Genomic DNA, 115,343 nt, shown 5'->3' with positions numbered 1-115,343 from the left:
CGATCGCCCCTTCCGCCTCCGGGACCAGGAGGTCGCCCGCCTCGCGCAGGGCCGCCGCACGCGACTCCACGTACACGGCCGCCCGGCGCACGAGCGCGGTGTCGGTCTCGCGGGCGTCCGGCTCGTGCGAGCCGACGGCGACGACCACCGCGCCCGGCGCCACCAGCCGCCCGTCGAAGAGGGGCTCGCGAGCCGTGGTGCAGCACACGACCAGGTCCGCGCCCGCCACGTCCCCGGCCGTGCCGGTACGGGCCGCCGCGCCGAGGGAGTCGGCGTGCGCCACCAGGAGCGCGGCCCGCGCCGGGTCCCGGGCGACGACCACCACCTCGGCGAGGTCCCGCACCCCGAGTACCGCTTCGAGGTGGCCGTAGGCCTGCGGTCCCGACCCGAACAGCACCAGCCGCAACGGCTGTCCCACCGGTGCGAGGTGACGCAGGGCCAGGGCGGAGACGGCGGGGGTGCGCAGGGTGGTGAGGGCCGCGCCGTCGAGGAGGGCCAGCGGGCGCAGCGTGGGCCCGTCGAGGAGCAGGTAGCTGCCGGTGATGCGGGGCAGGCCGCGGGCGGGGTTGCCCGGCGCGACTCCGGCGATCTTCACCCCGGCGTACGCTCCGGACGCGGCCGGCATCAGCAGCAGCTCTCCGCCGGGTACGTCGAGGGCGGTGCGCCGGGGGCAGGTCTCCGGGTCGAGGCCGTCGAGCAGGACCGCCGCGAGGGCGTCGGCCGCCCCGGCGGGAGTGAGGAGCCCGGCCATCTCGACGGCTCCGAGCCGGACGAGTCCGGGGCCGTCGGACCCGGCCCGCGCACCCCCCGGTCGCGCGGGCGCCCCGGGCCCGTACGCGCTCACAGGGTGAATCCCGCGCCGAGGGCGTCGTACGGGTCGACGGTGAAGGTGTGCTCGCCGGTTCGGTAGGCCGCGCCGGTGACCTCGGTGACCCCGCCCTCCAGGATGCGGCCGGTGAACACGGAACCCACGACCGACTCGTGCAGCAGGTCCTCGCCCGCTCCGAGCCGGCCGTCCTCCGCGAGCAGCGCGAGCCGGGCCGAGGTGCCGGAGCCGCAGGGCGAGCGGTCGATCTGGCCGTCGGCGAAGACGGTGACGTTGCGCTGGTGCGGGCCGAACGGGGTGTCGGGCAGCTCCTCGTGGAGGATGACCCCGTACACCCCGGAGAGCAGCGGCCCGTCCGGGTGCCAGGTGGCGGGGTGGGTGGCCAGCGCCGCCCGGATCTCCTGCCCGGCCCGGGTGAGCTCGGGCAGGGCGGCTCGGGTGACCTCCAGTCCGAGGTCCCGGGCCCGGACCGAGGCGTAGCAGGCGCCGGCGTGCGCGATGTCCACCTCGGCGACGCCGAGGGTGGTGGCGACCGGCACCTTGCGGGCACCGACCCGGGCGGGGACGTTGCGGAAGGTGATGCCGGTGGTCCGGCCGTCGGCGCGGTGGACGGTGGCGCGGACCCGCCCGGACGGCACGTCGATGCGCACCTGGACGTCGCCGTCGGTCGGGGCCGGGACCCGGCCGGTGTCCACGGCCCAGGCGCCGAGCGCCATCGTGCCGTGGCCGCAGGCGGTGGAGTAGCCGTCCTTGTGCCAGAACAGCACCCCGAAGTGGGCCCCGTCGTCGTCCGGGGGCACGACGAACCCGCCGTACATTCCGGCGTGTCCGCGCGGTTCGCGCACGAGCAGGCGTCGTACGTCGTCCAGCGGGCCGGGGCGCGGCGCGGTGCCGGAGCCGCCGGGGCCGATGGCGGTGACGCAGCGCTCCGCGACGGTGTCCCCGGGCACGGGGGCCATGCCGGGGTCCGAGGTGTCGACGATCCGGAAGGGCTCGCCCGCGGCGTGGTAGTCGGTGGTCCGTACGGATCTCACAGCAGGAACCCTCCGGGGAAGGGGTCGGTCGGGTCGAGGAAGTACTGGGCGGTGCCGGTGATCCAGGCCCGGCCGGTGATGGTGGGGACGACGGCGGGCAGTCCGGCGACGGTGGTCCGCGCGGTCAGCCGGCCGGTGAACCCGGTGCCGATGAAGGACTCGTTGACGAAGTCGGTGTCGAGCGGCAGCAGGCCGCGGGCGTGCAGTTGGGCCATGCGCGCGCTGGTTCCCGTGCCGCACGGCGAACGGTCGAACCAGCCGGGGTGGATGGCCATGGCGTGGCGGGAGCGGCGGGCGTCGGAGCCGGGGGCGGCGAGGTAGACGTGCTTGAGCCCCGCGATGGAGGGGTCCTCGGGGTGGACGGGCCGGTCCGGGGAGGCGTTGACGGCGTCCATGACGGCCAGGCCCGCGGCGAGCAGGTCGTCCTTGCGGGCCCGGTCGAAGGGCAGTGCGAGGGCGTCCAGTTCGACGAAGGCGTAGAAGTTCCCGCCGTAGGCGAGGTCGTAGGTGACCGTGCCGAAGCCGGGAACCTCCGTCTTCAGGTCGAGGCCGACGCTGAAGGAGGGCACGTTGGTGAGGGTGGCGGCGGTGGCCGCGCCGTCCTCGACGCGTACGTCCACGCGGACCAGGCCGGCCGGGGTGTCGAGCCGGACGGTGGTGACCGGTTCGACGGCCGGGACCATGCCGGTCTCGACCAGGACGGTGGCCACCCCGATGGTGCCGTGGCCGCACATGGGCAGCAGGCCCGACACCTCGATGTAGAGGACGCCGAAGTCGGCGTCGGGGCGGGTCGGGGGCTGGAGGATCGCGCCGCTCATCGCCGCGTGGCCGCGCGGCTCGTACATGAGGAGGGTGCGGACGTGGTCCGTGTGCTCCATGAAGTGGAGCCGCTTCTCGGCCATGGTGGCGCCGGGGATCACCCCGACCCCGCCGGTGATGACCCGGGTCGGCATGCCCTCGGTGTGCGAGTCCACCGCGTGGTAGATGTGGCGCGTGCGCATGGGTTTCCCTGGGGGCTGGGCCTGCCCGTCCGGGCGGACGGGCAGGACGGACGGAACGGGTGGGCGCGGGCGGGACCGGGCGGGCGCGGTGCGTCGGCCGAGCCGAGCTGGGCCGTGGCGTGCGCGTCGGATCCGGCAGCCCCTAGGAGAGGCCTTCGGCGAGCGCCTTCTCGGTGGCGGCGCGGACGGCGGCCTCGACGTCGCCGGTGAGGGGGAAGCGCGGCGGGCGGGTGGGGCCGCCGGGGCGGCCGGCCAGGTCCATGGAGAGCTTGATGGCCTGGACGAACTCGGTCTTGGAGTCCCAGCGGAGCAGGGAGTGCAGGGACTTGTAGAGCGGCAGCGCGGTGGTGAGGTCGCCGGCGACGGCCGCGCGGTAGAGCGTGGAGGAGGCGGCGGGCAGGGCGTTGGGGTATCCGGCGATCCAGCCGACCGCGCCGGCGAGGGCGAGTTCGAGGAGGACGTCGTCGGCGCCGATGAGCAGGTCGAGGCCCGGGGCGAGTTCGGCGATCTCGTAGGCGCGTCGTACGTCCCCGCTGAACTCCTTGACGGCGACGACGGAGCCGTCGGCGTGGAGGCGGGCCAAGAGGGACGGGACGAGGTCCACCTTGGTGTCGATGGGGTTGTTGTACGCGACGACGGGCAGGCCCGCGCGGGCGACCTCCGCGTAGTGGGCGCGGACGGCGGCCTCGTCGGCGCGGTAGGCGTTGGGGGGCAGCAGCAGGACGGAGCCCGCTCCGGCCTCGGCGGCCTGGTCGGCCCAGCGGCGGGCCTCGGCGCTGCCGTAGGCGGCGACGCCCGGCATGACGCGGCTGCCGTCACCGGCGGCCTCGACGGCGGTACGGACGACGCGGGCCCGCTCCTCGTCGGTGAGGGTCTGGTATTCCCCGAGGGAGCCGTTGGGGACCACGCCGTCGCAGCCGTTGGCGATCAGCCAGCGGACGTGTTCGGCGTAGGCGTCGTAGTCGACGCCGAGGTCCTCGCGCAGGGGCAGGGTGGTGGCCACCATGATTCCGTGCCAGGGGCGGGTGCGGGTGTCGGTGCTGGGCGCGGGGGTGGGCGCGTGGTTCATGAAGTGACTCCCTAGTGTGGTGTGTGACATTTTACTAGTGGGTGTGACGCGGCCACAAGGGTCCGGAGGGGCCGGGTCGGGACGCCGTCAGGAGCCGTCGCCCGCGGAAAGCGCTCCGGAACGCGGGCCTGAACCGAAGCCGCCGGAGGGGTCCTCGCCCCCGGGGCCGGGGGATCGCGGCGGGCACGACGGCGGCAGTGCGGCCAGGTGGCCCAGCGGGACCGGGCAGGACAGCGGCCTGCGGTCCGGGGCCGGCTCCTCGCCCGCCAGCGCCGCCACGGCCGGACCGCACATCCGGCCCTGGCACCAGCCCATGCCGGCTCGGGTGAGGAGTTTGACCGTACGGGCGTCCCGCGCGCCGAGTTCGGCGACCGCCTCCCGGATCCGGCCGGCCGGGACCTCCTCGCAGCGGCACACGTCGGTACCGTCGCGCAGCCAGTCCGTCCAGCCGGAGCCGGAGCGGTGGGCCGCCGCCATCGCCCCGGCGAAGGCCCGCAGTCGGGAGCGGCGGCGCACGAGCGCGGCCGGGACGGGCCGGCCCGCGATCGTGTGCGCGGCGATCTCCCCCTCGGTCAGGGCGAGTCCGGCGCCGCCGATGCCACCCGTCTCCCCGGCGGACCAGACGCCCGGGACGGACGTGCGCTGCTCCTCGTCGAGGTCGAGGGCGACGGTGCCGTCCGGGGAACGGCGGGTGGCGCAGCCGAGGCCGGTCGCCAGTTCCAACTGGGGCACCAGCCCGTGGCCGACGGCGACGGCGTCGCAGGGGATCCTGCGCGAGGTGCCGGGCAGCGGGCGCCAGTCGCGGTCCAGGCGCGTGACGGTGACGGCCTCGACCCGGTCGCTGCCGTGGGCCTCGGTCACGGCGTGCCGGGTGCGCAGCCGGATGCCGTGGCGCAGCAGGGCGGCGCCGTACGTGGCGCCCTCGACGAGTTTGCCGGGGTTGCGCAGCAGGGCGCCGGCGTGGGGCGCGTACGCGGTGTACGCGCCGGCCTCGACGACGGCGGGGACGGTGGCCCCGGCCGCGGCGAGGGAGCCGGCCACGGCCAGCAGCAGCGGCCCGCTCCCGGCGACCACGACGCGGCGGCCGGGCAGGACGAGTCCGCCCTTGAGCATGGCCTGGGCCCCGCCGGCCCCGATGACCCCGGGCAGTGTCCAGCCGGGGAAGGGCAGTTGGCGCTCGTGGGCACCGGTGGCCAGGAGGACGGCCCGGGCGTGGACGGCCGCGGGCTCCTCCCCCGGGCCGGCGACCGCGTGCAGGGTCCAGCCCCCGGCGTCCGGGACCACGGTCCAGACGTGGTGGAAGGAGAGGTACGCGACGCGGCCGGCCGACTCGTGGGCGCGCAGGGCGGCTTCGCGGGTGGCGAAGGCCCGCCAGTCGTGGTGCAGGGCCTCGGGCCGGGCGGCCCCGAGGCCGGGGGCGGGGTGGCGGTAGAACTGGCCGCCGGGGCGCTCGCCCGCGTCGAGGACGGTGACGCGCAGGCCGAGGTCCGCGGCCGTCACGGTGGCGGCCAGGCCGGCGGGGCCCGCGCCGACGACGGCGAGGTCGGCGGTCGTCCTGCCGGCGGGAGTCGCGGCCCGGGCGGCGGAGGGGGCCGGGGCCGCGCCGGCGGGGGTCGGGGCGCCGGCCGGGGGCGAGGGGGCGTCCTCAGACGGCGAGTTCGGCACGGCCGGTTCCTTCCTGGGAGGTGACGACGTCGCCCGGACGGGCGGGGACGAGGCAGGCGCGTTGGTTGGGGCGGCCGTTGACGGTGACGAGGCAGTCGTAGCAGCTGCCGATCCCGCAGAACGCGCCCCGGGGCGCGCCCCCGTCGCGGGTGGTGCGCCAGGCGAGGATGCCCGCGGACCAGAGCACGGCCGCGACGCTCTGGCCAGCCTGCGCGGTCAGCTCTCGGCCGTCGAAGCGCAGGACGTACGTGGCCGTGGGGCTGCCGCCGACCAGTGAGCGGGGGGTGCGCATCAGGGGGCTCCTCGGGTGCCCCTCCGCGGCTCCGGCCGGGCGGGGTGGGGGTGGGCTGGGGTCGGGCGGGCCGTCACGCGAAGCGGTTCGGGCGGAAGGGGTGGGGGTCCAGCGGTGGGGTGGTGGCGGTGAGGGCGGCGGCGATCAGGGCGCCGGTGGCGGGGGCCAGGCCGATGCCGGCCCCCTCGTGGCCGCAGGCGTGCAGCAGGCCGGGCACCCGGGGGTCGGGGCCGATCGCGGGGAGGTGGTCGGGGAGGTAGGGGCGGAAGCCGTGGTAGGTGCGCAGGACGCGGACGTCGGCCAGGACCGGGAAGAGGGCCGCCGCCTGGCCGGCCAGGCGCCGCAGCGCCTCGGTGGACGTGCTCCGGTCGAAGCCGACGCGTTCGCGGGTCGCGCCGATGAGGACGGGGCCGGCCGGGGTGCCCTCCACGACCGCCGAGGACTGCAGGGCGGCGGATCCGCTGGCGACGTCGGCGATGTAGTCGGCGGCGTAGACCTTGTGGCGGACCACGCGGGGCAGGGGTTCGGTGACGAGGACGAAGCCGCGGCGCGGCAGGACCGGCAGGGTGGTTCCGGCGAGGGCGGCGACGTCGCCGCCCCAGGTGCCCGCGGCGTTGACCACCGCCGGTGCGTGCAGGGTGCGGCGGGGGGTGCGGACGCCGCGGGCCGCACCGTCGGCGAGGAGGATCCCGGTGACCTCCTCCCCCAGGTACAGGGCGGCCCCCGAAGCGGCCAGCAACCGGGCCGCGGCCTGGGCCGGCTGGACCTGGGCGTCCTGCGGGTAGTGGAAGCCGCCCGCGAGGCCCGGGGCCAGGTGGGGTTCCAGGTCGTGGAGGGCGTCCGGTCCGATCTCGGTGGAGACGACCCCGCGGGCGCGCTGGCCGTCGGCGAAGCCGCGCAGGGCCTTGAGGGTGGTGTCGTCGGGCGCGACGACCAGGCCGCCCTTGGCCTCGTACTCCGTCTCCGGCGGGAGGACGGCGGCGAGTTCGCGCCACAGGGTGGTGGAGAGCAGGGCGAGGTCGAGTTCGGGGCCGGCCTCCTTGTCGGAGACCAGCAGGTTGCCCTCCCCGGCGCCGGTCGTGCCGCCCGCGACGGAGCCGCGGTCGACGACCGCGACGGAGAGCCCGGAGCGCGCCGCGTAGTAGGCGCACGCGGCTCCGACGACACCGGCGCCGATGATGACGACGTCCGGGGAGTGGGTCTGGAACACGGCAGTAATATGTCACATTCTTTAGAGGTTGCCCAGGGTGACCCGGGCCGGTCCCTCCCCCCGTACGGATGGGGACCGACCCGGGTGCGGATCAGCTGCGGAGCGGGCCCTCGCAGCTGTAGGAGGAGGTCCCCGCCGTCCTGTTGGTCCAGATCTCCACCGGACCGAAGGAGCAGTTCATGTCCGCCAGGTTGTTGGAGGCCGCGCCGGCCCGGTCGAGGATGAAGTAGTCGACCGTCTCGGACATGTCCTTGAAGTTCTGGTCGTCGCTGCGCCAGTTCTTCAGGTTCGCGCTGATCCGACCCGTGCAGGTGAAGCGGCGCTTGCCGGGGTCGCCGTTCTCCACGCAGTCCGGGGTGTTGTAGGTGGCGGTCGCGAACGTCGACTTCACCGAGGCGAGCGCGGAATCGCGCAGCCGGTCGTTCGGCGTGAAGGTGGTGTTCGGCACGTGGAGCTGGTCGACCTTGGCGATCTGGGCGTCCAGGAAACGGGTGTAGTCGCGCTGGAGGTAGGTGTCCGCGCCCGTCCGGTGGCGCCAGGAGTCGTACGCCGCCACGTCGTTGGCGCGCAGGTGGGTGTACATCTCGCGCAGCAGCGCGGGCTTCTCGGTCCACAGGAACTCGAAGAAGGTTCCCGCGTAGCTGTAGAAGCGGAAGCCGTCGCCGTCGTAGGTGGCGTTGAGCAGCTGCTCGACGGTCATGCGCGGGCCGCCGTTGGCCGTGTCGGCGATGATGCTCCTGACGAGGGACTTGCGGACGGCGATGCCGTTGTCGCGGGTGGCCCCGTCGAAGAACTCCGCGGTGCCCTCGTCCATGGCGGTCGTGCGGTCGCCCTCGTACCAGGGGCCCTCGCCGAAGAAGCCGGGGACGGCGTAGCGGCCGTTGAGGTAGTGCGTGTACTCGTGGCGGAAGAGCTCTTCCAGGGTCAGCGAGGAGTCCTGCGGGACTCGGCGCTGGTAGGTGTAGAAGGTGGCGCCGTTCTCGATGTAGATGCCGCCGTTGTTGGTGTCGTAGCCCGTCAGGATCGGGTGGTAGTTCTCGTAGTCGGCCCGGGAGCCGTACAGCACGATGTTCAGCGTGGAGTTCGGGTCGCCGGCGAGCGGCTGGTCGGTGCCGAGCACGCGGTGGTACTGGGCCTTGACCTGCTTGCTCGCGTAGTACAGCTGGTCGACGGTGGCCCGGTCGAGGCCGGTGCGGACCTTGATGGCGCCGTTGTCGTAGGTGTAGGTGTACGGGAAGATCTGCTTCTCGATGTCGTCCTTGCACACCCCGTACGGCTTGCAGGCATCGTAGTGGTTGAGCCAGGAGACGAGCTTGGCCCACTGCTCGCTGCCGTTGCCGAAGTCCCGCTTGACCTGCTCCAGCATCCCGCCGAGGTCGGCGGCTATGCCGGCGCGCAGGCCGGCTATCTCGCCGAAGCGGGCGTACTCGCTGAGCGCGTCGCGCACCACCCAGGCGTTCGCCGTGCCCTTGAGGTGCGTGTGGGTCGCGAAGGCCTTGAACGCGGCGCGGTACGAGGGGTCGCCCGCCACCGCCGCGTGGAAGGCGGCGTCCTGGTTGCCCGGGTAGACGCCCAGGTAGTTGACGGAGAGCGCGGCCAGCGCGGCGCCCGCCCAGGCGGAGTCGAGGTGGGTGGCCGGGTGGGCCGGGTCCATGGTCGCCAGGACCTTCTTGATGAGGCCGAGCTGGTGGTGGCGCAGGCCGGGCGCGCTGGCCGCGTAGAGGGCCTCGCGCAGGGTGTTGGCGTTGGTCCGCGTGACGTCGAAGGTGCGGGCGGCGGCGCCGAAGTCGGCGATGGCCTGCCGCATGGCGTTGACCGTCGGGGCGTCGGTGACGTCGATCTCGGAGCGCGCGTAGTCGTGGTAGGCGACGGCGTGCAGGTACGTGAACATCTCCTCCAGGTGCGAGGAGTTGCGGCCGTCGTGGGCGGCGGAGAGGGCCGAGATCCGGCGGGAGACCGCCTGGACGTGGGCGTCGGACATGACCGGCGTCAGCCGGGCGTCCCACGTCCAGATGAGGCCCCTCAGACAGCCGTCGGCGAGGACGGCCTGGTCGCCGAGGAAGTCGGCGAACTGCTCGGGGGTGAGGTTCGTGATCCCGTCAAGGGTGCAGGGGACGCCCGCCGCGACGCTCCGCGCGGTGGGAACGGCATCGGCGGAGGCCGACTTGCGGCTCTTCTCCGAACGCTCCGACGAGGCGGCGGAGACCGGCGCCGAGGCGGCCGGCGCGGCGCCGGGTACCCGGCCGCCCGCCGCGGCCTTGCCGCCGGGGGCCAGGGCGGGGGCCGCCACCTGCTCCTGGGCGTTGGCGAACCGGTCGACCTCGTCGAAGGGGTTCGGCGTGGCGGCCGGGGCCGCCGCACCGAAGGTGGCGGGCGCGGAGGCGCCGCTCGCGGCGGCGGGGGTGCCCCGCTCGGACGCCTGGGTCACGGCCTGGCCGGCGGTGGCGAGGAGGGTGACCGCCACGGCGGCGGAGAGGAGGGACGTACGCACAGCTCTGTGCTGGGACACCGGGAACTCCTGGATGGGAGGGAGGTGGGGGATTTGATGCGTGAACTGCCCTGCGTCACACGGCGTTTGACGGGGATTAACGTGCCGAGGTGTGAGCTGTAACATAGTAATGTGAAATTGCACTGACAAGACCTGTGCGCCCACCAGTTCGGTACTTCTTGAGGGAGCCTCCATGACCGACCACCCCTCCGGCCTCCACATCGGCAGTCACGACCTGCCGGTATCGGGCGAGTTGTCCCGCTTCATGGCGGCGGACTGGGCGGCCTCACCGCTGTCCGCCGCAGCACGCGTCCCCGCCCACGCCGTAACCCCCGCACGCCGGGCCCGCCTCTCGGCGCTCTTCCCGGGCGAGCGGCTCGTCGTACGGGCGGGCGAGTTGAAGGTCCGCTCCAACGACTGCGACCACCGCTTCCGACCGCACAGCGCCTACGCCTGGCTCACCGGCCTGACCGGCGAGGACCAGGTGGGACACGTCCTGGTGCTGGAGCCCTCCGGGCCGAGCGGCCACGAGGCCGTGCTGTACCTGCGGCCGCGCTCCCCCCGGGCCGACGGCAACGAGGAGTTCTACCGCGACCGCCGCTACGGCGAGTTCTGGGTCGGCCGCCGCGCCGACCTCGCGGAGGCGGAACTCCTGACCGGCATCCGCTGCGCGCACCTGGACTCCCTCGGCACCCCGCCGGCCCGCGACGCCGCCACCGACCACGAGCTGGCCACCGCCCTGTCGGAGCTGCGGCTGGTCAAGGACGCCTGGGAGGTCGGCCAGCTCCAACTCGCCGTGGACCACACGACCGCCGGGTTCGAGGACGTCGTACGGGCCCTGCCCCGGGCCCTGGCCCACGAGCGCGGGGAGCGCTGGATCGAGGGCGTCTTCGGCCTGCGCGCCCGCGCCGAGGGAAACGGCACCGGCTACGACACGATCGCCGCCTCGGGCGCCCACGCCTGCGTGCTGCACTGGATCCGCAACGACGGCCGGCTGAACGGCGACGACCTGCTGCTGCTCGACGCGGGCGTCGAGACGGACACCCTCTACACCGCCGACATCACCCGCACGCTCCCCCTGTCCGGACGCTTCTCCCCGGTGCAGCGGCAGGTGTACGAACTGGTGCTGGCCGCCCAGGACGCCGGCATGGCGGCGCTGCGCCCGGGCGCGAGCTTCCGGGACTTCCACCGGGCCGGGATGCGGGTCATCGCGGAGGGACTGGCCGACTGGGGCGTCCTGAAGGCCGCGGAGGGCGACCTCCACCGGCGGTACACCCTGTGCAGCAGCGGCCACATGCTCGGGCTCGACGTCCACGACTGCGCGCGGGCCCGGGCCGACACCTACCTGGACGGGGTCCTGGAGGAGGGCCAGGTCCTCACCGTGGAACCCGGCCTCTACCTCCAGCCCGACGACGAGACCCTCCCCGCCGAGCTGCGCGGCATCGGCGTGCGCATCGAGGACGACCTCGTCATCACCTCGGACGGCGCCCGCCTGATGTCCTCGGCGCTACCGCGCACGGTGGCGGGCATCGAGGAGTGGATGGGCGCCCTCCTGGAAGGTGGACCGGACGCGTAGGGGAAGCCGCCCCGGACGCGGGCCCGGGCCGCGTCCGGGCCCGCGTCCGGGGCGGGTCGGCACCGGCACCGGCGCCCGGGCCGGATCAGGGCAGCACGGCGATGCCGTCCAGTTCGACCAGCGCCTCGGTGTCCCACAGCCGCACGATGCCGATCACGGCCATCGCCGGGTAGTCGCGGCCCGCCAACCGCCGCCACACCCGGCCCAGTTCGCCCGCGTGCTCCCGGTAGTCGGCCACGTCCGCCGCGTACACGGTGACCCTGGCCAGGTCGGCCGGCGTGCCGCCCGCGGCGGCGAGGGCGGTCAGGAGGTTCGTCAGGGCCTGCTCGAACTGCTCGGGCAGGGTCTCGCCGACCACCTTCCCGGCGCCGTCGAGCGCGGTCTGGCCCGCCAGGAACACGAGCCGGCCCCCGGTGGCGACGACCGCGTGCGAGAACCCGGTCGCCGGGGACAGCTCCCGGGGGTTGACGCGTTCCGGACTCATCGGGCCGCCACCTCCCGGTAGAGCTCCTTCGCGATGATCGTGCGCTGCACCTCGCTGGCGCCCTCGTAGATCCTCGGGGCCCGCACCTCCCGGTAGAGGTGCTCCAGCAGGTGGCCGCGGCGCAGGGCGGCCGCCCCGTGCAGTTGGACGGCGTGGTCGACGACGTACTGGGCGGTCTCGGTGGCCAGCAGCTTGGCCATCGCCGCCCGGCGGGGCACGTCGGGCGCACCCCGGTCGTGGGCTCCGGCGGCGGCGTAGACCAGCAGCCGGGCGGCCTCGGTGCGGGTGGCCATCTCGGCGACCCGGTGCGCGACGGCCTGGAGGTCGGCCAGGACCCCGCCGAACGCGGTCCGGCCGGCCGTGTGAGCGAGGGTGGCGTCCAGGGCGGCCCGGGCCATTCCGACGGCGAACGCGCCCACGCTCGGCCGGAACAGGTTCAGCGTGCCCATCGCGACGCGGAAGCCCTGCCCGGGTTCCCCGAGGACGTCCTCGGGTCCGACGGGCACGCCGTCGAAGGCGAGGGAACCGATCGGGTGCGGCGACAGCATGTCGAGGGCCTCGCCGGTGAGGCCCTCCCGGTCGCCCGGGACGAGGAAGGCGGTGATGCCCTTGGCGCCGGGCGCCTCGCCCGTGCGGGCGAAGACGGTGTAGAAGTCCGCCTCGGGGGCGTTGGAGATCCAGCACTTGGCACCGGTCAGCCGCCAGCCGGGCCCGTCCGGCTCCGCCGCCAGGGCCAGGGCCGCCGCGTCCGAGCCGGCACCCGGCTCGCTGAGCGCGAAGGCCGCCACCGTCGTGCCCGCCCGGACGCCCGGCAGCCAGCGCTCCCGTTGCGCCGGCCGGCCGGAGCGGAGCACCGGGTGCGCGCCGAGGCCCTGGAGGGCCAGGGCGGTCTCCGCCTCGGTGCAGCCGTAGGCCAGGGACTCACGCAGCAGGCACAGCTCCAGCGCGCCGGAGCTGAACACCTTCTCCAGCAGGCCCAGTTCGCCGAGGGCGGCGAGCAGCGGCCGGTTCACCCGGCCGGGTTCGCCCTTCTCGGCGAGCGGCCCGAGCCGTTCCCGTGCGAGGGTGCGCAGCCGGGCGCACCATTCCTCTTGTTCCGCCCCGAGCGCGAATCCGGTCATCCGAATGCCCCAGTTCTATCGCGTCCTGTTGACTGCCGTCACCATCACGATACGCTCGTGACGCGACCGCACGGCCGGCTCCACCTCAATCCGGACGTTGCAAGGGGGCGAACCCGCCTTGGAGCTCATGCCTTCGGCTCACGCCGACACTTTTGCCCGGGACCACCTGCCGCCCGCACACGCCTGGCCGCAGTTGCTCTTCGAACTGCCCGAACTGGCCTACCCCGACCGGCTGAACTGCGGGGCCGAGCTGCTCGACGCCACGATCGCGCGGTTCGGGCCGGACCGGCCGGCCTTCCGCAGCGGCTCGGGCGAGGTGTGGTCGTACGGGGAACTGCGCGAGCGCGTCGACCGCCTGGCCCACGTCCTCACCGTCGACCTGGGGGTGGTCCCCGGCAACCGGGTGCTGTTGCGCGGCCCCACGGGCCCCTGGCTCGCCGCGTGCTGGCTGGCGGTCATGAAGGCGGGCGCGGTGGCCGTCACCGTACTGGCCCAGCAGCGGGCGCAGGAGTTGGCCACCGTGTGCGCGATGGCCCGGGTGCGGCACGCCGTGTGTCACGTGAGCGCCCTCGACGACCTGGCCAAGGCGGAGGTCCCGGACCTGCGGATCACCGCGTACGGCGGTGACGCCCCGGACGACCTGCTGCGGCTGGCCGAGGCCCATCCGGAGCCGTACGAGGCGGTGGAGACCTCGGCCGACGACGTGGCGCTGATCGCTTTCACGTCCGGGACCACCGGCCGTCCCAAGGGCTGCATGCACTTCCACCGGGACCTGCTGGCCGTCGCCGACACCTTCTCGGCCGGTGTGCTGCGGCCCCGCCCCGACGACGTGTTCGCGGGCAGTCCCCCGCTCGGCTTCACCTTCGGGCTGGGCGGACTGGTCGTGTTCCCGCTGCGGGCCGGTGCCTGCGCGCTGCTGCTGGAGCAGGCGGCGCCCCGGGTGCTGCTGCCCGCTCTGGCAGAACACCGGGTGACCGTGCTGTTCACCGCGCCCACCGCCTACCGGTCGATGCTGGACACCCTGGGCCCGTACGACGCGGGCGCCTACGACCTGTCCGCGCTGCGCCGCTGCGTGTCGGCGGGCGAGAACCTGCCCGAGGCGACCTGGCGGGCCTGGTACGAGCGCACCGGCCTGCGGATCATCAACGGCATCGGGGCGACCGAACTGCTGCACATCTTCATCTCGGCGGCGGACGAGGACATCCGACCCGGTACGACCGGCCGGGTGGTGCCGGGCTGGGAGGCCCGGGTGGTCGACCCTTCGGGGCGACCGGTGGCGGACAACGAGCCGGGCCTGCTGGCGGTGCGCGGGCCGGTGGGCTGCCGCTACCTGGCCGACCCGCGGCAGGGCGAGTACGTACGGAACGGCTGGAACCTGACCGGGGACACCTACGTGCGCGATCCGGAGGGCTACTTCCGGTACGTCGCCCGCGCCGACGACATGATCATCTCCTCGGGGTACAACATCGCGGGTCCGGAGGTCGAGGAGGCCATGCTGCGCCACCCGGACGTGGTGGAGGCGGCGGTCGTCGGCCGGCCCGACGAGCGGCGCGGGCAGGTCGTGGTGGCGTACACCGTGCTGCGGGAGGGGGTGGTGCTGGGCGAGGAGGAACTGCGGACCTTCGTCCGCGGTGAGCTGGCCCCGCACAAGTGCCCGCGTTCCTTCGTCTTCCTACCGGCGCTGCCGCGGACGGCGACCGGCAAACTCCAACGGTTCCGGCTGCGCGATCTAGAGTGAACCCGTGGCCGAGCAGCACACTCCGCGATCCCTGATCGTCACCTTCTACGGCGCCTACGGTCGGTCCTTCGAGGGCCCCGTACCGGTGTCCGCCCTGGTCCGCCTGCTGGGCGCGGCCGGAGTCGACGCGCCCTCCGTCCGTTCGTCGGTGTCCCGGCTGAAACGCCGCGGGTTCCTGGAGCCCGCGCGGGCCGCGGACGGCGCGGCCGGGTACGTCCTGTCCGAGGAGGCCCGCCAGCTGCTGGAGGACGGCGACCGGCGGATCTACGGCCGCGTTCCCGTCTCGGAGGAGTGGCTCGTCGCGGTGTTCTCCGTCCCGGAGCAGGAACGGCACAAGCGGCACCTGCTGCGGTCCCGGCTGGCCCGGCTGGGCTTCGGGGCCGTCGCGCCCGGCGTCTGGATCGCCCCGGCGCACCTGGCCGGGGAGACCGGCCACACGCTGGAGCGCCTGCACCTGACGGCGTACGTGGAGCTGTTCCGCGGCGGCCACCTCGGCTTCGCCCCGACGGCCGAGGCCGTGGCCCGCTGGTGGGACCTGGCGGCGCTGGCCAAGCAGCACGAGGAGTTCCTCGACCTGCACGAACCGGCCCTGCGGGCGCTGCGGCCCGGCTCCGCGCCCGACCCGGAGGAGGCCTACCGGACGTACCTCCTGGCGCTGGACACCTGGCGGCGGCTGCCCTATGCGGACCCGGGACTGCCGCGCGACCTGCTGCCGGCCGACTGGCCGGGCGACCGGGCGGCGGCGGTCTTCGCCGAGCTCCACGCGCGACTGCGCGGGACGGGCGCGCTGTTCGTGCTGGAGTAGGGCGCTCGGGGGCGGGCACTCCGGGGCGGGCCGCGGGCCGTGCGGGCCACCGGGCCCTCCCCCGGCGAAAACTCCGGTGCGCCCGCCCCGCGGGGCCGGGCACGATGGGTCATGACCTGGACCTTCAGCAATGATCTGGCGGCCTTCCTGGCCGTCGCGCGCCCGGCCGTGGCCGCGCAGCCCGTCGTCAACACCATCCTGCTGACCGTCGCCGATTCGCTGGAGCGGCGCGGCCCCCACGCCCACGGCCCCGCCGATCCCGTCTTCGGCTGGTGGACCGGCCCCGACGGGGCCGTCGCCGGCGGGCTGCTGCGCACGCCGCCGTTCCCGCTGCTGCTCGGCGCGCTGCCCCCGGAGGCCTTATCGGCGTTGGGGGCCGACCTCACCGCGGAGCCGCTGCTCGCGGGGGTCGACGGCGTCGACGCCCGCAGCGCGGACGCGCGGACCCTGGCCGGGGCGTGGGGGGCGCCGGTCCGGGTCGTGGAGAAGACCCGGCTGTACCGGCTGGGGACCCTGGCCGCCCCGCAGCCGTTGCCGCCGGGGCGGGCCCGGCCCGCGCGGGAGGCCGACCTGCCGCTGCTGCTGGAGTGGGTCACGGAGTTCAACCGGGAGGTCGACAGCCCGGGCACGGCCTCCGCGGCCGCCCTGCGCGACCGGATCTCGTACGGCGGTTTCCTGTTGTGGGAGCACGCGGGCACCCCGGTGTCCGTGGCGGCCTTCTCCCGCCCGATCGGCTCCGCCTCCCGGATCGGCCCGGTGTACACGCCGCCGCGGGAGCGCGGCCGGGGGTACGCCGCGGGGGTGACGCACGCCGCGACCGAGGGGGCGCGGGCGGCCGGCGCGCGCGAGGTGCTGCTCTTCACCGACCTGGCGAACCCGACCAGCAACGGCGTCTACCAGCGGCTGGGCTACGTCCCGTGCGACGACCGGGTCCGGCTGGAGGTGGTGTGACCGCGTGCCCCCCGGGTCGTCAGCCCCGGCCCGTCGGGGGTTTGCGGCTGCCCGCGCGGTACGGGTCGGGCCAGGGGGCCGCCGGGCCCGCGTAGTCCTGGTCGGCGGCCGCGTGCAGGGTCCAGTTCGGGTCGTAGAGGTGGGGGCGGCCGACGGCGCACAGGTCGGCGCGACCGGCGAGGAGCAGGGAGTTGACGTCGTCCCAGGAGGAGATGGCGCCGACCGCGATGACGGGGACGCCGAGGGCGTTGCGGATCCGGTCGGCGTGCGGGGTCTGGTAGGAGCGCCCGTACTCGGGGCGTTCGTCGGCCACGACCTGGCCGGTGGACACGTCCACGGCGTCGGCGCCGTGGGCGGCGAAGGCGGCGGCGATCCGCTCGGCCTCCTCCGGAGTGGTGCCGCCGGGCGCCCAGTCGGTGGCGGAGAGCCGGACGGTCATGGGCCGGTCCTGCGGCCAGACCTCGCGGACCGCGTCGAAGACCTCCAACGGGAACCGCAGCCGGTTCTCCAGGGGGCCGCCGTAGGCGTCGTCGCGCTGGTTGGTGAGCGGGGAGAGGAACCCGGACAGCAGGTAACCGTGCGCGCAGTGCAGCTCCAGCAGGTCGAACCCGCAGTCCGCGGCGCGTACGGCGGCCGCCGCGAACTCGGAGCGGATCGCGCCGAGGTCGTCGGTGGTGAGGGCGCGCGGGACGGCCGAGACGCCCGGCTTCCAGGGCAGGGCGGAGGCCGCGACGAGCGGCCAGTTGTCCTGCGGGAGGGGTTCGTCCATGCCCTCCCACATCACGCGCGTCGAGCCCTTGCGGCCGGAGTGGCCGAGTTGGACGCCGAGGGCCGCCCCGGGCGCGGAGGTGTGGACGAAGTCCACGATCCGCTTCCAGGCCGCGGCCTGGTCGGCCGTCCACAGACCCGCGCAGGCGGGCGTGATGCGGCCCTCGGGGCTCACGCAGACCATCTCGGTCATGACGAGTCCGGCGCCGCCCAGGGCCCGCGCGCCCAGGTGCACGAGGTGGAAGTCGCCGGGCACCCCGTCGCGCGCGGAGTACATGTCCATGGGCGAGACGACGACGCGGTTGCGCAGGGTCAACCCCCGCAGGGTGAACGGGGTGAACATCGGCGGCGTTCCCGAGCCGAGCGGGTCCTGCGGGTCCTGCTGCGGGCAGCCGAAGTCGCGTTCCACCGCGCGGGTGAAGCGGGGGTCGCGCAGCCGGAGGTTGTCGTGGGTGACGCGGCGGCTGCGGGTGAGCAGGTTGAAGGCGAACTGTCGGGCGGGCTGGGCGACGTAGGAGTCGATCTCCTCGAACCAGCGCATGCTGGCCGCGGCCGCCCGCTGGGTGCTGGCCACGGCGGGGCGCCGGTCCTCCTCGTACGCCGCGAGGGCCTCCGGTACGCCGCGCCCGCCGGCCCGCGCCGCCGCCAGGGCGTCGGCGAGCGCGAGGGCGTCCTCGACGGCGAGTTTGGTGCCGGAGCCGATGGAGAAGTGGGCGGTGTGCGCGGCGTCGCCGACGAGGGCGACGTTCCCGTGCGACCACTGGCCGCAGACGACGGTCGGGAAGCGGGTCCACGCCGAGCGGTTGCCGCGCAGGGGTCGTCCCCGCAGGGCGTCGGCGAAGGTCTTGGCGCAGCGGGCCGCCGACTCGTCCTCGTCGCAGAGGTCGAACCCGGCCGCGCGCCACACCTCCTCGCGCATCTCGACGATCACGGTGGAGGCGTCGGCGGAGTACGGGTAGGCGTGCAGCTGCATGACGCCGTGCTCGGTCTCGGCGATCTCGAAGCGGAACGCGTCGAAGGCGAAGTCCGCGGCGAGCCAGATGTAGCGGCAGCGTCCCTCGGTGACGGTGGGCCGGAAGTGCGCGGCGCCTGTGGTGCGGGTGGCGCTGTGCACCCCGTCGGCGGCGACGACCAGGTCGTGGGTCGTGGCGAGGGCGAAGGCGTCGGGGGCCCCGGCACGGAAGCGGAGGCGGACCCCGAGGCCGGCGCAGCGCTCGTGCAGGATCTCCAGCAGTCGGCGCCGACCGAGCGCGGCGAAGCCGTGCCCGCCGGAGGTCAGCAGCCGGCCGCGGTGCACGACGTCGACGTCGTCCCAGCGGACGAACTCGGCGCCCAGCGCGGTGTGGACGACGCTGTCGGCCCGTTCGATGCCGCCCAGGGTCTCGTCGGACAGGACGACGCCGAAACCGAAGGTGTCCTCGGGCGCCCGCCGCTCCCAGACCTCGACGGAGTGGCCCTGCCGGGCCAGGAGTGCGGCGGTGTACAGACCGCCCGGTCCCCCGCCGACGACGGCCACCCGCAGGGCGCTCGTGGTCATCCGGCTACCTGCCCTTCCACTCCGGCGGGCGCTTCCCGGTGAAGGCCGCGTGGAACTCCGCGTAGTCCTGGCCGTGCATGAGGAGGGCCTGGGTGTTGGCGTCCAGCTCGACCGACGCGGCCAGCGGCATGTCGAGTTCCGCGGTCAGCAGGGCTTTGGTCTGGGCGTGGGCGAGGGCGGGTCCGGCGGCGAGGCGGGCGGCCAGTTCGGCGGCCCGGGCGTCGGCCTTGCCCTCGTCGACGAGTTCGCTGAGCAGTCCGATGCGCTCCGCCTCGGGGGCCCGTACGGGCTCTCCGAGCATCAGGAGCCGGGTGGCGTGGCCGAGGCCGACGACCCGGGGCAGCAGGTAGGCGGCGCCCATGTCGCCGCCGGAGAGTCCCACCCGGGTGAAGAGGAACGCGAAGCGGGCGGTGGGGTCGGCGATCCGGAAGTCGGCGGCGAGCGCGAGGACGGCGCCGGCGCCGGCGGCCACCCCGTGCACGGCGGCGATCACCGGGAAGGGGCATTCGCGGATCGCGCGGACCACCTGGCCGGTCATCCGGTTGAAGTCGAGGAGTTCGGCGGTGTCCATGGCGAGGGTGGCGCCGATGATCTCGTCCACGTCCCCGCCGGAGCAGAAGCCGCGTCCCTCGCCGGCCAGGACGAGGGCGCGCACGGAGCGTTCGCGGGACAGTTCGGCGAGCAGGTCGCGCAGGTCGGCGTAGGCGCCGAAGGTGAGCGCGTTCAGCTTCTCGGGGCGGTCGAGGGTGACGGTGGCCACGCCGTCCTGCCGGGTCACCCGCAGGTGGCGCCACCGTTCGGTCGCTGGTGTGGAACCGGTGAAGGGGCTCACGGAACCGACGGTATCACCGACTCTTGACCACCGTCACAGAAACGCGACAGATGGGTTGCGGGGGCCGGGTGTGACGAAGGTCCCGCCCGACCGGTGACCGTGGTTGCCCGCCGTTCGGCCGGGGTGCCCTACGGGGCGCCGACGAAGGTTCGTATGGTTGAAAGCGGGAGTTCCCCTCCCCGCAACCGGGCGGCCCCTCCCGCGCCGGGACGATCCGCCCCGCGAGCCATCGCACACCCACGGAAACGGAGGCATGCCGTGCCCGATCCCGCCGCCTGGCGGATCGCCCTCCCGCACACGGCCGCCGCCGTGCCCCTCGCCCGGGCCCTGGTCCGGACCGCGCTCACGGAGGCCGAGCCGGCCGCGGACAGCGACACCGCGGAACTGCTGACGGCCGAGCTGGTCGCCAACGCCGTGGAGCACACCGCCGAGGGCGCCGGCATCCAACTGGTCGTGGAACTCCTGGCGAACGGCTGCCAGGTCGAGGTCCACGACGGGGACCCGTACCCGCCGGGCGACCTGACGGCCCGCCCGGACGACACGCATCCGGACCCCTGGCAGGAGCACGGCCGCGGCCTGCTGCTGATCCGGACGCTGAGTTCCGCCTGCGGCCACCGCCGTACCGCTCACGGCAAGGCCGTCTGGTTCACCCTCGTGGCGCGCGCCGCGGCCGGCACGGAGCCGTGCGTGCCGCGGCCCCGCGCATGACTATGCGAGCGGCTTCGCGAGCGTGGCCACCAGGACGGCCTTGATCGTGTGGAGGCGGTTCTCGGCCTGGTCGAAGACGACGGAGTGGGCCGATTCGAACACCTCGTCCGTGACCTCCAGCGAGTCCAGGCCGTACCGCTCGTGCACGTCGCGCGCGACCTCGGTCCCGAGGTCGTGGTAGGCGGGCAGACAGTGGAGGAACCTCACGTCCGGGTTGCCCGTCGCCCGCAGCACGTCCATCGTCACGGCGTAGGGGGCCAGCGCCCGGATCCGCTCGGCCCAGACCTCCTTGGGCTCGCCCATGGAGACCCACACGTCGGTGGCCACGAAGTCGGCCTGCGCCACGCCTTCCGCCACGTCCTCGGTGAGGGTGATCCGGGCCCCGGAGGCGGCGGCCAGCTCGCGGGCCCGCGCGACGACGGCCTCGGTCGGCCAGTACTCCTTGGGCGCGACGATCCGTACGTCGATGCCCAGCAGCGCCCCGGTCACCAGGTAGGAGTTGCCCATGTTGAAGCGCGCGTCGCCGAGGTAGGCCAACGCGGTCCGCTCCAGCGGCTTCGTGCCGTGCTCGGTGATCGTGAGCACGTCGGCGAGCATTTGCGTGGGGTGCCAGTCGTTCGTCAGGCCGTTGAAGACGGGCACGCCGGCATGGGCGGCAAGCTCCTCGACCGCCGCCTGACTGTCACCCCGGTACTCGATCCCGTCGAACATCCGGCCCAGGACGCGCGCCGTGTCGCGGACGGACTCCTTGTGCCCCATCTGGGAGCCGGAGGGGTCCAGGTACACGGTGGCGGCGCCCTGGTCCGCGGCGGCGACCTCGAAGGCGCAGCGGGTGCGCGTGGAGGTCTTCTCGAAGATCAGCGCGATGTTCCGGCCCGCCAGGCGCCGCTCCTCGGTCCCGGCCTTCTTCGCCGCCTTGAGTTCGGCCGCCAGCTCGACCAGGCCGCGGAACTCGGCGGCGGTGAAGTCGAGCTCCTTGAGGAAACTGCGGCCGAAGAGGTCGGTGGCCATGGGGACTCTCCAGTGTGACGCTGACAGGGGATGATGGAAGTCTATACGATCCCCTGTATTGATATACAGAGCCGGGGGCGGGTGGGCGCGCGAGCCGGGCCGGGCGGCCTCAGACGGCGTCCCGCTCGACCGGGCAGCTCATGCACCGCGGCCCGCCGCGGCCGCGGCCCAGCTCGCTGCCGGGGATCTCGATCACCTCGATGCCCTCCCGGCGCAGGTGCGTGTTGGTGGTCACGTTCCGCTCGTACGCGACGACCACCCCCGGTTCGACGGCCAGCACGTTGCAGCCGTCGTCCCACTGCTCGCGTTCCGCCGAGTGCACGTCCTGCGTGGCCGTGAGGACGCGGATCTTGCCGAGCCCGAGGGCCTCCGCGATCGCCTTGTGCATGTGCTCCGGCGCGTGGTCGCTCACCCGGAGCCCGAGGCCCCCCTCCCCCGGCCGGATCGTGTAGGAGCGGAGCATGCCCAGCCCCGCGTACTGGGTGAAGGTGTCCGCGTCGACCATCGTCATCACCGTGTCCAGGTGCATGAAGGCCCGCCGCTTGGGCATGTCGAGCGCGACGATGACGGTGGCCGACCCGGCGGCGAACAGGCCCCGCGCGAGCATCTCCACCGCCTGCGGGGTGGTGCGCTCGCTCATCCCGATCAGCACGGCGCCGTTCCCGATGACCAGGACGTCCCCGCCCTCGATCGTCGACGGGTAGTCGGACTGCCCCTGCGACCAGTAGTGGAAGGCGCCGGAACCCGTGAACAGCGGGTGGTGCCGGTAGATCGCCTCGAAGTGCACCGTCTCGCGCTGCCGGGCCGGCCAGCGCATCGCGTTGATCGACACCCCGTCGTAGATCCAGGCCGAGGTGTCGCGCGTGAAGAGGTGGTTCGGGAGCGGCCCCAGCAGGAAGTCGTCGAGGTCCATCGCGTGGAAGCGCACCGACACCGGTTCGGGGTGCCGCTCCAGGAACTCCCGCTTCGTCATGCCGCCGACGAGCGCCTCGGCGAGGTCGGCCGGGGAGAGACCGTCGAACGCCGCTCTCAGATGGCCGGTGGCGAGCGGCCCGTACTCCTTCTCGTCGAAGACCCGGTCCAGTACGAGGTTCCTCGCCTCGGGGATGCCGAGGGACTCCCGCAGCAGGTCGCCGAACAGGTGCACGGCGACGCCCCGGTCGCGGAGCACGTCGGCGAAGCCGTCGTGTTCCTGACGGGCCCTGCGCACCCACAGCACATCGTCGAAGAGCAGGGCGTCCTTGTTGCTTGGTGTGAGCCGCTTCAGCTCCAGATCGGGCCGGTGGAGGATGACGCGGCGAAGCCGCCCGGTCTCGGAGTCGACATGGAATCCCATGCCCTACACGTTCCCAGACCGGGCTGCTTTTCGAACGCGCTACGGCCGGGCGGTCTCAGCGCAGGCCGAGGAGCGCGGTCGGGGCGCCGATCAGCTCCGGGGTGGTCAGGCCCAGCTTGGGCGTGGTCAGGTTCGGGATCCCGTAGTTGCTGCCGTCCGGCATCGTCAGCGGGGCGCCGACGATCGCACCGGGGCCACGGGCCAGCAGGGTCGTCGCCGGGGACTCCAGGGAACCCTCGCCGTCCGTCTCTGGCGTGCCCGCCAGGTTCGGCACGGGCGAGGTGACGTTGGTGCCGCCGAGGTCGGTGCCGATGGGCACCACCGGGATCAGTGGGGTCGGGAGCAGGTCGCCGGTGTGGTGGCGGGGCGCCTCGGGGGCGCCGACGATCGGGACGGGCACCGAGGTGGCCACGCGGGGGGTGGCCACGCCCAGCGTGGTCTCCACGGCGTCCAGCGGGACACCCACCGGCACCGACTGGGCGACGGCCGGTGAGGCCGCACCGGCCGCGGCCATACAGGTCATGAGTGCCGCAAGGCTTCCGCGCGCGGTCATCTTCATAAGTGACGTTCCGTCCTTCCAGGGTTGCGGACATTCCGCTGCCCTGGATGAACGATCCCGCCGGGGGTTTCCCCGGCGTTCTCCGCTCAAGTTCCCCCATACGGCCTACTTCGCGGGCATCGCGTGTACGGGACCGGGCGGGGCCGCGTAAGGGCCGGGTGCAGATCCGGTCCGCTCGTCCCGGGCGCCTCCACCCCCGGCAGCAGCCGCACGTCGTGGTCGTGGCGCCGCCGACGAGGGAACGGTAGGGGACCGGCTCGTCGGTGAACAGTCCGGCCGGCCGCCGGCCGTACTCCCGCCGGGCTCCGGCGAACCGTTCCTCCGGGAGTTCGTTCGCGGCGTACACGGCGAACGGTTCCGGGGGTGCCATGCCGGTGAACCGGAACAGGCCGTGCCGCAAGGGGTGCAGGACGTCGGCCGACCGCCCGTGGATCCCGCGGTCATCGGCGGACCGTCCTCGCCGAGCGCCGGGTTCCGGCGGATCCGGGCCACCGGCGAGGTCATGACGTGCGCGGCCGGGCGCGAGCGGCCGCGGCATCCGCTGACCGGACCGCACACGGAGCGGGACCCGGACCGGATCCGGGCCCCGCTCGTGTCACCGGCCTGTGACCGCCGCCCTCACAGACGGGGGTCGACCGGCTCCGACTCCAGGGCGAGCACCGCGAAGACCGCCTCGTGGACCCGCCACAGCGGCTCCCCGGCCGCGAGCCGGTCGAGGGCCTCCAGACCCAGCGCGTACTCGCGCAGGGCGAGGGAGCGCTTGTGCCCGAGGAACCGGCCGCGCAGACGCTCCAGGTGGTCGGGGCGCGTGTACTCCGGACCGTAGATGATCCGCAGGTACTCACGGCCGCGGACCTTGACGCCGGGCTGGACCAACCGGCCCTTGCCGTCCCGGGCGTAGGCCCGGAGCGGCTTGACGACCATGCCCTCGCCGCCCGACGCCGTCAGGTCGAGCCACCAGTCGGTGGCCGCCTTCACCGACGCCTCGTCGCCGGTGTCCACGAACACCCGGCCGGTGCGGCGCAGCAGTCCGGTGCCGGCGCTCTCGTCCGCCGCCGCCAGCCGGTCCAGCCAGGCCAGCTGCTCGTCGTGGGGCACGGTCGCCAGGGAGCGCCCGGCCGCCGCGAGCAGCTGGAACGGCGCGAACCGTACGCCGTCCAGCCCGTCCGTGGTCCAGCAGTAGCGCCGGTACGCCTCGGTGAAGGCGGCGGCGTCGGTGGCCCTGCCCCGCTGCCGCTCCAGCAGGGGGCCGAGCTCGACGCCCCGGGCGGTGGCCGCCTCCAGGGCGGCCACGGCGTCCGGGAGGACGGTGCGCGAGGCCGCGCCGACGGCGGCGTACTGGTTGCGGAGCAGGCCGGTGGACTTCAGCGACCAGGGCAGCAGCTCCCCGTCGATGAGCAGCCAGTCCGTGTCGAGCTCGGCCCAGAGCCCGGCGGCGTCGACCGCGCCGCGCAGCCGACCGAGGAACTCCTCGGTGACCTCGGCCTCCTGGAAGAAGGGCCGGCCGGTGCGGGTGTAGAGGGAGCCGGTGACTCCGCCGTCCACGCCGAACCTCTCCCGCGCCGCGTCGGCGTCGCGGCACAGCAGGACCGTGGCCCGGGAGCCCATGTGCTTCTCCTCGCACACGACCCGCTCGACGCCGTCCGCGCGGTACTGGGCGAAGGCCTCGGCCGGGTGCTCCAGGAAGGACCCGTCGGCGGCTCCGTCGCGGGCGTCCTCCTTCGCGGTCGCGGTCGGCGCCATCGTCGGCGGGAGGTAGGGCACCAGTCTCGGGTCCACGGCGAAGCGGCTCATGACCTCCAGGGCCGCGGCCGCGTTCTCCTCGCGGACGGTGATGTTGCCCAGGTGTCCGGTCTCCACGACGCGGCGGCCGTGGACGTCGGCGAGGTCGAGCGGACGGCCTTCGTGGCCGCCCGGCGCCGCGGTGACGAGCGGCTTGACCGGCTCGTACCAGACCTTCTCGGCCGGTACGTCGACCAGTTCGCGCTCCGGCCAGCGCAGGGCGGTCATCCGGCCGCCGAAGACGGCTCCGGTGTCGAGGCAGATGGTGTTGTTGATCCAGGTGGTGTCCGGGACGGGGGTGTGGCCGTAGACGACGACGGCCTTGCCGCGGTAGTCCTCGGCCCACGGGTAGCGCACGGGCAGGCCGAACTCGTCGGTCTCGCCGGTGGTCTCGCCGTAGAGCGCGTGCGAGCGGACCCGGCCGGAGGTGCGGCCGTGGTACTTCTCGGGCAGCCCGGCGTGGCAGACCACCAGCCGGCCGCCGTCGAGGACGTAGTGGCTGACGAGGCCGGCGATGAACTCCCGTACCTCCTTGACGAACTCCTCCGGCTCCCGGTCGAGCTGCTCGATGGTCTCGGCGAGGCCGTGGGTCCGCTGGACCTTGGAGCCCTTGAGGTGTCGGCCGAGCTTGTTCTCGTGGTTTCCGGGGACGCACAGTGCGCGGCCCGCCTTGACCATGCCCATCACCCGGCGCAGGACGCCGGGGCTGTCCGGGCCGCGGTCGACGAGGTCGCCCACGAAGACGGCGGTGCGGCCCTCGGGGTGGACGCCGTCGCGGTAGCCGAGCTTGGTGAGCAGGGTCTCCAGCTCGGAGGAACAGCCGTGGATGTCACCGATGATGTCGAAGGGGCCGGTGAGGTGGGTGAGGTCGTTGAAGCGCTTCTCCAGGACCACCTCGGCCGACTCGACCTCCTCCACCGAGCGCAGGACGTGCACCTTGCGGAAGCCCTCGCGCTCCAGTCCGCGCAGCGAACGGCGCAGCTCGCCGCGGTGCCGCTGGATGACCCGACGCGGCAGTCCGGCCCGGTCGGGGCGGGCGGCGTTGCGTTCGGCGCAGACGGCCTCGGGCAGGTCGAGGACGATGGCGATGGGCAGCACGTCGTGCTCGCGGGCCAGGGCGACGAGCCCCCGGCGGGCCTCGGCCTGGACGCTGGTCGCGTCGACGACGGTGAGACGGCCCGCGGCGAGGCGCTTGCCGGCGATGTGGTGCAGGACGTCGAAGGCGTCCCGGCTGGCGCTCTGGTCGTTCTCGTCATCGGCGACCAGGCCCCGGCAGAAGTCGGAGGAGAGGACCTCGGTCGGCTTGAAGTGCTTGCGGGCGAAGGTCGACTTGCCCGATCCGGTGGCCCCGATCAGCACGACGAGGGACAGGTCGGTGACGGGAAGTACGCGACGTGTGTCGCCGGGGGTCTCGGTGACGCTCATGCCGCCTCGCCCTCCTTCGGGGTCTCGGTGCCGGTGGTGCCGGTGCCGGCGGTGGTGGTGCCGGCGGTGGTGGTGCCGGTTGCGGTTGCGGTTGCGGTTGCGGTGCGGGTGTCCGGGGCGCCGTGCGCCTGGGTGAAGACCGCCATCTGGGTCGGCGGGCCGACCTCGGGGTCGTCGTCGCCGACGGGTACGTACGCGACGGTGTACCCGTACCGACCCGCGACCTCCCCGGCCCAGGTCCGGAACTCCTCGCGGGTCCATTCGAAGCGGTGGTCGCGGTGGCGGACGTGCCCGGCGGGCAGGGACTCCCAGCGGACGTTGTACTCGACGTTCGGGGTGGTCACGAGGACGGTCCGGGGGCGGGCCGAGCCGAAGACGGCGTACTCCAGCGCGGGCAGCCTCGGCAGGTCGAGGTGCTCGATGACCTCGCTGAGCACCGCGGCGTCGTAGCCGACGAGCCGCTTGTCGGTGTAGGCGAGCGAGCCCTGCAGGAGCCGGACGCGGGAAGCCTGCCGCTCCCCCATCCGTTCCGGCCGAAGTCGCTTGGCGGCCGTGCCGAGCGCCCGCATCGACACGTCGACGCCGACGATCTCGGTGAACGAGACGTCCTTGAGCAGTGCCTGGACCAACTGGCCCTGCCCGCAGCCCAGGTCGAGGACCCGGCTCGCGCCGGCGGCGCGCAGCGCGGCAAGGAGGGCGTCGCGCCGCCGCACCGCGAGCGGCACCGGCCGGTCCTCGGTGTCCCGGGACTCGTCGACGGCGTTGTCGAGTTCCTCCACCTCGCTGCCGTCGGCCTCGGCCAGCCGGGCCAGTTCCAGCCGCTCCAGGGCGTTCTGGGTGAGCCGCTTGTGGCGGGCCAGGTAGCGGGCGGTGATGAGCGCGTGCTCGGGGTGCGCGGCGAGCCAGCCGTCCCCGGCGCGCAGCAGCTTGTCGACCTCGTCGGGGGCGATCCAGTAGTGCTTGGCGTCGTCGAGCACCGGCAGCAGGACGTACAGCTGGCGCAGGGCGTCGTCGAGCTTCAGCTCGCCCTCCAGGACGAGGCGCACGTAGCGGCTGTCCCCCCATGCGGGGAACTGCTCGTCGAGCGCGATGGGCTCGGTCCGTACCGTCCGCCAGCCGAGCGGGTCGAAGAGGCGGTGCACCAGCTCGGAGCCGCCGCGGGCGGGCAGGACCGGGATCTCGATGCGCAGCGGGAGCGGCCGGGAGGGCAGTTCGGGCCGGGCGGCGCACACGCCCTTCAAGGCGGTGCGGAACACCCCGCTGAGGGCGACGGCGAGCAGCGAGGAGGCCGCGTAGGGCCGGTCGTTGACGTACTGCGCGAGGGCGGCGTCGGGGGCTCCGCCGCGACCCTTGCCCTGACCGCGCCGCACGAGTGCGACGGGGTCCACCTCCAGCAGCAGCGCGGCCGTGCACCGCTCCGCCGTGGCCTCGGGGTAGAACACGTGGGCCGTGCCGTGGGAGGTGGAGAACGACTGCGCCTTCCCGGGGTGCTTGTGCAGCAGGAAGCCCAGGTCAGTGGCAGGTTTCTCGGTCGTGCCGGTCGCGCTGATCGTCAGGAACATGCGTTTCAGTATGTGTCGCGGCGCGCTCGCGGCCCACTGCTTTTCGACCCGGCCGGCGGCCGTCGCGCCCGTTGCCCTCCGGCCGGTCGGACGCCCCCTCGGCGGGGGCCGCTCCGCCGGTCACGGAAGGGTCAGGGCCGGCCCCGTCCGGTGAGGGCGGTGCGCAGTCGCGCGATGCCGTCCGGGGTGATGCGGCAGCAGCCGCCGACGAGCCGGGCTCCGGCGCGCTCCCAGGCCGCGGTGGGCCAGGCGTCGCCGGGTGGCGGGGCGTGCCAGGTCCGGGTGGCCGCGTCCCAGACGGAGCCGTCGTTCGGGTAGGCCAGCAGCGGCTTGTCCGTCACCGCGGCGGCCGCTTCGAGGGCGGGCAGCACCTCCGCCGGATCACAGCAGTTGACGCCGACCGCGATCACCTGGGGGGCCTCGGCGGCGAGCGCGAACGCTTCGGCGAGCGGCTGGCCGGCCCGGGTGCGGCCGGCCTCGACGGTGTAGCTCAACCAGGCCCGGGCCCCCGCCCCGGCGAGTACGTCGACCAGTGCCTCGGCCTCGTCGGTGTCCGGGACGGTTTCCAGGGCCAACACGTCCGGCGCCCCCGGGCCGTTCGCCGGCAGCGCCTCGATCCGGGGGCGGTGGAAGGCCGCCAGTTCGCGCACGGTGAGGCCGTACCGGCCCCGGTACTCGGAACCGTCCGCGAGGACCGCCCCGTACGGGCCCACCGAGGCGGCCACCCAGACCTCGTGGTCCGCCGCCCGTGCCGCGGCGTCGGCCAGGGCGACGCCGCGGCGCAGCAGGGCGGCCGCGCGCGGGTGGTCGGGGCCGATCTGGTAGCCGGCCGTGGTCAGTACCTCGGCGCCGGCCCGCGCGTACGCCGTGTGGGCGGCTTCGACCTGGTCCGGGCGTTCGGCGAGGACCCGGCCCGTCCAGAGGTCGCCGGACAGGTCGCAGCCCTGGTCGGCGAGCTGGTTGCTCAGTCCGCCGTCCAGGAGCACGGTGCGGTGGGCCAGGGCTGCGGCGAGCGGGCCGGTGGCGCGGGGCATGTCGGTGGGCTCCCTTCCGGTCTCAGCCGAGCTGGGACAGCACCCGGGCGGAGATCAGCTCCAGGTGGTCCAGGTCGTCGAGGTCGAGGATTTGGAGGTAGACCCGGGAGGAGCCGATCGCGGCGTAGGTGCCGATCTTCTCGACGACCTCGTCCGGCGAGCCGGCCAGACCGTTGGCCTTGAGTTCGTCGACCTCGCGGCCGATGGCGGCGGCCCGGCGTGCCACCTCGGCGTCGTCCTTGCCCACGCACACGACGAGGGCGTTGGAGTAGACGAGTTCGTCCGCCTTGCGGCCCGCCTCGGCGGCGGCGTCCCTGACCCGGGCGAACTGCCGGCGGCTGTCCTCGATCGAGGCGAACGGCATGTTGAACTCGTCCGCGTAGCGGGCGGCGAGGCGCGGGGTGCGCTTCGCGCCGTGCCCGCCGACGAGGACGGGCACCTTGGCCTGGGCGGGCTTGGGCAGGGCGGGCGAGTTCTCCACCTGGTAGTGCTTGCCCCGGTAGTCGAACGTGGCGCCGGGCGCGGTGGCCCACAGGCCGGTGACGATGGCCAGTTGCTCCTCCAGCCGGGACATCCGCTCCGCGGGGAAGGGAATCCCGTACGCCTTGTGCTCCTCCTCGAACCAGCCCGCGCCCAGCCCGAGCTCGATCCGACCGCCGGACATCCGGTCGACCTGCGCCACCTGGATCGCGAGGACGCCGGGCAGCCGGAAGGTGCCGGCCGTCATCAGGGTGCCGAGCCGGATCCGCTTGGTCTCGCGGGCCAGGCCCGCGAGGGTGATCCAGGCGTCCGTGGGGCCGGGCAGGCCGTCGGCGGAGCCCATCCGCAGGTAGTGGTCGGAGCGGAAGAACGCGTCGAAGCCCAGGTCCTCGGTGGCCTTGGCGACGGTCAGGAGGGTCTCGTAGTCGGCACCCTGCTGGGGTTCGGTGAAAATGCGAAGATCCATGCCCCCCATCCTGCCCGTCCCCCTCCCCTGCCGGGTGAATCTGCGTCAACCGGACGCGGCGCCCTCCGGCCCGCCAGTGACCAGCACGGATGGGGATCGTTGGCTCGGACGGAGCCGGACCGCCGGCCCGCGCGCCGGCGGCTCACCGTCCGGTGCGTCCACCGCCCCCTCCCGCTGGGAGGGGCCAGGGCCGAGGAGGCCGCCATGTCCCACGAGGCCGTGCCGGAAACCCGCCACCAGACCGGATCGACCGGACGGGCAGCACACGACGACGCACGCCAGGAGTCCGCGGTACCCGCCCAGGGCGGCGCGCCGCAGGGTCTGCTCCAGCAGATGGAGGAGCTGTTGGAGGCGCTGAACGCCGATCTGTCGCAGCTCGACGCGGACCTCCAGCACTCCGCGGACCGCACTTCCCCGGCCGCCCCGCCGGCCCCGGGCCACCGCACCCACGACGGCGAGCGCCACTGAGACCCGTTGCTCCGCCCGTGCGGGGGTCCCGTCGCGCGCGGCGGGACCCCACTGGAATCCACTCGCGCCCGCTCGCACCGGCCACCCACATCCGGCACCCGGCACCCGGCACCCGGCACCCGCGCGAACTCTGCCCGCCCGATGGCCCCGCACGTGCGCGACCTACGCACCCGCTCGGCCCTCCCAGCCTGGGCCCCGCCCGTCGGCCCGCGGTCTCAGGCGACGCCCGAGGCCGATCCCCGTTCCCGGACGGTCATCCGGCGCAGCAGGGCCCGAACCCGGTCGCTCGATTCGTCCGCCGCGTCGATGGATTCCATGGACTGCCAGTACAGGCTCTCGTCGTCCGTTGCGCAGGCCACGCCGACGAGCGCTATGCCGACCTCGCCGAGCAGCGCCTGAAGCCCCAGGAGCGCCGGGCGTATGTCCGCCACACCGGTCAGTTGCGCCGCTCTCGGCGGCTGCTGGGGCGCCGTGCCCTCGCCCCGCAGTGCGGCCCGGTCGATCACCCCGCAGCCTCTGCCTCCCGCTTCTCCCAGTCCTCGTGCCTCCGCTCTGAGCTCCGGCGGCCCCGTGACCGCCAGCCAGCTCCCCACTCCTTGGGCGAGCGCCTGGGCCTGCCAGGCCTCGCTCACGATGTCCCACGCAGCCCCGCTCTGTGCCAGCGCGTGCCGCCCGGCCGCGATGAGCCGTACCGCATCCATATGCCGTCCCCCGTCCGCACGACATCCGCCGTTCTCCACTACCCAGAGTGAAGGCAACGAGCCAGTAAAGCCAGGGGTATTCGGAAATCTGTGGACACAAAACGTGGTTGTGGACGACGCCATCACTCCGAAGAGTGACGATCAGTGGTCGAGGTTCCGGTCACCGGGAAACGGAGTTCGTTCCTCTCGATCTTCGCGGCGAGCGCGTCCAGCACGTCCACCCCCAGGACCTCACAGAATTGCAGCAGATACGCGAGCACGTCGGCCACCTCGTCGGCCACCTTGTGTGCGGTTTCGGGCTTTTCCATCACCGCGGCGGACTCTTCCGGTGTCAACCATTGGAAGATCTCGACCAGTTCCGACGCTTCCACGCTCAGGGCCACGGCCAGGTTCTTGGGCGTGTGGTACGGACCCCAGCCCCGGGCCTCGGCGAACTCGGCGAGCCGCCGCTGCAACCGGTGGAGCCGCTCCTCCCGCGACTCGCGGGAGCCCTCCCGGGAGCCCGTGGTGAAGTCCTCCGAGCAGTCCGCGGGGAAGTCCTGGCTGTCGTCCATGGGTACGGCGTTCATGGGGACAGGTCTACCACCGAGACGCCCGGAAGATCCCGGGCGGTTCCGGCGGTGTCCTCTCCGATGGCGCCGACCAGCCGGATGTGGCCGCGCGCGCCGGACAGCAGGGCCAGTCGCAACAGTTCGGCGCTCTGGCGCCGGTCGAGCCCGCGATCGAGGTCGTCGGCGAGAACGGTCAGCGCCTGCCGGGCGGACAGCAGTTCGGCGGCGGGGTCCACGGCCAGCACGCCGGGGCCGGTGAGCAGGACCAGGGCCAGCGCCAGGAAGCGGAGTTCGCCCGCGGCGAGCCGGCCGAGTTCGGTGGCGGGGCGCCCGGGACCGCGGTCGAGCAGGCCGGTGACGAGTCCCGTCCGGGCGGCCTGGAACGCGCCGAAGGCCCCGTCCCCGCCGCCCGGTTCGCCCTCGCTGACCCGTACGTCGAGCGCGGCCACCGGGCCGGCGCACCCGGTGCGGGCCGCCGCGGCGAGCAGGGCGTGCCGGGTGCCGCATTCGTGGCGGGTCCGGCGCAGGACGTCGGCCAGGTTGGCGCAGTCGCCGCGCAGCCGGCCCTCGCCGGGCGTGACGGGTCCACGCATCCGCTCGGGGCGGGGGTCGCAGGGGAACACCGAGCGCAGCGCCACCACCACCTGCTCGGCCGCGGCCAGGACGCGCCGCTGTCCGGCGGTGGATCCGGCGACCCGCAGGGGCAGCAGGGCGGTGCCGAGCCGGTCGTCGGGCAGCGGGGCGCGGGTGACGCCGACGGCGCCCCCGGTGAACCAGCCGGCCTGGACGGATCGCCGGCGGGGGTCGCGCAGGGCGGTGCTGAGCAGGATCTGGCCGTCCTGCGAGAGCCGTTCGCCGACGACGCGCAGTTCGGGCTCGGCCTGTACGGCGAGGTCGAGGCGGACCGGCCCGACCGGGCCGTCGACGGTGCAGCCGATCCGGAACCCGCGCCGACCGTCGGCGTCGGGGACCGCCGTTTCGGGGACCCGGGCGACCGGGTCGGGGAACACGTCGTCGAGCGGACTCCCGCAGCCGAGCCCGGCCAGGGCCTGGTAGGCGGCCAGGGCCTGGGACTTGCCGCTGCCGCTCGGCCCGGCGAAGAGGGTGACGGGCCCGAGCGGGAACACCGCGGCCCGGTGCGTCGCGAAGGCGGAGAGGCGCAGTTCGGTGACGGTCGGACGCAGGTGCGTCGGACCGGCGGGCCCGGGCCCGGACCCGGACCCGGCCGTGCCGGCGCGTGCGGGGCCACCGGCCGGCGCGATCGTACCCACCCGACTGCCCGCCCCGACGACCGAACGCGCCGTACCGGCGCCGACGGCGGCCGCGCGCACGCCGGCATCGGCAGCAACGGCCGCGCGCACGCCAGGATCGGACGTGGTGGCCGCGCGCACGCCGGCATCGGCAGCGGCCGGGCGCGTCGGGCCTCCCGTCGCGTCAGCCGGGCGCGCGTGAGCGTCCGACGCCATGGCGGAACGTGGTGGAGCGTCCGACGCAACGGCCGAACGTGGTGGGGCGTCCGTCACCGCGGCCGAGCGTGTGGGGGCATCGGGTGCGGCGGTCGGGCGTGTGGGGGTGTCGGTCGCGGCGGCCGGGGGGCGGCGCGCGTCCAGGGTGACGTCCATGACGGGACGGTACGGGCCGTCGGACCACCCCTGGACGCGGCGAACCGTTCCGTCGCCGCGACCTTCCTACGATCGGGGGACGGCCGCGGCCGCGATTCCCTCGACCTCGGTGCCGACCGGGGCCAGCAGGAAGACGTTCCGGTCGACCCGGTGCATCCCGCTGCCCAGTCCGAAGACCACGCCGCTGCTGAAGTCGAGGATCCGCTTGGCCACTTCGCCGTCCGCACCCGTGAGGTCCAGCAGGACGGGGATCTGCGCGATCAGGTACTCCGCGACCTCGCGCGCGTCGGCGAAGATCTGAACCCGGATCACCACGAAGCGCCGCTGTTCCGCCGCCGCGGCCCCGGGACCCTTGGGGATGGTGCGGTGGTCCACCCGGGAGGGCCATTCGTTGCGACTGCGCAGGGGCACCACCTGCGCGAGTCCCTCCCACTGTTCGTCCGTGACGTCGTACCTGCTCACCGGGCCGCCTCGGCCGTGCGCTTCATGTGCATCCGCCCATCCTCTCGCGTTTCACCCGTTCAGCCCAACACCGACACGAAGCACGTAGGGTCGCCGTCATGACCAATGGCGACGAGGTCCGTACGGTACGCGACATCGCGGGCGCCGGTGCCGCCCACCGGCCCGCCTCCCGACCCGGTCCCCGGGCGCCGATCACCCTGCCCCGACAGCGGGCCGACGCGGTGCGCAACAGGGCCCAGATCCTGGCGGCCGCCGAGCAGTTGTTCACGGAACGCGAACCCCGCAGCGTGACGATGGATCAGATAGCCAAGGCCGCCGGGGTGGGCCGCGCCACCCTCTACCGCCGCTTCCCCGACCCCGCCTCGATCGCGGCCGCACTCCTCTACGAGCACGAACGGATCCTCCAGGAGCGCCTCGCCTACGGTCCGCCCCCGCTGGGACCGGGCGCTCCCCCGGCCCTGCGGCTGGCGGCCTTCTACGCCGCCGCGGTCGAGCACCTGGAGCGACACCTTCCACTGGCCCTGGGCATCCTGCCGGGCCCCGGACGGTTCGCCGCGGCCACGTACGGGCAGTGGCGCGCCCACGTGCGGGGGCTGCTCGGGGCCGCGGGAGCCGCCGACCCCGAGGTCAGCGTGGACGTCCTGCTGAGTCCGCTGGCGCCGGAGGTCTACCAGTTCCAGCGGCACACCCTCGGCTTCCCGCCCGAACGGATCGCCGAGACGCTCGGGCGACTCGCCCGCGGGGTACTCCCGGAGAACCGAATGAGTTAGGTTAGGCATACCTAACTCGCTCCGAGAGGGAGAGATCCGCATGCGCCTGCCCGGTGCCCCCGCCGCCACGCCCCCCGCCCGGCCGACCGAAGCCGAACGGGTCCGGTCCATCCTGGCCGCCGCCCACTCGATGACGGTGGTCGTCGACGGGGTGCGCAGCGAGGTGCGCCAACTGGACGGCGGCGACGTGCTCGGCCGGTTCCACCTGCATCCGGCCGGGCCGGCGGCCGGACATGCCGCGCCGGCGAACGACGACCGTCCCGCCATTCGCCTGGAGTTCACCGACATCGCGCCCACCCCGGTGCGCGACCGGGTCCGGGGGCGCGTCACCGTGCTGGGCCACCTGCTCACCCCCTACGCCGACGAGGGCTCGGCGCCCGGGGACAGCACCTGCGTCGAGTACGGCCGGGCGATCCTGGAAACCTCGGAGGGGACCTCGTACATCGGACTGGAGGAACTGGACGAGGCATGGCCCGATCCGCTCGCCCCCTACGAGGCGGGCATGCTCACCCACCTCCTCGACGACCATCCCGAGCTGGTCACCCTGCTGCTGCGGCTGGTCCGGCCGCTGCCCTCGGCCGCGGTCGTGCGCGCGCTGCCCCTCGCCCTGGACCGGTACGGAATCACCCTGCGGCTGGAGGAGCGGCGCGGCCACCGCGACGTCCGACTGGCCTTCCCCTCCCCCCTGGACGACGTGGAACAGTCGGGCGCCCAGATCCAGGCCCTGCTCAGCGCCGCCCGCCGGCGCTCCCACCGCAACACGCTGCCCGCCTGAAGGGCGTTCGCACGGCTGCGCGCCGGGCGGAAAGCGGAATAGCCTCCGTGGCACCCGGGTTGGGACGACCATGAAGGCAATCACTTATCACGCGTACGGAACCCCCACCCGGTTAGAGCTGGTTGACGCCCCGGAACCGAAGGTCGGCCCCAGCGAGGTGCTGATCCGCGTCAAGGCGGCCGGGGTCAACCCCGTCGACTGGAAGCTCGCCGCGGGATTCCTCGGACACGTCCTCGAAGTGCGCCACCCCGTCATCCCCGGCTGGGACGTGGCCGGGATCGTCGAGGCCGTCGGCCCGGACACCGACGACTACGCCGTCGGCGACGAGGTCTACGGCTACGTCCGCAAGGAATGGGTGCAGCTCGGCACCTACGCCGAGTTCGTCGCCGCGCCCGTCCGCACCCTGGCCCGCAAGCCGCGCGGGCTGACCTTCGAGCAGGCCGCGGGCCTGCCGCTCGCCGGTCTCACCTCGTACCAGGCCATCACCCGCGCGGGCGTCGGAGCCGGTCAGACCGTCGTCATCCACTCCGCCGCAGGCGGCACCGGATCGCTGGGCGTGCAGATCGCGGTGGCCCTCGGCGCCCGGGTGATCGGCACGGCCGGCGCCCACAACCACGACTACCTGCGCGGCCTCGGAGCCGAACCCGTGCTGTACGGGGAGGGCGTCGCCGACCGGATCCGCGCGTTGGCCCCCGAGGGCGTGGACGCCGGGCTCGACTTCTACGGGGAGGGCGGCGTCGAACTCCTCCAGTCCGTGGTCCGCGAGGGCGGCCCGGTCATCTCCATCGCCGACAACGACGCCGGGTCCAAGGGCGCCAAGCACATCTGGGCGCGGGCCGACACGGCCGACCTCACGGCCCTCGCGGAACTCGCCGAGTCGGGGCGGCTCACCGTCAACGTCGAGCACGCCCTGCCGCTCGCGGAAGCCGCCGAGGCCTGGGAACTGAGCGCCCGGGGCCGGACCCGGGGCAAGATCGTCCTCACCGTCTGAGACGGACGGACGGGCGGGCGGCCTGACGGACGGACGGACACCGAGGGCATCCCAACGGCCCGGCACCACCCCGACGGTCCGCCGGAACGCGGTCGCGCTCCGGCGGACCGGACACCGGTGGACCGACGACGAAGGTCGGTGGAAGCCGGGTGGAAGACCGGTGGACCGGCGGCGGAAGACCGGTCGAAGGTCGATGCACCGGCGGTGGAAGAACGGTGGTCCGACGGTGGAACACCGCCGGACCCCGCGCCGCCCGTCAGGAGATGATCGGCCTCCCCGGGCCGCCCAACGACGGGCCGACGGCCCGCAGCGCCCCGGGGGTGCGGCCGTGGCCCCAGCCGATCTCCCTCCGGTAGCTGCCGAGCAGGCCGCTGCCCGCGAGCGCGTCCTCGTCCCGTACGGCCGGGTCCTCGGACTGCGGCCGGGTGAGCGGGGACACGAACAGGGCGTCGACGGGGCAGTTGGCCTCGCACAGGAAACAGGTCTGGCAGTCCTCGTGCCGGGCCAGGAACGGGATCCCGTCCGGGCCGCGCTCGAAGACGTCCGTGGGACAGACCTCGATGCACTTGTCGCAGGCGATGCAGCGCCCGGCGGAGACCAGCTCGATCACACCGCCACCCCCGTCCCGCGCCCCACGGCCGGCCGGGCCCACACCCGGTCGAGCCCGCCCGCCAGGATCCGGTGGTGCTGCGCCGGATCCTGCTCCGGGTGGTCGAGGCGCCGGGCCATGCCGCGGGACTCGGTACGGGCCAGGGCGGAGGCGTACATCCATCGCGCGTGCGCGGTCATCGCCGCGGCCTGCCGGGCCTTCACCAGCCCGACACCCTCGCCGTGGAGGCGGGCTCGCAGCTGCGCCCAGCCCGCGTCGAGGGACCGCAGCGACTCGGTGAGCCCCTCCCCGTGGCGGAGGTAGTTCTTGTCGTAGGGGAGCACCTCCTCACGTACGAGTTCCACGGCCTCGCGGTGGTCGAGGGGCGCGGCGGCGTTCCCCGTCGGGCGGAGCCCCGCCCCACCCGCCCCGTCGACCCGCCGGGCGGCGGCGCTGCCCGAGCCGAGGGACCGCGCGTGCCGGGCGGCTCCCCGCCCGGCCCAGCTGCCGGAGGAGATCGCCCAGGCGGCGTTGTGGCTGCCGCCCCCGGTGAAGCCCCCGCAGATCTCCTCACGGGTGGCCGCGTCCCCGGCGGCGTACAGGCCGGGGACCCCGGTGGCGCAGTCGTCGGCGGTGATCCGGATCCCGCCGGTGCCGCGGACGGTGCCCTCGGCCAGCAGGGTCACCGCGAACCGGTCGGTGAAGGGGTCGATGCCGAGCCGGTCGAAGGTGAGGAAGAAGTTGGGCTGCGCCCGGCGCATCGCCTCCCGGGCGTCCCCGTCCGCCCGGTCCAGTCGGGCGAAGACGCGGGCCCCGGTGAGGAGTTCGCGGGCGATGACCGATCGGCCGCCCTGGGAGGCGGCGCCCTCCAGGGCTTCGCCGTCCTCGCGGTAGAAGGTGGCGAAGGAGTAGAAGGCCGTCTTGGTGACGGAAGTGCCCTCGGGGGCGATGCCGTAGGCGTTGGAGAACTCCATGCCCGACATCTGCGCCCCGACCTCGGCGGCGAAGAGCGCGCCGTCACCGGTGTTGGTGTTGGTGCCGAGCGCCCCGCTGAGGAAGGCGCAGCCGCCGGTGGCCAGGACCACGGCGCCGGCCCGGACCCGGTAGTCCTCACCGGCCTGGCGCCGGTGGCCCGCCGCCCCGGCGACGGCTCCGTCCCGGTCGGTGAGCAGTTCGGTGACCGGGCTGTGGTCGAGGATCCGGACGCCGGCGCGGCGCACCCGCACCCGCATCCGCCGCATGTACTCCGGGCCCTGGAGGCCGCCCCGCAGCGGCTGTCCGTCGGGGCCGGTGGGGAAGGGGTAGCGGCCCTCGACGGCCAGTTCGTTGATCCGGTCGTAGGTCTCGTCGAGGACCCGGGCCATCCAGCGCCGGTCCGCGAGGTGGCCGCCGAGGCCCTCCCGGGAGGCCATGGCGGCCTCCCGGGCCGCGGGTTCGGGCGGGACGTACCAGACGCCGGTGCCGCCGGCGGCCGTGGCGCCGCTGGTTCCGCAGTAGCCCTTGTCGGCGAGTACGACGCGGGCCCCGTCCTCGGCGGCCTTCAGCGCGGCCCAGGTGGCGGCCGGTCCGCCGCCGACGACCAGGACGTCGGCGAGGAGATCGCTCATGCCGTCCCCTTCGCGTACCGGTTGGCGGGCCGGGGCAGGCCGTAGTTCTCGCGCAGGGTGGCACCGGTGTACTCGGTGCGGAACAGGCCGCGGCTCTGGAGGATCGGCACGACGTGGTCGACGAAGTCGGTGAGTCCGGTGGGCAGCACGGGCGCCATGATGTTGAACCCGTCGGCGGCGCCCTGCGTGAACCACTCCTCCAGCTGGTCGGCGATCTGCTCGGGGGTGCCGGCGAACACGCGGTGGCCGCGGCCGGCCCCCAGGCGGGCGATCAGCTCGCGCAGGCTGAGCCCGTCGCGGCGGGCCAGTTCGGCGACGAGCGTGAAGCGGCTCTTGTTGCCGTTGATGTCCCGCTCCTCGGGCAGCTCGGGCAGCGGGCCGTCGAGGTCGGAGCCGGTCAGGTCGACGCCGAGCATCCCGGAGAGCTGCGCGAGGCCGTACTCGGGCACCTGGAGGTCGGTGAGCTGCTGCTCCAGGGCCTTCGCCTCGGCCTCGGTGGAGCCGATGACGGGGGCGATGCCGGGCAGGACGAGGAGGTCGCCCTCGGCGCGGCCGTGGCGGGCCAGCCGGGACTTGAGGTCCTTGTAGAAGGTCTGGCCGTCGGCGAGGGTCTGCTGGGCGGTGAAGACGGCCTCCGCGTACTGGGCGGCGAACTCCTTGCCGGCCTCGGAGGATCCGGCCTGGACCAGCAGCGGGTGGCCCTGGGGCGAGCGCGGCACGTTGAGCGGGCCGGCCACGCCGAAGTGTTCGCCTCGGTGGGCGGCCGGGTGGAGCTTGTCGGTGTCGGCGTAGATGCCGCGCTCCTTGTCGAGGACGATCGCGTCGTCCTCCCAGCTGTCCCAGAGCTTGGTGGCGACGTCGAGGAACTCGCGGGCGCGCTCGTAGCGCAGGCCGTGCTCCAGGTGCTCGTCCCGGTTGAAGTTGCGGGCCTCGTCGACGGTTCCGGAGGTGACGATGTTCCAGCCGGCGCGGCCGTTGCTGATGTGGTCGAGGGAGGCGAACTTGCGGGCGGTGTGGAACGGCTCGTTGAAGGTCGTCGAGACGGTCGCGATCAGTCCGATGTGTTCGGTGACCGCGGCGATGGCCGAGAGCAGCGTCAGCGGCTCGAAGCCGCCGAGGGCGTTGTAGCGGGCCTTGCCCCAGAGGGCGAGGCCGTCGGCGAAGAAGATGGAGTCGAGTCGTCCGCGTTCGGCGGTGCGGGCCAGTTCCTGGAAGTAGCGCAGGTCGGTGACGCGCTCGGGGGCGCTGTCCGGGTGCCGCCAGGCGGCGTCGTGGTGGCCGGCGTTCATAAGGAAGGCGTTGAGGTGGAGGGTGCGGGGTGCGGACATGTCTGTTCCCTGTGTTCGGTGGTGGGCGCGGGGCGGGGCGCGGGGCGGGGCGCTGGTGCCGGGACGCGGTCCGTACCCGGTGCGACGGACCGGGTACGGGCACGGGAGCGGGCGGGGGCTCCGGGAGGTGGGCCGGGGCCGGGGCCGGACCCCGGGGTGCGGGGAGTCCGGCCCCGGCCCCGGAGCGCGGGTCAGGCCGGGACGCGCCAGACGCTGAGGCGGCGTTCGATCGTGACCAGGACCTGGTTGAAGGCCACGCCGATGGCGGAGATCGTGATGATCCCCGCGTACATCTGCGGGATGGCGAAGTTGTACTGCGAGGCGTTGATCAGGTAGCCGAGGCCCGCCTTGGCGCCGATCATCTCGGCGGCCACGAGGACCAGGATCGAGACCGCGCCCGCGAGGCGGATGCCGGTGAAGATGGCCGGGACCGACGACGGCAGGATCACCTTCTGGAAGAGCCTCGGCGTGGACAGGTCCATCGAGCGGGCCAGCCTGACCAGCGTGGGGTCGGCGTTGCCGACGGCGCTGATGGTGTTCAGCAGGATCGGCCACACGCAGGCGTAGACGACGATCGACACCTTCGAGGTCTCGCCGATGCCGAGCAGCAGGACGAAGACCGGCAGCAGCGCGAGCGCCGCCGTGTTGCGGAACAGTTCCAGCAGGGGACCGAGGAACGCCGCGACGGGACGGTACCAGCCGATCAGCAGCCCGAGCGGGACGGCGACGACGACGGCGATGGCGAAGCCGCCGAACGATCGGGTGAGGCTGGCCCGGGCGTGTTCCCCGAGCTGACCGTCACCGAGCAACTCCCACCAGGCGACGGCCACTTCGGAGACCGGCGGCAGGAAGGTGGCGTCGACCAGGCCGAGCCGGGGCGCCGTTTCCCAGACGGCCAGGAGGGCGAGGACCGCCGCCGACCGGAGCAGCGCCGCCCGCAGCCACCGCAGCACGGTGGCCGGCCCGGACGCCTTCCGGGCGCGCGCCGCGGCCTTGACCGGGGCCGCGCGTTCGTCCGGGGCCGCGCTTCCGCCGGGGGCCGCGCCCTCGCCGGAGGTCGCGCCCTCGCCGACGGACGGCTCCCGTGACCCGCGCTCCCCGGCGGCGACGGCCTCTGCGGACGCCTGCGCCACCGGCGCGTCGGGGACGGGCGGGTCGGCCGCGAGCGGGTCCCGCACGGGCCGGTCCGACACGGGCGGGTCCGACACGGGCCGGTCCGACACGGGCCGGTCCGACACGGGCCGGTCCGACACGGGCGAGCCCTGCGCGGCCGCCGCCCGGGCAGCCGGTACGGGTGCCTCCGCGACGGCCGACGCGTTCGGGGCGGCGCTCTGCGCGGCCGCGGGCGCGGCGGCTTCGGTTCCGGTGCTCATACCGTGGCCTCTTCCTTCTCCAGTTGCTGGGCGCGGGCCACCTCGTCGTGGAGCAGGGTCCAGATCTCGTGGCGGTAGCGGGCGAACTCGGGGCTGGAGCGCAGGTCCTCACCGGTGGCGCCGGTGGCGCGCCCCCCGAAGGAGACCGGGACGACCTCCTTGATCCGGCCCGGACGGGAGGTGATGACGGCGACCTTCTGCCCGAGGTACACGGCCTCCTCGATGCCGTGGGTGATGAAGACGACCGTCTTGCCGGTGGCCTGCCAGATCCGTCGCAGTTCGTCCTGGAGGGACTCGCGGGTCTGCGCGTCGAGCGCGGCGAAGGGTTCGTCCATCAGGAGGACGTCCGGGTCGTAGGCCAGCGAGCGGGCGATGGCGACGCGCTGGCGCATGCCGCCCGACAGCTCGTGCGGGTGCCGGTCCTCGAAACCGGTCAGGCCGACCAGGTCGAGGAACTCGCGCGCCTTCGCGGCCCGTTGGCGGCGCGGGACGCCGGTTGCCTCCAGGCCGAACTCGACGTTGCCCAGCGCCGTGCGCCACGGAAGCAGCGCGTACTGCTGGAAGACGATGCCCCGGTCCAGGCCGGGCCCGGTGACGGGCTTCCCGTCCAGCAGGATTCGTCCGGAGGTCGGCCGGGTCAGGCCGCCGAGGAGGTCGAGCAGGGTGGACTTGCCGCAGCCGCTGGGGCCCACGACGACCACGAACTCGCCGGCCTCGATCTCCAGGTCGATGCCGTCGAGGGCGGTGAACTCCGCCTTGGCCTTCTTGTCCTTCGTCGGGAAGGTCTTGGTGACCGACTCGAAGACGATCTTCGCCATGGTGGGGTCCTCAGCCCTTTCCGTTGCCGTTGAACTCGTTGGTGAACAGGTCCGCGGCCTTCAGCTGGCCCTTCTTGACCTCGCCGCGGTCGCCGAGCCAGTCGATCCAGAGCTGGAACTCCTTCTCCTCGATCCGGCCGGCGGGCGCCGCGACGCCGTAGGAGCGCCAGAACTGGAGGGTCGAGGTGTCCTCGTTGCGGCCCCGCTTCTTGACGATCTCCGTCATCCGGGCGATGACCTGCTCGCGGGGCGTGGTGCGGGACCAGTCGATGGCCTTGCCGACTCCGGTCGTGAAGGTGCGTACGGTGTCCGGGTTCTCCTTGATGAAGCGCTGGGTCATCACGTACGTGCCGCCGCTGAAGGCGCCCAGCAGGTCGAAGTCGCTGAACAGCGGGCGGATGCCACCGGCAGCGAGGGCCTTGTCGCGCAGCACGCCACTGAGCACGCCGACCTCGATCTGCTTCTGCCGCAGGGCCTGTTCGGTGTTGACCGGGGGCACCACCAGGGCCTCGACCTTGTCGGAGTCGGCCCGCGAGAGGCCGCCGCGGCCCAGGTAGATGTCGAGGAGGGCCTGGGCGTGGGCGCCCAGGGTGTTCATGCCGACCTTCTTGCCGATGAGGTCGCGGGCCGAACGGATCGGGCTGTCCTCCAGGACGTAGTAGCCCAGGTTGGTGTCCTTGTCGGAGCCGTAGTACGAGATGACGGCCTTGACGGGGGCCTTCCCCGCGGCGAGCTTGACGACCGCCCCGTTGAAGGCCCCGCCGAAGTGGGTCTGGCCGGTCGCGGCGGACTGGATGTCCTGCGGGCCGCTGATGGTGTTGCCCACCCAGTCCAGGGTGAGGCCGCCCAGGAATCCGAGGTCGGCGGCGAGCTCGGGCAGGGTGACCGCCCCGACCGCGCCCTGGTACTTGAGCGCGGTGATCTGCTTGCCGGACCCGGACCCGCCGTTGGCGGTGGCCGTGCCGCAGCTCACCGCGGCCGCCGAGATGCCGAGCAGGGTGAGGAACTGGCGCCGGGAGGTGGTCTTCGAGGTGAAGGCTGCGGGCATGGCTGGTCCTTGTCGGTTCGTACGGGGTGCGGGGTGCGGGGTTACGGGGCGGCGGTGAGGGCTGCGGCCCCCACGCCGCCGAGGGCGTCGGCGAACTCGTCGACGGCCTGGAAGAGGTCGAGTTCCGCCTCGGGCAGCAGCCGGTCGGGGCCGTTGCCGCGCTCGACGGACGAGTCCAGGACGAAGCGGCCCGCGGTGACGTGCCGGGCGCCGAGGGCGGCGAGCACCGGCCGCAACGCGTAGTCGATGGTCAGGACGTGGGCGAGGCTTCCGCCGGTGGCCAGCGGCAGCACGGTCTTGCCGGCCAGTCCGTCCTGCGGGAGCAGGTCGAGGAAGGCCTTGAGCAGGCCGGTGTACGAGGCCTTGTAGACCGGGGTGGCGATCACCAGGCCGTCGGCCGCGGCGACGGCTTCGAGGGCGCGGCGGATCTCCGACTCGCCGCGGCGGGCGGCCAACAGGTCGGCGGCGGGGAGGTCCCGCACCGCGAGGTGCGAGGTCTCGAACCCGGCGTGGGAGAGGCGGCGCAGGACGTGGTCGGCGACGACCGCGGTGCGGGAGTGGACGGAGGGGCTACCGGTGAGGGCGAGCAGTCTGGGCACGGGGGCTCCTTGGCGGCGGCGTACGGGGGCTTCGGTATTCGGGTCAGGCGGAAGCGCCGACCCGGTCGTCGTTCGAGGCGCCCGACGCGATGCCGAAGGCGGGGTCCGGGACGGACTCCGGGCTGATCAGGCGGGAGGGGACCCCGTCGGGGCCGACCGGGACGTCGCCGTCGACGGTGACGCGGCGCAGGGTGCGCTCGTGGTCGTCGGAGTCGTCGACGCCGTAGTGCTGGGTGGCGCGGTTGTCCCAGATCGCGACGTCGCCGTCCTGCCACTGCCAGCGGACGGTGTTCTCGGGGCTCTCGATGTGCGCCTGGAAGAGGTCCTGCAGGACGCGGGAGTCGCGGCCGGTGAGGCCCTGGATGCGCTGGACGAAGTTGCCGAGGAGCAGGGTGCGCTCGCCGGTCTCGGGGTGGACGCGGACCACCGGGTGCTCGGTGAGGAACTCGGTGGAGGTGAAGACCTCGCGGTACTGGGCCAGCGCCTCGGGAAGGGCGTCCGGCCGCAGGGCGGCGTAGTCGTAGGCGTTGGAGTGGACGGCGCGCAGGCCGTCCGCGAGGACGCGCAACGGCTCGGGGAGGTGGGAGTAGGCGGTCGCGGTGTTGGCCCAGAGGGTGTTCCCGCCGTACGGGGGAATGGTGACGGCGCGCAGGATGGAGAAGGCCGGGTAGGCGGGGACGAAGGTGACGTCGGTGTGCCACTGGTTGGCGCGGGCGCCGTGGTGGGAGTCGATGCCGAGCGCGTAGCGGCCGTCGGCGGAGGGCACCGTGGGGTGCGCGACGGGTGCGCCGAGGAGCTGGGCGAAGGCCTCGTGGCCGGCCTCGTCGAGGTGGTCCTGGCCGCGGAAGAAGACGACCTTGTGGGCGAGGAGCGCGGAGCGGATCTCGGCCACCGTCTCGGGGGCGAGGTCGCCGCCGAGTCGGACGCCGCCGATCTCGGCACCGATGCGGCCGCCGATCTTCGTCACGGTGGTACGGAGTGCAGTGGTCATTGAAACTCCCTGGTCAAAGGCGTGCGGGGAATTATTTCCGCAGCGGAAGAAATCGCGTTACGAGAAGCATCGAGTGCCACGGGACGTGGCGGGGCGGGGCGGAACGGAGGGCGGGGCGACGGGACGACGGACGGGAATCCGGCGCGGGGGCGACCGGTCGCGGCGGGGCAGCGGTGGTACGTGCTCCCCCGGCGGGCGGCGTCCCGCGCGGCGCTGCGCGGGGTCGATCGCCACCGGACCCGGACGGGGAGCACCCGCCGCTCGGGGCGGACGGGCCCGTACGCGGCGGGCGGAGCCCGGCAGGCCCCGCGGGAACCACGGGCCGCCCGAACCGCACCGGCCGAACCGCGCCTGCCGGATCCGTGTCGGCCGGGATCACACCGGCCGGATCACGCCCGACGGGAACGGCGCGGGCCGGGTCGGACAGGACGGAACCGGGGCCGGCGGGACCGGGGTCCTACCGGAACCGGGGTCCTACCGGAGCCGACCGGACCGGACTCGACCGGAACCGACCCGACCGGGGCCGGCCGGACCGCGTCGGGTCCGGGTCGACCGGTCGCGGTCCGGCCGGCCACCGCGGTGGCGGGCCACCGGGTGGACCGGCCCCGGGTGGACCGCCTCCGGGTGGGGCGGTCCGGCGCTCCGGGGCCCGGCCGGGAGGCTCAGGCGCGGCGGTGGGCCGGACAGCGGCCCGGACACCCACCCGGCGCGGTACAAAGGCCGGAGGTGCGGAGCCGCAGGGCGAGGCGTTCGTTCGCGGACATGTCCCGGAGCCTGTCAGCGCCCCCGCCACCGGTCAACCCCCGGCCCCGGGCGGCGGAACCGCCCTGCCCCGAACCCGCGCGACCCGACCTGACCAGGTCTTTCACCGCCTCGACGGAGTCCTTGCGACACCCCCCGACGGCTGGAAACGGTGGCCTGATTTCACGGTCCCGCAATGCCGCCGCCACGGACCGACCGATACCCGGGATCCGGTCCGGCATGATCGGGGAAACGTTCGGTCCCGCCCCGAGGAGGCCCCGTGACAGACAGGACCGGCGACCGGCGCGGGGCCGCCAACGCCGCCACCGTGCTGCGCACCGTGTTGGAGCACGGGCCCGTGGCGCGCAGCGGGATCTCCGAGCTGTGCGGTCTGAGCCCCGCCGCCGTGTCCCGGCAGACCACCGGGCTGCTGCGCGGCGGCCTGCTGCGCGAGCTGCCCGAACCCGTCGGCCCGATCGCCTCGGGGCGGCCGCGGATCCCGCTGGACCTGCACACCGGGGCCGTCGGTGGGCCGGTGGCGGCCGGGCTGCACATCGGGGTGCCGTCCTCCACCTTCAGCCTCGTCGACCTGCGCGGGCAGGTCCTCGCCCGGCGCGCGTTCCCCTACGCGGACCCCACCGACCCCGGGCTCCCGGCCCGCATCGCCGACGAACTCGCCGGATTCCTGGCACGGTTCGACACCGGCCGCCCCCTGCTCGGCGTCGGCGCCGCCCTCGGCGGCTGGGTACGCCCCGACACGGGGACCGTCGTACGGCACCCGGCGCTCGGATGGCGGGGAATGCCGCTGGCCGCGAACCTGTCGCGGACGCTCGGCCTGCCGGTACGGGTGGACAACCACGCCCGGGCCGTCGCCCGCGCCGAGATCCTCTACGGTCCCGCGGCGGCCCGCCGGAGCCTGGTCCACCTCTTCGTCGGGAACGTGGTCGACGCGGCGTTCGGCATCGAGGGCACCGTCCACCAGGGCCCCGGATCCGCCGCGGGCGACGTGGCCCACCTCCCGGTGCCCGAGTCGCGGGCCGCCTGCGCGTGCGGTCGTACGGGCTGCCTCCAGGCGACCGCGTCCGACACCGCGCTGGGCGCCGAGGCCGTACGGCGCGGGATCGTCCCCGATCCGTCCGTGCCGCTGCTCGTGGACGCCGCCGCCGCCGGCGACCCGCGCGCGGACCGGCTGCTGCGCGAGCGCGCCCGGGCCGTGGGGCGGGCGGCCGCGCTGCTCCTCGACGTGTTCAACCCGGCCGTCATGGTCGTCACCGAACTGTCCAGCGTTCTGCACGAGGGCTACCTGGACGAGATCCGCGGGGCGGCCACCGACAGGTCCCACGTCTGCGACGAGCCGGGGCGCATCATCGCCCCGCACGCCGGGCCGGCCGTGCTCCCCCAGGCCGCGGCGACCGTCCTGCTGAGTCCGTTGTTCCAGGACCCGGGCCGCCTGACCTCCGGCTGACGGGCGTCCCGGAGGTGGCCGGAACCCGCCGGGACCCGGTCCGGACGCGGCCGCGCGCCGCACCGACCCCCGTCTGACCTGGGAGTGCGAGATCACATCCGGCGGTTATGGTCTCGCCTGAGCGGCCCCCCTAGCATTCGAGCCATGACGGTCCAGCCTGACGACGGGCTCTCCCTGGCCGCCGAGTTTCCTGACGCGACACATGAGCAGTGGCAGCGCCTGGTTGAAGGCGTACTGCGCAAGTCGGGCAAGGAAGTATCCGGCGAGGCGGCGGAAGCAGCCCTTTCCACGAAGCTAGAGGACGGGCTCATCACCCGCCCGCTGTACACGGCGCCCCCGGACGACGGGGACGGCGACGGCACCGGCTTCCCCGGCTTCGCGCCCTTCGTCCGCGGCGGCACCCCGGAGGGCACCACCGCCTCCGGCTGGGACGTGCGCCAGCGGATCGCGGGCGGCGACCCCGTACGGGTGAACGAGGCGGCCCTCGCCGACCTGGAGAACGGGACCACCTCCCTGTGGCTGACCGTCGGCCCGGGCGGCCTGCCCGCCGAGGACCTGGGCCGGGCGCTGGACGGGGTCTACCTCGACCTCGCCCCGGTCGCCCTGGACGCGGGCGCCGAATACCCGGCGGCCGCCCGCGCGTTGTTCGCCCTGTACGCGGAGCGCGGCGTCGCCCCGCAGGACGCCCGCGCGTCCCTCGGCATCGACCCGCTGGGCCACGAGGCCCGCACCGGTGAGGCCCTGGACCTGCCCGCGGCAGCCGCCCTGGCCCGCGAGACGGCCGCTTCCTGGCCCGGCGTCCGCGCGCTGACCGTCGACGCCCTGCCCTTCCACGAGGCGGGCGGCAGCGCCGCCGAGGAGCTCGGCCTGTCGCTGGCCACCGGCGTCGCCTACCTGCGGGCCCTGACCGCGGCCGGCCTCACCGCCGACGCGGCGTTCGGACAGATCGAGTTCCGCTACGCCGCCACCGCCGACCAGTTCCTGACCATCGCCAAACTGCGTGCCGCCCGCCGCCTGTGGGCCCGGGTCGCCGAGGCCTGCGGCAGCCCCGAGGCGGGGGCGCAGCGGCAGCACGCCGTCACCTCGCCCGTGATGATGACCCGGCGCGACCCGTGGGTGAACATGCTGCGCACCACGGTGGCCTGCATGGCCGCCGGTGTGGGCGGCGCGGACTCCGTCACCGTGCTCCCCTTCGACAGCGAGCTGGGCCTGCCGGACGCCTTCGCCCGACGGATCGCCCGCAACACGTCCACCGTGCTGGTGGAGGAGTCCCACCTGGCCCGGGTGATCGACCCGGCCGGCGGCTCGTACTACGTCGAGACGCTGACCGACGAACTCGCGCACGCCGCCTGGGAGTTCTTCCGTACCGTGGAGAAGGCGGGCGGCCAGGAGGCAGCACTGCGTTCGGGTCTGGTCGCCGAGCGGCTCGCCGCGACGTGGGCGGCCCGCTCGAAGAAGCTGGCGACCCGCCGCGAACCCATCACCGGCGTCAGCGAGTTCCCGCTGCTGTCGGAGAAGCCCGTCGTGCGCGACCCGCTGCCGGCGGCCCCGACGGGCGGTCTGCCCCGGGTCCGGCGCGACGAGGCGTACGAGGCGCTGCGCGCCCGCAGCGACGCCCACCTGGCCGCGACCGGCGCCCGGCCGCGGATCTACCTCGCCGCGCTCGGCCCGGCGGCCGCGCACACGGGGCGGGCCACCTTCGCCTCCAACCTGTTCCAGGCGGGCGGCATCGAACCCGTCCACGACCCGGTCTCGGTGAATCCGGACACGGCCGCCGCGGCCTACGCGGCGAGCGGCGCCGACGGCATGGCGGTGCTCTGCTCCAGCGACGCGCTGTACGAGGAGCAGGCGGAAGCGGTGGCCGCCGCCCTGCGCTCGGCGGGCGCGACCACCGTGTTCCTCGCGGGCAGGCCCGGCACCTGCGAACAGGCCGTGGACGAGTACGTCTTCGCCGGCTGTGACGCGGTCGCCGTGCTGTCCTCCGTACTCGACCGGATGGGAGTCTCGTCATGAGCATCCCCGATTTCTCCGAACTCGCGCTCGGCGGCGGCCCGTCCAGCGGGATCACCGAGGACCGGTGGCGCGCCGCGGTGAAGGAGTCCACCGGCAACGCCACGGGCGACCTGCTGTGGGAGACCCCCGAGGGCATCGGCGTGAAGCCGCTGTACACCGGGCGGGACCTGGAGGGCCTCGACTTCCTGGGCACCTACCCGGGCGTGGCACCGTACCTGCGCGGGCCCTACCCGACGATGTACGTCAACCAGCCCTGGACGATCCGTCAGTACGCCGGTTTCTCCACGGCCGAGGAGTCGAACGCCTTCTACCGGCGCAACCTGGCCTCCGGCCAGAAGGGCCTCTCGGTCGCCTTCGACCTGCCCACGCACCGCGGCTACGACAGCGACCACCCGCGGGTCACGGGTGACGTCGGCATGGCGGGCGTGGCGATCGACTCGATCTACGACATGCGCCAGCTGTTCGACGGGATCCCGCTGGACAAGATGTCGGTGTCGATGACGATGAACGGCGCGGTGCTGCCGGTCCTCGCCCTCTACATCGTGGCGGCGGAGGAGCAGGGCGTCTCCCCCGACAAGCTCGCCGGGACCATCCAGAACGACATCCTCAAGGAGTTCATGGTCCGCAACACCTACATCTATCCGCCGAAGCCCTCGATGCGGATCATCTCGGACATCTTCGCGTTCACCTCGCAGAAGATGCCCCGCTACAACTCGATCTCCATCTCCGGCTACCACATCCAGGAAGCCGGGGCGACGGCCGACCTGGAGCTCGCCTACACCCTCGCCGACGGCGTGGAGTACCTGCGGGCCGGACAGGCCGTCGGGCTGGACGTGGACGCGTTCGCGCCGCGCCTGTCGTTCTTCTGGGCGATCGGCATGAACTTCTTCATGGAGGTCGCGAAGCTCCGCGCGGCCCGCCTGCTGTGGGCGCGCCTGGTCAAGCAGTTCGACCCGAAGAACGCCAAGTCGCTCTCGCTGCGCACCCATTCGCAGACCTCCGGCTGGTCGCTGACGGCGCAGGACGTGTTCAACAACGTCACCCGCACCTGTATCGAGGCGATGGCCGCGACCCAGGGACACACCCAGTCCCTGCACACCAACGCCCTCGACGAGGCCCTCGCGCTGCCCACCGACTTCTCGGCCCGCATCGCGCGCAACACCCAGCTGCTGCTCCAGCAGGAGTCGGGCACCTGCCGCTCCATCGACCCGTGGGGCGGCAGCGCCTACGTGGAGAAGCTGACCTACGACCTCGCGCGGCGGGCGTGGCAGCACATCGAGGAGGTCGAGGCCGCCGGCGGCATGGCGCAGGCCATCGACGCGGGCATCCCGAAGCTGCGCGTCGAGGAGGCCGCGGCCCGCACGCAGGCCCGCATCGACTCCGGCCGTCAGCCGGTGATCGGCGTGAACAAGTACCGGGTGGCCACCGACGAGGAGATCGACGTCCTCAAGGTCGACAACTCCTCGGTCCGCAGCCAGCAGATCGCCAAGCTGCGCCGACTGCGCGAGGAGCGCGACGAGGCCGTCACGCAGGACACCCTGCGGGCGCTGACGAACGCGGCCGGCAGCGGCGAGGGCAACCTGCTGGCACTGGCCGTGGACGCGGCGCGCGCCAAGGCCACGGTGGGCGAGATCTCCGACGCCCTGGAGAAGGTGTACGGGCGACACGCGAGCCAGATCCGTACGATCTCGGGTGTGTACCGCATGGAAGCAGGCGAGTCCCCGTCCGTGGAGCGCACCCGTGCGCTCGTCGACCGGTTCGAGGAGGCGGAGGGACGGCGTCCGCGCATCCTGGTCGCCAAGATGGGCCAGGACGGCCACGACCGCGGCCAGAAGGTCATCGCGACGGCCTTCGCCGACCTGGGCTTCGACGTGGACGTCGGCCCGCTGTTCCAGACGCCGGCGGAGGTGGCCCGGCAGGCCGTCGAGGCGGACGTCCACGTGGTGGGCGTGTCGTCGCTGGCGGCCGGTCACCTGACCCTCGTACCGGCGCTGCGGCAGCAGCTCGCCGAGGAGGGGCGCGAGGACATCATGATCGTCGTGGGCGGGGTCATCCCGCCCGCGGACGTCCCGACCCTGCTGGAGATGGGCGCGACGGCGGTCTTCCCGCCGGGCACCGTGATCCCGGACGCGGCCCACGACCTGGTGACGCGGCTGGCCGCGGAACTGGGCCACGAGCTGTAAGCGGCCGCGCGGATGCCCCCGAAGATCGACATCGACGTGTACGTGAAGGGCGTGCTCGACGGGAAGCGCGCGCACATCGCGCGTGCCATCACCCTCGTCGAGTCCACCCGGGCGGACCATCGCGCCCTGGCCCAGAGCCTGTTGACCCGTCTGCTGCCGCACGCCGGGCACGCCCGGCGGATCGGCATCAGCGGGGTGCCCGGCGTCGGCAAGTCCACGTTCATCGACGCGTTCGGCACGATGCTCACCGGGCTCGGCCATCGGGTGGCCGTCCTCGCCGTGGACCCGTCCTCGACCCGGACCGGCGGATCCATCCTCGGCGACAAGACCCGGATGGAACGCCTCTCCGTCGACCCGGCGGCGTTCGTACGCCCCTCCCCCTCGGCGGGCACGCTGGGCGGGGTCGCCAAGGCCACCCGCGAGTCGATGATCGTGATGGAGGCGGCGGGCTACGACGTGGTCCTCGTCGAGACGGTCGGCGTCGGCCAGTCGGAGACCACGGTCGCCGGCATGGTCGACTCCTTCCTGCTGCTGTCCCTGGCCCGTACGGGCGATCAGCTCCAGGGCATCAAGAAGGGCGTCCTGGAACTGGCCGACGTCCTCGCCGTCAACAAGGCCGACGGCCCCCACGAACGGGACGCGAAGGCCGCCGCCCGCGAACTGGCGGGCGCGCTACGGCTGATGCACCCGGCCGACGCGGCGTGGACCCCGCCGGTGCTGACGTGCAGCGCGCGGGAGTCGGCGGGCCTGGACGAGGTGTGGAACCGCCTCGAACAGCACCGGACGCTCCTGGAGGCGGGCGGCCGGTTGGCGGCCAAGCGGGCCGCGCAACAGGTGGAGTGGACGTGGTCGATGGTCCGCGACGCTCTGCTGGAGCGCCTGCGCGCGGACCCGGCCGTACGGGAACTCGCGCCCGCCCTCGAAGCCGAGGTCAGGGCGGGCACGGTGACGGCCACCTCGGCGGCGGACAGCATCCTGGGCGCCTTCGGCAACGGCACCTGAGGTCGGCCGACCGCCCCGAACGCCGGCCATCGGGCCGCGAGCCGCCGCCGACCCCCGTGTCCCGGGGTTCGACGGCGGCTCGTTCGCGCGCCCAGGCGGATTCGTACCCTGAGGCGGATTCGCGCGCTCAGGCGGAGGTGAGGGCCTGGTCCTCGACGCCCAGCGTCCGACGCAGGATCCGGTTCTGCTCGGCCGGGTCGGAACCGGCGAGCAGGGCGGACAGCACGGCGATCCGGGCCTGCCCGGCCCGCAGCGTCCCGGTCGGCACGGCCCCGACCGCGACCAGGTCGACGGCGCCGCCGTGCGTGTAGATCTCGGTGACGGGACCGGCCGCGACCCGCGTGGTCAGCGCCACCAGTACGCCCCGGGCGATGGCCGCGGCCACCGCGTCCACGATCTCGGGCGTCGCGTTGCCCGCGCCGGTGCCCACCAGGACGATGCCCCGGGCTCCCGCCTCGACGGCGGCGTTCAGCAGCAGCGGGTCACCGTCGGCGTGGTGCATCACCATGTCGACGCGCGGCGGCAGCTCCGGCATCGCGGGCAGCGCGAGCGGGGCCGGACGCTGCGGGCTCCGCAGCATGGTGACCTTGCCGAAGCCGATCTTCCCGAGCAGCTCCTTCGAGGGGTCGGCGAAGGCGTCCAGGTCCACGGCCTGCGTCTTGACGGTGCCGCGGGCGGCGTGCACCCGGCCCGCGAAGCTGATCAGGACGCCGAGTCCGCGCGTGGTGGCGGCGGTCAGCAGGGCGTCGTAGAGGTTGCCGGGACCGTCGCCGTCGGCGGAACCCATGGGCAGCTGCGAGCCGGTGAACACGACGCTGCGGGCGTCGTGGTGGTGGAGGTCGACGAGGAACGCCGACTCCTCCAGGGTGTCGGTGCCGTGCGTGACGACGATGCCGTCCACGCCGGGGTCGGCGAGCACCTCGTGGACGGTGCGCAGCAGGGTGAGCTGGTGGGCGGTGGTGAGCCGGGGGCTGTTCACCCGGAACAGGTCCACGACCTCGACGGTGATGCCCTCGGGCAGCGGAGCTGTGGCCATCACCTCACGCCCGTCGGCCTCCGCGGCGAAGCCGGAGCCCATCCAACGGCTGGCTATCGTTCCGCCGGTGCTGATGACGACGATGCGTCCCATGGCCACCCTTCCCTCACGAGATCTCGCACAGATATTCCATTCACGGCAATGATAGTGAGATCTACGCGCAATGAGATTGCCTCTTCACCCCCATCCGTAATATTCGATAGGCAATAATTGCGCCATGGACGCGATCGATCGAGAAATCTTGCGCGAGCTCCAGAAGGACGGCCGGCTCAGCAACCAGGAACTCGCCCAACGGGTGGGCCTGACCCCCTCCCCCTGCATGCGCCGGGTCCGACAGCTGGAGGAGGACGGGGTGATCCAGGGCTACCGCGCCGTCATCGACCCCGAGGCGGTGGGCCGCGGCTTCGAGGTACTGGTGTCCGTGGAGGTCCGCCGCGACCGCGCGGCCGTCGAGGCCTTCGAGGCCGCCCTCCAGGACATCCCCGACGTCATCGAGGCCTACCGCCTCTTCGGCAGCCCCGGCTGCCTCCTGCGCATCGCCGTCGCGGACCTGCGCGCGTACGAACGCCTGTGGATCGAGCAGCTGACGGCCCTCTCCGGCGTCACCGAGGTCAACTCCCAGATCATCATGAAGCGCATCAAGGAACCCACGGGCCTCCCGGTAAACCGCTGAGCCCCCTCAACCCTCGGACCGGTACGGATCAGTCGCCCTTCGGCAGGCTCTCGTACGAGAAGGCGCACCGCCCCTTCCCGTCGGCCACCGGCACGAGGCGAACCTGCTCGGCGGGCATCTGCAGCGCCTTCCCCGCCGGCTCGTCCCACAGCGAGACCGTTCCCCCGGCCTCCCCGAACGAGACGTACGGACGCTCGGGACGCAGAACTCCGCCCCTCGTACTGAGCTTCGCCGCGGGAACCGTCGGCTCCACGCACGCCCACTCCGGCTCGACCCCGAAGTAGGAAGGCAACTCCCCCTTCCGCGCTGCCGCCGTGCGGAAGTCCTTCACCGCACTGCCCGCCGAGTCGACGGCAAAGGCCGCGCACAACCCGACGACCATCACCTGAGCGAGTACGTACAACGGGGTCCCCAACCTCTCGAAGGGACTGACGAACGGCGCGTGCAGGTGTTTCGCGATGCCCCACAGGGCCGGCACGAACAGCGCGTAACTCAGCAGGCTCAGCAGCCGCACCGCGGACGTGGCCTGCCAGACGCCCGGCACGTCCAGGTCTTCGGGCGTCAGGTCGACGCCGCTCGCATAGAGCGCGTGCAGCACCGATCCGGAAGCCACCACGAGGGACGCCACGGCGGTGAAGGCGACCGGTGCGGCCCACGTGAGCCATTCGCCCCACGTCCACTGACGAACCAGCAGGTAGATGCCCCCGACCGTCGCCGTGACGGCGAAGGCCCAGAGCATCTGCAAGGGGGTCCAGCCTCTGCCGTCACCCCCGATCACGCCCAGCGACACGGCAAGGAAGTAGGCGCCCGCCGCACCGTAGAGGAGGAGACTCCCCGCACGGCCCCCGGACTCGAAGATGCCGCGCGCCGACCAAGCGCCAAGGAGGAAACACAGGACCGCGGCCCCGGCCCACACCCACGTCCGCACACCGCTCTGTTGATGTGCGACCACCGCACAAAAGGTCGTAGTGAGCAGCCCGGCCAAGACACGGTACGCCCTGCGGTAAGCGTCCTCAGCCCGGCGCGACACGATGTGGCTGCGCTCCCGGCCGTAGAGCGGCCGAACATCGGTGGCGGGCCTCGGCCCCGGGGCGGAACCGCCGGGCAGGTCCATGCGGGAGACGCGGCGCGCCTCGGACGCCGTTCCCGTCACCACCGTGCCGGTGTCGTGGTACCCGCTCCCCTCCGTGAAGCGCGCACGCGCCACGGCGACGGCGCGACGCAGCCTCGCCGTCGGCGTCCACGGCCCCGGACCGGGCACGCGTGGCGGCCGGTGGGCGACGGTATGCGCCCACCAGACGGTCAACTGCTCCCGATCCCGGTCCATCGGCTCGCAACGCCGCGCGTACATCTCCAGCCCGGTCACCCACGCGAGCCGCTCCACGTGCCAGGCGGCGGCCCGCCCGGTACGCCGGTTGCGGGCTCCGAAGAACCGCACCTCAACGGAGTACAACCGTGCCGAGAGATCACCCCTCAGCACCCCCGAGGACGCTTCCTCACCCCGTACGAACGATGCGCCGACCGGCCAGTCCCGCTCGGCGAAGACCCGCTCCGCCTCGTCCCAGTCCCGTTGCCCACCCCGCACCTCGACCAACACCAACACCCGCTGGTCATAACGCTTCCCCCGCACCGATCCCCCCGCTCACCCCGGCTCCGCCCCTCATCCTCCAGGCCCAGCACCACCCCTGTCACTCACCGCAACCTGATCGCAAAGAACCGGCCTGTTCCGAAGCCGCCCTGTGGGGTGGCCACCCGAACACGGCGACCCGCGCCCCGGCCGGCGGCGCCGAACTCTGCGCGTGAAGCGTTCAGTTCGGATGGTGTGACCAGGGATGACCTGCCCGAGAAGGCCCTACTCCCGACGCGCCCATCAGGGCACCCGGCTCCGACTGCCGCGCGACCCGTTCAGGAGCCGACCGGGAGGGCGTCGAACGGGCACCGACGCCGCCTGCGATGCCCACAACCGTAATGCGCACCGGCGGATCCGCGAATCCGGCGCCCTTCGCCACCGACTCCAGGATCGCCACGCACTCCACGTGGTGCGTCATCGTGAAGGCGTGCGAATCCACCCTATCCAGAAAGGCCCAGGTCAGAGGCCACAACTTCCGTACTATCAGCACTCCAGAGGGCCTCGTGCGTCAAACAAGCGTCACGAGCACGGGCCTCTTGTCGCGCCGAACGTCGGGAACGACCGGGCCCTACGGCGCGCAACGACTACACCGAAAGCAGGTCAGCTTCGGTGGTCCGCGTAACGGTGGGACCACCGAAGCGTGAGGCACTCAGCGGCGAAGGCGGCCACCCAGCGGTTCCAGCACGTCAGCAATGTTCGCGTCACGTCCGAAGCCGAGCCTGCCAGGGACGGAGAGCCGCGACTCGAGCCGGGGCTTCCCACTCTGTCGGGCTCATCTGGCGCACATGGCCGACGAGTCGGACGAGACCACCCTGAACGGCCGCCACAGAGTCAAACCGGTGGCGACGGGCCCACGTGCAGCCCTTCTCATGCTGCCTGCCGGCCAAGGCGGGTGGGTGTGTCAGCTAGAGCGGCCTGACCGCCGCGCGCTCGCCCACGCACGGACCGGCCGTGCGTCCGGACCCATCGGATGCCGGAAGGGACGCAGGGGATCAACCTCGGCCCAAGGGCTGAGCGCCGCCGCCGGGTCGCCGCGCTCGGGGAGCCAGGGGGCGAGCCTCTGCCAGACCTCTCCCGCGTGGGCAGGGCGATCGCGCGGGTCCTTGGCGAGGAGCTGGAGCACGAGGGCTTCGAGGTCGCTCGGGGTCTCGGCGCGCAGGTCACGCAGGGGGGTGGGTGACTGGTCGCAGATGAGGCCGGGGAGCATGAGCTCCGAACGGTGCTCGAAGACGGGTTCCCCGGTGAGCATTTTGTGGAGCAGACAGCCGAGTGCGTACAGGTCGGTTCGATGGTCGACCGGCTTGCCCAACACCTGCTCGGGGGCCATGCACTCCAGGCTGCCGGGCCGCTGACCCGTAGTGGTGAGCTTGGCGGTGCCGGGTTCGAGGAAGGCCGCGACGCCGAAGTCCAAGACCTTGACCACTCCGTCGGTACGGATGACGACGTTGCGGCTCTTGAGGTCGCGGTGGACGATGTCGCGGGCGTGCACGGAGCCCAGTACGGACGCGATCTGGACCCCGACCGAAGCGGTCTCCTGGAGGCTCAGTCGTTCCTCTTCGGCGATCCTGTCCTCAAGGTTGATGCCGGTCACATACTGCATGACCAGGAATCGGGTTCCCTCTTCCTCGCCGAGGTCGTAGACAGTCGCGATGCCGATGTGGTCGAGGCGAGCGGCGGCCCGGGCTTCTCGCTGAAACCGTTCGGCGTCCCGGGCCCGCTCCCCCTCGGTCAGGCCGGGTGGCACGTTCATCTTCTTGAGTGCGACGTCGCGCCCCAGATGTTCGTCGTGGGCGAGCCAGACGACACCCATCCCCCCGGACCCGATCTCCTGCTTGATCCGGTAGCGCTTGGCGATCACAGATGCGATGTCCATGTACGGGGCGACTCCGTCCGGGTCTGTCTGGTCCGTGGCCCGATGCAGCCGCGGGCGGACACATCGGGGAGAGTCTGGCATGAACACAGCGCAAGCATGCCCCACCCACCAATCCGAATCTTCATTGACTGAGTTCACACTTACATGCTGTGATGTGCAACGTACGATCGAGGGGGTACGGCGCGCTGTGGACAGCGAGTGGCTACCGTTGCTCCCAGGCCGCTTCTGGAACGAGTGGGGAACACGTGGACGTCTTCGAGGTACACCGGCAGCTCATCCGGGACTACAAGGAGTACACGTCCGGGTCGGTGGTGATCGACGACCCTCGGATCGACGAGAAGGTGTCGAAGTCGTTCGCCGACGGAGACCAGTGGCCCGCCCCCTACCTCTCTCTCAACCCGAGCTTCGCGCCCGGCGGGTCGGTGGAGGATCTCGCAAGCCCATCCGGGCTGCTGCACCCCGAGTGCGCGAACATCTTCCGGACGGGCAAGGAGGAGCGGGACGAGACCGTCCGCCCCATCCGATTCCACGCGCATCAGCGGGCAGCGATCGAGGCGGCCGCCTCGAGGTCCTCGTTCGTATTGACCACCGGCACCGGCTCCGGAAAGAGCCTTGGCTACATCGTGCCCATCGTCGACCGGGTGCTGCGTGAGAAGGAAGCCGGCGCCGCGCCCGGCATCAAGGCGATCATCGTCTACCCCATGAACGCCCTCGCCAACAGCCAGGAGCGCGAGTTGAGGAAGTTCCTCACCGCCGGATACGGCAAGGGGAACGAGCCGGTCACCTATGCCCGGTACACCGGCCAGGAGCTGCAGGCCGAGAAGGACGCCATCCGCAAGTCGCCGCCCGACATCCTGCTCACCAACTACGTGATGCTGGAGCTGATGCTCACCCGGCCCGAAGAGCGCAAAGAGCTCATCGGGGCGGCCAAGGGCCTGCGCTTCCTCGTCCTCGACGAGTTGCACACCTACCGAGGCCGCCAGGGCGCCGATGTCGCCATGTTGGTGCGGCGGGTGCGCGAGGCCTGCGAGTCACCCGATCTGCAGTGCGTGGGCACCTCCGCGACGATGGCCACCGGCGGCACTCCCGCCTCGCGCCGCCGCGAGGTTGCCCGAGTCGCCTCTACGCTCTTCGACACGGTGATCTCCCCGACGCGAGTCGTCGGCGAGACCTTGGTACGGGCAACAGGCGATGCCGAACCCAACGCCGCCGAACTCGCAGCATGCGTAAGAGAGAACGACCCGCCGGCAGAGTACGCCCAGCTGGCCGCCGACCCGTTGGCCCGGTGGATCGAGCGCACCTTCGGCCTGGTCGAGACCGAGGACGAGGACGGCAGCACGCTCCTGGTGCGCGCCGATCCGGTCACCATTGAGGGCGCCGCCCGGCGCCTGCGCTCCGAAGCGTTCCACATCGAGGACGACGATCCCGAGGATCAATGGCACACGGCCTGCGCGGAGGCCATCCGTGCCACCCTCCAGGCAGGGCGCGTCCGCAGCCCCGAGGACAACCGTCCACTGTTCGCCTTCCGGCTGCACCAGTTCCTGTCCAAGGGTGGCTCCGTCTACGTCTCCCTGGAGCAGGAGAACGACCGTCACATCACGCGTACCTATCAGCAGCGCGTCCCGAACGCCCCCGAGAAACTGCTGCTTCCGCTCTCCTTCTGCCGCGAGTGCGGGCAGGAGTACCTGACGGTGGCCCGCGAGCAGCGGGACGACGGCAGCCTGTCCTTCCGTACCCGGGAGGACGAGGACGACGAGCAGGGGTATCTGTACGTATCGGCCAACAACCCGTGGCCGGAGCAGGTCGGGGACGCCATCGAGCAGCGGCGTTTCCCCGACAGCTGGCTCACCTTCGACGAGCGCAAGGGCGCTCCGGTCCTCACCGCCAGCCGCCGCAAGCGGGCGCCGCAGCCGGTGTGGGTACGCCCGGACGGGACCGGTGGGGGCAAGGCGAACGGCGGGCTGTACGCAGCCTATCTGCCGGCCCCGTTCCTCTTCTGCCTGGAGTGCGGCACCAGCTACGAGCAGGTCAAGGAACGGGACTTCGCCAAGCTGATGACCCTCGACCAGGAGGGCCGCTCGACCGCCACCTCGGTCATCAGCGCCTCGATCGTGCGTCACCTGAAGAGCGTTCCGGCCTCAGAACTGAAGAAGGACGCACGCAAGCTGCTCACCTTCGTCGACAACCGCCAGGACGCGAGCCTCCAGTCGGGCCACTTCAACGACTTCGTCATGGTGAGCCAGCTGCGCGGCGCCCTCTACCGGGCGATGGTCGCGGCAGGCGACAAGGGGCTGCGCTGGAAGCGGCTCGGCGAAGAGGTGGTGACGGCGATGGGGCTCTCCCCGCACGAGTACGCGGCCAAGCCCACCGAGATCGAGGAGCTGGCCGAGGGCACGCTCGAAGCACTGGCCTCGATCGCCGAGTACCGCCTCTTCCTGGATCTGGAGCGCGGCTGGCGCGTCACCATGCCCAACCTGGAGCAGACCGGGCTGCTCGGCCTGGAGTACGGGGGCCTGGAAGCCATCGCCGGCGCCGAGGAGCGATGGGAGAAGGCCGCAGGCCCGTTGCGCACTGCCACACCTGAGGTTCGCCGACAGCTGTCCATGGTCCTCATGGAAGAGCTGCGCCGCAGGCGCGCCGTGGACACCCCCTATTTCACCGAAGCCAAGTTCGCCGAACTGCGCAAGGACTCGGCCAGACTCAACGACGCGTGGGGGATCGCCGAAACGGAGGCAGCGCCACCGGCAGCTGGCATTGCCTTCGCCCGGCCCGGACGCCCCGGCCGCACCGGCCGGGGCCGCAGCGAACTGAACCTCACCGGCCGCGGCGCCTTCGGCCGACATGTCCGCAAGCCCACCACCTTCCCCGGCTGGGGGCACGTTCTCACACTGGACGAGGCACAGGACGTCATCCGCGACCTGCTCTCTGTCCTGGCCGATGGTGGCGTCCTTACGGAGGTCTCCCAGGGGCGGAACGAGGAGCCCGGCTACCAGATCAACCACACGGTGATCCGCTGGCATGCCCGGGATGAGGACCACGGCGCGGTGGACCGGCTGCGCCGCACCTACCGTGACGAGCGTGGGCCCCGCGTGAACGCCTTCTTCAAGCGTCTCTACAAGGACATCGCGGTCACCTTCGCCGGTCTGCACGCTGCCGAGCACACGGCTCAGGTCCATCCCGAAGTCCGTCAGAAGCGCGAGGACCTGTTCAGCGAGGGCACCAGGCTGCCGCTCCTGTACTGCTCGCCGACGATGGAGCTCGGTGTCGACATCGCCAGCCTCAACGCGGTCAACCTGCGCAACGTCCCGCCGACGCCTGCCAACTACGCGCAGCGTTCGGGCCGCGCGGGCCGCAGCGGGCAGCCCGCGCTCGTCACCACGTACTGCGCCACCGGCAACAACCACGACCAGTACTACTTCACCCGGCGCGAGCAGATGGTGGCCGGCGCCGTCGCCCCGCCACGGCTCGACCTGGGCAACGAGGATCTGCTCGCCTCCCACATGCACGCGATCTGGCTCGCCGAGACCAGGCTCGACCTCGGCAGCAGCATGACCCGGCTGCTCGACTCCGACGGCAAGAATCCCCCGCTCACGGTGATGCCGTCGGTGGCCAGCGCCATCGACGACGAGGGCGCGCAGCGACGTGCCTTGCGGCGGGCCCGCACCGTCCTGCAGCGCCTCACGAACGACGAAGAGGGCCAGCTCCGTACGACCTCCTGGTGGCACGAGCAGTGGCTGGAGCAGACCATCAAGGCCGCGCCGGGCAGTTTCCGCAAAGCCTGCCTGCGCTGGACGAATCTGTTCAGGCGCGCTCTTCAAGAGCGGGAGATCCAGCACGACAACATCCTCAACCGCACCGCCACCGGTCGCTCCAAGGACCAGGCCAAGCGCCGCCGCGCCCAGGCCGAGAACCAACTCCAGCTGCTCAGCAATCACCAGGGCGGCGAGCGGACCGTGATGTCCGACTTCTTCCCCTACCGCTACTTCGCCTCCGAGGGTTTCCTGCCGGGCTACTCGTTCCCCCGGCTGCCGCTCGCCGCCTACATCCCGGGCACGGGCAACACCAGCCGCGGCGGCTACGACGGCGACTATCTGCAGCGGTCCCGGTTCATCGCGATCCGCGAATTCGGGCCCGGCGCACTGATCTACCACGAGGGCAGCCGCTACAAGGTGGACCGGGTGCAGCTGCCCCCGGACACCGCCGGCGAGCTGACCACCGAAAGCGCGAAGGTCTGCGGGCACTGCGGCTATCTGTCCCCGGAGGAGCTGCGGGAAGACACCTGCGAGGGCTGCGAGGGCAACCTCGGCGACGCGCGCACCGGCCTGCTGCACCTGCACACCGTCATCACGCACCGCCGCGACCGGATCTCCTCCGACGAAGAGGAGCGCCAGCGCACCGGATACAAGGTGGAGATGTCCTACCGGTTCAAGAAGCATGAGGACGGGCGGGACGGTTCACTGCGGGCCACCGCGCAGGCCGCGTCCGGACAGGCCCTCGCGGAGCTGGCCTACGGTGACAGCGCCACCGTCCGGCTCACCAATCTCGGCTACCGCCGGGCCGTCAGCAAGGGCGAGATCGGCTTCTGGATGGATCCCGTGACCGGGGAGTGGCTTGCGGGCAGCACCGCCAAGCAGGGGGGCCGGGAGCCGCTCCAAGAGCAGGAGGGCCTCGCGGACGCCGACCAGGCGAACCGCAAGATGCCCGTGATCCCGTACGTGCAGGACACCCGGAACATCCTCGTCGTCAAGCTGGCCGAGCCGGTCGACCGGGACACCGCCATCACCCTCCAGTACGCCTTGGAGCGGGGTATCGAGGCGGAGTTCCAGTTGGAGGACTCCGAACTCGACACTGAAGAACTCCCCCCGTTCGAGGGACCTCGTGAGCGACTGCTGTTCATCGAGAGCGCTGAGGGCGGTGCGGGGGTGCTCCGGCGCCTGCAGTCCGAGTCGGACGCGCTGGCCCGGGCCGCCCGAAAGGCCCTGGAGATCGCCCATTTCGACCAGCTGGGCCGCGACCGCGGCGATGAGAAGAGCAACGGCGACCCGTGCGCGAGGGGCTGCTACGACTGCCTGCTCTCCTTCGGCAACCAGCGTCACCACCGCGCCATCGACCGCCACCTCGTGAGCGAACTGCTGCAGTCCTTCGCTGGGGGCAGCGTAGGTGCCAGCATCCCGGGCCGATCGCGGGATGAGCACGCGGACTCGCTCAGGCAGGGGGCCGACTCGCGGCTGGAGGAGCGCTTCATCGAATACCTGAAGTCGCATGGGCACCGGCTCCCAGACCACCAGCAGATCAAGGTACGCGAGGCCTTGTCCAAGCCGGACTTCGTGTACGAGACCGGCTTCGGCCCGATCGCGGTCTTCGTCGACGGCCCGCACCACGACCACTCCGACATCACGCTGCGCGACGAGGAGGCGGAGGAGCGGCTGAAGGACTTCGGCTGGGAAGTGATCCGGGTCCGCTACGACGACGACTGGTCGAAGAAGGTCGCCGAGTACCCTCAGGTGTTCGGCGAACCACGCCGCTGACCTAGGGGTGGGGTCCGCCCTCGAATGGGTGGCCGGCGGGATCGCGTCCCGCCGGCCACCCATTCCCTCCCTCGTACAGCCCACACAGACCGCCCGCACAACTCAGCCATCCCCCGTGCATCCACTCGGAAGGCCCGTATGACCACCGCCGTCCCGCCGGCCCCGAAGTACGCCGTCGGCTCCCTCGTCCACGTCCGGGGCCGTGAGTGGGTGGTACTGCCCGACTCCACCGAGGAGCTGCTGGTGCTGCGCCCGCTCGGTGGGGCCGATGTCGACATCGCGGGGGTGCTGCCCGGTCTGGAGACCGTGGTGCCCGCCACGTTCGCCCCGCCCACGCCCTCCGACCTGGGCGACCAGCACACAGCCGGTCTGCTGCGCACCGCCCTGCGCATCGGGTTCCGGGCGGGGGCCGGCCCCTTCAGGTCCCTCGCCTCGATCGCAGTGGATCCACGCCCCTACCAGCTGGTGCCGCTGATGATGGCCCTGCGCCAGGACACCGTACGGCTGTTGATCGCCGACGACGTGGGCATCGGCAAGACCGTCGAGTCGGGGCTCATCGCGGCAGAGCTGCTCGCACAGGGCGACGCCCGCGGTCTGGTGGTGCTGTGTTCGCCGGCGCTGGCCGAACAGTGGCGGGCCGAGCTGCACGGAAAATTCGGCATCGACGCGCGTCTCGTGCTGCCGGCCACGATCGGCCGTCTGGAGCGCGAGACCCCGTACGGGCAGTCGGTGTTCCGCCAGGACGGCGTGTACGTCGTGTCCACCGACTTCATCAAGTCGCCGCGGCACCGGGAGGACTTTCTGCGCAACTGCCCCGACCTGGTGATCGTCGACGAGGCGCACACCTGTGTCGCGGACGGGTCGGCCCACGTCGCGGCGCGTACCTCGCAGCAGCGGTACGGACTGTTGCGCGCGCTCGCCGACGACCCTGCCCGGCACCTGCTGCTGGTCACGGCCACCCCGCACAGCGGCAAGGAGGAGCCCTTCCGCCGGCTGCTCGGACTGCTGGACCCGCGCCTCGCCACGGTCAGCTTCGACACCCGTGCGGGGCGTGAGCTGCTCGCCCAGTTCTTCGTGCAGCGCCGCCGTGCCGACATCCGTGAGGACTTCCAGGACGGCGCGCACTTCCCCTCCACCCGTGACTCCGCCGAAGTGGGCTACACCCTGCACCGCGACTACCGCGCACTGCTCGGCGAGGTCCTGGCGTATGCACGTGAGACGGTGCGCTCCGCCGACGGCGCGCTCCAGCAGCGTCAGCGCTGGTGGTCGACGCTGGCCCTGCTGCGCACCCTGTCCTCGTCGCCGGCCGCCGCCGTGCGGTCCTTGAACACCAGGGCGGGCGTGCAGGAGGCGGACACCCCCGACGAGGCCGACCGCACCGGGCAGTCCACGGTCTCCGACCCGGCCGACAGCGACAGTACGCAGTCCGCCGACGAGGTCCCGGGCAGCCTGCTGCCCGCTGCCGCGCGCACGGACGGCCAAGTGATCGGCGACGAACTCCTCGACGACGAGGAGAAGGCCCGCCTGGTCGCCATGGCCGAGGCCGCAGGGAAGCTCGCGGGCCCCACCCGTGACGGCAAGCTGAAGAAGCTGGTGACCATGGTCACCGACCTCCTCGACGCCGGCTACCGGCCGATCGTGTTCTGCCGCTACATCGCGACCTCCGACTACGTGGCTGGCCACCTGGCGAAGGTGCTCAACAAGAAGGGGACCGAGCACCCGGTGGCAGTCGCCTCCATCACCGGTGAGCTCTCGCCCGACATGCGGCTCCACCGGATCGCCGAAATGACCGCCGCCGACGAGAACGGCGACCCGGCACCCGAGCGGCGTGTGCTGGTGGCCACCGACTGCCTGTCGGAGGGCGTCAACCTCCAGGAGTCCTTCGACGCCGTCGTCCACTACGACCTTGCATGGAACCCGACCCGCCACGAACAGCGCGAAGGCCGCGTGGACCGCTTCGGGCAGCGCACCGACATCGTGAAGGCGCTCACCCTGTACGGGGCGGACAACCCCGTCGACGACATCGTCCTGAAGGTGCTGCTCCGCAAGCACGAGCGCATCCGCCTCGCCACCGGCATCTCCGTCCCCGTGCCACAGCAGGCGGAGAGCGCCATGCAGGCGGTATTCGAGGAGCTGATCCTCCGCGGCGAGACCCCCTCCTTCGAGCAGGAGGGGCTCTTCGAGCGGGAGGAGGCGCACGCTGCCGCCGAACAGCTGGAGATCGCCTGGGAGTCCTCCGCCGAACGCGAGAAGGCGTCCCGGTCCCGCTACGCCCAGAACACGATCAAGAAGGAAGAGGTGGCCGCCGAGGTCGCCCAGATCCGTGCCGCGCTCGGTACCGGCGAGGAGGTCATGGAGTTCACCCGCCGTGCGCTCGGCGCGCTGCGCGGTGTGCCCGCCGACCGCAAGCAGGGCGGTTTCACCGCACACACCGACGCCCTGCCGCAAGGCCTGCGGGACGCCGTCACCGCCGCGCTCGGCCCCCGCCATCCGCGCCCGGTCGTCTTCCACGACGCGCCGAGCGCGCCGCGCGGCGAGGTGGCGCTGACCCGTACCGACCCGGTGGTGGCCGCGACCGCCCGCTTCGTCCTCGACACAGCGCTGGACGAGAAGTTCCCGGACTGGCAGCGCCCGGCCCGCCGCTGCGGGGTGGTCCGCACGAGCGCCGTGCGACGCCCCACCACCATGCTGCTCGTCCGGCACCGTTTCCAGCTGAACCTGCCGACCCGCGACGGCGGAGTGCGCACACAACTCGCCGAGGACGCCCGGGTGGTGGCCTTCCACGGCAAGCCCGAGGCGCCTCAGTGGCTCACCGAGGAGGAGGCCCTGACCCTTCTGGAGGCCCGCGCCACCGGCAACTCCGACCCTGGGTTCGCCACCAGCCACATCACCGAGATCCTCGCCGCCCTCGACACCGGCCTGATGGAGGAGCTGCGGGCTCGCTCCAAGGCCGCCGCGAAGGAGCTGGAGGCCTCGCACCATCGCGTCCGTACCGCTGCCAGGGCCCGTCTCGCCGGCCTGCGGGCCGTCCCACAGGGCGACCCCGACGTCCTCGGTGTCTTCCTCTACCGCCCGGCCGCCACGATCCAGCTGGGAGCGGACGCATGAGCATCGCCAGGACCATGGTCACCGACACCGTCGCCACCGTCGGCGGTCTGCTCCCGTACGACCTTCTCGTACGGATCAAGGAGGGCAAGGAGCAGACGGGCGCCAAGCCCGCCGACTACCGGCTCTTCGCCAAGGGCGAGTCGGTACGGGATGCCGCCGAGCGTTCCTGGGCCTATCTGCACGGTGTCTGGACCGCCTACCAGGACGGCCTCGCCCGCGACGGTGCGGATGACGACGCCGGCGTGCACGCGATCGGACTCACCACCGAGCGCTGGCTGCTGCCCCTGTTCGAGGAGCTCGGGTTCGGCGCCCTGCCCTCCGTGCCCGAGCCTGGCCTGCCGGCTCACGACGAGGCGAAGAACTTCCCGGTCAGTCACCAGTGGGCGCACGTGCCCGTGCACCTCACCGGCTGGAACGTGCCCCTGGACCGCCGGACCCCGGACGTGGCACCGCAGGCCCCGCAGTCCATGGTCCAGGAGTACCTCAACCGCTCCGGCGACAAGGCTCTGTGGGGTGTCCTGTCGAACGGCCGCCAGCTGCGGCTGCTGCGGGAGTCCGCGTCGCTGACCGGTGCCGCGTTCATCGAGTTCGACCTGCAGGCGATCTTCGAGGGGAAGCGGTCCGACGACTTCGTCCTGCTGTGGCGGCTCCTGCACCGCACCCGCTTCGAGGGCACACCGGCCGTGTCCTGCCCGCTGGAGAAGTGGCGCACCGAGGCCATCGACTCCGGCACCCGCGCCCTGAAGGAGCTCCGCAAGGGCGTCGAGAAGGCGCTCACCGTGATTGGCAGCGGGCTCATCGCCCACCCCGACAACGGAGACCTGCGCGAGGCCCTGCGCACCCGCACCACCACGGTCCGCGAGCTCCACCCCGCCCTCCTGCGACTCGTCTACCGGCTGCTCTTCCTCTTCGTCACCGAGGACCGCGGCCTGCTCCTGGACCCGGTCGCCGCCGACGGCCCACGCGAAACGTACGAGAAGTACTTCTCCACCGCCCGCCTGCGCCGGCTCGCCCGCCGTACCGGCACCCCGCACAGCGACCAGTGGGAAGCCCTCACCCTGGTCATCAACGGGCTGGGCAAGCCCGGCGGCCGCCCCGAACTGGGACTTCCCGCACTCGGCGGCCTCTTCGAACCCACCGCGGTCGACCGGCAGCTGAAGGGCCTCGCCCTCACCAACGAAGCCCTGTACGAGGCGGTCCGGGCCCTCGCCGTCATCTTCGACACCAAGCTCGGCAGGCCCCGCAGGGTCGACTATCGCCACCTGGGCGCGGACGAACTCGGCTCGGTGTACGAGTCACTGCTCGAACTAGAAGCCCGCCAGGACAACGACGGCTCCTACGTCCTGAAAAAGCTGGACGGCAACGACCGCAAGACCTCCGGCTCCTACTACACCCCCTCGCCACTGATCGACTGCCTCCTCGACTCCGCCCTCGACCCCGTCATCGACAAGGCGGTCCGCTCGGGAACGACGAAGGAGGAGCGGGAGGCGGCACTGCTCTCCCTGACCATCTGCGACCCGGCCTGTGGCAGCGGCCACTTCCTGGTCGCCGCGGCTCGCCGTATCGCCCGCCGTCTCGCGGAGATCCGCACCGACGATCCGGAGCCGGGTGCTGAGGATGTGCGTCACGCCCTGCGCGACGTCATCTCCCGGTGCGTGTACGGCGTCGACCTCAACCCGATGGCCGTGGAATTGGCCAAGGTGTCGCTGTGGATCGAGGCCATGGAGCCGGGCCGCCCGCTCACCTTCCTCGACGCGCACATCAAGCACGGCAACGGGCTCCTCGGCACGACGCCGAAGCTGCTCGCCCGCGGGCTGCCCGATGAGGCGTTCAAGGTCCTGGAGGGCGACGACTCCAAGGCGGTCAGAAACCTGAAGGCCCGTAACGCGAGCGAGCGGGAGCGGTGGCTGACGGCGCTTCGGCACGGCGCCAACCAGGACGCCCTGTTCTCCGAGCAGGCCGCACTGGAGATCTCCAATGCGGCCATAAGCAGCAAGACTTCGGCCATCACGGCCGCCCCTTCGGTGATGCTTGAGGACGTCCAGGATCAAGCCCGCGCGTACCGCGAACTGACCACGTCCAAGGACTACGTCAAAGCCCTCAGGCTCGCTGATGCCTGGTGTGCGGCCTTCGTATGGGAGAAGGGCGAGCGGACCTCACCGGCCGCCCTCACCACCGACTCCCTGCTGTCCCTGCATGCCGCCGAGGGTGACACGGACGCCCAGGTCGACACCCATGCGAACCTGCCCGACGGCACGGTGCACACCGTGCGACGGCTGCGCGAGGAGTACCGCTTCTTCCACTGGCACCTGGAGTTCCCCGAGGTCTTCCGGGTGCCGGCCGACCCGGCGGCGCCGGGGGTGGACCAGCGGACGGGGTGGAAGGGCGGGTTCAGCTGCGTACTGGGGAACCCGCCGTGGGAGCGGGTCAAGCTCCAGGAGCAGGAGTTCTTCGCCACCCGCGACGAGAAGGTCGCCACCGCTGCGAACAAGGCGGCTCGCGAGCGCCTGATCGAAGCCCTCGCCGACAGCGCGGAGGAGTCGGACCGGGCGCTGCACGCCGAGTTCATCGCCGCACGCCGCGTCTCCGAGGGTGTCAGCCACCTGTTGCGCGGCTCAGGCCGCTTCCCGCTGGCCGGGCGCGGTGACGTCAACACGTACGCGGTCTTCGCCGAGACGGCTTCTCTCAGCATCGCCCCCACGGGGCGCTTCGGTCTCGTCCTGCCGACCGGTATCGCCACGGATGCTACGACCGCGCCGTTCTTCTCCGACCTGGTGCGCACCTCGCGGCTCGGGTCCTTCCTGGACTTCGAGAACGAGGCGTTCATCCTCAGCCGGGATGTGGACCACCGAGTCCGGTTCTCACTACTGACGGTCACCGGCCGGGGCGAGCGGGTGGACGAGGCCTCCTTCGCCTTCGGCACCAGGTACATGGAGGACCTCGACGAGCGCCGCTTCGCCATGCCGCCGGAGGAGATCCTCCTCGTCAACCCCAACACAGGCACGCTCCCTGTGTTCCGCAGCCGCCGCGACGCGGAGATCACCCTCAACATCTACCGGCACGTCCCGGTCCTCAAGCGGGAGCCTGACGCGGAAGGGAAGGGTGCCACGGACCCGTGGGGCCTGACCTTCATGACCATGTTCCACATGTCCAACGACTCGCACCTGTTCCGCGGAAAGGCCGAGCTGGAGGCCGAGCGCTGGAAGCTGGAGGGGAACATCTTCACCCACCCGTCCGACGACCGGCGCTACCTGCCGCTCTACGAGGCGAAGATGCTCCACCACTTCGACCACCGGCTCGGCACGTACGAGGGTCAGACGCAGGCCCAGGCAAATGTGGGGACGCTGCCCCGGGTCACGCCGGAACAGCACGACGACCCCGACTTCGCGCCGCTGCCCCGGTATTGGGTGCCTGAGTTCGACGTGGACTCGGGGAAGCGGGACGCGAAGCTGAACCCGATCATGTGGCCGGGGGTGGCGTCGCGGCTGGCGGAGCGGAAGTGGTGGAACGGGTGGCTGCTGGGGTGGCGGGACATCGCGCGGTCTACGGATACGCGGACAACGATGGCCACGGTGCTGCCCCCCTACGGTGTCGGCCACACCAACCCGCTAATGTTCCCGTCGGACGCAAAAGCGGCGGCTCTGTTGCAGGCGTGCCTGTCGTCGTACATCTTCGACTATGTGATCCGCCAGAAGATCGCAGGCACGCACCTAACATACGGGTACCTGTATCAGCTACCGGTTCCCGAGTTCGCGGACTTCGTCGAGGTGCCCGGTGGGACCGAGTGGTTCACCGAGCGGGTCGCTGAACTGTCCTGGACCAGCCGGGACATGACGCCCTTTGCCAAGGACCTAGGTTATTCCGGGCCACCGTTTCGATGGAGCAGTGACCGTCGCGACCTGTTGCGAGCCGAGCTGGATGCCGCGCTGTTCCGCCTCTATGGGCTGAGCCGCGACGACGTTCAGTACGTCATGGAAACCTTCCCCGTGGTTCAGCGCGAGGACGAGGCCACCCACGGCGCATACCGCACCCGGGACCTCATCCTCGACGTCTACGACCGCATGGAAGAGGCCCGCGCGACCGGCGGCACATACCAGACGTTGCTGGATCCGCCGCCAGGTAAGGGGCCCCGCCACGACACATGAGCGGACGTCGTGGGCGGAGGCGGTCAGTCGGATCGACTCCGCCCGACGTCCGCGACGAAGCAGGCCCAATCGTCGGGCTTGAACGCGAGCTGGGGGCCACCGCGCTCCTTGGAGTCCCGTACGTGGACGGCGGCGCGGGCGGCGGCGACCTCAACGCATTCTCCGCCTTCTCCGCTGCTGTGCGAACTCTTGAACCACTTGAGCTCTATGGGCTGTTCGGTGCTCATTGGTCTCCCAGCAACTTCTCGATCAAGGCCAGGGACTCGCTTGGGTTGAGGGCCTGGGCGCGGATGCTGCCATAGCGCGCAGCCAGCATACGAACCTCCTCCGGGTCCGTCACGAGTCGGCTGATGTTCTGGACCTCCACGTACGCCATCTGCGATTTCCCTGGCGGGGTGAGCAGGGTGAACGGGCCACCCAGGCTCGGGTGGTCCGTACGGTCCGTGGGCATGACCTGTAGCTCAACATTGCGCAGTGGCGCCACCGCGAGCAGGCGAAGCAACTGCTCCTTGTGAACCGCCGAGGATCCCGTGGGCCGTTGCAGGACGGACTCCTCGATGGTGAACGAGACAAGCGGCGGGGGCCAGTGTGTCAGGATCTGCTGCCGCGCCAGACGGGAGGCCACTCGTTGCTCGATGGTCGCTTCGTCGAGCAACGGACGGCGGCTGGTAAAGACCGCACGCGCATGCCTCTCCGTCTGAAGCAAACCCGGCAGTGAGAGCGCCGCGTAATAGTGCAGCTCAATGGCCTTGGCCTCCAGGTCCGCATAGTCCTGGAACCACCCCGGATGCCGCACCCGCCGCCGCGTCCTCACCCGCTCCACGTCCTCCGCAAGCACCGCCAGCAACCCACCACATCCCAGCAGCTCATCCACCGCCACCAGGAAGTCCGGCTGCGGCGTCCGCCGCCCCCGCTCGATCGAGGAGATCTGCTCCTCTCCGTACCCGACCCTCCGGCCCAGCTCCCGCTGGCTCATCCCAGCCCGTTCCCGCGCGGCCTTGATCATGCGGCCGATGGCGCGGAACAGGTCCGCGGCCTCCTCCGTACCCGCTGGGTCCTCGGCGCCCGCCCCACCTCGTACCGCCATCGCCTGCCCCGTTCCTCATCCCACCACCGACCGGACCGCCGCATACGGTCCACCGACCGTCGCCGGACGACGTCACGGGCGGACACCCGTACAGCCGCGACCGCCCACCCGGACAGCCTGCCCGTACCGCCGGACAGTCACGCGCTGTACCGCGCCGGCTACTCCCCACCGTAGAGCCGTCACGTCACTGTCGGTGAGGTGAACAAGGAATCCGGGACCGCGACCCATGACTCCTTCGCGAACTCCGACCACGTGAGCTTCAGCACCCTCTTCCCCACCACCCGGCACGGCGCCCACGCAGTACGTCACGCCGCCGAACGGTGGCTCGCATCGCACCTGTCACCGAACGACCCGCGCGACGGCGACCTCGCCACTTCCGCCGCCCTCCTCGTCGCCGAACTGTCCGCAAACGCCGCCCTGCACGGCCGGGTACGCGGCCGCGGCGCCCGCCTCACCCTCCGGCTCGACGCCACCGAGCTGCGCGTCGAGGTCACCGACGCCCGCGGCGACCGGCTTCCTACGCCTCGACACCCCGACGGTGGCGGCGAGTCGGGCCGCGGGCTCCTGCTCGTCGAGACCCTGTCGGACGACTGGGGCGTACGCCCGCACCACCCCGGCGGAAAGACGGTGTGGGCCGTGCGCCGCCGGTGGGCTGCAGCCACCACAGCCCGGCCCCACAGCGGTCAGAAGTGGAACCCGAACAGCCCGCCTTCCTCATAGGTGTCTTCGAGGCGAGGCTCGATCACATAGGGCGACGGGTCGAAGCCACCCAGCCGCGCCCGCTCCAGCTTGTCGGAGTTGAAGGTCACCACGTACTGGAGGCCCTCCTCGTCGGCAACCTCAGACGCCAGTCTCAGCGCTTCCGTGACCTGTCGGTCGTCCACCCCGTCGAAGAGATGGCTGTCGTGGACGAGGAAGTCCGGCCCTCGGCCATGACGGTGGGCGAGGACCGCGGCCGCGAGATCGAGACAGAAGATCACCATCTTGTTGATGCCAACACTGTCCCGGCTGTCGACATGTGCCGTGATTTCCAGACTGCTCGTGCCGGCCCTGATGGTCAGGTAGGCGTCCCTGTCCTGGCCGTAGAGGCGGCGAGCAAAGCGGGAGAACAGCCAGGTGGCCTCCCTGGTCTGTTCACCGCGCTCCTCCAGGTCGACCTCCAACGCCTCTTGGAGCTCCACCCGCTTCGCGGTGATCTCCCGCTGGCTGGCCTCCATGAACTGTGCCGTCTCGTGCTGTTTGCGCAGCGCCTCCAGCGCGGCCTGCTTCTGCGCGAGCAGCTGCTGGAGCGCCGTCAGACCATCGAGCGCTCCTCCATCACGAAGCTCGGTCAGCGCCGCGGTGAGCTGCTCTCCCAGTCGGGCACGTTCACGTTCACGTTCCGCGAGGCGAGCTTCCGTCTCGGTGATCTCCTCAGCGAGGTAGCGTCGCCGGTTGCGGACGATGGAGGCATGGAAGCCCCGTACGTCCTCGAAGCTCCGGTGCACGCGACTCGGGAGGGTGACGCCCAACTCCCGGTACACAGCGTCCACATATGCTGTGTCCGGATCGACGGCCTCATCGACGGCGCGGCGCAGGACCGCCAGGTTGCGGCGGTCGATCACATCCTGCTCCGGTAGCGACCGGACCCGCTGATCCAGCTCGTCCGCCCGCCGCTGGAGTTCCTCGTAGGCCGGCACCACTTGAAACGCGGAGATCTGCCGCCTGAGCCGGTCCACATCCCCCTCCGCAACAATGATCTTGCCGCGCAGGTCGGCCGTCGTACCGACGACCTGGTTCCAGGTGGGATCGTTCATCGCCGACCGCAGTTGCCTGCGCGTCGCCTCGCGCGCGGCGATGTCCCGGTAGCCGGAGGCAAGCCGCCAGTCCAGGCCCAGCAGGTACGCGAGATTGGCAGCCGCCTCGGCGGCCGACTGCTGGGGATAGGTCCGCACCGGGTCGTTGAAGGCATGCGAGCCGACGCGACGCACGAGCAGCGAAAGGAGAGCGCGCCCCGAGACGCCGGGATGGTCGGCCGGCAGTCGGAAGAGGTCGCTTTCGATCCGCGTGGTCCACTCCGGCACCGGCATCTCTCGCCTGACCCGGACCTCGAAGAGCCCTCCGTCCTCGGCGGCGCCGGGCAGATCGGTCAGGACGATCCCGGGCTGGGCTCCCCGCCGGCTCACCCGCAACAGATCGCCCTGTCCGGGCCAGTCCATCGTCAGGGTGAAGCGGGTGTTCCGGAGCTCCGGACGGGTGGGGAGGGCGCCTTTGCCCGCTCTGGCCCCCAGGGTGAAGTGGAGCAGTTCCACGAGGCTGGACTTGCCCGTACCGTTGCGGCTGTCCGTCCTGGCCGCCCCGGCGTGTGCTTCGGCGACCAGGAGGTTGAGGCCGGGCCGAAATTCGACCGTACGGAACCGTGGATCGTCAGCGCTCAGACGTCGCAGCATCATCCCTCCTTCCGACCAACAGGTCGTTTCTTCTGACCAACAGCTCGTTGCGGAACTCGATCACACCGAGCGCGTACAGCACATCGAGCCCGAGGACGAACCACTGGAAAGAGACCGGAGAGTGATGTCCCAGACGGCGGCGCTCCTCACGGAACCTCGACCACGTCTGCGTCACGGTCATCGGCATGTCCAGCACCTTCGCGATCTGCGCGCCGACGGCCAGCAGGGAGCGATCGGGGGAGATCCCCTTCGTCGGCGTGATCACGCGCCGCTCCCGACTGCCTCGTCCGGCATCCATCCATCCGGCGGCACGTCGAAGACGTCGCACCTCTGGAAGAAGTAGGCGATGACAATCCAGGCGCAGTACATGGAGCTCAGACTCGGATTCGCGTTGCCGAGGATGTACTCCTGCAACGCGGTCCACAGCTTCTCTTGACTGTCGGTCTTACTCCTAGTCTGGTCGTAGTACACCCGGAATCCCTGGGCGACCTGGTCCCCTTCGTCCGGTGCGGCGATGCCGGCGTAGTACGCCTCGACCAGGGGGCTGTGTCTGATGCCCTGGATCAGTGCGTCACGGACATCACCCGTGAGGCGATTCCACTCGAGCTTGTACTTGTTGACGTCCGGGATGGCGGTGAGCGGCTCCACCGTCTGGCGCTGGTCGCCCAGGCGGGCCAGCAGCGCCTCCAGGTCCGTGAGGCCGAGACCGTACGTCTTCGCCTGGATGGGGAGCTCGCATCCCAGCAGGTCCTCGGCGGCCATCTGGTCGAGTCGCATGACGTCGTTCCACAGGTGGTGCCAGCTGTAGGAGAGCACCCGGAGTGGACGCAGCTTCTCCTGTGCCTCGGCCATCAGCACGCTCAGCTCCGGATGGACGCCCTTGAGGTCGTTGATGGCGAAGCGGAAGGTGTCGAACGAGCCCGGACGCTTTTCGAGCGCTTTGTCCAAATCGGATCGGAACTTCGCTTTGACCTTGCTCATGTCCTCGGTCTGCGGCGAGTAGCAGGCCCAGAGCTCACGCTCCCACAGCAGAAGCCCGTCGGCTCCCATATCACCGAGATTGCCGTGGGTGCGCACCGCCACGAAGTCCGGGTGCAGCAGGCTCAGCAGATGATGAATCAGCTGCTCGAAGCGCTCGCCCGGCATATTGGTCAGCTGGGTGCGCAAGGTGAGCTGCGCCAGCATGCGCTGAGTGAAGTCCACTTGTTCAAATCCCCCGTTGGATTATTCAGAGCCGGCCGCGCAGCACGCTCAGGGACGTGCCGTCCTCCGTGCGCCAGGCGTCCCATCCATTGGACTTGCTCTGGGCCACCACGTCACATGCGCCGGACGGGGATTCACAGACGCGGCCGTCGTCCAGGCGGAGGTGCCCTTCTTCCGTGACCTGCGCATGGTGTTCCTGCCCGAGATTGCGACGCCGCCAGACCAGTGGCTGCCCCGGCTTCAGCAAGCCCGCGTCGAGCAACGGCGCGAGCGCACCGGGCCGGCCTTCGGCCGAATCCAGGGCGAGGAGTCGGCGCAGCACGCTGTTGGCCGTATCGATCAACGGCCGGGCCTCACGCTGCAGGCACTCGAAGACCTCGGCGTCGACGGTGATGGTGTGCGTGGACATCCGCCCTCCCAAGCTTTTCTCCAGATTTTTTCTCTTCATGCAATGTGGAGAAAAATTAAGGGGCGCCTGCGGTCGCTGTCAAGGTTCCACTCACAGTCAGCCCTATCCAGCAAGGCGCGAATGTCTGTAAACTCAGTCAACGTCCGCTTGCTGTGTCGTTCAGGGGAAAGACAGAGTCATGCCGCAGATCGCGATCACCAACACCTTCTGGGAAGGCGTGGACCGGCTGGACAAGTCGGCCCGCGCTCGCGTCCACAAGGCGATGGGCAAGTTCCAGCAGATGACCGTCCCCCAACTCCACGCCGACAAAGGGCTGCACCTGGAGTCCGTGGTCAGCTCACGCGACCCGCGCATGCGCACGATCCGGGTCGACGACGGGCTGCGCATCGTGCTGCTCGCCCCTGACGACGGCAGCGACCTCTTCGTTTTCGTACACGTCGTCTCCCACGACAAGGCGTACGGATGGGCCAAGCGACGGCTCTACACGGTCAACTCGGTGACCCGCTGCCTCGAAGTGCGTGACCTCACCGCCATGGAGCAGATCACCCCACTCTTCGCACAGGAGGCCGAAGCCGCACCCCAGCTCCTCTTCGCCGCCTGGTCGGACACCGTGCTCCGGCATCTCGGCATCGACGAGGTCACCCTGCGCGCGGCCCGCACCATCACCGGCAAACAGCAGTTGGAGGCCTTCGGGTCACTGATGCCGGAGGACCAGTTCGAGGCCCTGTGGCTGCTCGCCGAGGGATTCGACGCCGACACCGTTTACCGCGACCTCGTCGCCGTGCGGCAGGCCGTCACGATCGAAGGCTGCGCCGAACAGGGCGAGCTGGCAGCAGCCGTCAGCCGTACCCGTAGCCGGATCGCCCTCGTCACCGGGGCCGAGGAACTCGCCGACATCCTCGCCAAACCCTTCGACGCCTGGCGCGTCTTCCTCCACCCCGCCCAACGCCGCATCGCCTACCGGCCCGGCTATGCGGGCCCCGCCCAGATCACCGGCGGACCCGGCACCGGCAAGACCGTCGTCGCCCTGCACCGCGTCAAGCACCTCCTCGGCCGCGCGCCCGACACGCGGATCCTGCTCACCACGTACACCGGTGCACTCGCCCGCTCCCTGCGCGCAGGGCTTGCTCTCCTCCTCGACCACGACCAGCCGCTCCTCGACCGGGTCACCGTCACCACGGTCGACGCGCTCGCCCGGCGCGCCGTGCAGCAACTGAACGGTCCGCCGGGCACCGTCCTTGGAGACAAGGACGAGCGGCGGCGCTGGCAACGCCTGGCCCGGATTCTCGACCTTCCGTGGAATGACGCCTTCCTGGCCCAGGAGTATCGGCATGTGGTGCTGGCCCAGGATCTGCGCACCCCCGAGGAGTACAGCGTCTGCCGGCGGCGCGGGCGAGGCAGCGCGCTGGGGCAGGCCCAGCGCGAGCGGGTGTGGGAGGCAATCACCCGATTCGAGGACGAGCTCGCCCGCGACCGGTCCTGCACCTGGCTCCAGCTGTGCGCGCATGCAGCCCGGCTCCTGCACGACAAGCCGGGCACGGGACCGTCATACGACCATGTGGTGGTGGACGAGGCGCAGGACCTGCACCCCGCCCAATGGCGGCTGCTGCGGGCTGTGGTTTCGGACGGTCCGGACGACCTGTTCCTCACAGGCGACCCGCACCAGCGGATCTACGACGCCCGGGTCTCTCTCCGTTCGCTCAGTATCTCCGTCGCCGGGCGCGGGGCGCGACTACGCCTCAACTACCGCTCCACGGAGGAGATCCTGCGCTGGTCACGGGCGCTGCTCGACGGGGAACCGGTGACCGATCTGACCGGCGACGAGCCGGACACACTGTCCGGCTACCGGTCCCTACTGCACGGGGAGCGGCCCGTGTGCGAGGGGCACGGGACGGAGCCGGCCGAGGTCGAAGCCGTCGTCAGGCGGGTGCGTGAGTGGGTGGCGGCCGGGGTCGCCCCCTCGGAGATCGCGGTCTGCGCACGGTTCCACACACAGACCTCTCGGATCGGGGAGCGGCTCGCCGCGGCCGGGCTCCCCGTCGTACGGGTCAAGGACGGAGAGCCGGACGGTACAACTGGGGTGCGCCTTTCCAGCCTGCACAGCCTGAAGGGTCTGGAGTTCCGTTGCGTGGCGGTGGCCGGGGTGACGGCGTCCGCGTTCCCGTTCCAGACGGCGGTAACTCCGGCCGAGGTCGACCCGCTCCAGCATGCGACGGATCTCGCCGCCGAACGATGCCTGTTGTTCGTGGCGTGCACCCGGGCCAGGGAGGCGCTGTACGTGTCGTACAGCGGGCGGCCGAGTGCATTCCTCGACGGGGTGACGCGGAGAGGCTGATCAGGGCTGACCGCGCAATTCCGGCCTGTGAACAAAGTCAATGGCCGTAGTAGCCTAACCGGCGCAGGAGAGCAGGGACGGTGGCTTGATCACGCACCCACAGCCGGGGGAATCTTCCTCATTCCGTTAGAAATGCCATGGGAGTGCAGATGTCCACGCCACGTGCCGTACCGGTGACCTTGGCGGAAATCGCCCGTCTCGCGGGTGTGGGGCGCGCCGCCGTGAGCAACTGGCGGCGGCGGCATCCCTCCTTCCCCGAGCGGATCGCCGGCACCGACGTCAACCCGCAGTTCTCCATGACCGACATCGAGCACTGGCTCCGCGACAACAAAAAGCTCAAGAAGTCCGTTGAGCGGGAATGGCTCTGGCCCCGCTTCGAGGCGCTTGGCGGGCGCGACGAGACCGGGGCCGCCGTCGCGGAGGTAGGACGGCTCCTATCCAGCCGGCAGAGAGCGGAAGGCTACGAAGCCCGGGACCTGCATTCGGAAGAGGCGAGGGCCCTGGTCGCACGAGCCGTGGACCTCGGTCGGCGCGAAGGAGGCGCCGAGACCTTCGCGTTCCTGCTGCGCCGCTGGCTCGACGTCCATGTGCGCCAGATCGCCACGACCCCGGAGCCAATGGCCGCACTCATGGCAGACCTCGCCCTCGGCGCGGCAGGCGGTTTGAGTGATGCGACGGCCATGGACCCGGCCTGCGGCACGGGACACCTCCTCATGGCCGCCAGCCAAGCGGCGAAAGCTTCCGGCGCCAGTGCGGTGACGCTGCTCGGCGGCGACCTCGATCCGGTCCTCGTCGCACTGGCGGACGCCCGCCTGAGCCTCGCCGCAGGTATAGGAGAGGAGCTGCCGACGCAGATCGACGTGCGGGCAGCAGACTCTCTGCGCGAAGACCCGTTTGCCGACTTCCCCGCCGACATCATTCTGTGCAACCCCCCCTTCAACGAACGGGACTGGGGGTACGAGGAGCTGGCCACCGACGCCCGCTGGAGTCACGGACTGCCCCCGCGCACCGAGCCCGAACTCGCCTGGGTCCAACACTGCCTGGCCCGGCTTCGTCCCGGCGGTACTGCCGTGATGCTGCTGCCGCCGGCAGTAGCGGCCAGGAAGGCCGGCAGGCGCATCCGCGGGTCCCTGCTGCGCACCGGTCAGCTGCGGGCCGTCATCGCTCTCCCGCCGGGATGCGCCGCACCGCACAGTGTCTCCTTGCACCTGTGGGTGCTGCGCACGCCCGCGCCCGGAGAGGAGTCGCCGGTTGGCGGCCGACTGCTGGTCGTCGACGCCGCGTCCCGCTTCCCCCGGCCCGCGGAGCGGGAGTGGACCCCCGACTGGACGGCGATCAGCACCTTCGTACGCGAGGCGGTCTCGGAGACCGCCTCCCCGCAGACCCCCGCCTATGTACGGCGAGTCCCCGTCATCGAACTCCTCGACGACGAGGTCGACCTCACTCCGGGGCGTCACATCGCCTCGTCCCCCGCGGACGTCGCGCCCCGGCTGGCCGAGTCCTGGCGGGAATTCACCGGGCTCATCGCGAGCATGGGTTCGTCGGCCCGGCTGCTGACGGCGCTCGACCTCTCAGCGTCCACGGCGGACACGCCGACGGCGACCACGGTCGCCGAGCTGGCCCGGGCCGGGGCACTCACCGTGCGCGGCGGCCAGCATCCCCCGGAGGAGTCGATCCGCGCCAGCCCATCGTCTGACGACGACATCCCGCTGCTCACCATCCCCGACCTGCTGGTGGACGCCGAACCGAGGGGCTGGCTCGCCTCCGACGACGTGGCGGCCCACGAGACCGTGATCGCCGAACCTGGGGACATCGTGGTGGTGGGAGTGACCCGGGCGTTCTCCGCCTGGGTCCACGAGGGTCCGCCGACGGCCCTCGGCTCACAACTGCACGCCGTGCGGGTGCATCCCGAGCAGCTCGACGCCTGGTTCCTCGCCGGTTCGCTCCGCGCCCCGGCCAACGCCCGGCAGGCCGGAACGCACACGATGAGCTCCTCCCGCATCGACATCCGCCGCCTCCAGGTCCGCCAGGTACCCCTTGGCGAGCAGCGTCGCTACGGCGAGGCGTTCAGTGAACTGGCTGCCTTCGAGCGGATGGTGCGCCGCGCCGCCGGCCTCGGTTCGGACCTCGTCCGCGACCTCGGCGATGAACTGGCGGCCGGACGCCTCGCGGGCAGGGCATAGGACAACATGCTCCCCCACTCCGTCAGCCCGCGCTCACTTGGCCGGGCCCGTGGGGCCGATGACCCGTCTGCGGACGTTCAGTCGAGGTGACCACGCGGTCGGCGCTCACGCCGCCATGCCTCCCGGTCCGCGAGCCGAGCCGAGAGCAGGGTGTCGACCACGCTTCGTACGGCTTCGACCTGAGCCGCGAGCTCTGGTGGCAGTCCCGCGGCCGTGCGTCCCGCCGCGTCGACCGCGGTGATGGCGGTGTCCAGTTCACCGAAGGCGAGACGGCATTCAGCCAGGCGCAGCCGGATCACCGCGCGTTCGGCTCGCTCGAGCGGATCCTCCCCGTGGATGAGGTCCTCGTCGATTCCCTGGTAGAGGCGGGCGGCGGAGCCGAAGTCACCGGCGAGGCGCAGTCCGTCCGCCGCTCCCTGCCACACCCGGCGCACCAAGGGTCGACGCTCTCCCCATTCCTTCCGGACCCGCGCCGTCAGTCCGCGCAGGCGGGCTGCGGCGTCGCCCGGTTCGCCGGTGGCGATCTCCGACTCGGCCTGGGTGCAGAGCCCTTCGACCGCGTGCCCGTCCAGCCACTCCCCCTCGACCGGGGCGGAGGCGTCGGGCGGGACGGAGAGGGCGGGGCGCGGCGGTGAACCCCTGTCCGGCGGGCGACGCAAGGGGGCCGTGGGGTCGGGGCGGGTACGCGGCCTCGGCTCTGGGTCGCCGGGTCGGGGCCCGAAGGGTGCGAGGACCTCGAGGATCTCGTCCACAGCGGGGCGCTGCTCGGGCTTCTTGGCGAGCATCCGCACCACCAGGTCGTCGATCACCTCGGGAATGCCCGCGGCGTGCACGCTCGGTGGCAGCGGCTCCGCGTGGAGGTGCTTGTCGGTCAGACCGGAGTCCGCGCCCAGCGGGAACGGGGGCCGCCCCGTGAGAAGTTCGTAGAAGACGCAGCCGAAGCAGTAGACGTCTGTACTCGGAGTGGGCTCCAGCTCCAGGAGCTGTTCGGGCGCCAGGTAGCCGCGGGTGCCCAGTGTCGAACCGTGCGCGGTGTACCGAGTGGCGTCGGCGTGCAGCGGCTTGGCGATGCCGAAGTCGATGAGGACGACCGCACCATCATCGTCGATCATGATGTTCGCCGGCTTGAGATCCCGGTGCACCACGGGGAGGGTATGAGCGCAGGCCAATGCCCCCGTCACCTGCAGGGCGACGGCGATCGCCGCGGCCAGGGGCAGGGGGTTGTGCTCGTCGAGGAACGTTCGCAGACTCACCCCCGTCACCAGACGCATGGCGATGTACGGCACACCCTCGTGCGATCCGCTTCTGTAAAGCTTCGTAATGCCCGGGTGATCGAGCGTGCCCAGGAGGGCGGCCTCGCGCCGGAACCGGGCGTTCCTGACCTCGAGTTCAGCCACCCGCTCGTGCGGGTCGAGTGAGTACAGGGCCTCGGTGTCGTGGCGCAGGAACTTCACGGCCACGTCACACCCCCCGGACACCTCGCGGGCCCGCCAGACATGGGCCATCCCGCCCTTGCCCAGCGATTCGCTCAACTCGTAGCGCATGTCGATCAGATCACCCGCACCGGGCTTGTACGCATCCGCGTCCACCGACACACCCTCTTCGCACTCCGGCACCATCAGGCACACCAGAGTACCGTGAAGGACCCATCACATGAAACGTCTATGGACTCAGTTCACAGATTTATGGCATGCTCAGATAGCGCCCCCGGCCTCCTCGGGTTCCGTAGGTCCTGGGCGCTCTCCTGCCCATGCCGCCCGCCACGGGGGTCACCATGCAGAATTCATCGGGCTTCGTCGGCCACGACTGGCTGATCAGGGCGAGCCCCCGGATGGCCCGGCCCGACCCCGCGGCCTGTCCGACCCACCGTCGAACCGCGATGCGGCCCCTGCTCGTCGCCGAACCGGCCGTGCCGTTCCACCCCACGCCACGCGAAGAGTTCGGGTTCGGACCGCTCTTCACGGCTCTCGACCTTTGGGAGCACGATCACTGGTCCGTTGAGCGAGTACGCGAGGAACTCCGCAACACCCGTAGCCCGTTCCGAGGATGGGGCTCGCCGGTCCACCCGGCCCACCTGGCGTGGACCGCCCACGCCCTGGAGCGCTACGTTGCCGCTCGAGCCCGGGAGCAGGCCTCCGCCACGGAGGCCGGACTGCCCCCGACCTCACCGGTCAAGCAGCCGTGGACGTGGCGCACCCGCCGCACGGTCGCTCCCGACGCACGCGGCGCCCGCCAGTACGAACACACCCTCTGGGGTCGTATGTACGCCTCGGACGACGGGTCGGTGCGAGACCTGTGGCTTCCCTCCTTGAGTCGGGCCAAGACTGGCCGCCCCGACGCGGAACTCGGGGCCGTGGTGCAGGTGATGGCGTCCGGTGCACCTACCCCACGGCGCAAGGCGCGCTCCGAACCCCCGTCTGACGCGACCATCAGCACCCGCCCACCCGGACTGGTCCGCGTCTTCGACATCGGATGCGCCGACGGCTCCGTGGAGAGGCTGCTCTCCGAAGGGCCCGTCGAGGCGAGGCAGCGGTTCGAGACCCACGCGGTGCCCGCCTTCCTCGCGGCCACCACCGGAACCGGCACACAGCCAGGGGAGAGCTGTGTCGACTGCAAGGCCACCGCCGGCTGTGCGGACCTCAAGCGCGCCCCGCTGCTGTGGGGCGGGCGGCCCCCGGCCCCGGCGCGCAAGCGCCGCTCCGTCTCCGCCTGGGACCTGCGCCTGCACGCCGAATGCCCCGCCCAGTACCACCTGGTGCGCCGTCTTCACCTCAACGATCTGTCCACCGAGGGCCGGGGAGCCCAGCGCGGCCGGGCCGTCGATGCCTGGCTCGACGCACGACACGCCGAACGCCCGGTACAGGGTTGCCGGGACCGCGCGATTCCCGCCCTGGCCGCGGTGCGGGCCCGGACCGGACTCGATGACGCGTCCGCAGGTGAGGCCGCCGGAATGCTCGCCGAGCACCGGCTGCTCTGCCCCCTGAACGGACTCGGCGCCGACGAGCAGGTACTCGTACAGCACCGGGTTACGGCCTACGTTCCGGAGCTCGATGTCATTGTCCTCGCCGTACCCGACCTGGTGTACACCCATCGCGGCCGGTGGATCTGGCGCGAGACCAAGACATCGGCCCGCCCTCTGTGGGAACGGCGGTCCCTGCTCAGCACGTACCCCCAACTCGCCCTCGGGGTCCTTCTCTTCCAGGCGGGCGCACTCGGTGACGACCCGCGCCGGTCGTGGGTCGAGCTGGAGCATCTACGCGAAGGGCATGGTGAGAGCCGACTCGAACGGATCGATCCCGGCCGCGCAGAGATCGTCGACGAGGCCCGGGCGGTCATCGCCGAACTCGCCCAGCCGCTCCTGGACGACACCACATACGAGCCGAGGACCGGACGCCACTGCCACGGCTGCCAGGCACGGACCTGGTGTCGACCCGGCACTGCCTACGTCACCGACCATCCGCGCCCGGAAGGCCCCGACGCGCAGACCCCGACGCGAGGAGATGTAGCGGCCGATGACTGACCAGCGACTCGTACCGGACTGGCTGTCCAACCCGGACGTCGTCCTCCTGCGGGACGTCGCCACCGCCGTCCTGCACCTGGCGGCCGTCGACCGCCTGGAATCCTTCACCCTGCCCTACCCGCCCGCCGCGCAACGGGCCGTGGACGCCCTGGTGCTGCAGTGCCTGCGCAACGGGGCCCAGCCCCCGGCCGGCGTGCCCGAGATGATGCGCTGGGCCCGCACCCGCCCCCTCGGCAGCTGGCCCCTCGACCGGCTGCCGACCGACCTGTTCGACTCGGCCGACCGTCTGATCGACACGGACTCGGGAGAGCCCACACAGCTCTGCCACGAACTCGCCGTGCAGGGATACGCCGACAGCACCGGACGGCAGTACGACCGTCTGGTGATTCACGAGGCCCTGCGCGCCTGCCGCGCCGTGTCATCGCCCGAGTCGTACACGGCCTTCCGGCGCCTCCTGGTCACTCGGCCGGTCCTCACCGAAGCGGACTGGGCCGAGGTCAGCACCGACCTCTTCCTCGACCCTGTTCGCTTCCTCATCGAGGAAATCTACGCGCCCGTCCCCCTCGGGTTCCGGCGGGATGGGTCCTACCTGTGCTGCCACCGTTGCCTGACGCTGCTCCACCCGGTGTCCGACACAGAATGGTGGTGTGAGCGCGACCAGTGCCGTTACCGGGGCCCCGCGCCGCGCGGCCGGATGCTCATCGCCTCAGAGGTGGGAGAACTACGTCAGCTGCGCAAGCCACTGAGGCAATTCGTCACCGGGCCCGGGCAGGCCGAGACCTCGTTGGAGAGCGAGCTGCGCGCGTTGGGGCTCACCGTCGAGATGTGGCCCGGCTTCGATGCGTACGACCTGCGGCTCACCTTCCCCAACGGCCATGTGTGGGCCGTCGATGTCAAGGACTGGGCACACCCTGCCTTTCTCGGGCGTTCCGCGAGTGCGGTCCGCGCCGACCCCCCCTACGACGAGGCCTGCTGGGTGGTTCCGACCTTCAGGGTGCGCGCACGCCGCGACTACCTCGACGTCTACTCCAAGGAGCGGGCCAAGGAGGCACGCGGGCTAAGGCTGCTGACGGACGTCCAGCTGCGACAGGCCGCACGGCTACGACTGTCCGGCCAAAGCGGGCCGGAGGCGTCCATCGGCCCCCTCCCGGCCGACCAGACCACATCGCCGGGAAGGGAGCAGAGGGGCGCTCATACAGCGTCACTCCCGTCCCAAGGGGTTACGGCGTCGACCGACGGCGCCGCGAAGTATGGAGCCAACCTTGCGTGACCGCAGCAGCTGGTACCAGCCAGTCGTCGTCGCATTGGGCCCCTGGCCCGAGGAGCACGCCCGGACCCGGCCCGCCCTGCTCTGTCAGGTCGAACTCGCCCTACGGCTGATGGAGACCGTAGCCCCAGGCCACGCCGCCGAAGGGGCGTGGACACTCCTTGGCGGCTACGGCCTTCGCTTCGCGTCAGAGGCGAAGCTCCCGACCGGCACGGCCGCACAGGTCGCCCTCGCCGCGTCCCGACACCTGCTCTGGCCGATGCGTCGCAGCCGGATGTGGCGGCAGAGCCTGGACGCCTACCTGGGGCTGCCCGAGCGGCTGCGCGCGTACGGTGTCACGGCAGCCGGGGAGCCCGCCTACCGGCTCTCCCTCAAGGTGGCTACCGACCGATTCATCGCCTACGACAATGCGCTCTCGTGCCTCCCCGACTTCGCCGTCAAGCCGCTTCCCCAGGCAGGGGCGGGCGAGCACCGCTTCATGGACCGCCGCCACCGGCGCACCTCCGTCACCGTCCCCGCCGACCTCGTGCGTGATCCCTCCCCCGGCCACGCTCTCGCAGCCGAACGCCCGGCCACCGCAGCCCGCCTCGACGTACCCCTCGACGAACTCGCCGACGTGGCCCGGTGGATGGACGAGGAAGAGCGACGGCGTGGACTGAGGGCAGGAAGCTGGGAGCAGCGCCTCGATCAACTCGACCTCGATACCCGCACCTCGGATGGGACAGCCTTCGCAGCCGCGTCCTCGCTGCCGCTCGACCAGCTCACCCACCTCGTCGGCATGGTCGGCGCCGGCAAGTCGACCTTGATGACGCTGATCGCCGTATGGGCGCACCGCAAGGGCCTGCGCAGCACACTTGTCGTCGGCGACGTGGCCGAACAGCTGACCCTGACAGAACTGTTCCGCGAGCTCGGCCTGCGTGCCGCCCTGATTCAGGGCGGCACGACGCGGCCCCAGCACACCCAGAGGCTGCACCGCAGGCTTGCCGCACACGGAGAGCACTCGCTACTGGCCCACACCGGCCCCGTCTTCACTCACCTCAGCACCGCCTGCCCGCTGGACGCCTTGCGCGCACTCGACACATCGGAGCCGCTGCGCTACACCGACGCGCCGTGCGGTGCACTCCATCCCGCGCGCGGCAAAGAGACGACCGAGGAGCCGACGCCCGAGCGCGCCGTACGCGAGCTCGAACGTGCCCGAGGCGTCGCTGGAAGGCAGGTCCTCACGGAGGACACCGACGAGGAGGAGCTGGGTACCCCGCACGCCTGCCCGCTGTGGAGCATCTGCCCCCGGCACTCCTCGGCGCGTGATCTCGTGGACGCGTTGATCTGGGTGGCCAACCCCGCCAGCCTCGTTCAGACGGCAGTACCGCGTCAGCTCAACGCCGAGCGCCTGCGCTACCTGGAACTGGCCTGCCTTCGCAGCGACATCATGATCATCGACGAGGCCGACCGCGTACAGATGCAGCTCGACCAAATGTTCGCGCCATCGGCCACGCTCGTCACCACCGGCGTCTCCCACTCCTGGCTCGACCAGCTGCAGACCCACGAGATCGCGGAACTCGCCCGACAGGGACGACTGCAGCTCTCCAACCAGGACGTGGAGCGGTGGTCCGCGGCCCTGGACGTCGTCGGATCTGCCGCGGACCGGCTATACGCCATGCTCATCGATGACGAAGGACTACGGAACTGGGCTCAGATCGACTACTTCAGCGCGTGGACGCTTCAGGAAAAGCTGCTACATGCCTGGTACCCGCCGGCCCGAGGTCGGCTGGCGGGGCAACCGGACGGCACCGAGGGATGGGAGGTCGAGGACGAGAGCGCGCTGTATGAGGATGGGGAGGAGGGTGGGCTTTGGAACAATGCCAACACCCACTCTTCGGAGACTGCTTGGGTGCAGCGCCGTACCGAGATCACCGGATATTTCGACACGTTCCGCGACGATCCGCTGGGCGGCCGCGGCCCCTATCTGACCCCCGCCGACGAGCTGACCGCCCTCGCCCACGATGTCCTGCACACCCTCGATGAGAAGCGGACGAGGCGTCGCGTCCGCGCGCTCCTCGACTCGTTCCTCGTCGGCGCGCCGGGACTGGAACAGCGCCCCGCGCCCGTAGTCAAGCACGGCAAGGAGGCGGCACCCGAGAACGTGCCCCTCACCGAGGAATGGCGTGAACTCAACGCGCGTCGGCTGGAGTTCGTCCTGGTCCTCGCCGCCCTGCACCAGCGCCTGGATCGAGTGACGTTCCTATGGCCTCAGGTGGAGGCCGCGATGCGGCTCGACCCGGCAAGCCACGAACTGACCCGTCGTCCGCCCCTCGACTATGCGCCGGTCCTGCCCGAGGCACCCATGGGCAACGTCCTCGGTTTCCAATACTTGGTGGACGAACGGGCTGCCGCCCACAACAAGGACGGCCATCGCACCGGCACCCTGCGCTTCTTCCGTTGCGCGGGCGTAGGCCGCGAGTTGCTCCTCAACCTTCCCCAGCTCGGCGCCGACCCCGGCCGGGGGCTGACCGGTCCGCACGTACTGCTCATGTCAGGCACCAGCTGGGCGGGAACGTCCACCCGGGCCCACGTCCTCGCGCCCGTCCGCGCCGTACTCAAACCGCAGAGCAAGGCTCTTCGCTCCATCCGAGACACCGTGTTCCGCACCGAGTTCCTCCACGATGCGGCCGGCCAGCCGATCCGGCTCTCCGGGCAAGACCCCGACAAGCGCGAGGACGTCCTGCGCCTGATGATCGACCGACTCGCCCGGCCCAGGGGCGACGGAAGCTCGTCCCCCCTGCAGAGCGAACTCGCCCAGATCCGAGACCAGCGCCGAAAGCGCGCCCTGCTCCTGGTTGGCAGCTACGCGGAGGCCAGAGTGGCCTCTGCCGCCCTGGACGAGATCCCGCGCTGGCGCGGCCGGGTACGCGTCCTGGCCGCCGACGACGCCGAGCTGGACACCGCGGGTGACACTGCGACACCTTCAAGGGGCCTGACATCGAACACGGGAGCGGTGCGGCGTGGAGACCTCGCCTCTTTCGCCGACGACCCGGACGCCGAACTGCTCGTAGCTCCCCTCCTTGCCGTGGAACGAGGGCACAACATCCTGACCGCCCCCCAGCGGCCCGGCGAGGAAAAAGTAGCGGCGTTCGGGACGGTGTTCTTCATGGTTCGCCCCCACCCCCGCCCCGACGACCTCTCCCTCGCCGTCTTTGCCATCAACGACTGGGCAAGTCGCTTCGTGCGCGGTCAACTGGGCAGTCCCGAAGGGACATTCGGCGACTTGGTGGTTCAGGCCGGCGGTCTGGACGCCGCCGGCAGCGCTTTCCGGACCACCGCTCGCCGCGTCTGGCGGCACGTACTGTCACGGCCGTACATTTACTCCTCGCTCTCCGACGAAGAGAAGGAATCCTTCGCCTGGGACCAACTCGTCACCATCTGGCAGGTCATCGGACGTCTGGTCCGCGGCGGCGTACCAGCACGCGTCGTGTTCGTCGACGCGGCCTTCGCTCCACAGCTCGCGGCCTCACAGGCACCCGTCAGCAGGCAGGGCCGACGCCCGCGCCAGACCAGCGATCCGGGGCTGCTCGTTCGACTGCGGGACGTCCTCGCCCCGTACTTCGCGGAGACCGATGCCACCGCAGTCGGCGCGCACCCCGACCCCGCCGACACCGAACTCGTCAAGCTGCTCTACCGCCCGCTCTACGAGGCACTGTGCGGGTTGGGGACGCCGCGCGATTCACGAAACACCGACTGACGCACCGCGGCTGCCGGCGAGTTCACGGCTGGCGAGCAGGCGACGCGCGTCCGACCGCATGCGACATCGCAGGGAGATCCGACCATGTACAAGAACATCCGTCGATCCGCGTACCAGCTGGCTGAGGACAGCACGCCCTGGGTCGAGGACTTCCATGTGCTCCCCTTTCCCGAACACTGGCACTCCGGACTCCTCGAACTGCACAACCACGGTCGGGACGAGGAGAAGCAGCAGCTGACCCTGCCCACCCGGCGGCTCGACGGCGTACTACAGACCCTCGCCCCCGACGTGATCGTCCGCCCTAGGCCCCGGCCGCCCGTCGAGCCGCCAGCAGAGACCCCCGATGACTTCTGGATGTACGTCCCCGCCTCGACTCCGGACCCGCTCCCGGGCCGCTCGATGCAGCAGCTCCTCGATGCCTGGCTTCGCACTCTCGGCCCGAAGGATGCCGCTCAGGATCCCCGGTTCCGCTCGCTGCTGCTTGCGACCAGCGCCGAGCTGAAGCGGAACCTACCGGTGTGGCAGCCGGTCACCGGCATCGAGCTGCTGACCGCTCCGACCACCCCGGGTGGTACCGCCGCCCCCGAACCGCGACAGTTCCAGCTCGCCACCGACGCACTGGCGCGCCGGGTCCTGGCCCTCGATGCCTTCCCCTTCGAGGGCGGGGAGCTGCGCTTCCGCGCCCTGCCCCGCGGGCCGCGTGACCAGGGTGCCGAACTCATGTCGCAGCCTCTGTGCCGGACCGTCAAGCGCAAGGAGTGGTGGTTCTCCGTCGTGCTGAACATCTCCCTGCACACCACACCGTTCGACCCAAAGCCGCGCCTCCACCTGCACTGGGGCGTACGCCGCTGGGCCACGCATCCCCGAACTTCCACCAAACGCCTCAACCTGCCCTACCGGGAAGCCACCACCGTCCACCTCCGGCCCACCATCCCCTGGCTGCCCGGAGCGCCGACCACCGAGCGCTACGCACTCGCCCGCCTGCGTCGCGACCGGGCAGCCGATGCCTTCGTCTGGTCGGAGAACGACACCGCCGGTATCCTGCGCGGCCTCAGCCTTGCCGGCAATTTCCCCGATCCCGACCAACTCCTCACCGAGCCGGAATCCTGGATCGGCGAGGGCCGCGGCGTCCGCGCCGCCGTGGTCCACAGCACCAGGATGGGAAAGCACGAGATCGGCACCGGCTTCATGCCCAATCAGCGGGCTCAGCTGACCGAATGGGCCGAGCAGGCCCTCCCCGAAGCCGTGGTCCGGGTACCCGACCTGGTCCGCGGTCGCGGCAAGGGCATCGGTGCACCGGAGAACCGGCGGCCCAAGCCAAGGACCGACGAGGCCAAGAAGGCCGAGCAATTGCGTGAAACTCAGGCACGGCGGGTGGCACTCGCAGCACAGTCCGAGATCGCTGGCGACCGCCCGAACCAGGGCCGCCCGCCGGTGGTGGAGGCCCGGCTGCTGTGGCAGTCGCCCGAGGTACGCCGAGAAGCAGTGACACAGTTCACCAAGGCCCTGGGACTCGACGGCGACGGCGGCGCCTCCGCCGCCGGGGTCACGGACCGGGACTTCGACGGGGCCAGGCCCGGAACACCGGTCATCCTCGAATGGCGCACGGCGGAACTAGCCCTCCGGCTGCGCTGTCTGCCCCTCGCCGACGGGCTCGGCGACCGGCTCGTACCCGACTCAGCCGTCAAGGGCCAGGGCGCGGCAATCGCGGCGGCCGTCGGCGAACGCCGCCGTGCCGTGGCCTCATGGCTCCGTGCGGATGGAGCGGACCCCTCCCTCCCCGGACTGACCTTCGTGGAAATCGCGCACCGCAGCACCTTCCGCCCGGCATCCACGGACCCGAAGTTCGCCGTCCGCCTGGGATGCGCCGACGCCGGGATGCTGACCCAATTCGTCGTGACCCCGTCCGCCGACCGGCAGATCGACAACGTGGACAGCCTCGACCACCGCACGCACAGTGCCTGGCTCGACGGACTACGCCAGCTCGGCGTCCGCGTCCTGCCCCAACACACCCTCGGCGACGCCCTGCCCGACGATCTGCAGTACGCAGCGCTGTGGATGGTGAAGCGCCGCAAGGACGGCCCGACCCGACTGCCCAAGCACGTTCCCGTGGCCGTTCTGGTCACCCCGCTGAGCACCGGGGAAGGTCTCGCTGCCGTACGAGGCTGGGACGACGGGGCAGGTATGTGGGTGCCCTACCCTCGGTTTCTCCTCGGCCTGGTGAAGCAGGCAGAGATCGACCCCGATGCGTTCGTGGAGCTCACGGGTCCAGACGGCGGCCCCGACTCCGCGGCGCCGCGTGTCACTAGCAGGCAGTGGCGGACCAACCTCGCCCAGCAGCGCAAGGAGACCTCGGCATTCCTCCAGCGCGTGCTCCACTCTCTCCGCGGACAGCCCACCGCGCTGATCGCCCACGCACAGAACAGCCGGCTCCACTGGCCGTGGCTGCAGGACGGCCAGACCGAACGGGACCTGATCAAGCCTGGTCACGCCCCGGCGGGACGGCTCGACGACGAGCTCCGTCTCGTACGTGTACGTGGGTTCGGCGGACGTGAGACCGCCCAGTGGTGGGGCTTGGCCGACCCCGGCAAGCCGCACGGACAGCCAGCCGGCTTCTGGACGCAGAACCCCCTCGAACAGGACGGGGCATTCTTGGGCGAGCGGGTCTTCTACAGCACGACCGAGCGCCCGGGAACCCATGCTGTCTCGCCCGCCCTGGACCGTCTTGCAACCCGGGTCAACGCAGCAAGCAACCTCACCTCGCAGGCGGGCACGAGCGCCTGGAACCCGACCCTGGTGGAGATTGCCGTATTGGGGTGCCACGAGGCCGGCCCCGCCGCGGTAGCGCCTGACAACGCCGAGGCGCTGGCCCTTGCCGTACACCAGCTGCGTCACGCACCGGACTACAACGCAGCACTGTCCCTTCCACTCCCACTTCATCTGGCGGGACTGGCCCAGGCATACGTCCTCCCCATGTTCGCAGAGCGCGACGGGAGCTCCAACGAAGGGGCAGCGGAGTCTGCTTCGGAACAGAACGTGGAGGGCCTGGACCCGGACCTGACCGATGCGGCTGGTCTGGCCACGGAACCAGACCTGGACGACAACGATGAGAGAGAGTCGCGGCGTACCTGGTGAGCCGGGTCGTGGACTGCCCGTTGGCGGATCTCTCGATCCTGACGAGTGTCATACGCAGATCCGCCCAATCCCGGTTCGGGTCTCCTACACCCCTACACCGAGCGGCTGGATAGCGGAAGGACGGACGTTCTACCTGCCGACCCCGTCCAGCATTACCTGGCCGGCTTGAGACGGATGAACGAACAGTCGACCCGGTCGCGCGCGTGTTCGCGGCCGGGCCGAGCTGATGGAGCTTCAGAGCGTGCGTCATTTGAGCGTCAGCAGCTCGAGGAGTGTCCTCATGCTGCTAGCGACGACCGCGGCGCTCCCTACTGAAACTGCAGGTCAGAAAGGTTTCGCCAGTTCCAACGGGCCTTCACGCGTTGCATGCACCGAAACAGGTCGAACCGTTGACGAATTCCGAGAAATTGCAGGTCAGGCCCCCTTCGCCACCGGCTCCAGGATCGCCACGCACTCCACGTGGTGCGTCATCGGGAAGAGGTCGAAGACGCGGAGGGTGCGGACCTTGTAGCCCTGGTCCTTGAAGTAGCCCAGGTCGCGGGCCAGGGCTGCCGGGTCGCAGGCCACGTAGGCGACGCGGCGCGGGGTGAGGCCGGCGACCTGGCGGACCGTCTGCTTGCCGGCGCCGGCGCGGGGCGGGTCGAGGACGACGAGGTCGCACTCGGTGATGCCGGTCTTCGGGAGGATCTGCTCGACCTTGCCCTGCTCGATCCGGACCCGGGGGAAGTCCGCCAGGTTGTGGCGGGCGTCCTCGACGGCGCGCTTCGTCGACTCGATGCCGAGGACGGCACCGGTCTCGCCGAGGCGCTCCGCGAGGGCGCCGGCGAAGATGCCGACTCCGCAGTAGAGGTCGAGGGCCATCTCGCCCTTGCGCGGCATCAGGCCCTGCATGACGGCCTTGATCAGGGTGTCGGCGGCCTGCGGGTGGACCTGCCAGAAGCCGCCCATGCCGACGCGGTAGGTGCGGCCGTCGGCGCGCTCGCGCACGAAGGGGCGGCCGTGGACGCGGTGGACGCCGCCGTCCTTCTCCTCGACGCGCAGGACCGAGACGGGCTGGTCCAGTTCGACGAGGGGCAGGCGCCCGCCGGGGCGGGGGGTGAGGACGACCTGGCGGTCGTTGGAGCCGGAGGCGGCGATGGCCTCCACCGACGCCATCTGGGGCCAGTCCTGCTTCTCGATGCCGAGTTCGGAGACGCCGGGCGCCGCGATCATGCAGTGGTCGACCAGCTCGATGTCGTGCGAGCGGTGCTTGCGCAGGCCCGCGTTGCCGTCGTCGTCGATGGCGAACTGGACGCGGGTGCGCCACTGGGGGACCTGTCCGGCCGGGAGCTTGTCGCCCTCGGCGGGCATGACGGTGCCGTCCCAGCCGGCCTCTTCCGGGGTGAGCCCGGCGAGGCGCAGCAGCTGTTCGGCGACGACCTCGCCCTTGAGGCGGCGCTGGGCGCCCGGCTTGGCGTGCTGCCAGTCGCAGCCGCCGCACTTGCCGGGGCCGGCGTACGGGCAGGGTGCCGCGACGCGGTCCTTGGAGGCGTCGAGGACGGTGATGGCGTCGGCGCGCAGGAAGCGGGAGTCGACGTCGCCCTCGGTGACCTTCGCGATGACCTTCTCGCCGGGCAGCGTGTGGCGGACGAACAGGACCCGGCCGTCCGCGTTGCGCGCGATGCAGTGGCCTCCGTGCGCGACGGGCCCGACCTCGACCTCGAACTCCTCCCCGACCAGTGACTGCTTCTCGTTCTGCTCGGTCATGGTGGGGAGACTCCAGGAGATCAATGAAAAGCGAAAGGAAAACGGCCGGACGACCGACCCACCAGTTTACGTGGATCTCGTCCGGCCGTTCACCACCCTCGGGGAACCCCCGCCGCCCCGGTGGCGCTACTTCCCCGCCGGGTCCTTGGGACGCGGCGGGCGCGGCGGGCGCGGCGTGTCGACCGGTCCGCGGCGGACGGCGCCGGGGGCGTTCCAGTCCTGCCGCTTCTTGGCCCGCCGCTTCGCGAGTTCGGAGGACTCCAGCTGGTACGGCACGGAGGTCACCATCACGCCCGGCGTGAACAGCAGCCTGCCCTTGAGCCGCAGCGCACTCTGGTTGTGCAGGAGGTGCTCGTACCAGCGGCCGACGACATACTCCGGGATGTAGACGCTGACGGCGTCGCGCGGGTTCTCGCTGCGCAGGCCCTTCACGTACTCGACGACCGGCCGGGTGATCTCGCGGTAGGGCGAGTCGAGGATCTTCAGCGGGACGTTGATCCCGCGCCGGTCCCACTCGGTGCGCAGGGCCTTGGTCTCGACCGGGTCGACGCTGATGCTGAGGGCTTCGAGGGTGTCGGAGCGGGTCAGCTTGGCGAAGGCGAGGGCGCGCAGCGTGGGCTTGTGGACCTTGGACACCAGGACGATGGAGTGGACCCGCGAGGGGCGGACGCTGTCGTCGCTGGGGCCCTCGGCCGCGGCGATCTCGGCGGAGACCCGGTCGTAGTGCTTGCGGATCGCGCTCATCGTTCCGTAGAAGATCACCATGCCCAGCAGGGCGACCCAGGCGCCGTGGGTGAACTTCGTGGCGAGGACGACGACCAGCACCATGCCGGTGAAGAAGGCGCCGAAGGTGTTGATGGCGCGGGAGCGGTGCATCCGGCGGCGGGCCGCGGGGTCGCGTTCGGTGCGCAGGTGGCGGTTCCAGTGCCGGACCATGCCGATCTGGCTCAGCGTGAAGGAGACGAAGACTCCGACGATGTAGAGCTGGATGAGCTTGGTGGAGTCGGCGTCGTAGAGCCACACCAGCAGCATGGCGGCGCCGGCGAGCAGGACGATGCCGTTGGAGAAGGCGAGCCGGTCGCCACGGGTGTGCAGCTGACGCGGCAGGTACCGGTCCTGGGCGAGGATCGAGCCGAGGAGCGGGAAGCCGTTGTAGGCGGTGTTGGCGGCCAGGAAGAGGACGAGCGCGGTGGCTGCCGCGAGCACGATGAAGAGGAAGCTGCCCTCGCCGAAGACGGCCTCGCCGACCTGGGAGATCACCGGGTGCTGGACGTATCCGGAGCCGACCGGGACGCCGTCCTGGATCAGGTCGGTGGCGGGCTTCTCCGCCATCTTCACGTTCGTGGCCATGGCGAGGCCGATGATGCCGCAGAACATGGTGACGGCGAGGGCGCCCATCAGGGCCAGGGTGGTGGCCGCGTTCTTGCTCTTGGGCTTGCGGAAGGCGGGGACGCCGTTGCTGATGGCCTCGACGCCGGTGAGTGCGGCGCAGCCCGAGGAGAAGGCGCGCAGCAGCAGGAATACGAGGGCGAATCCGGCCAGTCCCTGGTGCTCGGGTTTGATCTCCAGGTCGGCCGTCGGGGCCTTCATCGTCTCGTCGAGGACGATGCCGCGGTAGGCGCCGTAGGCGATCATGACGAAGACGGCGCCGACGAAGATGTACGTCGGAATCGCGAAGAGGTTTCCGGATTCCTTGACTCCGCGCAGATTCATCAGCGTGAGCAGCAGAATCATGATCATCGCCGAGAGCACCTTGTGCTCGATGACGAAATCGACGGCCGAGCCGAGGTTTTCGACTCCGGAGGAGATCGACACGGCCACGGTGAGGACGTAGTCGACGAGCAGGGCGCTCGCCACCGTGAGGCCGGCCTTGGGCCCGAGGTTGGTGTTGGCGACCTCGTAGTCACCACCGCCGCTGGGGTACGCGTGGACGTTCTGCCTGTACGAGGCGACCACGGTGAACATCAGGACGACGACGGCGGCCGCGATCCAGGGGCTGAAGTGGTACGCCGACACACCCGCGATCGACAGGACCAGCAGCACTTCACCCGGGGCATATGCCACGGAGGAGAGCGGGTCGGATGCGAACACGGGCAGGGCGATCCGCTTGGGGAGGAGCGTTTCCCCGAGGCGGTCGCTGCGCAGCGCCCGGCCGATCAGGATCCGTTTGGGCACGTCGGTCAGTTTGGACACGCAGAGGATCGTAAGCGTTCGAAATCGGGCTGACGAACCCCCCGCCCGTTCTCGGGGCAATGAGGCACCGCCTGGACCCCAAATGGTCACACTGGTGACCGCCCGTGTGTAGCTTGGGCCATGGTCTGAGACCCTGTTTAGCCAGAGCATGCAATGAGGCTGGAAACCAGCGAGTCGCTGTCAGCCGGAAGGACGGCCGTGCACATCGTCATCATGGGCTGCGGAAGAGTGGGCTCCGCCCTCGCGCAGACCCTGGAACAGCAGGGGCATACGGTCGCTGTCGTCGACCAGGACCCCACCGCATTCCGTCGGCTCGGAGCATCGTTCGGCGGTCGTCGCGTCACCGGTGTCGGCTTCGACCAGGACACGCTGCGAGAGGCCGGGATCGAGGACGCCGGAGCCTTCGCGGCCGTCAGCAGCGGTGACAATTCCAACATCATCGCCGCGCGCGTGGCCCGCGAGATGTTCGGCGTCGAGAACGTCGCCGCCCGCATCTACGACCCCAAGCGCGCCGAGGTGTACCAGCGACTCGGCATCCCCACCGTCGCGACCGTGCGGTGGACCGCCGACCAGATGCTCCGCCGGCTGCTGCCGTCGGGCGCCGAGCCCCTGTGGCGCGACCCGAGCGGCGGTGTGCAGCTCGCCGAGGTGCACACCTCCACCGCCTGGATCGGTCACAAGGTGAGCCGGCTCCAGGAGGAGACCGGTGTCCGCGTCGCGTTCCTCACCCGGCTGGGCGAGGCGATGCTGCCGACTTCACAGACCGTCCTCCAGGAGGGCGACCTCGTCCACGTGATGATGCGCACGGACGAGATCGACAAGGTTGAGGCGGCCTTCGCCGAAGGTCCCGAGGAGGCACACGCATGAGGGTCGCGATCGCCGGAGCCGGCGCCGTGGGCCGCTCCATCGCGGGCGAGCTGCTGGAGAACGGCCACGAGGTCCTCCTCGTGGACAAGGCTCCCACCGCCATCTCCGTGGAGCGGGTGCCGCAGGCGGAGTGGCTGCTGGCCGACGCCTGCGAGATCACCTCGCTCGACGAGGCCGCGTTGCAGCGCTGCAACGTGGTCATCGCCGCCACCGGAGACGACAAGGTCAACCTCGTCGTCTCCCTGCTCGCCAAGACGGAGTACGGGGTCCCCCGGGTCGTGGCGCGCGTCAACAACCCGAAGAACGAGTGGCTCTTCAACGAGTCCTGGGGCGTCGACGTCGCCGTCTCCACGCCCCGCCTGATGTCCGCGCTCGTCGAGGAGGCCGTCAGCGTCGGCGATCTGGTGCGGCTGCTCCGCTTCAGCCACGGCGACGCCAACCTGGTCGAGCTGACCCTGCCGCCCGACTCCTCGGTCGCCGGCACCCAGATCAGCGAGATCGCCTGGCCCGAGGACACCTCGCTCGTCACGATCATCCGCGGCAACCGCGTCCTCACCCCGCACGGCGAGGAGACCCTGGAGCCCGGCGACGAACTGCTGTTCGTGGCGGCCCAGGCCCGTGAGGAACAGCTGGAGGACCTCCTTCAGGCCCGGAACTGACGCCCGGAACCGGTACGCCGAAGGGGCGGAGCAGCCATCAGGCCGCTCCGCCCCTTCGGCGTACCCGCCGCTGCCCGGGCCCGGAGGTCAGACCCCGCGCTCGCGCGCGGCGGCCTTGGCGGCCTTCTCGGCCGCCTCCTGGGCCTCGTACTCGGCGATGACGTCGATCGGCGCCGGGGCGTTCGCCAGGAACAGCCAGGTGAAGTACACGGCCAGCACCATCGGCGGGAGCTTGAGCGCGATGAGCACCCAGCCCAGCTGGGTCGCGTCGCCCCACCAGTACAGCGGGAAGAGGATCGCGTACTTGGCGAGGAAGATCAGGCCCCAGGCCAGGCTGGCCTTCGTGTACGCCTTCTTGCGCCCGGGATTGCGGGTGCGCCAGGACAGGTTCTCCTTGAAGACCGGTCCGAGCACCACGCCGAGCAGCGGGAAGCCGAGCAGCGCGGAGACGGTGAACGCGACGCCCAGTCCGGCGCCGTAGATCATGCCGGGCAGGTAGAAGCCCTTGGCGTCGCCGGTGAAAAGGGCGAAGGCCACGCCCACGCCGACGCCGAAGACGCCGCTGAACGCGTGCTTGACGGTGTCCTTGCGCAGCAGCCGCACGATCACGAGGAGGACGGCGACCGCGCCCGCCGCGATGGCGGACGACTTCACGTCCTTGTTGATCGTGTAGATCATGACGAACAGCAGGCCGGGGAGCATCGTCTCCACGGTCCCGCGGATGCCGCCGAAGGCGTCGAACAGCGCCGCCTGGGTCACGGCCTTCTGGTCGTCCCCCACCGGGCTGCCCTCGGGCGTGGTGGGTTTGTCGAGTGACGTCACCGTCAGTGCTCCTGTCCGAGCGGTCGGAGTTCGTACTTCGGGTTGAAGAGCACCCGGCGCCCATGACTCATCGAGATCCGCCCGGAGGCGATCATGCGCCGCCCGGGCTCGATTCCCACGATCGAGCGACGGCCGAGCCACACCACGTCCAGCGCGGCCGAGCCGTCGAACAGTTCCGCTTCCAGTGCGGGTACGCCCGCGCGCGGCCGCAGGGTGACGGTCCGCAGGGTCCCGGTCACCTTGACTATTTGGCGGTCGTGGCAGTCGCAGATCCGCGTACACCCCGCGGCCTCTGCGTCCTCCTGCAGTTCTGCCGAATGCAGCTCCTCCTGGGAGGTGGAAAGCCGCTCCATCATCCGGCGGAACCGGCCCGCCGGCTTCGCCGGCTTCGGGGGCTTGTCTGGACGCGGTTCAGCACTCATACAGGAAGCGTACCGGCGCCCCCGCTACCTCTCGAAGCGGTATCCCATGCCCGGTTCGGTGATGAAGTGCCGCGGGTGCGAGGGGTCCGCCTCCAGCTTGCGGCGCAGCTGCGCCATGTAGACCCGCAGGTAGTTGGTCTCCGTGCCGTAGGAGGGCCCCCAGACCTCCTGGAGGAGCTGCTTCTGGCTGACCAGCTTGCCGCCGTTGCGCACCAGCACTTCAAGCAGGTGCCACTCGGTGGGGGTGAGGCGTACGTCGCGTCCCGCGCGCACCGCCTTCTTCGCGGCGAGGTCCACGGTGAACCCCTCGGTCTCCACGACCACCTCGTCCCCGCCCGCCCCGGCCGCGGGCTCGGCCCGGCGGACGGCGGCGCGGAGCCGGGCCAGCAGCTCGTCCATGCCGAACGGCTTGGTGACGTAGTCGTCGGCGCCCGCGTCGAGCGCCTCGACCTTCTCGTCGGAGGTGTGGCGGGCGGAGAGGACGAGGATCGGCACCCGGGTCCAGCCGCGCAGCCCCTTGATCACCTCGATGCCGTCCATGTCGGGCAGCCCGAGGTCGAGGACGACCACGTCGGGGTGGCGCGCGGCCGCGAGCTCCAGGGCTTCCGCGCCGTCGGAGGCCGCGTCGACCTCGTACCGGCGCGCCTTGAGGTTGATCACGAGGGCTCGGACGATCTGCGGTTCGTCGTCCACCACGAGCACCCGGGTCATTGGGGTCCTGCTTTCTGTCGTTCGGGGTGTGCTGCTGCCGTGTCCACGCGTTCGGGGTGTGCCGGCGTGTCCGCGCGCGGGGCTCCGGCTCCGGGACCGGCCGCGCGCAGGGTCAGCACCATGGTGAGCCCTCCGCCGGGGGTGTCCTCGGCGGCGAGGCTTCCTCCCATGGCCTCGGCGAACCCCCGGGCGACCGCGAGCCCGAGGCCCACCCCGGCGCCGCGCGGGGCGTCCCCGTACCTCTGGAAGGGGGCGAAGATGCGGTCCTTGGCCTCGTCGGGGACTCCGCGGCCGCGGTCGACGACCCGTACCTCGACCCGGTCGCCGAGGAAACTGGCGGCGACGAGCACGGGATGACCGGCCGGGCTGTACTTGACGGCGTTCTCCACCACGTTGGCCACGGTGCGCTCCAGCAGCCCGGGGTCCACCGCCACCATGGGCAGGGTCTCGGGCACGTCGAGCAGCACGCTGTCCTCCGGTACGCCGCCCAGCGCCATCGGGACCACCTCGTCGAGGTCGATCTCCCGGATCAGCGGGGTCACCGTCCCCGTCTGGAGCCGGGACATGTCGAGCAGGTTGCCCACGAGGTGGTCGAGCCGGTCGGCGCCGTCCTCGATCCCCTCCAGGAGTTCCGCCCGGTCCTCCTCGGACCACTCCACGTCATCGGAGCGCAGGGAGCTGACGGAGGCCTTGATGGAGGCGAGCGGCGTGCGCAGGTCGTGGCTGACGGCGGCGAGCAGCGCGGTCCTGATCCGGTTGCCCTCGGCCAGCCGGCGGGCCTCCTCGGCCTCGCCGACGAGCCGCTGGCGGTCCAGTACGACGGCGGCCTGGGCGGCGAAGGCGCCGAGCACGCGGCGGTCCTCGGCGGGCAGGACCCGCCCGGACAGCGCGAGCGCCATGTGGTCGCCGATCGGCATGTCGACATCGGCGTCCTCGGGCCGGGCCGCCGGGTTGGGGCCGACGCTGCCGGCCCTGGTCCAGGGTTCGACGTCGCCCTGCCGCTCCAGGAGGGCGACGGACTCCATCGCGAAGGTCTCGCGGACCCGCTCCAGCAGCGCGCCCAGGGCGGTCTCGCCGCGCAGCACGCTCCCGGCGAGGAAGGACAGGATCTCGGACTCGGCGCGCAGCCGGGCGGCCTGGTGCGTGCGCCGGGCGGCGAGGTCGACCACGGAGGCGACGGACACGGCGACCCCGAAGAAGACCGCGATGGCCATGATGTTCCGGGGGTCCGAGACGGTGAGCCGGTGCAGCGGCGGGGCGAAGAAGTAGTTCAGCAGCAGCGAGCCGATCGCGGCGGACGCGAGGGCCGGCCAGAGGCCGCCGAGCAGCGCGGACGCCACCGTCAGCGCCAGGAACAGCAGCATGTCGTTGGCGAGGCCGGGATCGGCGTCGATGTGCGTGAGGAGGATGCACAGCAGGACCGGGCAGAGCGCCCCGACCAGCCATCCGGCGACGATGCGGGGCCGGCCGAGGCGGGCGGCCGAGCGGACCACGGGCAGTCCGCGCCCCTTGGCGACCTCCTCGTGGGTGACGATGTGGACGTCGAGGTCGGGGCCGGAGTCGCGGGCGACGGTGGCGCCGACGCCGGGACCGAGGACGTACTGCCAGGCCTTGCGGCGGCTGGAGCCGAGGACGATCTGGGTGGCGTTGACCCCGCGGGCGAAGGCGAGGAGGTCCTCGGGAATGTTGTCCCCGATCACATGGTGAAACGTTCCGCCCAGGTCTTCGACCAGGGTCCGCTGGACCGCGAGCTCCTTCGGGGAGGCCGATGTCAGGCCGTCGCTGCGGGCGATGTAGACGGCGAGGATCTCGCTGCCGGAACCCTTCGCCGCCATCCTGGAGGCGCGGCGGATCAGCGTGCGGCCCTCAGGCCCGCCGGTGAGCCCGACGACGATCCGCTCGCGCGCCTGCCAGGTGGAGCGGATGTCGTGCTCGCCCCGGTACTGCTGGAGGTACTCGTCGGCCCGGTCGGCCACCCACAGCAGCGCGAGCTCGCGCAGCGCGGTGAGGTTGCCCGGGCGGAAGTAGTTGGACAGGGCCGCGTCGACCTTGTCGGGCTTGTATATGTTGCCGTGCGCCATCCGCCGGCGCAGGGCCTGCGGGGACATGTCGACGAGCTCGACCTGGTCGGCCCGCCGCACCACCTCGTCCGGTACGGTCTCCCGCTGCCGGACGCCCGTGATCGACTCGACGACGTCCCCGAGGGACTCCAGGTGCTGGATGTTCACCGTGGACACGACGTCGATGCCGGCCCGCAGGAGTTCCTCCACGTCCTGCCAGCGCTTGGCGTTGCGCGAACCGGGCACGTTGGTGTGGGCCAGCTCGTCCACCAGCGCCACGGCGGGGCGGCGGGCGAGCAGCGCGTCCACGTCCATCTCCGTGAAGGCGGCGCCCCGGTGCACCAGCTCCCCGCGCGGGACCTGTTCGAGGCCGTGCAGCATGACCTCGGTGCGCGGTCGCCCGTGGTGTTCGACGAAGCCGACGACGCAGTCGCCGCCCCGTTCCACCCGGCGGTGGCCCTCCGAGAGCATGGCGTACGTCTTGCCCACGCCGGGCGCCGCGCCGAGATAGATCCTTAGCCTGCCGCGTCCCATGCGCTCATTCTCGGGGACTTCCGCGCGGTTCACGCACCGATGGGCCGCCGTCCACCCATCCCTGACGCATCCCTTACGCGGGCGTGCCCCACCGCACGGGCCCGCCACCGCCCGCGACGACGCGGGCCGCCGGGCGGGCGGGCCGCCACGAACGCGCGCGGGCGGGCCCCGCCCCCGGAGGAACGCGACCCGCCCGTCGTCGGCGGACTGCTCGTGGGATCAGCGGACTTCGGTGATCTCCGGGCCGCGCTCCAGCTGGCCCATGCCGCCGGAGAAGCGGGAGCCCTCCTGGTCCTCGGCCGTCTGCACGCCGTCCGGCACCATCTGGGCGTCGTTCGGCAGCTTCAGGACGATGGGATCGCGGGGGGCCATCGGGCCGTCGCCGCGCAGCACGACGGTGTCCCGGAAGATCTGCTCCAGCACGCCGGCCGACTCGGGGCGCACCGCGCCCTGGCCGGAAATGACACCGCGCAGGAACCAGCGGGGACCGTCGACGCCGATGAAGCGCACCAGCTGGGCGCCGGTCTGGCCGTCCGGCAGGGGTACGGGCACCTGGGCCCGCAGTTCCCAGCCGAGGGGGCCCTGGACCTCGTCGATGATGCCGCCCTGCTGGGTGATGCCCGTGGCGATCTCGTCACGGACCTCGCCCCAGATGCCCTCCTTCTTGGGGGCGGCGAAGGCCTGCAGCTGCACCGCGCTGTCCCCGAGGACCACGGTGGCGGCCACGATCGCGTCACCGGCGACCTCGACGCGCAGTTCCATGCCCTCGACACCGGGCACGAGGATGCCGCCCAGGTCGACGCGGCCGTCGGCCGGGTCGCCGAGCACCTCGGCGACGTCCCACGGGCCGTCGGGCCGGGGGGCCGGCGGCAGGTTCATCCTGCGCGGCTTGGCGGAGTCGAGCTCGCCCGCGTCGTCGTCCGGCTCATCGGCGCGCACGCCGTCGACCTGCTCGGCCGCGCCGCCGTCCTTGACGGAGTCGTTCTTCTTGCGACGTCCGAACACGTCACTGTCCTTCCCGGTCGGTTACGACCGAAGCGTAGCCATTCCCACCCTGCTGACCAGCGCCGGATCCGGCCACGGCCGCATGACCGCCGGTGGAGCCGAACCCCCCGTCGGCCCGGGCCGAGCCGGGAAGCTCCTCCACCTCGTGGAAGCGCACCTTCTCGACCCGCTGGACAACCAGCTGGGCAATGCGGTCGAAACGCTCGAACCTGACGCTCTCGCGCGGGTCGAGATTGACCACGATCACCTTGATTTCCCCACGGTACCCGGCATCCACCGTCCCCGGGGCATTCACGAGCGCGAGCCCGCAGCGGGCGGCCAGGCCGGAGCGGGGGTGGACGAACGCGGCGTACCCGTCGGGCAGGGCGATGGAGACGCCGGTGGGCAGCACGGCCCGCTCCCCGGGCTCCAGTTCCGCGGCCACGGTGGTGACCAGGTCGCAGCCGGCGTCACCGGGGTGACCGTAGGCGGGCAGGGGCACCTCGGGGTCGACGCGGCGGATCAGCACGTCGACGTCATGGCGGGGCGCATGGGTGTTCTGGGACATCAGGGGTTCACCTCGAAGGCGCGTGTGCGCCTGACCTGGTCCGGGTCGGCCATCGCCGCCCGGATCTCCTCGGGCCGACCGTTGTCGATGAAGTGGTCGACCTTCACTTCGATGAAGAGGGCGTCCGCGCGGACCGCGACGGGGCCCTGCGGGCCGCCGATCCGGCCCACGGCCGTGGAGTAGATCTTCCGCCCGGCCACGGCGGTGACCTCGGCCTCCAGGTACAGCACGGTGTCCACGGGGACGGGCCGCAGGAAGTCGGTCTCCAACCGGCCGGTGACGGCTATGAGCCGCAGCAGCCAGTTCAGGGAGCCCAGCGTCTCGTCGAGCGCGGTGGCCAGTACGCCGCCGTGGGCGAGGCCGGGGGCGCCCTGATGAGCGGGACGGACGGTGAACTCGGCGGTGACGCGCACGCCCTCGCCGGCGCGCGCCTCCAGGTGGAGGCCGTGCGGCTGCCCGCCGCCGCAGCCGAAACAGTGTTCGTAGTGCGCGCCGAGGAGTTCACCGGGTGCCGGCGCGTCGGGGTGCCGGACCGGTGCGGCGGCATCCGCCGGGGGCGTCAACGCTGTGTTTCGTCCACTCACAGCCGCAGACCTTACCCGCGCGGCTACCCGCCGGTCGCCTCGTGGCAGGCTTGCCCGTATGCAGCTCTCCTCCGCGCACCACGACGAACGCCTGTCAGCCCCCCGCTCCTGGTGGGGCATCGTCGTGCTGGCGGGCATCGCGTGCGCGCTGATGCTCTTCCCGCTCGGGACGACGCCGCTGCTCGTGGGGCTCATCGGCGGCTCGGCGCTGACGGGTCTGCTGGTGAGTTCGTACGGCTCCGCGCGCGTGCGCGTGGTGAACGGCTCGCTGGCGGCGGGCACCGCCCGGATCCCGGTGACGGCCCTGGGCGAACCCGAGGTCCTGGAAGCGGAGGAGGCCCGTGCCTGGCGCACGTACAAGGCCGACACCCGGGCGTTCATGCTGATGCGCAGCTACGTGCCCACCGCGGTCCGCGTCGAGGTCACCGACCCGACGGACCCGACCCCGTACGTCTACGTCTCCACCCGCGAGCCGCAGGCGCTGTCGGAGGCGATCCGCGCGGCGAAGGGCGGCCCCACCGGGGCCTGAGGGGACGGGCCGGCGCCCTTCGGGGGCCGGCCTCAGTCGTCGCCGCGTGCCGGGCGGCCTTCGAGCGCGATCCTGGCGGCCTCGGGAAGGGGCTCAGAGGGCCTCTCCAGGGGCGGCAGGGTCGTGAGGGCACTCCAGGGCACGGCGCGGCCGCGCAGGTCCCCACGCACCTTCTCGGCGAGTTTCCTGGTGTCCTTGCGGTTCATGACGGCGCCGACGGCGGCACCCACCATGAAGGGCATCAGGTTCGGCAGGTTGCGGAACATCCGCTTCATGATCTGTTGGCGCAGTTCGCGCTTCATCTGACCGCCGAGCGCCACGTTGAGCGTCGTCGGCTTGGTCAGGTCGACCCCGCGCTCCTCCGTCCACGACGTGAGGTAGGCGAGGCTGCGGTCCTTCAGGTTCCCCGGGGGGCGGAGTCCGTAGACCTCGTGGAGTTCGGCGATGAGCTTCAGCTCGATCACCGCCACGCCCGTGATCTCCGCGGCCAGTTCCGCCGGCATCGCGGGCGGAACCGGCAGCATCGCCGCGGCCCCGATGCCCGCGCCCACGGTGGACGTGGCGTTGGCGGCCCCGGCGATCAGCTTGTCGGCAAGCTGATCGGGACCCAGGCCCGGGAACTGCGCGCGCAGTGTCGCGAGGTCCCGTACCGGAACGCGCGGTGCGTTCTCGATGACGCGGTCGCTGATGTACAGGGCGACGGCCTTCGCGCTATCGCCGCCCCTGCGCACACCGTTCTTGACGGCTTGTACCGGACGCACCCCGGACGCACGCCGGGGCTTGTCGTCGACGTCCGTGTCCGACGGCACCGCGGGGGCGGTGTCGCTGGGCACGGCAGTCCTCTCGATGGCCGAGCCGCCGGAGGCCCCAGGACCCGTTTCCGGGCCCGTGGCTGCCGCCTGCGTCTCCGCCTGACCACCGGATTTACGAAAGCGTCGCTTCCGAAATGGCGTCGAGCCCGTCACGGCCGAGGCCTCAGTCGCAGTCGCGGCAGATCGGCTGACCGTTCTTCTCGCGCGCCAGCTGGCTGCGGTGGTGCACCAGGAAGCAGCTCATGCAGGTGAACTCATCGGCCTGCTTGGGAAGGACCCGGACGGCCAGTTCCTCGTTGGAAAGGTCCGCGCCGGGCAGTTCGAGGCTCTCGGCCCCGTCGAAGTCGTCGACGTCGACGCTGGACGAGGACTTCTCGCTGCGCCGGGCCTTCAGCTCCTCAATGCTGTCGTTGTCGACGTCATCGTCGGTCTTGCGTGGGGTGTCGTAGTCCGTTGCCATTTTTTCGCTCTCCCCCTCTGGGATTTAGCGGTGTCTCAGCGCACGTAACGCGCGAGAGGCCGGACTTGTGCCCGACCTGAGGCGGAGATTTTGCCTCACATCAAGGTCTGTTACTCAATCGACACCCAGCCGCACGCCCGAAGGGCTTGTAGCTGGGATGACGACCGGGACCGTACACGGTCCGGGGGCCGTCTTGCACAAACGCCACCCCGTGTATTTCCCGCCATCAGGGGGGCCGGAAACCCGGACTTCCCGGGCTTTCCGGCCGCCCATGGGTCACTGAACGCACATGACCCGACACTCGACAATGTGATCGATCACACAACTACCATCCATCATCCCTCCAAGCCGTTCCGCTCACAGCGAACGCGACCCCGAGTGGATCAAAGGGGCAACGTGACACGCATCACCAGGCCACCACCCTCGCGGGGCGTCGCCTGGATGCGCCCGCCGTGGGCGCGGGCCACGGAGCGCGCGATCGACAGACCGAGCCCCACACCCTTGTCACTGCCCGTTCGCTCCGTACGCAGCCGCCTGAAGGGCTCGAAGAGGTTGTCCACCTCGTACGCGGGAACAACGGGACCCGTGTTCGATACCAGGAGCACCGCCTGACCGTGCTGGGCCTCGGTCGTGACCTCCACCCAGCCGCCCTCCGGAACGTTGTACCGGACGGCGTTCTGCACCAGGTTGAGGGCGATCCGCTCCAACAGGACGCCGTTGCCCTGGACCACCGCGAGCGCGCGCTCGCCGCGGATCTCCACGCCCTTCGCCTGGGCCTCCCCGCGCGCCTGGTCGATGGCGCGCGAGGCGACCTCCGCCAGGTCCACGGGCTTGCGCTCGACGATCTGGTTCTCGCTGCGGGCCAGCAGCAGCAGGCCCTCGACCAGCTGCTCGCTGCGCTCGTTGGTGGCCAGCAGCGTCTTGCCCAGCTGCTGGAGTTCCACCGGCGCCCCGGGATCCGAGAGGTGCACCTCCAGCAGCGTCCGGTTGATGGCCAGCGGGGTCCTCAGCTCGTGCGAGGCGTTGGCCACGAAGCGCTGCTGCGCCGTGAAGGCCCGCTCCAGGCGGTCGAGCATCTCGTCGAAGGTGTCGGCGAGCTCCTTCAGCTCGTCGTCCGGCCCGTCCAGCTCGATCCGCCGGGTCAGGTCGGAACCGACGACCCGACGGGCGGTACGAGTGATCTTGCCCAGCGGCGAGAGCACCCGGCCGGCCATCGCGTAACCGAAGGCGAAGGCGATGATGCTGAGGCCCAGCAGGGCCATCAGCGACCGGCTCAGCAGGTCGTCCAGCGCGTGCCGGCGCTGTTCGAGGATGCACTTGCCGATGGCGGCGTTGAACTGGTCGAAGGACTGGTCGATGCCCACCACGCCCGGACAGGTGCTGCTGGAGACCTCGACCTTCTGCCCGCCGACGATCTTGAACGGGAGCGCGTTGCCCTCCCGCAGGGCCTGTGCGGCCAGCAGGTAGATGATCGACAGCAGCAGGATGCCCGCGATCAGGAACATGCCGCCGTACAGCAGCGTGAGCCGTATCCGGATGGTCGGGCGCAGCCACGGGAAGGGACCCTCGGGCTGGCCGGGGTCCCAGGTCGGTTTCGGTGGCGCCGCCGGTGGCGCCGGGGTCGCTGCCACCCGCGTCAGATCCGGTATCCCGAACCGGGGACGGTCACGATGACCGGCGGCTCGCCCAGCTTGCGGCGCAGGGTCATGACGGTCACCCGGACCACGTTGGTGAAGGGGTCGGTGTTCTCGTCCCAGGCCTTCTCCAGGAGCTGCTCGGCGGACACCACGGTCCCCTCGCTGCGCATGAGGACCTCCAGCACCGCGAACTCCTTGGGCGCCAGCTGCACTTCCCGGCCGTCCCGGAACACCTCGCGCCGGTTCGGGTCGAGCTTGATCCCGGCCCGCTCCAGTACGGGCGGCAGGGCGACCGTCGTACGCCGTCCGAGGGCGCGCACGCGGGCGGTCAGCTCGGTGAAGGCGAAGGGCTTGGGCAGGTAGTCGTCGGCGCCGAGCTCCAGTCCCTCGACCCGGTCGCTGACGTCCCCGGAGGCGGTCAGCATGAGCACCCGGGTGGGCATGCCCAGCTCGACGATCTTGCGGCAGACGTCGTCGCCGTGCACCAGCGGAAGGTCCCGGTCGAGCACGACGACGTCGTAGTCGTTCACCCCGACGCGCTCCAGGGCGGCGGCGCCGTCGTACACGACGTCCACGGCCATGGCCTCCCGGCGCAGGCCGGTGGCCACCGCATCGGCGAGCAGCTGCTCGTCCTCGACGACGAGTACGCGCACGTCGTTTCCTTCCTTCGAGCCCAGGAGGGCACACGTGTATGGCCCGCCCATCCTGCCGGTTTCTTCCGTAAACCGGCTGTAAGGCGCCCTTGCGGGCCCGCGGGCGGGCGGAGTGGACGTGAGGATTCCCTCGTCCTACGAGGTTTCTGTGCCCAGGGTGCCGGGGAGGACCTCACCACACCCCAACCATTCCTTGACGGCGGATTGACACGCGCTCATCCGTCGCCGACCCACGAAGAGGGGGCGCACCCATCATGGACGCATTCAGCGCGGGTCTCCTGCAGCGCATCAGGAACACCCAGTCGGACCTCTGCAAGGCCCGGGAGACGGGCGACGACCACCTCGCGGACGTGGAACAGGCCGAGCTGGAGGATCTCCAGCGGCTCGCGGCGGAGCACGGCGTCTCCGTCACGGCGGCCTGACCCCGCAACACCCCGACCCCCGGGGCACCCGCCCCACGGATCACGGAACCCCCGCACCACCGCAGTACGCACCATCGAGAGCCGCAGTACCGCAGCACCTCCTGACCCAGAGCTTCCGGCCCCGGCCGCCGCGTTCGGCGACCGGGGCCGACTCGTTCCCCGGCCCGGCCCGGCTCGGGACGGACCGTCGCGCGGTCCGGGTACGGTACGTCGCCCGGTACGTCAGTCGTGCCAGGCCCCGGCCTCCTCCAGCAGCGGCTGGAGCGAGGCGAAGACGGCCGGCGTGGCCACCAGTGCCAGTTCCCCGGAGGCCCGTTCGCCCGGCCGGCCGCCGCTGAGGGCGCCCGCCTCGCGGGCGATCAGGTCGCCCGCCGCCAGGTCCCAGGGGTTCAGCCCGCGCTCGTAGTGCCCGTCCAGGCGTCCGGCGGCCACGTCGCACAGGTCCAGGGCCGCCGAGCCGCCCCGGCGGATGTCGCGCACCAACGGGATGATCCGCGCCGCGACCTCGGCCTGGTGGGCCCGTCGGGCCTGGACGTAGCCGAAGCCGGTCCCGATCAGCGCCTGGTCCAGCGGCGCGGCGGCCCGGCAGGCCAGCCGGGCCGTGCCCAGGCGGGCACCGCCACCGAGGACGGCGTGGAACGTCTCCCCGCGCATCGGCGCCTCGACGACGCCCACCACGGTCTCGCCCCGGTACTCGGCCGCGATGGACACGCCCCAGCTGGGCAGCCCGTAGAGGTAGTTCACGGTGCCGTCGAGGGGGTCGATGACCCAGCGCACCCCGCTGGTCCCGGGGCTGTCGGCGCCCTCCTCGCCCAGCAGCCCGTCCGCGGGCCTGCGCTCCGCGAGGATGCCGGTGATCAGCTTCTCGGCCGCGATGTCCATCTCGGTCACCACGTCGATCGGGCTGCTCTTGGTGGCGGCCACCGACAGGTCGGCCGGGCGGCCGTCCCGCAGGAGCGCCCCGGCCCGCCGGGCGGCCTCCAGGCCCACGTCCAGCAGTTCGGCCTTGAGCTCTTCGGAAATCAACGTTTCTCCCCTGGGCGTAAGGACTGTCGGCTAGGCGTAAGGGCTGTCGGCGCCCGCGGCCGCCGGCCGCGGTGCCCGCGCGGGGCAGCAGCCCACGGCGCACAGGTCGTGACCGGCTCCCAGCAGGCCGAGCGCGCACCGCTCGACGCTCTCGCCGCGTTCACCCGCGGCTCGTTCCAGCAGCAGGTCGCGCACCGCCGCGGCGAACCGCGGGTCGGCGCCGACCGTGGCCGACCGGGCGACCGGCAGGCCCAGTTCGGCCGCCTTCGCCGTCGCCTCGGTGTCGAGGTCGTACAGGACCTCCATGTGGTCCGACACGAAGCCGATGGGCACCATCACGGCCGCCGGGGCGCCCGCGCCGTGCAGGACTTCCAGGTGGTCGCAGATGTCCGGCTCCAGCCACGGGATGTGCGGGGCGCCGCTGCGGGACTGGTAGACCAGCTCCCAGGGCCGTTCGGTGCCCGTCTCCGCCCGCACGGCGTCCGCGATCACCTTCGCGACGTCCAGGTGCTGCTTGACGTAGGCCCCGCCCCCGCCGTGCTCCGAGATCGGGCCGGAGGCGTCGGCCGCCGCAGTGGGGATGGAGTGCGTGGTGAAGACGAGGTGGGCCCCGTCGCGCACCTCGTCCGGCAGCCCGGCCAGCGAGGCGAGCACGCCGTCGATCATGGGCTGGACGAAGCCCGGGTGGTTGAAGTAGTGCCGCAGCTTGTCCACCCGGGGCAGTTCGGCCACGCCCTCGTCCGCCAGCGCGGCCAGCGCGTCGGCCAGGTTCTCCCGGTACTGCCGGCAGCCCGAGTACGAGGCGTACGCGCTGGTCGCGAGGACCGCGATGCGGCGACGGCCGTCGGCGGCCATCTCCCGCAGCACGTCGGTCAGGTACGGCGCCCAGTTGCGGTTGCCCCAGTACACCGGGAGGTCCAGCCCGTGCTCGGCGAAGTCCTTGCGCAGGGCGTCCAGCAGTTCGCGGTTCTGCCCGTTGATGGGGCTGACGCCGCCGAAGCCGAAGTAGTGCTGCCCGACCTCCTTCAGCCGCTCGCGCGGGATGCCGCGCCCGCGCGTGACGTTCTCCAGGAACGGCACGACGTCGTCGGGGCCCTCGGGGCCGCCGAAGGACAGCAGCAGGAGGGCGTCGTAGGGGGCGGCGAGGCCTTCGGCCACGGGCGCTTCGGGGGCACGGAGCTGGTCTGACATGCCTCGAATCCTGCCACCACGCGTTCGCCGACGAGAAGCGGCCGCGTCCGCATCCCGGACGCGGCGCAGATAAGGTGACCCTAAGTCGCATCGAGTCGAGTCCGTCCCGGTCTCCGGTCCGCGGGCGGTGCCCCTGCGGGCGCCGCGCCGCCGCCCGTAACCTGTAGGGGCGAATGACGTCCCTTACGGAGATCCCTTGCCCAGTCCCTACCGCGCGATCTTCGCCGCTCCCGGCACCAAAGGGTTCAGCGTCGCGGGCCTCATAGGCCGCCTGCCGCTCTCCATGGTGGGCGTCGGCATCCTCACCATGATCTCCGAGATCACCGGCCGCTACGCGATGGCCAGCGCGCTGACCGGCGCGCTCGCCCTCTCGGCCGCCTTCCTCGGCCCCCGGATATCCCGCCTCGTGGACCAGTACGGGCAGCGCCGCGTACTGCGTCCCGCGACGCTGGTCTCCGTACTGGCCGTGGCCGTCATGCTGTTGGCCGCGGCCAACGGCTGGCCGGACTGGACCCTGTTCGTGTGCGCCGTCGTCGCCGGCTGCGTCCCCAGCGTCGGCTCGATGGTCCGCGCCCGCTGGACCACGATCTACCGCGAGTCCCCGCGCGAGCTGCACACCGCGTACTCCTTCGAGTCCGTGGTGGACGAGGTCTGCTTCATCTTCGGCCCGATCCTCGCCATCGGGCTGTCCACGACCTGGTTCCCCGAGGCCGGCCCCCTGATCGCCGCCGTCTGCCTGCTCGTCGGCGTCTGGCTGCTCACCGCGCAGCGGGACACCGAGCCCGAGCCGCACCCGCGCGGCGAGCACACCGACCGCGCCTCGGCCCTGCGCTCCCCCGGCCTCCAGGTGCTGGCGGCCACGTTCGTGGCCACCGGAGCGATCTTCGGCTCCATCGACGTCTCCACCCTGGCGTTCGCCGAGGAGCAGGGCAGCAAGTCCTCGGCCAGCTTCATCCTCGCCATCTGGGCCCTCGGCTCCTGCCTCGCCGGAATCGTGTTCGGCCTGCTCCATCTCAAGGGGCGGACCGAACTGCGCTGGGTACTGGGCGTATGTGCGATGGCCGTGAGTATGATCCCCCTCCTACTGGCCGGGAACCTTCCGTTTCTGGCCGCGGCGCTCTTCGTCTCGGGCCTCGCCATCGCTCCCACGATGATCACCACGATGGCCCTGATCGAGGCGCACGTACCACGCGCGAAGCTCACCGAGGGCATGACCTGGATCAGCACCGGGCTCGCGGTCGGCGTCGCCGTCGGCTCCTCGGTGACCGGTCTGGTCATCGACGCGGCCGGCGCGCAGCGCGGGTACGTCGTCTCCATCACGGCGGGAGCGGCCGCGGCGGCGGTGGCGTTCGCGGGTTACCGCCGGCTGACGAGGCCGGCGCAAGGGGAGGAGCCCTCTAGCGATGGCGCAGACACCGACAGTGCGGACGGCGGGGAAGAGCGGGCCGGCCGAGTGGCGTAACTGGGCGGGCAACGTCCGGGCCAGGCCCACGCGCGTGGTGACCCCGACCTCGGTCGGGGAGCTTCAGGAGGCGGTCCGTCGGGCCGCCGAGGAGGGGCTGCGGGTGAAGGCGGTCGGCACCGGCCACTCCTTCACCGCGGCGGCCGCGACCGACGGTGTCCTCGTGCGCCCGCAGGCGCTGGCCGGCATCACGGAGGTCGACCGGACGGCCGGCACGGTCACCGTGGCGGCCGGCACGGTCCTGAAGGACCTCAACCTGGCCCTCGCGGCGCAGGGCCTGTCGCTCACGAACATGGGCGACATCATGGAGCAGACGGTCTCCGGCGCCACCAGCACCGGCACGCACGGCACCGGCCGCGACTCCGCCTCCATCGCCGCGCAGATCCGCGCCCTGGAACTGGTCACCGCCGACGGCAGGTTGCTGCACTGCTCCGACAAGGAGAACCGCGAGGTCTTCGCGGCCGCCAGGCTCGGCATCGGCGCGCTCGGCATCGTCACCTCGCTGACCTTCGCCGTGGAGCCGCTCTTCTTCCTGACCGCCCGTGAGGAGCCCATGGGCTTCGACCGGGTGACCGCCGAGTTCGAGGAGCACGTCGCCGAGAACGAGCACTTCGAGTTCTACTGGTTCCCGCACACGGACAACTGCAACACCAAGCGGAACAACCGCAGCCAGGGCCCGGCGGCCCCGCCCGGACCGGTCAGCGCCTGGATCGAGGACGAGCTGCTGTCCAACGGCGTCTTCCAGGCCGTCAACTCCCTCGGGCGCGCCGTCCCCGCGGCCATTCCCGGCATCGCCAAGGTGGCCAGCCGCGCCCTCTCCGCGCGCACCTACACGGACATCCCGTACAAGGTGTTCACCAGCCCGCGGCGGGTGCGGTTCGTGGAGATGGAGTACGCGCTGCCCCGGGAGAACGCCGTGGCCGCGCTGCGCGAGTTGAAGGCCGCGGTCGAGCGTTCCGGGCTGCGGATCAGCTTCCCGGTGGAGGTGCGCACGGCTCCGGCGGACGACATCGCCCTGTCGACGGCCTCGGGCCGCGAGACCGCCTACGTCGCGGTGCACATGTACCGGGGCACGCCGTACCAGGCCTACTTCACGGCGGCCGAACGGATCTTCACCGAGTACGGCGGGCGGCCGCACTGGGGCAAGGTGCACACCCGGGAGGCGGAGTACCTCGCCGGGGTCTACCCGCGCTTCGGCGAGTTCACCGCGCTGCGCGACCGGCTCGACCCCGACCGGCTCTTCGGCAACGACTACCTGCGGCGCGTACTGGGAGCCTGACGGGATCCGCCGACGGACGGTCAGGAGCCGCTCGGCTCCGCCGCCCCCTTCCCGGAGTCGGCGCCGGTGCCCCCGCCGCCGGGCTTCGGCGGCGGCACTGGTGTCGCCGACCCGGACGGCTTGCCGCTCGGCGTGACCGGCGGGGACGGGGACGCCGGCGGGGACGGGGTCCCGGAGCCGGAGGTGTCGGGGGCGGGGCTGCCGCTCCCGTCGCCGCCCGGGAGGGAGGGGCTCGGGGAACTCCCGGACCCGGGGGTCCGCCCGTCGCCGGCGCCCTTCCCGTCCTCGGCGCCCTTCCCTTCCTTGCCGCTCCTGCCGTCGTCGCCGTGCTCGCCCTGCTTGCCGTCCTTCTCCCCCGCGCCCGGCCCGGTCCCGGGTGGGGCGGGGCGGTGGTCGGCGGCCTTGCGGGTGCCGGCGGACAGGAGCGTGTCGCCGCCCTTGCTCACGGAGGTGCCGGCGACGGCCTCGTAGGTCCCGAGTCCGCCGATGGCGACGGCGAAGGCGGCCGCCGACGCCACGGCGGTGCGCTTCCAGCCCCGTACGCGGGTGCCGTGCACGGTGGCGTCGCCGAACTCCCCCGACGGCCCGGCGGCCATCGGCGGCACCGCCGTCCCGGCGTCCTGCCCCTGTCGCGACGGGACCTGACGGCCCCTGGGGCGGGCGCCCTCGCGCAACTGGTCACCGGTGCGCCGGAAGACGTGTTGGATGACGGGCCCGCCGGCGGTGGCGACCACGCTCACCACGCCGGCGCCGACGATGGTCCCGTAGACGCCGAGCTGCGAGGCGAGCAGCGCCGCCCCGACCGTGGCGAGGGAGGTTCCCGCGATCTGCGCGACGCTCAGATCGAGCTTCTTCCCGTCGTCCGCCCGCTCCGGTCCGGTTTCCCCTGCCGTCTTCTGACCCATCGCCATCCCCTGTGTGTCACGCCTCTCGCGCTCGTGGTCCGTCAGCAGTTACTGACACCTGGGCGAAAGGGAAAGTTCCGTTTCTGGGGATTCTGTGAAGCACAACACCCGAAATCGGGCGCGCCCGCAGGTCGGCCCGGATTCGGACCCGATTTCGGGCAGCCCAACTCCCGCCGCCCGGGACAAGTTCGGCGGCGCGGCGGTCCACCCAGGTGGCCCGAATGGAGTACTGTGGCGAGCCCTGGGGCCGTCCTTCCTTACGGATGTCCGGGCTCGGGAGAGGGAGCCGACTAATGGAGAAACGGCACTCAAGACCGGTGATGCCGCGGTATCGCACGGGTTCCTGCTGCGCACAGTAATCAATTGGTCACTGTGCGTGCCCAACAGGTAACCGTGCCATAACGTCGATCAAGGGCGCTTGCCCGACACGCCGGTTTAACACGGCAAGGTTGTGGCAGGCTGCACCCGGGCAGGCCACACTCGACTAGCGGAAGCAGCGACGCACGTGACGTCGGCAGGCACCACCCGGGAGGTCCCCATGCCCGAACTGCGTGTCGTGGCCGTCTCAAATGACGGCACACGACTGGTGCTCAAGGCTGCGGACAGCACGGAGTACACGCTTCCGATCGATGAGCGGCTGCGGGCTGCCGTGCGCAATGACCGCGCGCGCCTGAACCAGATCGAGATCGAGGTGGAGAGCCACCTCCGCCCCCGAGACATCCAGGCCCGCATACGAGCCGGTGCCTCCGCGGAGGAGGTCGCCCAGCTCGCCGGCATCCCCGTCGACCGGGTCCGGCGCTTCGAGGGTCCCGTGCTCGCCGAACGCGCCTTCATGGCGGAGCGCGCCCGAAAGACGCCCGTCCGTCGCCCCGGCGAGAACACCGGACCCCAACTCGGCGAGGCCGTACAGGAACGGCTCACGCTGCGCGGGGCCGACAAGGACTCCGTGCAGTGGGACTCCTGGCGCCGCGACGACGGCACCTGGGAGGTCCTCCTCGTCTACCGGGTGGCCACCGAGATGCACTCGGCGAGCTGGACGTACGACCCGCCGCGCCGGCTGGTCGTGGCCGTCGACGACGAGGCCCGGTCCCTGATCGGCGAATCGGACGACCTGCCGGCGACTCCGGAGCCGAGCTTCCCGTTCGTGCCGCGGATCGCCCGACTGCCGCGGGACAGGCCGCTCGACCGGGCCCTGGACCGCCAGTTCGAACGGCCCGACTCCCGGACCCCGCCTCCGCCCGAGCCCGAGGAGGAGCGGGACACGCTGACCAGCCTGCTGGAAGCCGTCCCGAGTTTCCGCGGCGACATGGTCGTCCCGGAGCGCCCCGAGGCACCGGTCGAGGAGATCGAGGTGGAGGAGCCGCCCGCCCCGGCGGCTTCGGCGGGCGCCGGTTCGGCGTACGCGGACGTGCTGATGCCGCGCACGGTGGCGGGTCACCGCGACCGGCTCACCGGTACGACGGACCGTCAGGCCGAGGCCGACGGCGTCCGGCCGGGCCGACGCGCGGCGGTACCCAGCTGGGACGAGATCGTCTTCGGTACCCGGCGCAAGAAGCAGGAGTAGCGCGGTCCCGGCCCGGGCCCCCCCCCGGGGCGGGCCCGCCCCGCCCCGCACCCCCCCCCCCGCCCCCCCCCACAGGCGGGCCCGGGCCCCCCCCCC

Annotated in this window: 88 protein-coding genes (1 of these 88 only partly in view); 31 read left to right on the top strand and 57 right to left on the bottom strand. The window is 71.9% G+C overall.

The features are described 5' to 3' along the window. From ACFVS6_RS07260 to ACFVS6_RS07225, 8 genes are all read right to left on the bottom strand, one after another. Positions 1 to 751 carry the 5' portion of an ornithine cyclodeaminase family protein gene (locus ACFVS6_RS07260; protein ID WP_389701610.1) on the bottom strand. Its footprint begins 170 nt before the window's first position, so 751 of the gene's 921 nt are visible here — the first part of the coding sequence; it begins with the start codon at positions 749 to 751; its stop codon lies beyond the left edge, outside the window. A gap of 89 nt (positions 752 to 840) precedes the next feature. Next, positions 841 to 1,860, bottom strand: coding sequence for a proline racemase family protein (locus tag ACFVS6_RS07255; protein ID WP_389701450.1), 1,020 nt, complete (start codon positions 1,858 to 1,860; stop codon positions 841 to 843). Continuing rightward, positions 1,857 to 2,861, bottom strand: a complete 1,005-nt coding sequence (locus tag ACFVS6_RS07250; protein WP_389701448.1) for a proline racemase family protein — start codon at positions 2,859 to 2,861, stop codon at positions 1,857 to 1,859. The genes ACFVS6_RS07255 and ACFVS6_RS07250 overlap by 4 nt, the downstream gene beginning before the upstream one ends. 142 nt (positions 2,862 to 3,003) lie before the next feature. After that, the gene (locus tag ACFVS6_RS07245; RefSeq protein ID WP_389701447.1) at positions 3,004 to 3,930 is read right to left on the bottom strand and encodes a dihydrodipicolinate synthase family protein; all 927 of its coding nucleotides are present in this window, start codon (positions 3,928 to 3,930) and stop codon (positions 3,004 to 3,006) included. An 87-nt stretch (positions 3,931 to 4,017) separates the two neighbouring features. Beyond that, entirely contained in the window at positions 4,018 to 5,595 is a 1,578-nt protein-coding gene (locus ACFVS6_RS07240) for an FAD-dependent oxidoreductase (RefSeq protein ID WP_389701445.1), read from the bottom strand. Continuing rightward, positions 5,576 to 5,890 (bottom strand): (2Fe-2S)-binding protein, encoded by a 315-nt coding sequence (locus ACFVS6_RS07235; RefSeq protein WP_389701608.1) that lies wholly within the window; start codon positions 5,888 to 5,890, stop codon positions 5,576 to 5,578. The genes ACFVS6_RS07240 and ACFVS6_RS07235 overlap by 20 nt, the downstream gene beginning before the upstream one ends. A gap of 70 nt (positions 5,891 to 5,960) precedes the next feature. After that, positions 5,961 to 7,097, bottom strand: a complete 1,137-nt coding sequence (locus tag ACFVS6_RS07230; RefSeq protein ID WP_389701443.1) for an NAD(P)/FAD-dependent oxidoreductase — start codon at positions 7,095 to 7,097, stop codon at positions 5,961 to 5,963. Between the two features lie 91 nt (positions 7,098 to 7,188). Then, complete coding sequence (locus ACFVS6_RS07225; protein ID WP_389701441.1) at positions 7,189 to 9,606, bottom strand: collagenase; 2,418 nt, start codon at positions 9,604 to 9,606, stop codon at positions 7,189 to 7,191. Between the two features lie 172 nt (positions 9,607 to 9,778). Here ACFVS6_RS07225 and ACFVS6_RS07220 point away from each other — a divergent pair, with 172 nt between their 5' ends. Next, positions 9,779 to 11,161 carry an aminopeptidase P family protein gene (locus ACFVS6_RS07220; protein ID WP_389701439.1) on the top strand — a complete coding sequence of 461 codons (1,383 nt, stop codon included), beginning with the start codon at positions 9,779 to 9,781 and terminating at the stop codon, positions 11,159 to 11,161. A gap of 85 nt (positions 11,162 to 11,246) precedes the next feature. Here the strand turns inward: ACFVS6_RS07220 and ACFVS6_RS07215 are convergent, their stop codons facing one another. Together ACFVS6_RS07215 and ACFVS6_RS07210 are read right to left on the bottom strand one after the other, a co-directional pair. Further along, positions 11,247 to 11,645: a RidA family protein gene (locus tag ACFVS6_RS07215; RefSeq protein WP_389701437.1), complete on the bottom strand. Its 399-nt coding sequence runs from the start codon at positions 11,643 to 11,645 to the stop codon at positions 11,247 to 11,249. After that, complete coding sequence (locus ACFVS6_RS07210; protein WP_389701435.1) at positions 11,642 to 12,766, bottom strand: acyl-CoA dehydrogenase family protein; 1,125 nt, start codon at positions 12,764 to 12,766, stop codon at positions 11,642 to 11,644. The genes ACFVS6_RS07215 and ACFVS6_RS07210 overlap by 4 nt, the downstream gene beginning before the upstream one ends. 127 nt (positions 12,767 to 12,893) lie before the next feature. Between ACFVS6_RS07210 and ACFVS6_RS07205 the strand changes: the two genes are divergently transcribed. The 3 genes from ACFVS6_RS07205 to ACFVS6_RS07195 all read left to right on the top strand — a co-directional run bounded on the left by ACFVS6_RS07205 (position 12,894) and on the right by ACFVS6_RS07195 (position 16,260). Continuing rightward, positions 12,894 to 14,504 carry an AMP-binding protein gene (locus ACFVS6_RS07205; RefSeq protein ID WP_389701433.1) on the top strand — a complete coding sequence of 537 codons (1,611 nt, stop codon included), beginning with the start codon at positions 12,894 to 12,896 and terminating at the stop codon, positions 14,502 to 14,504. 4 nt (positions 14,505 to 14,508) lie between these two features. Then, the gene (locus tag ACFVS6_RS07200; RefSeq protein WP_389701431.1) at positions 14,509 to 15,309 is read left to right on the top strand and encodes a PaaX family transcriptional regulator C-terminal domain-containing protein; all 801 of its coding nucleotides are present in this window, start codon (positions 14,509 to 14,511) and stop codon (positions 15,307 to 15,309) included. A 111-nt stretch (positions 15,310 to 15,420) separates the two neighbouring features. Beyond that, positions 15,421 to 16,260, top strand: a complete 840-nt coding sequence (locus ACFVS6_RS07195; protein WP_389701429.1) for a GNAT family N-acetyltransferase — start codon at positions 15,421 to 15,423, stop codon at positions 16,258 to 16,260. 19 nt (positions 16,261 to 16,279) lie between these two features. Here the strand turns inward: ACFVS6_RS07195 and ACFVS6_RS07190 are convergent, their stop codons facing one another. Beyond that, positions 16,280 to 18,565 carry a bifunctional salicylyl-CoA 5-hydroxylase/oxidoreductase gene (locus tag ACFVS6_RS07190; RefSeq protein WP_389701427.1) on the bottom strand — a complete coding sequence of 762 codons (2,286 nt, stop codon included), beginning with the start codon at positions 18,563 to 18,565 and terminating at the stop codon, positions 16,280 to 16,282. Positions 18,566 to 18,569: 4 nt separating this feature from the next. Beyond that, positions 18,570 to 19,397 carry an enoyl-CoA hydratase family protein gene (locus ACFVS6_RS07185; protein WP_389701425.1) on the bottom strand — a complete coding sequence of 276 codons (828 nt, stop codon included), beginning with the start codon at positions 19,395 to 19,397 and terminating at the stop codon, positions 18,570 to 18,572. A gap of 258 nt (positions 19,398 to 19,655) precedes the next feature. Here ACFVS6_RS07185 and ACFVS6_RS07180 point away from each other — a divergent pair, with 258 nt between their 5' ends. Further along, positions 19,656 to 20,105: an ATP-binding protein gene (locus ACFVS6_RS07180; protein ID WP_389701423.1), complete on the top strand. Its 450-nt coding sequence runs from the start codon at positions 19,656 to 19,658 to the stop codon at positions 20,103 to 20,105. On the opposite strand, the gene argF is transcribed toward ACFVS6_RS07180, so the two are convergent. The 7 genes from argF to ACFVS6_RS07145 all read right to left on the bottom strand — a co-directional run bounded on the left by argF (position 20,106) and on the right by ACFVS6_RS07145 (position 29,760). Further along, positions 20,106 to 21,116, bottom strand: coding sequence for an ornithine carbamoyltransferase (gene argF, locus ACFVS6_RS07175; protein ID WP_389701421.1), 1,011 nt, complete (start codon positions 21,114 to 21,116; stop codon positions 20,106 to 20,108). Between the two features lie 109 nt (positions 21,117 to 21,225). Beyond that, the gene (locus tag ACFVS6_RS07170; protein ID WP_389701419.1) at positions 21,226 to 22,452 is read right to left on the bottom strand and encodes an arginine deiminase; all 1,227 of its coding nucleotides are present in this window, start codon (positions 22,450 to 22,452) and stop codon (positions 21,226 to 21,228) included. A 55-nt stretch (positions 22,453 to 22,507) separates the two neighbouring features. Further along, the gene (locus ACFVS6_RS07165; RefSeq protein ID WP_389701417.1) at positions 22,508 to 22,975 is read right to left on the bottom strand and encodes a hypothetical protein; all 468 of its coding nucleotides are present in this window, start codon (positions 22,973 to 22,975) and stop codon (positions 22,508 to 22,510) included. A 654-nt stretch (positions 22,976 to 23,629) separates the two neighbouring features. Then, positions 23,630 to 26,218, bottom strand: a complete 2,589-nt coding sequence (locus tag ACFVS6_RS07160; protein WP_389701415.1) for a polynucleotide kinase-phosphatase — start codon at positions 26,216 to 26,218, stop codon at positions 23,630 to 23,632. Further along, the gene (locus ACFVS6_RS07155; protein WP_389701413.1) at positions 26,215 to 27,780 is read right to left on the bottom strand and encodes a 3' terminal RNA ribose 2'-O-methyltransferase Hen1; all 1,566 of its coding nucleotides are present in this window, start codon (positions 27,778 to 27,780) and stop codon (positions 26,215 to 26,217) included. The genes ACFVS6_RS07160 and ACFVS6_RS07155 overlap by 4 nt, the downstream gene beginning before the upstream one ends. 131 nt (positions 27,781 to 27,911) lie before the next feature. Continuing rightward, a complete protein-coding gene (mmuM, locus tag ACFVS6_RS07150) occupies positions 27,912 to 28,814 on the bottom strand; it encodes a homocysteine S-methyltransferase (protein ID WP_389701411.1) in 903 nt (300 codons plus the stop codon). Positions 28,815 to 28,836: 22 nt separating this feature from the next. Beyond that, entirely contained in the window at positions 28,837 to 29,760 is a 924-nt protein-coding gene (locus ACFVS6_RS07145) for an LLM class F420-dependent oxidoreductase (RefSeq protein WP_389701409.1), read from the bottom strand. A gap of 204 nt (positions 29,761 to 29,964) precedes the next feature. Here ACFVS6_RS07145 and ACFVS6_RS07140 point away from each other — a divergent pair, with 204 nt between their 5' ends. Next, positions 29,965 to 30,228, top strand: a complete 264-nt coding sequence (locus ACFVS6_RS07140) for a hypothetical protein (protein ID WP_389701407.1) — start codon at positions 29,965 to 29,967, stop codon at positions 30,226 to 30,228. Positions 30,229 to 30,443: 215 nt separating this feature from the next. Here the strand turns inward: ACFVS6_RS07140 and ACFVS6_RS07135 are convergent, their stop codons facing one another. From ACFVS6_RS07135 to ACFVS6_RS07120, 4 genes are all read right to left on the bottom strand, one after another. Then, positions 30,444 to 30,929, bottom strand: a complete 486-nt coding sequence (locus ACFVS6_RS07135; protein ID WP_389701405.1) for a DUF6099 family protein — start codon at positions 30,927 to 30,929, stop codon at positions 30,444 to 30,446. Positions 30,930 to 31,051: 122 nt separating this feature from the next. After that, on the bottom strand, positions 31,052 to 31,384 hold the full coding sequence (locus ACFVS6_RS07130) for a nucleotide pyrophosphohydrolase (protein ID WP_389701606.1): 333 nt from the start codon (positions 31,382 to 31,384) through the stop codon (positions 31,052 to 31,054). A 110-nt stretch (positions 31,385 to 31,494) separates the two neighbouring features. After that, a complete protein-coding gene (locus tag ACFVS6_RS07125) occupies positions 31,495 to 32,841 on the bottom strand; it encodes an ATP-binding protein (protein ID WP_389701403.1) in 1,347 nt (448 codons plus the stop codon). Between the two features lie 327 nt (positions 32,842 to 33,168). After that, positions 33,169 to 33,564, bottom strand: a complete 396-nt coding sequence (locus tag ACFVS6_RS07120) for a cell division protein SepF (RefSeq protein ID WP_362878053.1) — start codon at positions 33,562 to 33,564, stop codon at positions 33,169 to 33,171. Positions 33,565 to 33,662: 98 nt separating this feature from the next. Between ACFVS6_RS07120 and ACFVS6_RS07115 the strand changes: the two genes are divergently transcribed. The 3 genes from ACFVS6_RS07115 to ACFVS6_RS07105 all read left to right on the top strand — a co-directional run bounded on the left by ACFVS6_RS07115 (position 33,663) and on the right by ACFVS6_RS07105 (position 36,100). Further along, complete coding sequence (locus tag ACFVS6_RS07115) at positions 33,663 to 34,334, top strand: TetR/AcrR family transcriptional regulator (protein WP_389701401.1); 672 nt, start codon at positions 33,663 to 33,665, stop codon at positions 34,332 to 34,334. 40 nt (positions 34,335 to 34,374) lie between these two features. Next, on the top strand, positions 34,375 to 35,109 hold the full coding sequence (locus ACFVS6_RS07110; protein WP_389701399.1) for a DUF2470 domain-containing protein: 735 nt from the start codon (positions 34,375 to 34,377) through the stop codon (positions 35,107 to 35,109). A gap of 70 nt (positions 35,110 to 35,179) precedes the next feature. Beyond that, on the top strand, positions 35,180 to 36,100 hold the full coding sequence (locus ACFVS6_RS07105; protein ID WP_389701397.1) for an NADP-dependent oxidoreductase: 921 nt from the start codon (positions 35,180 to 35,182) through the stop codon (positions 36,098 to 36,100). A gap of 256 nt (positions 36,101 to 36,356) precedes the next feature. Here ACFVS6_RS07105 and ACFVS6_RS07100 read toward each other — a convergent pair whose 3' ends face one another. The 8 genes from ACFVS6_RS07100 to ACFVS6_RS07065 all read right to left on the bottom strand — a co-directional run bounded on the left by ACFVS6_RS07100 (position 36,357) and on the right by ACFVS6_RS07065 (position 44,453). After that, the gene (locus tag ACFVS6_RS07100) at positions 36,357 to 36,710 is read right to left on the bottom strand and encodes a 4Fe-4S dicluster domain-containing protein (RefSeq protein WP_389701396.1); all 354 of its coding nucleotides are present in this window, start codon (positions 36,708 to 36,710) and stop codon (positions 36,357 to 36,359) included. Beyond that, complete coding sequence (locus tag ACFVS6_RS07095; protein WP_389701394.1) at positions 36,707 to 38,296, bottom strand: FAD-binding protein; 1,590 nt, start codon at positions 38,294 to 38,296, stop codon at positions 36,707 to 36,709. The genes ACFVS6_RS07100 and ACFVS6_RS07095 overlap by 4 nt, the downstream gene beginning before the upstream one ends. After that, positions 38,293 to 39,624 carry an LLM class flavin-dependent oxidoreductase gene (locus tag ACFVS6_RS07090; protein WP_389701393.1) on the bottom strand — a complete coding sequence of 444 codons (1,332 nt, stop codon included), beginning with the start codon at positions 39,622 to 39,624 and terminating at the stop codon, positions 38,293 to 38,295. The genes ACFVS6_RS07095 and ACFVS6_RS07090 overlap by 4 nt, the downstream gene beginning before the upstream one ends. Before the next feature lie 191 nt (positions 39,625 to 39,815). Beyond that, complete coding sequence (locus ACFVS6_RS07085) at positions 39,816 to 40,997, bottom strand: ABC transporter permease subunit (protein WP_389701391.1); 1,182 nt, start codon at positions 40,995 to 40,997, stop codon at positions 39,816 to 39,818. Beyond that, entirely contained in the window at positions 40,994 to 41,815 is an 822-nt protein-coding gene (locus ACFVS6_RS07080; protein ID WP_389701389.1) for an ABC transporter ATP-binding protein, read from the bottom strand. The genes ACFVS6_RS07085 and ACFVS6_RS07080 overlap by 4 nt, the downstream gene beginning before the upstream one ends. A gap of 10 nt (positions 41,816 to 41,825) precedes the next feature. Beyond that, complete coding sequence (locus tag ACFVS6_RS07075) at positions 41,826 to 42,863, bottom strand: ABC transporter substrate-binding protein (protein WP_389701388.1); 1,038 nt, start codon at positions 42,861 to 42,863, stop codon at positions 41,826 to 41,828. Between the two features lie 41 nt (positions 42,864 to 42,904). Then, entirely contained in the window at positions 42,905 to 43,462 is a 558-nt protein-coding gene (ssuE, locus tag ACFVS6_RS07070; RefSeq protein ID WP_389701387.1) for an NADPH-dependent FMN reductase, read from the bottom strand. Between the two features lie 43 nt (positions 43,463 to 43,505). Continuing rightward, the gene (locus tag ACFVS6_RS07065) at positions 43,506 to 44,453 is read right to left on the bottom strand and encodes a TauD/TfdA dioxygenase family protein (protein WP_389701386.1); all 948 of its coding nucleotides are present in this window, start codon (positions 44,451 to 44,453) and stop codon (positions 43,506 to 43,508) included. Positions 44,454 to 45,474: 1,021 nt separating this feature from the next. Here ACFVS6_RS07065 and ACFVS6_RS07060 point away from each other — a divergent pair. The 4 genes from ACFVS6_RS07060 to meaB all read left to right on the top strand — a co-directional run bounded on the left by ACFVS6_RS07060 (position 45,475) and on the right by meaB (position 51,857). Further along, positions 45,475 to 46,659 carry an ROK family protein gene (locus ACFVS6_RS07060; protein WP_389701385.1) on the top strand — a complete coding sequence of 395 codons (1,185 nt, stop codon included), beginning with the start codon at positions 45,475 to 45,477 and terminating at the stop codon, positions 46,657 to 46,659. Between the two features lie 144 nt (positions 46,660 to 46,803). Then, a complete protein-coding gene (locus tag ACFVS6_RS07055) occupies positions 46,804 to 48,672 on the top strand; it encodes a methylmalonyl-CoA mutase family protein (protein ID WP_389701383.1) in 1,869 nt (622 codons plus the stop codon). Next, positions 48,669 to 50,855, top strand: a complete 2,187-nt coding sequence (gene scpA, locus ACFVS6_RS07050) for a methylmalonyl-CoA mutase (RefSeq protein ID WP_389701382.1) — start codon at positions 48,669 to 48,671, stop codon at positions 50,853 to 50,855. Before ACFVS6_RS07055 ends, scpA begins: the two co-directional genes overlap by 4 nt. Positions 50,856 to 50,867: 12 nt before the next feature. Beyond that, positions 50,868 to 51,857 (top strand): methylmalonyl Co-A mutase-associated GTPase MeaB, encoded by a 990-nt coding sequence (gene meaB, locus ACFVS6_RS07045; protein ID WP_389701381.1) that lies wholly within the window; start codon positions 50,868 to 50,870, stop codon positions 51,855 to 51,857. A gap of 127 nt (positions 51,858 to 51,984) precedes the next feature. Here the strand turns inward: meaB and ACFVS6_RS07040 are convergent, their stop codons facing one another. Continuing rightward, positions 51,985 to 52,986, bottom strand: coding sequence for an asparaginase (locus ACFVS6_RS07040; RefSeq protein WP_389701379.1), 1,002 nt, complete (start codon positions 52,984 to 52,986; stop codon positions 51,985 to 51,987). 124 nt (positions 52,987 to 53,110) lie between these two features. Here ACFVS6_RS07040 and ACFVS6_RS07035 point away from each other — a divergent pair, with 124 nt between their 5' ends. Further along, the gene (locus tag ACFVS6_RS07035) at positions 53,111 to 53,566 is read left to right on the top strand and encodes an Lrp/AsnC family transcriptional regulator (RefSeq protein ID WP_389701377.1); all 456 of its coding nucleotides are present in this window, start codon (positions 53,111 to 53,113) and stop codon (positions 53,564 to 53,566) included. Between the two features lie 28 nt (positions 53,567 to 53,594). On the opposite strand, the gene ACFVS6_RS07030 is transcribed toward ACFVS6_RS07035, so the two are convergent. Together ACFVS6_RS07030 and ACFVS6_RS07025 are read right to left on the bottom strand one after the other, a co-directional pair. Beyond that, positions 53,595 to 55,169 carry an NnrS multi-domain protein gene (locus ACFVS6_RS07030; RefSeq protein ID WP_389701375.1) on the bottom strand — a complete coding sequence of 525 codons (1,575 nt, stop codon included), beginning with the start codon at positions 55,167 to 55,169 and terminating at the stop codon, positions 53,595 to 53,597. A 928-nt stretch (positions 55,170 to 56,097) separates the two neighbouring features. After that, positions 56,098 to 57,069, bottom strand: coding sequence for a serine/threonine-protein kinase (locus ACFVS6_RS07025; RefSeq protein WP_389701373.1), 972 nt, complete (start codon positions 57,067 to 57,069; stop codon positions 56,098 to 56,100). Between the two features lie 245 nt (positions 57,070 to 57,314). Between ACFVS6_RS07025 and ACFVS6_RS07020 the strand changes: the two genes are divergently transcribed. The 3 genes from ACFVS6_RS07020 to ACFVS6_RS07010 all read left to right on the top strand — a co-directional run bounded on the left by ACFVS6_RS07020 (position 57,315) and on the right by ACFVS6_RS07010 (position 69,850). Continuing rightward, positions 57,315 to 62,597 (top strand): DEAD/DEAH box helicase, encoded by a 5,283-nt coding sequence (locus tag ACFVS6_RS07020; RefSeq protein ID WP_389701372.1) that lies wholly within the window; start codon positions 57,315 to 57,317, stop codon positions 62,595 to 62,597. Between the two features lie 138 nt (positions 62,598 to 62,735). Then, complete coding sequence (locus tag ACFVS6_RS07015; protein ID WP_389701370.1) at positions 62,736 to 65,705, top strand: helicase-related protein; 2,970 nt, start codon at positions 62,736 to 62,738, stop codon at positions 65,703 to 65,705. Continuing rightward, positions 65,702 to 69,850 carry an Eco57I restriction-modification methylase domain-containing protein gene (locus ACFVS6_RS07010; protein WP_389701368.1) on the top strand — a complete coding sequence of 1,383 codons (4,149 nt, stop codon included), beginning with the start codon at positions 65,702 to 65,704 and terminating at the stop codon, positions 69,848 to 69,850. Before ACFVS6_RS07015 ends, ACFVS6_RS07010 begins: the two co-directional genes overlap by 4 nt. Positions 69,851 to 69,873: 23 nt before the next feature. On the opposite strand, the gene ACFVS6_RS07005 is transcribed toward ACFVS6_RS07010, so the two are convergent. Together ACFVS6_RS07005 and ACFVS6_RS07000 are read right to left on the bottom strand one after the other, a co-directional pair. Further along, the gene (locus tag ACFVS6_RS07005) at positions 69,874 to 70,077 is read right to left on the bottom strand and encodes a DUF397 domain-containing protein (protein ID WP_389701367.1); all 204 of its coding nucleotides are present in this window, start codon (positions 70,075 to 70,077) and stop codon (positions 69,874 to 69,876) included. Continuing rightward, positions 70,074 to 70,937 carry a helix-turn-helix domain-containing protein gene (locus ACFVS6_RS07000; protein ID WP_389701366.1) on the bottom strand — a complete coding sequence of 288 codons (864 nt, stop codon included), beginning with the start codon at positions 70,935 to 70,937 and terminating at the stop codon, positions 70,074 to 70,076. Before ACFVS6_RS07000 ends, ACFVS6_RS07005 begins: the two co-directional genes overlap by 4 nt. A 198-nt stretch (positions 70,938 to 71,135) precedes the next feature. On the opposite strand from ACFVS6_RS07000, the gene ACFVS6_RS06995 reads away from it, so the two are divergent. After that, on the top strand, positions 71,136 to 71,657 hold the full coding sequence (locus tag ACFVS6_RS06995) for an ATP-binding protein (protein WP_389701364.1): 522 nt from the start codon (positions 71,136 to 71,138) through the stop codon (positions 71,655 to 71,657). Here ACFVS6_RS06995 and ACFVS6_RS06990 read toward each other — a convergent pair. From ACFVS6_RS06990 to ACFVS6_RS06975, 4 genes are read right to left on the bottom strand one after another with little or no spacing between them, the layout of a single operon-like run. Continuing rightward, entirely contained in the window at positions 71,621 to 73,366 is a 1,746-nt protein-coding gene (locus tag ACFVS6_RS06990) for an ABC-three component system protein (RefSeq protein ID WP_389701362.1), read from the bottom strand. The two genes, ACFVS6_RS06995 and ACFVS6_RS06990, sit on opposite strands and share 37 nt — an antisense overlap. After that, positions 73,344 to 73,631, bottom strand: a complete 288-nt coding sequence (locus tag ACFVS6_RS06985) for an ABC-three component system middle component 6 (protein WP_389701360.1) — start codon at positions 73,629 to 73,631, stop codon at positions 73,344 to 73,346. Before ACFVS6_RS06985 ends, ACFVS6_RS06990 begins: the two co-directional genes overlap by 23 nt. Then, a complete protein-coding gene (locus ACFVS6_RS06980) occupies positions 73,628 to 74,551 on the bottom strand; it encodes an ABC-three component system protein (RefSeq protein WP_389701358.1) in 924 nt (307 codons plus the stop codon). The genes ACFVS6_RS06985 and ACFVS6_RS06980 overlap by 4 nt, the downstream gene beginning before the upstream one ends. 43 nt (positions 74,552 to 74,594) lie before the next feature. Next, entirely contained in the window at positions 74,595 to 74,978 is a 384-nt protein-coding gene (locus ACFVS6_RS06975; RefSeq protein WP_389701357.1) for a DUF4357 domain-containing protein, read from the bottom strand. Between the two features lie 178 nt (positions 74,979 to 75,156). On the opposite strand from ACFVS6_RS06975, the gene ACFVS6_RS06970 reads away from it, so the two are divergent. Together ACFVS6_RS06970 and ACFVS6_RS06965 are read left to right on the top strand one after the other, a co-directional pair. Further along, positions 75,157 to 77,313 (top strand): UvrD-helicase domain-containing protein, encoded by a 2,157-nt coding sequence (locus ACFVS6_RS06970; RefSeq protein WP_389701355.1) that lies wholly within the window; start codon positions 75,157 to 75,159, stop codon positions 77,311 to 77,313. Positions 77,314 to 77,462: 149 nt separating this feature from the next. Next, positions 77,463 to 79,496, top strand: coding sequence for an N-6 DNA methylase (locus tag ACFVS6_RS06965; protein WP_389701353.1), 2,034 nt, complete (start codon positions 77,463 to 77,465; stop codon positions 79,494 to 79,496). Positions 79,497 to 79,573: 77 nt separating this feature from the next. Here the strand turns inward: ACFVS6_RS06965 and ACFVS6_RS06960 are convergent, their stop codons facing one another. Continuing rightward, the gene (locus tag ACFVS6_RS06960) at positions 79,574 to 81,085 is read right to left on the bottom strand and encodes a protein kinase (protein ID WP_389701351.1); all 1,512 of its coding nucleotides are present in this window, start codon (positions 81,083 to 81,085) and stop codon (positions 79,574 to 79,576) included. A gap of 185 nt (positions 81,086 to 81,270) precedes the next feature. Here ACFVS6_RS06960 and ACFVS6_RS06955 point away from each other — a divergent pair, with 185 nt between their 5' ends. From ACFVS6_RS06955 to ACFVS6_RS06940, 4 genes are all read left to right on the top strand, one after another. Next, positions 81,271 to 83,016, top strand: coding sequence for a PD-(D/E)XK nuclease family protein (locus tag ACFVS6_RS06955; RefSeq protein WP_389701349.1), 1,746 nt, complete (start codon positions 81,271 to 81,273; stop codon positions 83,014 to 83,016). Next, the gene (locus ACFVS6_RS06950) at positions 83,009 to 84,286 is read left to right on the top strand and encodes a hypothetical protein (protein ID WP_389701348.1); all 1,278 of its coding nucleotides are present in this window, start codon (positions 83,009 to 83,011) and stop codon (positions 84,284 to 84,286) included. The genes ACFVS6_RS06955 and ACFVS6_RS06950 overlap by 8 nt, the downstream gene beginning before the upstream one ends. Continuing rightward, entirely contained in the window at positions 84,279 to 88,022 is a 3,744-nt protein-coding gene (locus tag ACFVS6_RS06945; RefSeq protein WP_389701347.1) for a hypothetical protein, read from the top strand. The genes ACFVS6_RS06950 and ACFVS6_RS06945 overlap by 8 nt, the downstream gene beginning before the upstream one ends. Before the next feature lie 84 nt (positions 88,023 to 88,106). Continuing rightward, positions 88,107 to 91,157, top strand: a complete 3,051-nt coding sequence (locus tag ACFVS6_RS06940) for a pPIWI_RE module domain-containing protein (RefSeq protein WP_389701345.1) — start codon at positions 88,107 to 88,109, stop codon at positions 91,155 to 91,157. 414 nt (positions 91,158 to 91,571) lie between these two features. Here the strand turns inward: ACFVS6_RS06940 and ACFVS6_RS06935 are convergent, their stop codons facing one another. Both ACFVS6_RS06935 and ACFVS6_RS06930 read right to left on the bottom strand, forming a co-directional pair. Continuing rightward, positions 91,572 to 92,903: a class I SAM-dependent RNA methyltransferase gene (locus ACFVS6_RS06935; protein WP_389701343.1), complete on the bottom strand. Its 1,332-nt coding sequence runs from the start codon at positions 92,901 to 92,903 to the stop codon at positions 91,572 to 91,574. Between the two features lie 126 nt (positions 92,904 to 93,029). Next, a complete protein-coding gene (locus ACFVS6_RS06930) occupies positions 93,030 to 95,096 on the bottom strand; it encodes an APC family permease (RefSeq protein WP_389701342.1) in 2,067 nt (688 codons plus the stop codon). Positions 95,097 to 95,294: 198 nt separating this feature from the next. Here ACFVS6_RS06930 and ACFVS6_RS06925 point away from each other — a divergent pair, with 198 nt between their 5' ends. Beyond that, a complete protein-coding gene (locus ACFVS6_RS06925) occupies positions 95,295 to 95,963 on the top strand; it encodes a potassium channel family protein (RefSeq protein ID WP_388896584.1) in 669 nt (222 codons plus the stop codon). Next, complete coding sequence (locus ACFVS6_RS06920; RefSeq protein WP_267011663.1) at positions 95,960 to 96,622, top strand: TrkA family potassium uptake protein; 663 nt, start codon at positions 95,960 to 95,962, stop codon at positions 96,620 to 96,622. The genes ACFVS6_RS06925 and ACFVS6_RS06920 overlap by 4 nt, the downstream gene beginning before the upstream one ends. Before the next feature lie 87 nt (positions 96,623 to 96,709). On the opposite strand, the gene ACFVS6_RS06915 is transcribed toward ACFVS6_RS06920, so the two are convergent. The 7 genes from ACFVS6_RS06915 to ACFVS6_RS06885 form a co-directional block, all read right to left on the bottom strand. Then, complete coding sequence (locus tag ACFVS6_RS06915; protein WP_389701339.1) at positions 96,710 to 97,444, bottom strand: DUF3159 domain-containing protein; 735 nt, start codon at positions 97,442 to 97,444, stop codon at positions 96,710 to 96,712. 2 nt (positions 97,445 to 97,446) lie between these two features. Further along, positions 97,447 to 97,866: an OB-fold nucleic acid binding domain-containing protein gene (locus ACFVS6_RS06910; protein WP_385689780.1), complete on the bottom strand. Its 420-nt coding sequence runs from the start codon at positions 97,864 to 97,866 to the stop codon at positions 97,447 to 97,449. A gap of 24 nt (positions 97,867 to 97,890) precedes the next feature. Beyond that, positions 97,891 to 98,577: a response regulator gene (locus tag ACFVS6_RS06905; protein WP_389701337.1), complete on the bottom strand. Its 687-nt coding sequence runs from the start codon at positions 98,575 to 98,577 to the stop codon at positions 97,891 to 97,893. Beyond that, complete coding sequence (locus tag ACFVS6_RS06900; RefSeq protein WP_389701335.1) at positions 98,574 to 101,171, bottom strand: DUF4118 domain-containing protein; 2,598 nt, start codon at positions 101,169 to 101,171, stop codon at positions 98,574 to 98,576. The genes ACFVS6_RS06905 and ACFVS6_RS06900 overlap by 4 nt, the downstream gene beginning before the upstream one ends. A 219-nt stretch (positions 101,172 to 101,390) precedes the next feature. After that, complete coding sequence (locus ACFVS6_RS06895) at positions 101,391 to 102,176, bottom strand: DUF3710 domain-containing protein (RefSeq protein ID WP_389701334.1); 786 nt, start codon at positions 102,174 to 102,176, stop codon at positions 101,391 to 101,393. Position 102,177: 1 nt separating this feature from the next. Continuing rightward, positions 102,178 to 102,723 (bottom strand): dUTP diphosphatase, encoded by a 546-nt coding sequence (gene dut, locus ACFVS6_RS06890; RefSeq protein ID WP_389701332.1) that lies wholly within the window; start codon positions 102,721 to 102,723, stop codon positions 102,178 to 102,180. Next, positions 102,723 to 103,307, bottom strand: coding sequence for a PaaI family thioesterase (locus ACFVS6_RS06885; RefSeq protein ID WP_389701331.1), 585 nt, complete (start codon positions 103,305 to 103,307; stop codon positions 102,723 to 102,725). The genes dut and ACFVS6_RS06885 overlap by 1 nt, the downstream gene beginning before the upstream one ends. 58 nt (positions 103,308 to 103,365) lie before the next feature. On the opposite strand from ACFVS6_RS06885, the gene ACFVS6_RS06880 reads away from it, so the two are divergent. Further along, positions 103,366 to 103,836, top strand: a complete 471-nt coding sequence (locus ACFVS6_RS06880; RefSeq protein WP_389701330.1) for a DUF3093 domain-containing protein — start codon at positions 103,366 to 103,368, stop codon at positions 103,834 to 103,836. 32 nt (positions 103,837 to 103,868) lie between these two features. On the opposite strand, the gene ACFVS6_RS06875 is transcribed toward ACFVS6_RS06880, so the two are convergent. The 4 genes from ACFVS6_RS06875 to ACFVS6_RS06860 form a co-directional block, all read right to left on the bottom strand. Next, complete coding sequence (locus ACFVS6_RS06875; RefSeq protein WP_389701328.1) at positions 103,869 to 104,801, bottom strand: hypothetical protein; 933 nt, start codon at positions 104,799 to 104,801, stop codon at positions 103,869 to 103,871. A gap of 10 nt (positions 104,802 to 104,811) precedes the next feature. Further along, positions 104,812 to 105,108 carry a DUF4193 domain-containing protein gene (locus ACFVS6_RS06870; RefSeq protein WP_249768165.1) on the bottom strand — a complete coding sequence of 99 codons (297 nt, stop codon included), beginning with the start codon at positions 105,106 to 105,108 and terminating at the stop codon, positions 104,812 to 104,814. A 383-nt stretch (positions 105,109 to 105,491) separates the two neighbouring features. Further along, on the bottom strand, positions 105,492 to 106,739 hold the full coding sequence (locus tag ACFVS6_RS06865; RefSeq protein ID WP_319196980.1) for a HAMP domain-containing sensor histidine kinase: 1,248 nt from the start codon (positions 106,737 to 106,739) through the stop codon (positions 105,492 to 105,494). A 5-nt stretch (positions 106,740 to 106,744) separates the two neighbouring features. Beyond that, the gene (locus ACFVS6_RS06860; RefSeq protein ID WP_281206972.1) at positions 106,745 to 107,398 is read right to left on the bottom strand and encodes a response regulator transcription factor; all 654 of its coding nucleotides are present in this window, start codon (positions 107,396 to 107,398) and stop codon (positions 106,745 to 106,747) included. Between the two features lie 254 nt (positions 107,399 to 107,652). On the opposite strand from ACFVS6_RS06860, the gene ACFVS6_RS06855 reads away from it, so the two are divergent. Continuing rightward, entirely contained in the window at positions 107,653 to 107,820 is a 168-nt protein-coding gene (locus ACFVS6_RS06855; RefSeq protein ID WP_389701325.1) for a hypothetical protein, read from the top strand. Positions 107,821 to 108,042: 222 nt separating this feature from the next. Here the strand turns inward: ACFVS6_RS06855 and ACFVS6_RS06850 are convergent, their stop codons facing one another. Together ACFVS6_RS06850 and ACFVS6_RS06845 are read right to left on the bottom strand one after the other, a co-directional pair. Next, positions 108,043 to 108,846, bottom strand: a complete 804-nt coding sequence (locus ACFVS6_RS06850; RefSeq protein WP_389701323.1) for an inositol monophosphatase family protein — start codon at positions 108,844 to 108,846, stop codon at positions 108,043 to 108,045. Between the two features lie 30 nt (positions 108,847 to 108,876). After that, on the bottom strand, positions 108,877 to 110,037 hold the full coding sequence (locus ACFVS6_RS06845) for a ferrochelatase (protein ID WP_389701322.1): 1,161 nt from the start codon (positions 110,035 to 110,037) through the stop codon (positions 108,877 to 108,879). 196 nt (positions 110,038 to 110,233) lie between these two features. Between ACFVS6_RS06845 and ACFVS6_RS06840 the strand changes: the two genes are divergently transcribed. Together ACFVS6_RS06840 and ACFVS6_RS06835 are read left to right on the top strand one after the other, a co-directional pair. After that, the gene (locus ACFVS6_RS06840) at positions 110,234 to 111,499 is read left to right on the top strand and encodes an MFS transporter (RefSeq protein ID WP_389701320.1); all 1,266 of its coding nucleotides are present in this window, start codon (positions 110,234 to 110,236) and stop codon (positions 111,497 to 111,499) included. After that, positions 111,441 to 112,778 (top strand): D-arabinono-1,4-lactone oxidase, encoded by a 1,338-nt coding sequence (locus ACFVS6_RS06835; protein ID WP_389701318.1) that lies wholly within the window; start codon positions 111,441 to 111,443, stop codon positions 112,776 to 112,778. The genes ACFVS6_RS06840 and ACFVS6_RS06835 overlap by 59 nt, the downstream gene beginning before the upstream one ends. A 20-nt stretch (positions 112,779 to 112,798) precedes the next feature. Here ACFVS6_RS06835 and ACFVS6_RS06830 read toward each other — a convergent pair whose 3' ends face one another. Then, positions 112,799 to 113,683: a hypothetical protein gene (locus tag ACFVS6_RS06830; protein WP_389701317.1), complete on the bottom strand. Its 885-nt coding sequence runs from the start codon at positions 113,681 to 113,683 to the stop codon at positions 112,799 to 112,801. Between the two features lie 538 nt (positions 113,684 to 114,221). On the opposite strand from ACFVS6_RS06830, the gene sepH reads away from it, so the two are divergent. Then, a complete protein-coding gene (gene sepH, locus ACFVS6_RS06825) occupies positions 114,222 to 115,247 on the top strand; it encodes a septation protein SepH (RefSeq protein WP_389701315.1) in 1,026 nt (341 codons plus the stop codon). The last annotated feature ends 96 nt before the right edge of the window (positions 115,248 to 115,343 follow it).

The organism is Streptomyces sp. NPDC057939, assembly GCF_042887545.1.
Taxonomy (GTDB): domain Bacteria; phylum Actinomycetota; class Actinomycetes; order Streptomycetales; family Streptomycetaceae; genus Streptomyces.
Note: the sequence above shows the minus strand (reverse complement) of the source record. Positions and strands in the feature narration are given on the sequence as shown.

What these genes read in the sequence shown, in the direction of transcription:
- ACFVS6_RS07250 (WP_389701448.1), bottom strand. Translation starts at nt 2,861, where the DNA reads ATGCGCACGCGCCACATCTACCACGCGGTGGACTCGCACACCGAGGGC.
- ACFVS6_RS07245 (WP_389701447.1), bottom strand. Translation starts at nt 3,930, where the DNA reads ATGAACCACGCGCCCACCCCCGCGCCCAGCACCGACACCCGCACCCGC.
- ACFVS6_RS07220 (WP_389701439.1), top strand. Translation starts at nt 9,779, where the DNA reads ATGACCGACCACCCCTCCGGCCTCCACATCGGCAGTCACGACCTGCCG.
- ACFVS6_RS07215 (WP_389701437.1), bottom strand. Translation starts at nt 11,645, where the DNA reads ATGAGTCCGGAACGCGTCAACCCCCGGGAGCTGTCCCCGGCGACCGGG.
- ACFVS6_RS07210 (WP_389701435.1), bottom strand. Translation starts at nt 12,766, where the DNA reads ATGACCGGATTCGCGCTCGGGGCGGAACAAGAGGAATGGTGCGCCCGG.
- ACFVS6_RS07205 (WP_389701433.1), top strand. Translation starts at nt 12,894, where the DNA reads ATGCCTTCGGCTCACGCCGACACTTTTGCCCGGGACCACCTGCCGCCC.
- ACFVS6_RS07195 (WP_389701429.1), top strand. Translation starts at nt 15,421, where the DNA reads ATGACCTGGACCTTCAGCAATGATCTGGCGGCCTTCCTGGCCGTCGCG.
- ACFVS6_RS07190 (WP_389701427.1), bottom strand. Translation starts at nt 18,565, where the DNA reads ATGACCACGAGCGCCCTGCGGGTGGCCGTCGTCGGCGGGGGACCGGGC.
- argF (WP_389701421.1), bottom strand. Translation starts at nt 21,116, where the DNA reads ATGGCCACCGACCTCTTCGGCCGCAGTTTCCTCAAGGAGCTCGACTTC.
- ACFVS6_RS07170 (WP_389701419.1), bottom strand. Translation starts at nt 22,452, where the DNA reads ATGGGATTCCATGTCGACTCCGAGACCGGGCGGCTTCGCCGCGTCATC.
- ACFVS6_RS07165 (WP_389701417.1), bottom strand. Translation starts at nt 22,975, where the DNA reads ATGACCTGTATGGCCGCGGCCGGTGCGGCCTCACCGGCCGTCGCCCAG.
- ACFVS6_RS07160 (WP_389701415.1), bottom strand. Translation starts at nt 26,218, where the DNA reads ATGAGCGTCACCGAGACCCCCGGCGACACACGTCGCGTACTTCCCGTC.
- ACFVS6_RS07155 (WP_389701413.1), bottom strand. Translation starts at nt 27,780, where the DNA reads ATGTTCCTGACGATCAGCGCGACCGGCACGACCGAGAAACCTGCCACT.
- mmuM (WP_389701411.1), bottom strand. Translation starts at nt 28,814, where the DNA reads ATGCCCCGCGCCACCGGCCCGCTCGCCGCAGCCCTGGCCCACCGCACC.
- ACFVS6_RS07145 (WP_389701409.1), bottom strand. Translation starts at nt 29,760, where the DNA reads ATGGATCTTCGCATTTTCACCGAACCCCAGCAGGGTGCCGACTACGAG.
- ACFVS6_RS07140 (WP_389701407.1), top strand. Translation starts at nt 29,965, where the DNA reads ATGTCCCACGAGGCCGTGCCGGAAACCCGCCACCAGACCGGATCGACC.
- ACFVS6_RS07135 (WP_389701405.1), bottom strand. Translation starts at nt 30,929, where the DNA reads ATGGATGCGGTACGGCTCATCGCGGCCGGGCGGCACGCGCTGGCACAG.
- ACFVS6_RS07115 (WP_389701401.1), top strand. Translation starts at nt 33,663, where the DNA reads ATGACCAATGGCGACGAGGTCCGTACGGTACGCGACATCGCGGGCGCC.
- ACFVS6_RS07110 (WP_389701399.1), top strand. Translation starts at nt 34,375, where the DNA reads ATGCGCCTGCCCGGTGCCCCCGCCGCCACGCCCCCCGCCCGGCCGACC.
- ACFVS6_RS07105 (WP_389701397.1), top strand. Translation starts at nt 35,180, where the DNA reads ATGAAGGCAATCACTTATCACGCGTACGGAACCCCCACCCGGTTAGAG.
- ACFVS6_RS07095 (WP_389701394.1), bottom strand. Translation starts at nt 38,296, where the DNA reads ATGAGCGATCTCCTCGCCGACGTCCTGGTCGTCGGCGGCGGACCGGCC.
- ACFVS6_RS07090 (WP_389701393.1), bottom strand. Translation starts at nt 39,624, where the DNA reads ATGTCCGCACCCCGCACCCTCCACCTCAACGCCTTCCTTATGAACGCC.
- ACFVS6_RS07085 (WP_389701391.1), bottom strand. Translation starts at nt 40,997, where the DNA reads ATGAGCACCGGAACCGAAGCCGCCGCGCCCGCGGCCGCGCAGAGCGCC.
- ACFVS6_RS07080 (WP_389701389.1), bottom strand. Translation starts at nt 41,815, where the DNA reads ATGGCGAAGATCGTCTTCGAGTCGGTCACCAAGACCTTCCCGACGAAG.
- ACFVS6_RS07075 (WP_389701388.1), bottom strand. Translation starts at nt 42,863, where the DNA reads ATGCCCGCAGCCTTCACCTCGAAGACCACCTCCCGGCGCCAGTTCCTC.
- ACFVS6_RS07065 (WP_389701386.1), bottom strand. Translation starts at nt 44,453, where the DNA reads ATGACCACTGCACTCCGTACCACCGTGACGAAGATCGGCGGCCGCATC.
- ACFVS6_RS07055 (WP_389701383.1), top strand. Translation starts at nt 46,804, where the DNA reads ATGACGGTCCAGCCTGACGACGGGCTCTCCCTGGCCGCCGAGTTTCCT.
- scpA (WP_389701382.1), top strand. Translation starts at nt 48,669, where the DNA reads ATGAGCATCCCCGATTTCTCCGAACTCGCGCTCGGCGGCGGCCCGTCC.
- meaB (WP_389701381.1), top strand. Translation starts at nt 50,868, where the DNA reads ATGCCCCCGAAGATCGACATCGACGTGTACGTGAAGGGCGTGCTCGAC.
- ACFVS6_RS07040 (WP_389701379.1), bottom strand. Translation starts at nt 52,986, where the DNA reads ATGGGACGCATCGTCGTCATCAGCACCGGCGGAACGATAGCCAGCCGT.
- ACFVS6_RS07035 (WP_389701377.1), top strand. Translation starts at nt 53,111, where the DNA reads ATGGACGCGATCGATCGAGAAATCTTGCGCGAGCTCCAGAAGGACGGC.
- ACFVS6_RS07025 (WP_389701373.1), bottom strand. Translation starts at nt 57,069, where the DNA reads ATGGACATCGCATCTGTGATCGCCAAGCGCTACCGGATCAAGCAGGAG.
- ACFVS6_RS07015 (WP_389701370.1), top strand. Translation starts at nt 62,736, where the DNA reads ATGACCACCGCCGTCCCGCCGGCCCCGAAGTACGCCGTCGGCTCCCTC.
- ACFVS6_RS07010 (WP_389701368.1), top strand. Translation starts at nt 65,702, where the DNA reads ATGAGCATCGCCAGGACCATGGTCACCGACACCGTCGCCACCGTCGGC.
- ACFVS6_RS07005 (WP_389701367.1), bottom strand. Translation starts at nt 70,077, where the DNA reads ATGAGCACCGAACAGCCCATAGAGCTCAAGTGGTTCAAGAGTTCGCAC.
- ACFVS6_RS07000 (WP_389701366.1), bottom strand. Translation starts at nt 70,937, where the DNA reads ATGGCGGTACGAGGTGGGGCGGGCGCCGAGGACCCAGCGGGTACGGAG.
- ACFVS6_RS06990 (WP_389701362.1), bottom strand. Translation starts at nt 73,366, where the DNA reads ATGCTGCGACGTCTGAGCGCTGACGATCCACGGTTCCGTACGGTCGAA.
- ACFVS6_RS06980 (WP_389701358.1), bottom strand. Translation starts at nt 74,551, where the DNA reads ATGCTGGCGCAGCTCACCTTGCGCACCCAGCTGACCAATATGCCGGGC.
- ACFVS6_RS06975 (WP_389701357.1), bottom strand. Translation starts at nt 74,978, where the DNA reads ATGTCCACGCACACCATCACCGTCGACGCCGAGGTCTTCGAGTGCCTG.
- ACFVS6_RS06970 (WP_389701355.1), top strand. Translation starts at nt 75,157, where the DNA reads ATGCCGCAGATCGCGATCACCAACACCTTCTGGGAAGGCGTGGACCGG.
- ACFVS6_RS06965 (WP_389701353.1), top strand. Translation starts at nt 77,463, where the DNA reads ATGTCCACGCCACGTGCCGTACCGGTGACCTTGGCGGAAATCGCCCGT.
- ACFVS6_RS06955 (WP_389701349.1), top strand. Translation starts at nt 81,271, where the DNA reads ATGCAGAATTCATCGGGCTTCGTCGGCCACGACTGGCTGATCAGGGCG.
- ACFVS6_RS06950 (WP_389701348.1), top strand. Translation starts at nt 83,009, where the DNA reads ATGACTGACCAGCGACTCGTACCGGACTGGCTGTCCAACCCGGACGTC.
- ACFVS6_RS06940 (WP_389701345.1), top strand. Translation starts at nt 88,107, where the DNA reads ATGTACAAGAACATCCGTCGATCCGCGTACCAGCTGGCTGAGGACAGC.
- ACFVS6_RS06935 (WP_389701343.1), bottom strand. Translation starts at nt 92,903, where the DNA reads ATGACCGAGCAGAACGAGAAGCAGTCACTGGTCGGGGAGGAGTTCGAG.
- ACFVS6_RS06920 (WP_267011663.1), top strand. Translation starts at nt 95,960, where the DNA reads ATGAGGGTCGCGATCGCCGGAGCCGGCGCCGTGGGCCGCTCCATCGCG.
- ACFVS6_RS06910 (WP_385689780.1), bottom strand. Translation starts at nt 97,866, where the DNA reads ATGAGTGCTGAACCGCGTCCAGACAAGCCCCCGAAGCCGGCGAAGCCG.
- ACFVS6_RS06905 (WP_389701337.1), bottom strand. Translation starts at nt 98,577, where the DNA reads ATGACCCGGGTGCTCGTGGTGGACGACGAACCGCAGATCGTCCGAGCC.
- ACFVS6_RS06900 (WP_389701335.1), bottom strand. Translation starts at nt 101,171, where the DNA reads ATGGGACGCGGCAGGCTAAGGATCTATCTCGGCGCGGCGCCCGGCGTG.
- dut (WP_389701332.1), bottom strand. Translation starts at nt 102,723, where the DNA reads ATGTCCCAGAACACCCATGCGCCCCGCCATGACGTCGACGTGCTGATC.
- ACFVS6_RS06880 (WP_389701330.1), top strand. Translation starts at nt 103,366, where the DNA reads ATGCAGCTCTCCTCCGCGCACCACGACGAACGCCTGTCAGCCCCCCGC.
- ACFVS6_RS06870 (WP_249768165.1), bottom strand. Translation starts at nt 105,108, where the DNA reads ATGGCAACGGACTACGACACCCCACGCAAGACCGACGATGACGTCGAC.
- ACFVS6_RS06855 (WP_389701325.1), top strand. Translation starts at nt 107,653, where the DNA reads ATGGACGCATTCAGCGCGGGTCTCCTGCAGCGCATCAGGAACACCCAG.
- ACFVS6_RS06845 (WP_389701322.1), bottom strand. Translation starts at nt 110,037, where the DNA reads ATGTCAGACCAGCTCCGTGCCCCCGAAGCGCCCGTGGCCGAAGGCCTC.
- ACFVS6_RS06835 (WP_389701318.1), top strand. Translation starts at nt 111,441, where the DNA reads ATGGCGCAGACACCGACAGTGCGGACGGCGGGGAAGAGCGGGCCGGCC.
- ACFVS6_RS06830 (WP_389701317.1), bottom strand. Translation starts at nt 113,683, where the DNA reads ATGGGTCAGAAGACGGCAGGGGAAACCGGACCGGAGCGGGCGGACGAC.
- sepH (WP_389701315.1), top strand. Translation starts at nt 114,222, where the DNA reads ATGCCCGAACTGCGTGTCGTGGCCGTCTCAAATGACGGCACACGACTG.